Genomic DNA, 115343 nt, shown 5'->3' with positions numbered 1-115343 from the left:
GAAACCGAACTGGCGCTGGAAGCCTGCCGTCCCTTCGATCGTCAGGCGTTCCTCGAAGGTCATATGACGCCGGTGTTCTTCGGTTCGGCGCTGCGCAATTTCGGTGTGCGTGATCTCATCAACGCGCTCGGCGATTTCGCGCCGCCGCCACGCGACCAGGTGGCGGATACCCGCACCGTGCATGCGGCGGAAGACAAGATGACGGCCTTCGTCTTCAAGATTCAGGCCAATATGGACCCCAACCACCGTGACCGCATCGCCTTTGCGCGCATCTGCTCCGGCAAGCTGGAGCGCGGCATGAAGGCGCGACTGGCACGCACTGGCAAGCTGATGGGGCTGACCGCGCCGCAATTCTTCTTCGCAGCGCAGCGCCAGCTGGCCGATACCGCCTATGCGGGCGATGTGGTCGGCATTCCCAACCATGGTACGCTGCGCATCGGCGATACGCTGACTGAGGGCGAGAACCTCGTCTTTCAGGGCGTGCCGAACTTCTCGCCGGAAATCCTGCGCCGCGTGCGTCTGGAAGACGCCATGAAGGCCAAGAAGCTGAAGGAAGCCCTGCAGCAGATGGCGGAAGAGGGTGTTGTGCAGCTCTTTTCGCCGGAAGACGGCTCGCCCGCCATCGTCGGCGTCGTCGGCGCGCTTCAGCTCGATGTCCTGAAGGAGCGGCTGATGGGCGAATACGGCCTGCCGGTCTCTTTCGAAATGTCGCGCTTTTCCGTCTGCCGCTGGATTTCTTCCGATCAGCCGACGGAAATGGACAAGTTCCTGACCGTCAAGCGCGGCGATATCGCTCGCGATCTGGATGGCGATCCGGTGTTTTTGGCACAGGACGCCTTCTCGCTGCGCTACGAATCGGAACGGTTTCCGGCAATCAAGATGGTCGCGATCAAGGAATATCACGTCGCCAAGGCGGCGTGATAAAGACGAGATTGCACTTTGAATGCCAAGGGCCTGGAGCATTTTCAGGAAAAAGTGTGTAGCGGTTTTCCGGCCGGAAATGCGAAAAACAAAGAGATGGAGCATTGAAGGTGATTATTCACCTGAAATGCTCTAGTTTCCCCTGAAACGGGAAACTGGTCCGGCATCATGGCGCTTTCAGGCAAACATATTCTCCTCATCATCTCCGGCGGCATCGCGGCCTATAAGAGCCTCGATCTCATCCGCCGTCTGAAAGAGCGCGGCGCGAAGGTGACGCCTGTCATGACCAAGGGCGCGCAGGAATTCGTCACTCCGCTTGCCGTTGGGGTGCTGTCCGCCACTCATGTTTTCACCGAGCTTTTCTCCAGGCAGGACGAACAGGATGTCGGCCATATCCGGCTCGCGCGCGATTGTGACCTTGTGCTGGTCGCGCCCGCCACCGCCGATCTGATGGCGAAGATGGCGAATGGGCTGGCTGACGATCTCGCCTCCACGATCCTTCTGGCAACCGACCGCAAGGTGCTGGTCGCGCCTGCCATGAACCCGAAAATGTGGTCGGCAAAGCCAACAACGCGCAATGTCGAAACGCTGAAAAAAGACGGCGTGTTTTTCATCGGCCCCATGGCGGGCGAGATGGCGGAAAAGAGTGAGGCAGGTCTCGGCCGTATGGCGGAGCCGTTGCAGATCGTTGAAGCCGTCGAGGCGCTGCTGGATGGCGGGCCGAAGCCTCTGAAGGGCAGAACGGCCATCGTCACCTCCGGTCCCACACATGAGCCGATCGATCCGGTGCGTTATATCGCCAACCGCTCCTCCGGCAAGCAGGGGCATGCCATCGCGGCGGCTCTGGCTGAACTTGGGGCGGAGGTCACGCTGATCTCCGGTCCCGTCACCATCGCCGATCCGGCGGGTGTCGCGACCGTTCACGTAGAGCGCGCCGAAGAGATGCGCGATGCGGTGATCTCGCGGCTTCCCGTGGACATCGCCGTCATGGTCGCCGCCGTCGCCGACTGGCGGGTGGCTGGCTCGTCTGAGCAGAAGATCAAGAAACAGCCGGGCGACGCGCCGCCTGCGCTGCAACTGACGGAAAACCCCGATATTCTGAAAACCGTCGGTCATCACCAAAAGCGCCCGACGCTTGTAATAGGCTTTGCCGCCGAAACGCAGGATGTGGAGAAAAACGGCCGGGCCAAGCTGGAGCGCAAGGGTGCGGATTATATCGTCGCCAACGATGTTTCGGCTGAAACCGGCATCATGGGTGGAGACCGCAACAGCGTGAAGATCATTTCGGCTGATGGTGTGGACGCCTGGCCGGATCTCGACAAGGCCGAAGTAGCCAAACGTCTGGCGACGCTTATTGCGGAGAAACTCGTATGAACCTGTTTGATCGCCAGAGCTTCGACAAAGTGCTTGGTGGCTGGCCGGGCGTGCGCTTCGTCGATCAGTGGGATTCCCACGTTGCCAAGGTCGGGGACAAGGTGTTTTCCGTGCTTGGTGAGCGGGCGGACTGGCGGCTTGTGATGAAATGTTCGGAGGAAAGCTTCGAAATCCTCACCTCGCTGGAAGGCGTCAGTCAGGCGCCCTATTTCGCCAAGCGCAAATGGATATCGATTTCCGATCACTCACCGCTTGAGCAGGAAGAGCTGGAGCATTACGTGCGCCGCTCCTATGAACTCGTTGCGGTCGGGTTGACGAAAAAGCTGCGGGCGGAACTGGGAATTCCGATCGCCTGACAGCTGCCACCTCACCTCAATTGTCTTTCGTGCTTCGCCCGATGATCTGGCGAACGCCATCCTTGGTGAAGGGCTGGAAAAGCTGCGGCAGAAAGCCCTTTGCAATTTCTCCCTTGATACCGATGTTGGTCGAAGACGGGCGATCGGGATTGAAATAGCTGCCGAACAACTGATCGAACACGACAAGGTTCTCACCATAATTGGTGTTTCCCTCAGGCAACTCTTTCGAATGGTGCCATCGGTGCAGCCGGGGAGTGCTGAACACGTAGTCTAGCGGCCCGGTTTTCATATCGACATTGCAATGGGTCAGAATGCCGATGAAAGCGGTGACAGCCGCGAGCCACCAGAAGACATGCAACGGTGCGCCCATGAGATAGAGCGGGATTTGGCTGAGCGCGATCTTGAACAGCGAGTCGGCCACATGAAAACGGCCCGTATTGACCACCCACAGACGGACAACGCTGTGATGAAGCGCATGGAAACGCCAGAAGAATACCCGTTCATGCGCGATGCGGTGTGCCCAGTAGAGACCGAATTCAGCGATCGCCACGGCAAGCACGACCTGAACGATCAACGGCCGCCCCGAAGGCCAAAGGTCGAATTTCATGGCTGCCAAGGGTTGCAGGAAACCGGCGGTCAGCATCGGAAAGATAACCGACGCCAACGCCGCAAGCTGGACAAGCCCCTTGGTCAGCAGCGTGTGGGCGATACTGTTTACCGTTTCGCCATCAGACTGAAGCCATTGCGTCTCATAGGGAATATAGCGTTCGAGAAGAAACAGGGCCGTCAACGCGCCCGCATATACGGCGAGGAAACCCGTGATCGGATGCTGGCTCGTAAAAGCGAAATAGGCCCCGACAAGACCGCCAAAAAACACCATTGGCCACGAACAATAGGTAAGGGCCCGTTTTACTGCTTCATTTTTTGCCATGAATTTCAATTCCCGTCCGGCAATCATTTAACTTTCAACCAAGATCAGGTCATTATCTTCGATATGTTGCAGCAGCATGGTACGCATCTGTCGAACTGGCAGGGCTGGCGATTTTCTGTCCGGACTTGCGGCGTGAGCGCCGAACTGGAAATATCCCTCAGCTGATCCTGATCGCGATATAGAGAAGCGTCAGCGCAATCACCCAGAGCGCCGCCCGCCCCCATTTGGTATGGCGCGCTTCCGCCTTGCCGATGGCTTCCGCCGTCTGCGCGTCGAAACGCAGGCCGTTCTCGCTCATATACATCAGATCGGAATGCAGCTTCTCCGTCTTGGCGGCGATCTCGGGGGCCGCCTCGGCAAGCTTGAGAGCCGCCTTCACGCCATCCTTCAGATCGGTGACGATGCGCTTCGGGCCAAGATTGTCCCTTATCCAGCCGCTGACGACTGGGTCGGCCGCTTTCCACATGTTGAAGCGCGGATTGAGCATGCGGGATACGCCTTCCACCACCACCATGGTCTTTTGCAGCATCACCAGTTCCGGGCGTGTTTCCATGTCGAAGAGTTCGGTCACTTCGAACAGCAGCGTCAACAGCTTGCCCATGGAGATCGTCTCGGCCGGCTGGCCGTGGATCGGCTCGCCAATGGCGCGGATCGCCTGTGCGAAGCTGGCTTTATCGTGATGGCCCGGCACATAACCGGCCTCGAAATGCACTTCCGCCACGCGCATGTAATCGCGGGTGATGAAGCCGTAGAGGATTTCAGCAAGGAACCGGCGCTCCTTTTTACCGAGCCGTCCGGCAATGCCCATATCCACGGCCACGATCATGCCCTCAGCATCGACGAAGAGATTGCCGGGGTGCATGTCGGCGTGGAAAAAGCCGTCGCGCAACGTGTGCCGCAGGAAGGACTGGATCAGGGTGTCGGCCAGCTTGTTCAGGTCGTGACCTGCGGCCTTCAGTCCCTCGATATCCGACATCTTGACACCGTCGATCCACTCCATGGTGACGACATCGCGGCCGGTGCGTTCCCAATCGACCTCGGGCACGCGAAATCCGGGATCGTCCTTGGTGTTTTCGGCAAGTTCGGAAAGGGCGGCTGCCTCAAGCCGCAGATCCATCTCGATCTTGGTCGTCTGTTCCAGCGTCCGTGTCACCTCCACCGGGCGCAGGCGGCGGGCGGAGCGGACGAAACGCTGTTGCAGGTCGGCAATCAGATACATCGCCTCCAGATCGTTCTGGAAGCGCTGACGAACGCCGGGACGGATGACCTTGACGGCCATTTTGCGCTGTCCTTTCGGCGTATCAATTATCGCCGGGTGAACCTGCGCGATGGAGGCGGCGGCGATCGGATCGCCGAACTCCCTGTAGAGTTCAGACACCGGCCGTCCGAGCGAACCTTGGATATTCGCCTTCGCTGCCTGAGCGGGGAAAAACGCCATACGGTCCTGAAGGCTGGCAAGATCGTCGGCGAAGTCGGCGCCCACCACATCCGGCCGGGTCGCCAGAAATTGTCCCATCTTCACATAGGATGGCCCAAGCCGCTCCACAGCCACTGCCAGCCGGTCGCTGCGCTGCGCCCGCTTGGCCCTGCTGCGGGCGAAGGGCTTCAGCAGCGCCTTCAGCACTTGCGCGGAAGCAGGCAGGTCGTCAGACGGCAAAGCCAGCACGACGCCTTCGCGCACGAGAACCCAGCCAACCCTTGCGAGGCGGAAATATGCGCCCAAAGTGCTCATGCTTATGCTTGTCTCCTGCTTTTTCCAGCCATGGTCTTAAAGCTTCCAACCGGAATGCAGGGCGGCGATGCCGCCGGTGTAATTGGTGTAGGTCACGCGGGAAAAACCGGCGGTGCGGATCATCGTCGCGAAATCCTCCTGATTGGGGAATTTGCGGATCGACTCGACCAGATATTGATAAGGCTCGGCGTCACCGGTGATCATCTTGCCGAATTGCGGAATGGCGTTGAACGACCATGCGTCGTAAACGCGGTCCAGCAGCGGCATTTCGACTTCGGAAAATTCCAGCACCAGCAGCCGCCCGCCGCGTTTCAGCACACGATGAGCTTCCTTCAGTGCGACGTCGATGCGCGGCACGTTGCGAATGCCGAAGGCGACCGTATAGGCATCGAAGGTATTCGCCTCGAAGGGCAGCTCCTCGGCATTGGCCTCGACAAAGGTCAGATTGTCGGACAGCTTTCTTTTTGCCGCGCGCTCCTCGCCGACGGCAAGCATCGAGCCGTTGATGTCGAGAACGGTGGCCTGCGCCAGACGATTGGAGGCTTCCACGATGCGGAAGGCGACATCGCCGGTGCCGCCCGCCACGTCCAGCACCCTGTAGGACGCATCCTTGCGTGGCGAAAGCGAGGACACCATGGCGTCCTTCCAAAGCCGGTGCAGACCGGCCGACATGACGTCATTCATGATGTCGTAGCGCTTGGCCACCTTATGGAAGACGTCGTTGACCAGCCCCTGCTTTTTGCCTTCGTCCACCTTGTGGAAGCCATAGGACGTTTCCATGCCGCCTTGGGCGGTGGTACGGGCGTCGGTCATCGTCTGTCTCCATATTAATTGCGTGGCGGACCATAGCGGAAACGCCATGGCGACGCTATCTGTTGCCGCATCGCCTGGGCGCGACATTTCGCGTGCACTGTATAGACCACATGGTCCTAACGATAAACTGCCGGATAAGCCAGATGCCAGAATTGCCAGAAGTCGAAACCGTCAGACGTGGCCTCGCACCCGCCATGGAAGGGGCAAGCATCCGCAAGCTTCACCTCGGCCGCCCCGATCTGCGCTTCCCGTTTCCGCAAGATTTTGCGACCCTGATCGAGGGCAAAACGATCATATCGCTGGCGCGCAGGGCGAAGTATCTTTTGATCGAACTGGAGGGTGGGCTGACGATCGTTGCTCATCTTGGAATGTCCGGCTCGTTCCGTATCGAGGCGGAGGCGGATGAGGGCGAGGATAAGAAGGTGCCCGGCACGTTTCATTATCCCCGCTCGAAGGATGGCAAGCATGACCATGTCGTCTTTCATCTGGATAAGGGAGAAGAACGCGTCTGCGTCATCTATAATGACCCGCGCCGCTTCGGCTTCATGCATCTGGTGGAACGCAACAAGCTCGATCTTTACCCCGCCTTCGCCGAGCTTGGTCCGGAGCCGACCGGTAATGCGCTGAGCGCCGATTATCTGGCGGGCCGATTCCAGGGCAAAAGCCAGCCTTTGAAAAGCACGCTTCTGGATCAGAAGGTCATTGCCGGCCTCGGCAATATCTATGTCTGCGAGGCGCTGTGGCGCGCCCATCTCTCGCCCCTGCGGGCGGCGGGAACGCTGGTGACGAAAACCGGCGGGCCGACACCGCAGCTCATCGTTCTGACGGAGAAAATCCGGGATGTGATCGCCGATGCCATCGCCGCCGGCGGCTCCTCCCTGCGCGACCATATACAGACGGACGGAACGCTCGGTTATTTCCAGCATTCCTTTTCGGTCTACGATCAGGAAGGCCAGCCTTGCCGGACACCCGGCTGCGGGGGTACGGTTGAAAGAGTGGTGCAGGCCGGTCGTTCCACTTTTTATTGCGCTGCCTGCCAGACGTAACGAAGCCGGAATAACGGAGAAGGGGAGACTGCCGTGGACTATGAAACGATACTGGTCGAGAAACGCGAGGAGGTGGGCGTCATTACGCTCAATCGCCCCAAGGCGCTCAACGCTCTCAATTCGGTGCTCCTGAAAGAGCTGCGGCACATTCTTTCTTCGTTTTCCACTGACGACTCCATCGGCGCGATCATTATAACCGGCTCGGAAAAGGCATTTGCAGCCGGTGCGGATATCAAGGAAATGCAGGCGCTGGATTTTGTCGATGCCTATGTCGGCGATTTTCTCGGCGGCTGGGACGAGGTCGCGTCGACCCGCAAGCCGGTCATCGCCGCCGTCTCCGGCTTTGCGCTGGGCGGCGGGTGTGAGCTGGCAATGATGTGCGATTTCATCATTGCTTCGGAAACGGCAAAGTTCGGTCAGCCGGAAATCACGCTTGGCGTCATTCCCGGTATGGGCGGCTCGCAGCGGCTGACGCGGGCGGTGGGCAAGGCGAAGGCCATGGATCTGGTTCTGACAGGCAGGATGATGGATGCAGCGGAAGCCGAGCGTGCCGGTCTGGTCTCGCGGGTTGTGCCTGCGGCAAATCTCATGGATGAGGCGGTGGACGCCGCCACACGCATCGCCTCGCTGTCGCGCGCCTCGGTTCTCATGGCCAAGGAAAGCGTCAACCGCTCCTTCGAGGTATCCCTGGCGGAAGGGCTGAGATATGAAAGGCGATCCTTTCAGTCGCTCTTCGCAACGGCGGATCAGAAGGAGGGCATGGCGGCCTTCGTGGAAAAGCGTAAACCCGCTTTCCGGAATCGCTAAGGATTCGAAATATCGGCGTTTTCCGCCGTTTGCGCGTTGACGGGCGTACGCTTTAGCGGTATATGCCCGCCCACGGTTAAGGAAAGCCATCCGGCTTGTCCGAAATTACTCCCGCATTCTTGGGTTAAGTGAGGTCTTCGAACGACCCGATCCTCTGGTTGCGGAATTTGGTTTGAATTCGAAGAGAGGCATACATGGCCAATACAACTTCGGCGAAAAAGGCGACCCGCAAGATCGCTCGCCGTACCGCAGTCAACAAGGCTCGCCGTTCGCGCGTTCGCGGCTTCATCCGCAAGGTCGAGGAAGCCATCGCTTCCGGCGATCTGGCAGTAGCCACCGAAGCTCTGAAGGCAGCTCAGCCCGAGATCCAGCGCGCAGCAACGCGTGGCGTTCTGCACGGCAACACGGCATCCCGTAAGGTGTCGCGTCTTGCCCAGCGCGTTAAGGCTCTTTCCGCCTAATCCGGCTAATCACAAATAACTATTCAAAAAGCCTGGTCTTTTGACCGGGCTTTTTGTGATTCTAACCACCCGTTAATCATTCCTGCCGTAACGTGACAAACGCATGTCAGATGGACGACAGGAAAAAATGAATAAAAACAATAGATTGCTGGAGGTCTCCCGAAAAATGGGAAGCTTTCTCTACGGAAGTCGCGGCCAGTTTTGAGTCAAGAAGATTTTTATTTTTTTGCTAAAATGGGCTCTCGAAAAATGCCAAAATTGAATCTCATTGATTCATAAGCGATTCTGCTTCGGACCTTGCCGGTGATGCAAAACGGCCATTGCGAGTCAATGGCCGATCTGAGTTTTTGCAGAAAAAACGCCATTGATCTCTCCCCACGATCCTGCCTAAATGCAATCCAACAAGGGGTGCGGATCTCAGTCCACAGATTATCTCGATGATCGTATCGACGATATTCACCTTCTTGCTGGCGGGTCTTTCGGGGTCCGTTTTCTCAGTTCATTGAGCTTTTTGCACCGTTTCGGTCTCGGAACGGGCGAGGCTTTTTGCACTCAAGAATGCGCCTTAAGGTTGTAGCAAAAGGAGCGTTTTTAGCGTGTCGCAGGCCTCTCCATGAGGGGGAGGGAAATGGGATAACCGGCTCGCAGACAAAGAGTAGCTTTTGACGTTCTTTCGAGGGGAACGCTGGAGGCAGGAATAAAACGAGGGGGATCTCTGGCGATCGATCTTTGATCGTCAGGCTATGATTGGCAATTTGAAAGGCGGCAATATGCAATTGAATTTGGCGATGGGTGCGGTGGCTGATGGGGACCGCACACCGAAGGCATGTGATGCAGCTTGCTCAGAAGCGGCAGGGGATAAATCGGCAATGCAGTACGATGCGCTGTTTCAACGTTTTAGCGCGCGGCTCAAGGCACAGGTTGGTCCCGAGGTCTATGCAAGCTGGTTCGCACGGCTCAAACTCCATTCCGTTTCGAAAAGCGTCGTCCGCTTTACCGTTCCGACGACCTTTCTGAAGTCCTGGATCAACAACCGTTACATGGATTTGATCACCGGCCTCGTCCAGAGCGAGGACCCGGATGTGCTGAAGGTGGAAATTCTTGTCCGCTCCGCCAGCCGCCCGGTTCGTCCCGCGCAGGTCGAGGAACGGGCTCAGCCCGTTCGGGACATGGGCGCTGTTGCGCGCAACAAGTCCTTCATTCCGTCGCAGCCCGCGACAACGCCTTCCGCACAGCCTGCGGCGGCGCAGTCGACCTTGCGTCAGGGTGGTTCCGGGCCGCTGTTCGGTTCGCCGCTCGATACGCGTTTCACATTCGATACCTTTGTCGAGGGCTCGTCCAACCGTGTGGCGCTTGCGGCGGCAAAGACGATCGCTGAAGCGGGTGCCGGCGCGGTGCGCTTCAATCCGCTGTTCATCCATGCGGGTGTCGGTCTTGGCAAGACTCACATTCTTCAGGCCATTGCGAATGCCGCCATCGACAGCCCGCGCAACCCGCGTGTGGTCTATCTGACGGCCGAATATTTCATGTGGCGTTTTGCGACGGCGATCCGCGACAATGACGCACTGACGCTGAAGGACACCCTGCGCAATATCGATCTTCTCGTCATCGACGACATGCAGTTTCTGCAGGGCAAGATGATCCAGCACGAATTCTGCCATTTGCTGAACATGCTGCTCGACAGCGCCAAGCAGGTGGTGGTGGCGGCTGACCGTGCGCCCTGGGAATTGGAATCGCTCGATCCGCGCGTCCGTTCGCGCCTTCAGGGCGGCATGGCCATCGAGATCGAAGGTCCCGATTACGACATGCGCTACGAAATGCTCAGCCGCCGCATGGGCTCGGCGCGTCAGGACGATCCGTCTTTCGAGATTTCGGACGAAATCCTGACCCATGTGGCCAAAAGCGTGACGGCGAGCGGACGCGAGCTTGAAGGTGCCTTCAACCAGCTGATGTTCCGGCGCTCTTTTGAGCCGAACCTCTCGGTTGACCGTGTCGATGAGTTGCTGGCGCACCTCGTGGGCAGCGGTGAGGCGAAGCGTGTGCGCATCGAGGATATTCAGCGCATCGTCGCCAGGCATTATAATGTGTCTCGGCAGGAGCTGGTTTCCAACCGCCGCACCCGCGTCATCGTCAAGCCGCGCCAGATCGCCATGTATCTGGCCAAGATGTTGACGCCGCGTTCCTTTCCGGAGATCGGTCGCCGTTTCGGCGGTCGCGACCACACCACGGTTCTTCACGCGGTGCGCAAGATCGAGGACCTGATTTCCGGCGATACCAAGCTCGGCCACGAGGTTGAGTTGCTGAAGCGCCTGATCAACGAAAACAACGCTTGATATTGAGCGGCCTCCGGGCCGCTCATTTTCTCTTTGTCATGCTCGGGCCTGCCCCAAGGATTAAACACGCCAATAAAATCAAGGCGTTGCAGACTCTCGGGACAAGCCCGAGGATGACGTCGGAGTGTTTGGTGAGGGTCGCCATTTATCGAATGATACGGACAGTAGTGAGCCTGTCTCTACATCTATTCACGCCGCGCAAGATCAACGGTTGCAGATGCCCGGGACATCCTTGGGCTCGACACGGGGACGGAGCATGACGTGATGAGAGGTTTTCCGGTTTCGTGTCAGCCAAGGCGGCCTTCGGGCCGCTTTTTTATTGCCGTTTCAAGACCTGCCGATGCTGCCGGTCAGCAGGCGAGATCAGCGACAACCGCATCCAGAATGAGCATCCCGGAAGGGGTGCAGCGCAGGCGGGAATTGCCGATCCGTTCCACGAAACCGTGTTGCAGGAGGAATTCCTCTTTCTCCGGGTCGAGTTCGCGGCCGGAAAGATCGCTCCAGCGGGCAAGATCGATGCCTTCGCGGAGGCGAAGACCCATCAATAGCAACTCGTCTGCCTGTTCGTCGACGCCGAGAAGCTCCTGATCGACCATGCCGTGGCCCTCCCGCTCAACGGTTTCGAGCCAGGTTTCCGGGTGGCGCTCGGTGACAGTCGCGAGTTTGGAGGCGCCAGTGGTCAGGCGTCCATGCGCACCGGGGCCGATGCCGGCATAATCGCCATAACGCCAATAGGTCAGGTTATGGCGGCTTTCGGCGCCGGTGCGGGCGTGGTTGGAAACCTCGTAGGCCGGCATGCCGTAACGCTCGGTGATTTCCTGTGTCGCCTCATAAAGCACGGCCGAGTGTTCGCCATCCGGCACGATCAGCTTGCCGGCCTTGTGCAGCCCGTAAAAGGGCGTGCCTTCCTCGATCGTCAGCTGGTAGAGCGACAGGTGGTCGACCGCATAGGAGACGGCCTCTTTCAGTTCGGCGTCCCATTCGGCCACCGTCTGGTTCGGGCGGGCGTAAATGAGATCGAAGGACATGCGCGGAAAAATCTCGCGCGCCAGCCGGATGGCCTTCAAGGCATCGGCCACGTCATGCAGACGGCCGAGAAATTTCAAATCCCGGTCGTTCAACGCCTGCACGCCAAGCGAGACGCGGTTGACGCCGGCGGCGCGATAACCGCGAAACCGTTCCGCCTCGACGCTGGAGGGATTGGCCTCCATGGTGATCTCGATACCATCAGGCACGTGCCAGAAGCGCGAGACGCCATCAAGAAGCGCACCAACCGTCTGCGGGTCCATTAGCGATGGCGTGCCGCCGCCCATGAAGATGCTGGTGACGACACGCGGGCCGCTGAGCGCCCGCATCTTTGCCATTTCGCTGAGGAAAGCCGCAGTAAACCGTTCCTGATCCACCGGGCGGTGGCGGACATGGCTGTTGAAATCGCAATAGGGGCATTTGGCCGCACAGAAGGGCCAGTGCAGATAGATCCCGAAACCGGGATCGCCCGTATCCGGCAGAAGCGATGCGCCGGGGGCAGAAAGTTGGTGCTCCCCGGTCATCGGGTTCATGCCTCCAGACAGGTTTCGACGAATTTTTTGAAGGCGCGGGCACGGTGGGAGAGCGCGAACGCATCGCCGTGCTTCCAGCCGTGTTTTTCGTCCGCGGTCATTTCACCGAATGTGGTGTCGTAACCTTCCGGTTTGAAGATGGGGTCATAGCCGAAGCCGCTCGTTCCGCGCGGTGGCCACGCAACAGTGCCTTCCACCTCGCCGCGAAAATATTCGACATGCCCGTCCGGCCAAGCAAGGCACAGCACGCTGACGAAGCGGCCCGTGCGGTCTTCCGGTTTCGATGCGCCGCGTTCCGCAAGCGCGTCCTCGACTTTCTGCATCGCCATGGCAAAGTCACGCGTGCCGTCCGCAGTCTCGGCCCAATTGGCGGTATAAACGCCCGGCGCGCCATCCAGCGCGTCGATCACCAGACCGGAATCGTCGGATAAAGCGGGCAGGCCGGACGCCTTCGCGGAGGCAAGCGCCTTGATGGCCGCATTTTCCTCGAAGGTGGTGCCCGTCTCGTCCGGCTCAACGAAATTCAGCTCTGCAGCCGATTTCGCGGAAAAGCCGAAAGGTCCGATCAGATCGGCGATTTCGGCGATCTTGCCCTTGTTGTGGCTGGCGACGACGATCGTTCTGGTGTCGAGCTTGCGCATCACGTTTTCCTGTCGGCTCAGGCAATGACCTGCTTTTGAAGGGCGACCAGTTCGCTGCATCCTGCCTTGGCGAGACCGAGCAGCGTCAGGAATTCCTCTTCGGAGAATGGTGCGCCTTCCGCCGTTCCCTGAACCTCGACGATGCCGCCGGAGCCGGTGATGACGAAATTCGCATCGGTCTCGGCGGAGGAATCCTCGAGATAGTCGAGATCGATGACCGGCTGTTTTGCGAAAATGCCGCAGGAGATCGCCGCGATATGATCCTTCAGGACCTTCTCGACCTTGATCATGTTGCGGGTTTCCATCCATTTCAGGCAATCATGCAGGGCGATCCATGCGCCGGTGATGGAAGCCGTGCGCGTGCCGCCATCAGCCTGAATGACGTCGCAATCGATGCTGATCTGGCGTTCGCCAAGCGCCTGCAGATCGACCACCGCACGCAGCGAGCGGCCGATGAGGCGCTGGATTTCCTGGGTGCGTCCACCCTGCTTGCCGGCAGAGGCCTCGCGCTTCATACGCTCGTTGGTGGAGCGTGGCAGCATGCCGTATTCTGCGGTCACCCAGCCTTTGCCGCTGTTGCGCAGCCACGGCGGCGTCTTTTCCTCAAGGCTTGCGGTGACCAGCACATGCGTGTCGCCGAATTTGACCAGACAGGAACCTTCGGCATGTTTCGAGAAATTGCGCTCGAAAGAAACCTTGCGCATCTGATCGGTTTTTCTGCCTGAAGGCCGCATATGATCCACTCTCCATGTTGGTTCCTGCCTTCTAAGGTGCGCTCCGGGCTTTTGCAAAGCCAATTTCCATTTTGCCGCAGCGGTGCGACGCATTATATTGATACAAACAGGGTTTGGATGACAAAGAACGGACGAGATGGGCTTTTCTGCACCACTTTCAAAAGATCAGGCATCGCTGCTGGATGAACGGTCGCGGGAGATTTTCCGGCGCATCGTCGAAGGCTATCTCGACACCGGCGAACCCTTGGGGTCGCGCAGCCTGTCGCGGCTCTTGCCGATGTCGCTTTCACCGGCCTCCGTGCGCAACGTCATGAGCGATCTCGAGGAACTGGGCCTCATCTATTCGCCGCATATCAGCGCCGGGCGCCTGCCCACCCAGACCGGGCTGCGCTTCTTCGTGGATGCCTTCATGCAGGTGGGCGATCTGCCCGCCGACGAGAGGGCGAGCATAGACCGCCAGATCGGCCCGGTCTCCGGCCATGAACAGCCGCTGGAAGGGCTATTGACGGAGGCGAGCCGCATGCTGTCCGGCATGTCGCGTGGCGCCGGGCTCGTGCTGACGGCCAAGAACGACGTCACCCTCAAACATGTGGAGTTCATCAGGCTGGAACCCACCAAGGCGCTTGCCGTGCTGGTGGGTGACCACAATCAGGTCGAAAACCGTATCATCGAATTGCCGGCCGGTATTTCGTCATCGCAATTGACGGAGGCGGCGAATTTCATCAATGCCCATCTGTCCGGCCAGACGCTGCAGGAATTGCGGGACCAGTTTCAGACGCAGCGTGCGGAGTTGCAATCGGAACTCGGCACGCTGACACAGGACCTCATTGAGCGTGGTCTGGCCATATGGTCGGGTGACAATGAGGAAGGCAAGCTCGGCCGCCTCATCGTCCGGGGACGCTCCAACCTGCTCGAGGGCCTGGCCGGCGAGGAAGATATAGATCGCGTGCGCCTGCTGTTCGACGATCTGGAACGCAAGGAAAATCTCATCGAGATCCTCAGTCTTGCGGAAAGCGGTTCCGGGGTCAGGATTTTCATCGGCTCGGAAAACAAGCTCTTTTCGCTATCCGGTTCGTCGCTGATCGTCGCGCCCTATCGGGATGAGGAAAATCGCGTCGTGGGCGCGGTCGGCGTCATCGGTCCCACCAGGCTCAATTATGCCCGTATCGTTCCTATGGTGGACTATACAGCGCAGATCATGGCCCGCCTTTCCCGAAAGCAGAGATAGGACAAGCCCGCAAGGTCGGAGAATGCGGCAAGCTTTTCGCCGCAAGCCTTGATTTTTGCCCGTCAAAGCTCGATATCGGGCGCAACCAACAACATTCAAATCTGGAGAACGTCATGACCGACGATACGAAAAAGCCCGGACCTGACGCGGACGTCGCCGAAGAACTTATCGAGCCCGCGCTGTTGGGAGAAGAGACGGTGGAGACTGCCGAACCCGATCCGGTCGAGCTGCTCAGGGCCGAAAACGCCGATCTGCGCGACAAGTTTCTGCGGCTTGCGGCGGAAATGGACAATCTTCGTCGCCGCACCGAGCGCGAAGTCAAGGATGCGAAGTCCTATTCCCTTGCCGGTTTTGCGCGCGACATGCTTGCCGTTTCCGATAATCTTCGCCGCGCTCTGGAAGCCATTCCGGACGAACTCAAGACCAATGGCGAAGCCGGTCTCAGCGGCCTGATCGAAGGCGTCGAGATGACCGAGCGCTCGATGCTGTCGACGCTGGAGCGCCACGGCGTAAAAAAGATCGATGCGGAAGGCCAGAAGTTCGACCCGAATTTCCACCAGGCAATGTTCGAAATTCCCAACCCCGCAGTTCCGAACAACACCGTGCTTCAGGTGGTTCAGGCTGGCTTCACCATCGGTGACCGGGTGCTGCGCCCCGCCATGGTCGGCGTCGCCAAGGGCGGCCCGAAGGTGGATACCGCCACATCGGCCGAGCCGGGCACTGCCTCCGTCAACGAGAAGGATGCGTGAAGCATTCTCTCATCCAATAAAAAACGCGCCTCAAGGGCGCGTTTTTTTTGAGCATGGAAACGAACTCCGGCAGGCCGCGTCAGGCTGCTGTCGCCTGCTCCTGATTAAGGAAAGCGTAGATTGCCGTGTCGGAATCGGTGGCGCGCAGCTTGGCCACCAGTTCGGGGTCGCGCAATGAGCGCGCAATTCTGGACAGTGCCTTCAGGTGATCCGCGCCGGCGCCTTCAGGCGCGAGCAGCAGGAAAACCAGATCGACCGGCTGGTCGTCCAGCGCCTCGAAATCGACCGGTGTTTCAAGACGTGCGAAGACGCCGGTGATCTGATGGATGCTGTTGAGCTTGCCATGCGGAATGGCGATGCCGTGCCCTACGCCGGTGGAGCCGAGTTTTTCACGCTGGAGGATGACGTCGAAAATTTCCCGTTCCGAGACTCCGGTAATTCTGGCTGCCTTGGCGGCCAGCTCCTGAAGCAACTGCTTTTTGGAATTCACCTTGAGGGCGGGAATAATCGCATCTTGTTGCAGCAAATCTGCCAACGCCATTCTCTTTTTCCTTCATGCCATCGAGACGATGCAGGAGGCAGATACGCTGTTGCGATCTGCCTCCCATGTCTTGTCAGACTGTTCAGCTCTTGATCGTTTCCGCGTCGATCCAGCCAATATTGCCGTCATGACGCCGGTAAACGATGTTGAGATACTCCTTGCCCGGGCTGCGGAAGAGCAGAACCGGTTCGTCCGTCATGTCGAGCGCCATTACGGCGCTGGCGACGGACATCGTCTTTATCTGTTTCGAACTTTCCGCCACGATCGTGGGTGCGTAGTCTTCGGGAACCTCGTGGTCCTCATCGGGAACAGCATCCATCACCGTATAGGCGATTTCCGACATCGCGCCGTTCGCTGCGGAACCATTGTGATGATGGTCCTTGAGCTTCCGCTTGTAGCGACGCAGGCGCTTTTCGATCCGTTCGGCGGCTGCATCGAAACTTGCTTGCGGATCATTTGCCTCACCCGCCGCATGCAATACAACGCCCGTATCGAGATGTAGCTTGCAATCGGCTGCAAAACGCGATCCCGACTTCTCCACGGTCACTTGGCCTGAATACCCCCCATCGAAGTATTTGGTAACTGCCAGACCTATATTGTCCTCAATCCGCTGACGGAAAGATTCGCCGATCTCCATATGTTTACCAGATACACGCACACTCATGGAAATTTTCCTTTTTGTAGTGATTTGCGAGTACCAGCTTACGTCAAGCCGAGCGCGCATCCAAGCGTTTCGAAGACCTTTAAAAGCCTCCATTCGAATTTTACGCCCATGGACGGTGGAGATGAATCCGTTACAAATAACCTTGCTTATGTGTGCGGCGGGCTTCTAGCCCCAGACGTTGCAAGAGTCAATGGTGCAGCCGGAATGCGGCTGAGAAGCCCCGAAAACGTGATCGTTTGCGCTGCTCAGTAGACGGATAATCTGGCGAGCGCTTTCTTTTCCCGCCGTCTCTGGACGGAGGAGGGGATGTTCATCGCCTCGCGATATTTGGCGACGGTGCGGCGGGCGAGATCGATGCCGCTCTTTTTCAGGTTATCGACGATATCGTCATCGGAAAGGACCGCGTCGGCGACCTCATGCGCGATCATCCCCTTGATGCGGTGACGCACCGCTTCTGCCGAATGGCTGTCGCCGCCCTCCACCGAGCTGATGGAAACGCTGAAGAAATATTTCAGCTCGAACAGCCCGCGCGGCGTCAGCATGTATTTTTTCGACGTCACCCGGCTGACGGTGGATTCGTGCATCTTGATGGCGTCGGCCACCGTCTTGAGGTTCAGCGGACGCAGATGATCGACGCCATTGACGAGAAAGGCGTCCTGCTGGCGTACGATTTCGGTCGCCACCTTCATGATCGTTCTGGCGCGCTGGTCGAGGCTGCGGGTCAGCCAATGGGCCGTCTGCATGCATTCGGAAAGAAAATCCTGATCCTCACCCGCGCGCGCTTTGTGCCTTGAAACTTCGGCGAAATAGGTCTGGTTGATGAGCACGCGCGGCAGGGTCTCAGGATTGATTTCCACCAGCCAGCCGCCTGCGGAGGAGGGGCGAATGATGATATCAGGAACGATGGTCTCCGAAACGGTCGATTCATAGCCCGCGCCGGGGCGTGGATTGAGCGTCCTGATTTCCGACAGCATGTCGAGAAGGTCTTCCTCATCGACACCGCAGAGTTTTTTCAAGGCCACGAAGTCCCGTTTCGCCAGAAGCTCCAGATTGGCGACGAAAGCCCGCATCGCCGGATCGAGCCGATCCTTCTGGGCGAGCTGGATCGCCAGACATTCGCTCAGCGAACGGGAAAATACGCCGGGGGGGTCGAAGCCCTGTAGTATCTTCAAGACGCGCTCCACCGCCGAAAGGGTTGCTCCCAGCCGTTCGGCGACATCGTCGGCGGCGTCCGCAGCGATATATCCGGTCTCGTCGAGCTGGCCGATCAGCGCATCGGCGATCATCCTGTCTTCTGCGGAGGATATGGCGAGCGGCAATTGCTGATTGAGATGGTCGCCAAGGGTTTGTCTCGCCGCAATGAAATCGTCGAGATCGTAGCTTTCGCCGGACCCGTTCCCGGGCATGGATTTCCATTGGCCGGCCAGCTCGGGGGCATCGGCCTTTCTCGGTTCGGTATCGTCGGGAAAGACGTTTTCGAAGCTGGTGTCCAGCTGTTCGCCGAGATTGGCGGCGCGGTCGCCATACCAGTCGTCGCTGTCAGATGTTACCGTGGCGGACTTGTCCGGGCTTTCGCTCTCCGTGTCGCCGAAATTCTCCGCATTTTCCGGAGTATCGCTGCCCAAATCGCTGTCGTTTGCCGCAATTTCAAGCAGGGGGTTGCGCTCAATCTCCTGCGCGATGAACTGCGTCAGTTCGAAATGCGTCATCTGAAGCAGCTGGATGGACTGCATCAGTTGCGGTGTCATCACGAGAGACTGGTTTTGACGCAGCAAAAGGCTGGCAGATAATGCCATGGCGGACGCGAAACTCCCCTTACAGCTTCTCCGTCGCCACAATTTTCATAAATTTTGCGAGGGCAACGAAACTTGGCCCAAAAATTGCTTTTTTATTTTGTTTGGTCAAGCGTCAGCGCGGGGCGCGATGAAGAATCTTTCGCGCCCGAGGGCTTAAAGGCTAAAATTATTGCCGAGATAGAGCCGGCGCACGTCCGGATTGTTGACGATATCGTCCGCACGGCCATGAGTCAGGACTTCACCGGCATGGATGATATAGGCGCGGTCGATGAGACCAAGCGTTTCGCGAACGTTGTGGTCCGTGATGAGAACGCCGATCCCGCGTGCAGTCAAATGCCTGACGAGATTCTGGATGTCGCTGACGGAGATCGGATCGACGCCCGCGAAGGGTTCGTCCAGAAGCATGAAGGTCGGATCTGTCGCCAGAGCACGGGCGATTTCCAGGCGGCGGCGTTCACCACCCGATAGCGCGACGGCCGGCGACTTGCGCAGCTGCGCAATGTGAAACTCTTCCAGCAATTCGTCGAGCTTGCGGTTGCGCTTGGCGCTGTCGGGCTCGTGTACTTCCAGCACGGCGCGGATATTTTCCTCGACCGTCAGCCCGCGAAAGATCGAAGCTTCCTGTGGCAGATAACCGACGCCGAGGCGGGCACGCCTGTACATCGGCATGGTGGTGACGTCGTTGCCGTTGATGGCGATCTTGCCGCTATCGACGGGTACGAGGCCCGTGATCATGTAGAAACAGGTGGTTTTGCCCGCGCCGTTCGGTCCGAGCAGCCCCACGGCCTCGCCACGGCGCACGACCAGCGAAACGCCATTGACGACCCGACGCGTATTATAGGTCTTCGTCAGACCATGCGCGATCAGAGTGCCTTCATAGCGGGCCTTGTCGGCCTGTGACGCCGCGTCCACAGGTTGGTCGCGCCCGCCGCCGAATATTTTTGAGATCGAGGGTATTTTCACGAGGTGAGACTACTGTTTCTTCTGCTGCGATTTCGGATCGAGCATGATCCGGACAGGCCCGCCGCAGCTTTCGAGCTTTGCCTGTCCCGAATTCATCAGAACAGTGAGCTTGCAGCCGGTGAAGACATTCGTGCCTTCGGACAGCACGACCTGTTTGCCCGTCAGAATGAAGGTCTGCGCCGCCATGTCGAATTCGCCGTGATCGGCGGTAGCCTTCTGGGTCTCCGACGTCAGGTAGACGTTATTGTCGACGAAGATTTTTTCGATGTTGGCGTCGCCGCTCGTGAGTGACGAACCTTCACCCTTGTAGTTGACCGTCATCTTGCCGGCCTGAAGGGTGGTGGTGCCCTGCACAACTTTTACATTGCCGGTGAAATAGGCCTTGCGCTCCTGATCCCGGATTTCGAGCTGATCGCTTTCGATTGCAATCGGCTGATCGCCGGAAAGCGAAACACCCTTCATGTTGCTGGTGGTGTTCTGGGCAAAAGCCACAGTTGCAAGACAGGAAAAAGCAAAAGCTGCGGCTGTAAAGCCTGCGGATTTGCCAAGGGAAACGGGACGGGAAATTTGCATCATCTGGACCGGGCTCTCATTTGCCTTCATTCTTGATATTGGATGCAGCGATACGTGCCCGTACCTGCCCCGAAAATGTAATCGTCTTGCCATTATCGGCGATATCAATCGATTGCGCAACAATCGAGCCGTCGTTTGTTTTGATTGAAACGGGCTCCTTGCTGCTCATCTTTCCGGCCTTCAGATCGACATCCGCAGACTGGAACTTCGCTTGTATGCCATTGCTGAGATTGATGTCAAAAGGAGCGGTCATCTTCAGCGTGTTGGAGGACCGGTCGAAAAGGCCTTCCTTGGCGATCACCTGGGCAATGCCGTCGTTTATCGGCACCGCGGCCAGAACCTTCTCGAGCGTCATGAGATTGGGGTTGGCGATATCCTGCAACGCACGGTCGGCGTTCATGGAGTAATCGATCCCCTTCTCGTTGCGGCCGGCAACCGCCGGTTTTTCCATCACGATCTTGCCGTCCTCGATCCTTGCGCTCTCAAGCGACACCTCTTCGGGCGCCCAGGTTCGGATGAGCGAAATGGCGACGAAGGCAAGCGAAACGATCGCTGCACCGAGCGGCAGAATGATTTTCAGTCGCTTCACGCGTGCAGAATGCCTGAGCGCGCGCTCATATGCGCCGTTCTGGTCATTGGGCAGCGGAAATGCTGGCGCTGGTTCGCGGAGTCTTTCGAGCATAGGAGCGGGTCCGGAAAACGTCTTGGGCACCATTCTGGCGCGCAAATGAAGCTTATATGTTTATCTTGATGTCTCTGGCATGAGTGCTTTGTCCTGCCAATATGGTTTTTGTCTGGAAAGGTGCAAGGGATATGCGAATTTAATCGTAATTCTGGTTTCCTTATTGTTTCCTTGCGGCTTCGCGCTAGAAGAACCATATGGCCATGATGCTCAAGTCGCTTAAAAGGCCGGATGGCAGAGGTTTTCGATGGATAATATGGCGATAGCGGATCGCAGGCGACTGCGCCGCAAGCTGACTTTCTGGCGGGTTGCCGCTGTTCTCCTGTTCGTCGCCGGCATGTTCGGCCTCTACCGGTTTTTATGGGCCGCGCCGCAGCAAAGTGCCAGAGCCCATATCGCCCGCGTCGAGGTTTCCGGTCTGATCCAGGACAATACTGAACTTCTGGAGCGGCTCGACAAGATTGCCAAGAGCGATAATGTCAAAGGGCTGATCGTATCGATTTCGTCACCAGGCGGTACGACCTATGGCGGAGAGCGCATCTTCAAGGCCATTCGCGGCGTTGCGGAAAAGAAGCCTGTCGTGTCCGACGTCCGCACCCTGGCCGCCTCCGCAGGTTATATGATCGCGTCAGCTGGCGATGTCATCGTTGCCGGCGAGACCTCGATCACCGGCTCGATCGGCGTGATCTTTCAATATCCCCAGATCGGCCAGCTGATGGACAAGCTCGGCGTCTCGCTGCAGGAAATTAAGTCTTCTCCCATGAAGGCGGAACCTTCGCCTTTCCATGAGGCGCCCGAAGAGGCGAAGACGATGATCCGCTCCATGGTGATGGACAGCTACGGCTGGTTCGTCGATCTCGTGGCCGATCGCCGCAAATTGCCGCGCGAGGATGTGCTGAAACTGGCCGATGGATCGATTTTCACCGGCAGGCAGGCGCTTGCCAACAAGCTGGTCGATATGCTCGGCGGTGAAAAGGAAATTCGCGGCTACTTCGAAACGCGCGGGCTTGCCAAGGATTTGCCGATCGTGGAGTGGAACGCACCGTCGTCCCGTTCGCCTTTTTCGCTTTTCAGTGTTGCGCAAATAGCGAAGCTTCTGGGATATGACGATTTAATTCCGTTTGCGGGCTCCGGCCAGCTCGGTGCGGACAAGTTGTTTCTTGACGGTCTTGTTTCCGTTTGGCAGGTTGAGTCGCATTAAAAATCCAATTCTTTCAGGGGGCAACCGTGATCAAGTCTGAACTGGTGCAGATCGTTGCTGCGCGTAACCCGCACCTTTATCACCGTGACGTGGAAAACATCGTCAATGCGGTGCTGGATGAAATCACCGATGCCCTGGCGGGTGGAAATCGCGTCGAGCTTCGTGGTTTCGGCGCATTTTCGGTGAAAAATCGTCCTTCGCGATCCGGTCGGAACCCGCGCACGGGTGAATCGGTTTTCGTCGAGGAAAAATGGGTGCCCTTCTTCAAGACGGGCAAGGAACTGCGCGAGCGCCTGAACCCCGGTATGGGTGACGAAGAGGACGATTGATCGTTCTCACCGGCCGCGCCGGAAACGGAGCCGGCGGAATGTCCGTCGCGATGGAGTATTGTCGGATGTCGAAAAAAATCATCAACCTCATCATCCTGCTTCCGCTGGCGATCATCCTCGTCATCCTGTGCGTGGCCAACCGTCAGGCCGTAACGCTTGCGCTCAATCCTTTCCGGCCGGAGGATGGTCTTCTTTCCTTCACCGCGCCGTTTTTCGTGTTCCTGTTCCTCGCCGTCATTTTTGGCGTGCTTCTGGGGTCTTCGGCCACATGGTTCGCGCAGGGCAAGCATCGCAAACGTGCGCGTATCGAAGCGAAGGAAGCCGTTCGCTGGCATGACGAGGCGAACCGGCACAAAGCCGCGGCGACCGGCCATGTTCCGACTGCGGGACAACTCCCGGCAAAGTGATGGTGCCGACATTTGTTGCGGCTCTAGTCGAGCGACGCTTGGAATGCTATTTGCTGGCGCGATAGGACGCGGGCAGAAGCGGAAAGATTTCCATTGAAGAAAAAAGACAGCCGGCCAGGCAATCGCGTGCGTGCCGGGAGCGAGAAAAAACAGGTTCATGCCGCAAAGCCGGCACGGCGGGCAGACGCGGCGCCGAAGAAGCGTGAGCCGGACGCGGTTCGCAGCGTGCCGAAACCTGCCCCGAGGGAAAAGGTCGCCCCAGCGCCGGCTGTTGAACAGGTGCCCGTGCGCGCCCTCAAGCTTCGCACCGGGGAGCGCCCCGCAGAACAGGTTCCGGTCATTCTGGAATCGAGCGGCGCGGGTGATTTTCATCTGATCGACAGCGGCAACGGCCTGAAGCTTGAACAATACGGCGAGTACCGCGTCGTCCGTCCCGAGGCGCAGGCTCTCTGGCAACCGTCCGTCCCCGACCGCGTATGGCAGAATGCCGACGCCATTTTTTCCGGGGATACGGATGAGGACGGCATGGGCCGCTGGCGTTTTCCGAAAACGCCGCTTGACGAAACCTGGCCATTATCCCTGCTCGGTGTCGAGTTTCTCGGCCGTTTCACGGCTTTCCGACACGTTGGCGTGTTTCCAGAACAGATCGTGCATTGGGAATGGCTGAAAAATGCTGTCGAGACCGCCGACCGGCCGCTGAAAGTGCTGAACCTGTTCGGTTATACCGGCGTCGCTTCGCTGGTCGCCGCTGCTGCCGGTGCTGAAGTCACCCATGTCGACGCCTCCAAGAAGGCGATAGGCTGGGCGAGGGAAAACCAGGCGCTTGCCGGGCTGGAGCAGGCGCCGATCCGCTGGATTTGCGAAGACGCGATGAAATTCATCCAGCGCGAGGAGCGGCGCGGCAGCACCTACGATATCATTCTCACCGACCCGCCGAAATTCGGCCGCGGCACCCATGGTGAGATATGGCAATTATTCGACCATCTGCCGTTGATGCTGGATATCTGCCGGGAAATCCTGTCACCCAAGGCTCTCGGTCTGGTGCTGACGGCCTATTCCATTCGCTCCAGCTTCTATTCGATGCATGAGCTGATGCGCGACATCATGCGCGGTGCCGGTGGCGTCGTTGCGTCCGGTGAACTCGTCATTCGCGAGGCCGGGCTTGATGGCAAGACGCCGGGCCGGGTGCTTTCCACATCGCTGTTCAGCCGCTGGGAGCCGAAATGACGAACGATATGCGCGAAAACACGACGCGCCGGGTTGGCCAGGTCAAGGAAGTCACCAGCCTTGCCAATCCCATCATCAAGGATATCAAGGCGCTTACCCAGAAAAAGGGCAGGGAAGAGACCGGCACCTTCATGGCGGAAGGCTTGAAGCTGGTCATCGATGCGCTTGAGCTGGGCTGGACCATTCGCACGCTGGTTTACGCCAAGGCGGCCAAGGGCAAGCCGCTGGTGGAGCAGGCGGCGGCAAAGACGGTCGCGTCGGGCGGCCTGGTGCTCGAAGTCAACGAAAAAGTCATAGCCTCGATCACCCGCCGCGACAATCCGCAAATGGTCGTCGGCATTTTCGATCAGAGATGGAAGCCGCTGAAGGATATTCGCCCGGTAAAAGGCGAGACCTATATCGCGCTCGACCGCGTCCGCGATCCCGGCAATCTCGGCACCATCATCCGCACGGCCGATGCGGCGGGCGCCTCAGGCGTCATTCTGGTCGGTGATTGCACCGATCCCTTCTCGCTGGAAACGGTTCGCGCCACCATGGGCTCGGTATTCGCCACGCCCGTCGCCCGCGCCTCGGTCGAGGAATTCCTGTCCTGGAAAAAATCGGCCAATGTCAGTGTCGTCGCCACCCATCTTGCCGGTTCCGTGGATTATCGAAAGATCGATTATGCCGGTAAGCCGGTCGTGCTTTTGATGGGCAACGAACAATCCGGCCTGCCGCCGGAACTGGCCGGCAAGGCCGATCAGCTGGCGCGCATTCCCCAGCAGGGCCGTGCCGACAGTCTCAATCTCGCCGTCGCAACCGCTGTCATGCTTTTCGAGGCGCGGCGACATCTCCTCGAACTGACACCGGTGAAGTAATGGCCAAGGCGGCACTGTTTTCGAAATTTGGCCCGGCTTTCGTACTGATCGTTGCCGCACTGGTGCTGGACCAGATCGTCAAGCAGCTGGTCGAGGCCTATCTGCCGTTGCAGGAGATGGTTCCGGTCGTTCCGTTTCTGGCGCTTTACCGCACCTACAATCTCGGCGTGGCGTTTTCGATGCTGGCGGACATGCATGGCTGGTTCATCGTCAGCATGCGGCTCGTCATCGTGGTCTTCGTGCTGTGGCTCTGGCGCAAGACGGCGGCGGACCGGACCTTCGCCCATCTCGGCTTCGCCTTCATCATTGCGGGGGCAGCCGGCAATCTTCTCGACCGCTTTTTCTACGGTCACGTCATCGACTATATCCTGTTCCACACCGAGACATGGTCGTTCGCGGTCTTCAATCTGGCCGACAGTTTCATAACCATTGGTGCAGGTTGCGTTATTCTCGATGAGTTTTTGCACGCTCGCGCGGCCAAAAAGTAAAATTTTAGGGATTCAGCCAAACATATCAAAACCGCTGCCGTGGTAGCGGTTGTGCATGAGCGAACTGGCAAGACTTCGGGAAAAAGTTTCAGATGGCCTCGGCCTGGCCGCCACACCGGCGCAGTCGGCGGATCGTGACCCCGCACCTCACCAGGCTGTTGCGGGCCACGAGATTACTGCCAGGTCGATCGCGCTCTATGTCGCCGTTTCGTTGTCGGTGGGTGCCTTCTCTGCGGCCTTGATCGCGCTTGCGGTGCCCTATGCGGTCACCGTCGCGCTGGCATCCTTCTTTGCTGCCGTGCTTGCCGGTCTCCTGTTCTACGCGCTGTTCGGCAAATCTTTACCTCATGCTGACGAACTGCCAGCCGATTATTCGGACGTCCGGCTGCGGCAAACGCAAAACCGTTCGCTGATCGCCGAAATGCAGGAAGCCATGGGCGATATCGTCGTGATCCGTAATATGGACCGGCGCATCGTCGAGGCGAACACGGTTTTTCGTGAAGTGACGGGTTGTTGGGCGCCCGAAGGGTTGAGTTGCGAGGAAATCGGCATCGCTTTCCGTCCGGGCGACAAGGTTCACGCCTATGACGTGGAAATAGCGACCCCTTTCGGTCAACGCATTTTCTCCTGGCATGATGTCGTCACCCGCGATCTGGCAAGCAGCCGTCTTCTCATTAGCAGCATCGCCAGGGATGTGACCGAGGAGCGGCTGGCACTTGGCGAGCGGGAAGACGCCCGCTTGCGCGCCGAAAAGGCCGATGCCGAAAAGGCGCGGCTGCTTGCGACGGTAAGCCACGAAATTCGCCTGCCGCTTTCCGGCATGCTCGGCATGAACCATCTTCTGTCGCAGACGAAGCTCAACGAAGAACAGCGCAATTATCTCGACGGCATGAAGCAGTCCGGCCAGTCGCTGGTGCAGCTGGTGGAGGACCTGCTGGATTATTCGACCATGGAGGCGGGCCGCTTCAAACTCAACCCGCGTGCGGAAAACCTGCGCCGGCTGATCGAGAGCATCGTGGAGATGCTGGCGCATCGCGCCCATGAAAAGGGCATAGAAATCACCTCCTTCGTCACGCCTGACGTGCCCGATTATCTGGATTTCGATCCGGCAAGGCTGCGTCAGGTCCTGTTCAACCTCCTCGGCAACGCCGTCAAATTCACCCGGGAAGGTGGGGTCGTCATAAGGGCGCGCATGGTCGAAGGCGAATTGCACATCGCTGTCGAGGATACAGGCCCCGGCATGAGTAAGGCGGAACAGGCCCGCATCTTTGGCGAATTCGAACAGGCTGGCCCGATGTCGCAGCGAAGTGCAGGGACAGGGCTTGGGCTTGCGATTTCCGCCCGCATCGTGCGGGAATTCGGCGGCAGCCTCACGGTCTTCAGCCGTAAGGGTGAGGGCAGCACCTTCAAGCTGGTGTTTCGTCCGGGCAGCGCTCCGGTCGGCATGCCGGATCCCGGTCGGAACCATTGTCTGCAACATACGAATGTCCTGCTGATTGCGCCGAAGGGCGTGGCGGCGGCGGTGACGATGGAGGCGATCGAAGCTTTCGGCGGTCAATGCATTCTCATCCACCAGCCGGAGGATCTGGAAAGATTGAAAGACAGGACTGCCGATCTCACCGATATCATCGTCGATCGCCGCATTTCGTCTCTGTTCAGGGATGCCCTGAGGGATTGGCCACAACAGAATGTCCGCCGCACGCTGCTGGTCAGTCCCGAAGAGCGAGCTTCGACCACGCATGCCTCCTTCGACGCCTGGCTGATCCGGCCGCTGCGCGAAAAATCCCTGATTGATGTGCTGTGCGGCCGCCTGCGCGGAATAGAACGGCGTGACGCCATCAACGACAACCACCCGGATGTGGGGTTTTCGTCACGGCTGAGCGAAGGGGCGAGCGGCATCGATATCCTCGTGGCCGAGGACGACGCCGTCAACGCGCGCATCATCCGGGCCGTTCTGGAAAAAAGCGGCTACAGCGTCCGCTCCGTCGATGATTTTCAGGCCTTGCGGCAGTCGGTGGCGGCGGACGTGTCCCATCTGCCGCAGCTCATCATCTCCGACCTCAATATGCCGGGCGGTGAGGGGTTTGAAGTGTTGCCGCACATTCTTGCCACGTTGAAGGGGGAAAGAAATATTCCCGTCATCGTGCTCAGTGGCGATGCGAGCGCTGAGACCGCCGAAACCCTGCTGAAGGCCGGTGCGGGGGCGGTTTTGACCAAGCCGGCCGACCCGAGGCGGCTGGTGGAGGAAATCCGCCGCCTGCTGGAGGCGAAACGCCTGTTGCCATCATAACTTGACAGACTCGCGCCGGCGGCATTTTGTCACTATTCTGTCGTCAATTAGTGATTTATGACAGGAAAAATCTTTTGGTGGCGGAGCGATTCCCCATGGTTGCCGAAATCCTCAATCACGACATTTGTGAAAACAAAGTTGTCATTCATCCTCGTCCCGAGACCGCTCAGGACAATGAGGGTCTTTTCGGCCGTATCGGCACGCTGGAGACACGGCTCGCGAGAAACGAGCGTGAGATCGATGCCGCGCAGTCCGTGCGTTACCGGGTTTTCGTCGAGGAAATGAAGGCGCGCCTTCCCGCAGACGCGATGCGACGCAAGCGCGATATCGATGCATGGGATAGCGTCTGCGACCATCTGCTCGTGCTCGACAAGGCTATCGAAGGTGATAGCGAGGACCAGATCGTCGGCACGTATCGTCTGCTGCGGCAGGAAACGGCGCTTGCCAATAATGGTTTTTACTCCGCAAGCGAGTTCGATATCGCCGCGCTGGTGGCACGCCATCCGGGCAAGCGCTTCATGGAGCTTGGACGTTCCTGCGTGCTGCCGGAATATCGCACCAAGCGCACGGTCGAGCTTTTGTGGCAGGGCAACTGGGCCTATGCCGTGAAACACCGCATGGATGCCATGATCGGTTGCGCCTCCTTCCCCGGCGTGCAGCCGGAAGCGCACGCGCTTGCTCTGTCCTTCCTGCATCACAATTGCGTTGCAAAGGGCGAGTGGGCGGCTTCAGCCCTTCCCGAGCTTTACCATGAGATGGACCTCGTGCCGGCGGAGGCGTTGAACGCCCGCAAGGCGCTGAACACCATGCCGCCGCTGATCAAGGGATATATGCGCCTGGGGGCGATGTTCGGCTCCGGCGCGGTCGTGGATCATGCCTTCAATACCACCGACGTGCTTGTGGTCCTGCCGGTATCGTCCATCGCCGGCCGTTACATCAGCTATTATGGCGGCGAGACCGAGCGTATCAACGGCTGACCGGGTGTTGGTGCGGGCCAGGCGGGATGTTCCTGTGGGCAGCGGTCCCGCGCGTGTTGTGTTGGGGCGGAGATTGCCGCTAGTGTCGGCGCTCCTTTTCCGCAACACGATATGACATCGGCAAGCCATTGACGGACGTTCTGACAACCGCTGCCCTGATTACGGAGGAAAGCCGCGCTTCGGCCACTCCGATGATGGAGCAATATATCGAGATCAAGGCGAACAATCCCGGTTCGCTGCTGTTCTATCGCATGGGCGATTTTTACGAATTGTTCTTTGACGATGCGGTCGAAGCCTCCCGCTCACTCGGCATCACGCTGACGAAACGCGGCCAGCATATGGGACACGATATTCCTATGTGCGGCGTTCCCGTTCACGCCGCTGACGATTATCTCCAGAAGCTCATCCTGCGCGGTTATCGCGTCGCCGTCTGCGAGCAGGTGGAAGACCCGGCCGAGGCGAAGAAGCGCGGATCGAAATCCGTGGTCAAGCGCGATGTGGTGCGGCTCGTCACACCAGGCACGCTGACCGAAGAAAAACTGCTGTCGCCAACGGAATCCAACTATCTGATGGCGCTCGCCCGTATTCGTGGCAGTGCGGAGGCGCAGTTCGCGCTGGCCTGGATCGACATTTCCACGGGCGTCTTCCGTCTGGCGGAAACCACGCTGACACGACTACTAGCCGATATCTGGCGTATCGATCCGCGTGAGCTGATCGTTGCGGACAGTCTGTTCCATGATGAGGAACTGAGGCCGGTATTCGATGTCCTCGGCCGTGTAGCGGTGCCGCAGCCTGCCATCCTCTTCGATAGCGCGGTCGCAGAAGGGCGTATCGCCCGTTATTTCAATGTCTCGACGCTGGACGGCTTCGGCACATTCTCGCGTGTGGAAATGGCCGCAGCCGCTGCTGCCGTAGCCTATGTCGAAAAGACCCAGATCGCCGAGCGTCCGCCTTTGGGCCCGCCGGAGCGTGAAAGTGCCGCCTCCACCCTTTTCATCGACCCTGCCACCCGCGCCAATCTTGAACTGGTGAAGACGCTTTCCGGTGAAAGAGACGGGTCGCTGCTGCATGCCCTGAACCGCACGGTAACAGGCGGCGGTGCGCGACTGCTGGCCGAGCGGCTGATGTCGCCTCTGACCGATCCGGAAAAGATAAACGCCCGTCTCGATGCCGTCGCTTACCTCATCGACGATGTCTCCCTTTGCGATGGCCTGCGGGACGCCCTGAAACATGTCGCGGACATGCCGCGCGCGCTTTCCCGCCTTGCGCTGGAGCGCGGCGGGCCGCGTGATCTCGGCGCTATCCGGCAGGGGCTGGTTTCAGCCGAAAAAATTGCGAGCATTCTCGATCAAGGATTGCTGCCGGACGAGCTGGCGACGGCTCTCAAGTATTTGAAAGCCTTGCCGGGCGGGCTGGAGGCAATGCTCGGCTCGATGCTCGCCGACGATCTGCCGCTTTTGAAGCGCGACGGCGGTTTCCTGCGTGAAGGCGCCAATGCCGAGCTTGACGAGGTACGGGCGCTGCGTGACCAGTCGCGCCGCGTGATCGCCGGGCTGCAACTGAAATATGCCGATGAGACCGGCATCAAGTCGCTGAAGATCAAGCACAACAACGTACTTGGTTATTTCATCGAGGTTACGGCCGGCAATGCCGATGTGATGATGGCGACGGATGAGGCCAAGGCGCGCTTCATCCACCGCCAGACCATGGCGGGTGCCATGCGCTTCACCACCACCGAGCTTGCCGATCTCGAAAGCCGCATCGCCAATGCCGCAGCGCAGGCATTGACCATGGAGCTGGAGGCCTTCCAACGTATGGTCGAGGCCGTGGTGCAGCAGGCGGAGGCGATCAAGGCCGGCGCGGCGGCACTTGCCGTCATCGATGTTGCCTCGAGCCTTGCTTATCTGGCGACGGAACAGGCCTATTGCCGCCCGATCGTCGATGCCTCCATGGCGTTCGCGATCAAAGGCGGGCGTCATCCGGTGGTGGAGCAGGCCCTGCGGCGTCAGTCGGCTGGGCCGTTCATCGCCAATAATTGCGATCTCTCGGCTGCTGACGGCGGCAAAAACGGGGCGATCTGGCTGCTGACAGGCCCGAACATGGGCGGTAAATCGACCTTCCTGCGCCAGAATGCGCTGATCGCCATCCTCGCGCAGATCGGCTCCTTCGTTCCGGCAGAGGCGGCACATATCGGCATCGTTGACCGGCTGTTTTCCCGCGTCGGCGCGTCTGACGATCTGGCGCGCGGCCGCTCGACCTTCATGGTGGAGATGGTGGAAACTGCGGCCATCCTCAATCAGGCGACGGATCGCTCGCTGGTTATTCTGGATGAGATCGGTCGCGGTACCGCAACCTTCGACGGCCTTTCGATCGCCTGGGCGGCGGTCGAGCATCTGCACGAGGTCAATCGTTGCCGTGGTCTCTTCGCCACCCATTTCCACGAACTGACGGTGCTGTCGGAAAAACTCGGCCGCCTCTCCAATGCCACGATGCGGGTGAAGGAGTGGGAAGGCGACGTCATCTTCCTGCACGAGGTCGGGCCGGGTGCTGCGGACCGCTCCTACGGTATCCAGGTGGCGCGGCTTGCGGGACTTCCGGCGTCGGTGGTGGAGCGCGCACGCGAGGTGCTGACGAAGCTCGAAGATGCCGACCGCAAGAACCCGGCCAGCCAGCTGATTGACGATCTGCCGCTGTTCCAGATCGCGGTTCGCCGCGAGGAGGGCCGCAAGGCCGGACCATCGAAGGTGGAGGAAGCTCTGAAGGTGTTCAACCCCGATGAAATGACGCCGCGTGAGGCATTGGACGCGCTCTATGCGCTAAAGAAAGAACTTGGCAGGGCTTGAGGGGATAGACTGCCTGTCCATCGCCTTTAAAACTCGTTATAGGACACTCCCATCGCAAGCGGTGGGATTTCCCACAGGACATGGATACCGGCATAGATGGCCATCAAGGACCTGGATTTTTCGGCAATTCTCGATGTGTCGGCGCTCAAGCGCGAATGCGACATCATCTTTAAGGAAGACGGCAAGCGCATCGCCGACACCCGTTCCGATTTGCTGCCGATCTTTCGCAAGGCCAGCACGGAAGGCCGGGAAAAGGCCCGGGAACTGCTGAAATCCGATGGCAGCGGTATCGATTGCGCCAGACGCATTTCCTGGCTGCAGGATCGGCTGATCGAAATCCTCTATGATCTTGCCTGCCAGTATGTCTATCCGAAAGACGCGCCGCAGATCGCCGTGGCGGCCGTGGGCGGTTACGGTCGCGGCACGCTGGCGCCGGGATCGGATATCGACCTTCTGTTCCTGCTGCCTGCCAAGAACACGCCGGATATGCACAAGGCCGTGGAGTTCGTGCTTTATCTCCTCTGGGACCTCGGCTTCAAGGTCGGCCATGCCACGCGCACGGTGGATGAGTGCGTCCGCCTCTCCAAATCCGACATGACCATCCGCACCGCCATTCTGGAAGTGCGGGCGATTTGCGGCAAAAAATCCCTGACCGACGATCTCGAAAAGCGTTTCGAGTCTGAAGTCGTCACCGGCACCGGCCCGGAATTCATCGCCGCAAAGCTCGCCGAGCGCGACCAGCGCCACCGCAAGGCGGGCGATACGCGTTATCTGGTGGAGCCGAACGTCAAGGAAGGCAAGGGCGGCCTGCGCGATCTGCACACGCTGTTCTGGATCGCCAAATATTACTACCACGTCCGCGATACCGCCGATCTCGTCAAGCTGGGTGTCCTGTCGAAGCGCGAACTCAGGCTGTTCGAGAAGGCCGATGATTTTCTGTGGGCCGTCCGTTGCCAGATGCATTTCATCACCAACAAGGCGGAGGAGCGCCTTTCCTTCGACATTCAGCGTGAGATCGCCGATGCGCTGGGTTACCAGCCGCGTCCGGGACTTTCCGCTGTTGAACGTTTCATGAAGCATTATTTCCTCGTGGCGAAGGATGTTGGCGATCTCACCCGCATCGTCTGCGCCGCACTGGAAGATCGGCAGGCGAAGGATGTGCCGGGCCTGTCGGGTGTTCTCAGCCGTTTTGCCCACCGCGTCCGCAAGATTCCTGGTTCTGTGGAATTCGTAGAGGATCGTGGGCGTATCGCGCTTGCGAAGCCTGATGTGTTCAAGAACGATCCGGTCAATCTGATCCGGCTGTTTCACATCGCCGATATCAACAATCTCGAACTGCACCCGGACGCGCTGCGCGTCGTCACCCGGTCGCTGTCGCTTATCGATGAGGGGCTTCGCGAGAATGATGAGGCGAACCGGCTGTTTCTGTCGATCCTCACCTCGCGGCGCGATCCGGCCCTAACGCTGAGACGAATGAACGAGGCAGGCGTGCTCGGCAAGTTCATTCCCGAATTCGGCAAGATCGTCGCGATGATGCAGTTCAACATGTATCATCACTATACGGTGGACGAACATCTGATCCGTTCGGTCGGCGTGCTCTCGGAGGTGGACAAGGGAACCGCTGTGGATGCCCATCCGCTCGCCAACCAGCTGATGCCAGGTGTCGAGGAGCGTGAGGCGCTTTATGTCGCCGTTCTGCTGCACGATGTCGCCAAAGGCAGGCAGGAGGATCACTCGATTGCCGGCGCACGCGTGGCCCGCAAGCTTTGTCAGCGTTTCCGGCTGACCGGCAAGCAGACGGAAATGGTCGTCTGGCTGATCGAGCAGCATCTGCTGATGTCCATGGTTGCCCAGACGCGCGACCTGCACGATCGCAAGACCATCACCGATTTTGCCGATAAGGTACAATCCCTGGAGCGGCTGAAGATGCTGCTCATCCTGACCGTCTGCGATATCCGCGCTGTCGGTCCGGGCGTCTGGAACGGCTGGAAGGGGCAATTGCTGCGCTCGCTCTATTACGAGACCGAGCTGCTTCTGTCAGGTGGTTTTTCGGAAGTCTCCCGCAAGGAACGGGCACATATCGCCCGCCAGGCGCTGTACGACGCCCTTGACGACTGGGGCCAGAAGGCACGGCGCAAATACACCAAGCTGCACTACGAGCCCTATCTCCTGACGGTAGCGCTCGAAGATCAAGTGCGCCACACCCGCTTCATCCGCGAGGCCGACAAGCAGGAAAAAGCGCTGTCGACCATGGTGCGCACCCACTCCTTCCACGCCATCACGGAAATTACGGTGCTGGCGCCCGACCATCCGCGCCTGCTGTCGATCATCACCGGCGCCTGCGCTGCGGCCGGCGCCAATATCGCGGATGCGCAAATCTTCACGACGTCCGATGGGCGGGCGCTGGATACGATCCTCATCAACCGCGAATTTCCGATCGACGAGGATGAGACACGGCGCGGCAACAATGTCGGCAAGCTCATCGAGGAGGTTCTGTCCGGCCGGCAGCGCCTGCCGGAAATGATCGCCACCCGCACCAAGAGCCGCAGGAAGAAAAGCGCCTTCACCATTCCGCCCTCCGTCATCATATCCAACGGGCTGTCGAACAAGTTCACCGTCATCGAGGTCGAGTGTCTCGACCGGCCGGGTCTTCTGGCGGATATGACGGCTGTTATCGCCGATCTTTCGCTGGACATTCACTCCGCCCGCATCACGACTTTCGGCGAAAAGGTCATCGACACTTTTTATGTCACGGACCTGTTCGGACAGAAGGTGACGAACGACAACCGGCAGGCCAGCATCGCCACGCGCCTGAAGGCGGTGATGAGCGAGCAGGAAGACGAATTGCGTGACCGCATGCCGAACGGCATCATCGCCCATCCAGACGTGGCGGCGCTGCCGGCCGCGCGCACGGCAAAGGCGTGAACTCATGAGCCTGATCGGCAAGTTCGCCACAGTCGGCACTGCCACGCTCGGCAGCCGTATTTTCGGTTTTCTGCGTGAAACGCTGATGGCTGCCGCCGTCGGCACCGGTCCTGTGGCCGATGCCTTCAACGCCGCTTTCCGTTTTCCGAACACCTTCCGGCGTCTCTTTGCCGAAGGCGCGTTCAATTCGGCCTTCGTGCCGCTTTTCGCCAAGGAAATCGAGGCGAACGGCATGGAGGGCGCAAGGCGCTTTTCCGAAGAAGTTTTCGGCGTTCTGTTCACCGTGCTTCTGGCTTTGACGATCCTGATGGAACTGTCGATGCCGTTCATCGTGCGAACCGTGATTGCGCCGGGCTTTCTGGAAGACCCGGTGAAGTTCGACAACACCGTCCATCTCGCCACCATCATGTTTCCCTATCTCGCCTGCATGTCGCTGGCTGCAATGATGGGCGGCATGCTGAACTCGCTGCACCGTTATTTCGCAGCCGCGATCGCGCCGGTTTTCCTCAACATCATTCTTATCGGCGTGCTCGCTTGGGCGTGGTGGAAGAATTACGACCCGCTTCAGGTAGGGTATGCCTTGTCCTGGGGGGTGATGGCAGCAGGTCTGGTGCAGCTTGCCATCGTCTGGATCGCCGTGCGCAATGCCGGCATGCGGATCGGTTTCCGCAGGCCCCGGTTGACGAAGAACGTCCAGCGGCTTCTGGTCCTTGCTTTGCCGGCGGCGATCACCGGCGGCATCACCCAGATCAATCTGCTGATCAACACCAATATCGCTTCCGCCGGTGAGGGCGTGATCTCGTCGCTTGCCTATGCGGACCGGATTTACCAGCTGCCGCTCGGTGTCGTCGGCATCGCCGTCGCCACCGTGCTTTTGCCGGAACTGGCGCGGGCTTTGCGCGGCGGACACATGGTCGAGGCGGGAAGTCTGCAGAACCGCTCGGTCGAATTCGTGCTGTTCCTGACATTGCCGGCCGCAGCTGCACTTCTCGTCATGGCGGAGCCCATTGTGCGCTTTCTTTACGAGCGCGGTAATTTCGCACCTTCGGCTACCGTCACTGTCGCTGAAATTCTCGGTATCTACGGGCTGGGGCTGCCAGCTTTTGTGCTGATAAAGGCATTCATCCCCGGCTTCTTCGCCCGCGAGGACACCCGCACGCCGATGATCTTCGCTGCGATTTCCGTGGCGGTGAACGTCTCTCTGGCACTGACGCTGTTTCCGCGTCTCGGCGGTCCGGGCATCGCCATCGCCGAGATCACGGCTGGCTGGGTGAATGCCGCCCTACTGTTCGCCATGCTGTTGTGGCGCGGCCACTGGCATGTGGATATTCCGCTCCTTACCCGCATTCCGCGCCTGCTGCTGGCCGCTGCCCTCATGGCGGGCTTCGTTCACTATGCGCTGACCTATCTGAGCTTCGAGCTGTCCTCCGCCTCCTCCATTTTCGTTCGGGCCGGAACCATTATGGGCCTCGTGTTCGCGGCCATGCTGGTTTATTTCGTGCTGGCCTTTGTTTCGGGTGGCGCCGATCTCGGCATGGTCAAGAGAGCCGTCCGGAAGCGCGGCAAGAAGAACGTCGAGACGGAGACAGGCTGATGTCCTTTGCCGGGAACCGCCGCATCGCCCTCGTAACCCTCGTGGTCGATGATTACGACCGCGCAAAGGCATTTTATTGCGACGTTCTGGGATTCGATTGTCTTTCCGACCAGCCTCTTGACGAGGGTAAGCGCTGGCTGGTGGTGAAGCCGCAAGGAGCCGACGGCTGCGGCTTGCTGCTTGCCGAGGCGGATGGTGAGGCGCAGCGCCTTGCCATCGGCAATCAGGCCGGCGGACGTGTCGGTTTTTTCCTCCACACCGAAGATTTTGCCCGCGACTATGAGACGATGCTCGCGCGCGGCGTGCGTTTTCTGGAGGAACCTCGCCACGAGGTTTACGGTTCCGTCGCGGTCTTTTCCGACCCCTACGGAAATCGCTGGGATCTTCTTCAACCACGCGGCTGATGCACCCTGAAACCGCTTGATTGCGAGGGGCTGCGGGTGCATAAGCGCGCGTGCAAATTCAACCACGGGGCGGGGCCCTCCACAAGCCTTTTCGAGGACGACAATGAACGCATTCAAGCCGCTGGTTTTCTCGGGCGTCCAGCCGACCGGCAATCTGCATCTCGGCAATTATCTTGGCGCCATCCGCAAATTCGTGGCTTTGCAGGAAGATAACGACTGCATCTATTGCGTGGTCGACATGCACGCCATCACCGCCCAGCTCGTTCATTCGGACCTGAAGGCGCAGACCCGCTCGATCGCGGCCGCCTTCATCGCCGCGGGCATCGACCCGGTGAAGCATATCGTCTTCAACCAGTCGGCCGTGCCGCAGCATGCCGAACTCGCATGGGTCTTCAATTGCGTGGCGCGCATCGGCTGGATGGAACGCATGACGCAGTTCAAGGACAAGTCCGGCAAGAATGCCGAGCAGGTATCGCTTGGTCTGCTCGCCTATCCGAGCCTGATGGCGGCTGATATTCTGGTCTACCGCGCCACCCATGTTCCTGTTGGTGACGACCAGAAGCAGCATCTGGAACTGGCCCGCGACATCGCCCAGAAATTCAATATCGATTTCGGCGACCATATCCGCGACGCTGGTCTTGGGCTTGATATCACGGTGGGCAACGAGCCGGTGCATGCCTATTTTCCGATGGTAGAGCCGCTGATCGGCGGTCCGGCCCCGCGCGTGATGTCGTTGAAGGACGGCACCAAGAAGATGTCGAAGTCCGATCCGTCCGATCTTTCGCGCATCAACCTCATGGACGATGTCGACGCCATTTCGAGAAAGATCAAGAAGGCGAAGACGGACCCGGACGCGCTGCCGAGCGAAGTGGAAGGCCTGAAGGGCCGCCCGGAAGCCGAAAACCTCGTGGGTATCTATGCGGCGCTGTCGGACAAGACGAAGGCGGATGTTCTTTCCGAATTCGGCGGCCAGCAGTTCTCGGCCTTCAAACCGGCTCTCGTGGAGCTTGCCGTCAACGTGCTCGCGCCCGTCAATAACGAGATGCGCCGTCTTCTCGACGATCCGACCCACATCGACGCCATCCTGAAGCAGGGTGGCGAGCGGGCGCGTGCAATCGCCGAAAAGACGATGAACGAGGTGCGTGACATCATCGGTTTCCTCCGCTGACCACACGTTGCCCGGCGGATCGCGGCCAGCGGTTTGCGCCTGCCGCGATTTGATATAATCTCCGCCCGAACCGTCGGGCGGGTTTCTCTGATCGCGGCGGACACAGGGAGTGCGGAATGGTTTCAAAACGGCTGTCGCGTCTGGAAGGGCATCGTCGCAAATTTCTCGCTGTTATCGATGACACACCGGAATGCGAAAGGGCCGTGCACTATGCCGGTCGTCGCGCCAAGAATTCCAATGGCGGATTGGTGTTGCTCTACATGATCCCGGAAGGAGATTTCCAGCAATGGCTGGGCGTCGAGCAGATCATGCGGGCTGAGGCGCGCGAGGAGGCGGAAGCCACGCTCGCCAAAATCGCCCAGAAGGTGCGTGAGACCATCGGCATTGAGCCGGAAGCGGTGATCCGCGAAGGCGGCGCGACCGAACAGATCCACGGGCTTATCGAGGAAGACCGCGATATCGCCATTCTGGTTCTGGCAGCGGGGTCGACGAAAGAAGGGCCGGGACCGCTCGTCTCCTCCATTTCCGGACGGGGCGCGGCCTTCCCCATCCCCGTTACCGTGCTGCCGGATACGCTGACGGATGAGGAAATCGACGCGCTCTGCTGATCGTTGTCCAGCCTGAAAGCAGGCACGGGCTTCGGACAAGAATTAGAGGCTGACGATTTCTTGAATGTAATTATCATGTCAGGGCTTGAAGTAAGGCTTCGCCAGGCGTATTTTTTGGAAGAATTCTAAATTACGGGGCGTGAACGGCGACCTCGAAGGAGACAGACGATGTTCATTCAGACGGAAGCCACGCCGAACCCCGCGACCCTCAAGTTCCTGCCCGGCAAGGTGGTGCTGGAAAGCGGGACAGTGGAGTTCCTCAACCCCGCGCAGGCGCAGGCCTCGCCGCTGGCGGAGCGTCTCTTCACCATTCCGGGTGTCACCGGCGTTTATTTCGGCTTTGATTTCATCACCGTCACCAAGGACGACGCCGAATGGCAGCATCTGAAGCCCGCCATTCTCGGCTCGATCATGGAACATTTCATGTCCGGCCGTCCCATCATGGGGACAGCCATCGCGGCTGAAGTGTCGGATGAAGAAGGCGAATTCTTCGAAGAGGGTGACGAAACCATCGTCGCCACCATCAAGGAATTGCTCGATACCCGCGTCCGTCCCGCTGTAGCGCAGGATGGCGGCGATATCACTTTCCGCGGTTTCCGCGACGGTACGGTGTTCCTGAACATGAAGGGCGCCTGCTCGGGTTGCCCGTCCTCCACCGCCACGCTGAAACACGGCGTTCAGAACCTGCTTCGCCATTTCGTGCCGGAAGTGCGCGAAGTCGAAGCCGTATGATATTTGTAAGCCAGGCCACGCCATGATTGTTCTTTCACTCGACACATCAGGTGTGGACTGTTCCGCCTGCGTTTATGACAGCGCCTCCGACACGGTGCTGGGCGAAGTATGCGAAACGATCGGCAAAGGTCATGCCGAAAGGCTGATGGCTGTGATTGACGGCGCCTTGCAGCAGGCGCAACTGCCGCTCCAGAAGATCGAGCGCATTGCGGTCACCATCGGGCCGGGTTCCTTCACCGGCATTCGCGTCGGCGTTGCCGCAGCACGGGGCTTTGCCCTGTCGCTCGGCATAGAGGCAGTGGGCGTGACCACGCTTGAGACGGTCGCCTTGCATCATCTGCTGGATAAGCCCGGTCAGCCCGTTGCCGTCGGGCTGGATGCCAAACGTGGCGAAACCTATCTCCAGACATTTTCGACGGATGGAACGCCGCTCGGCGAGGCCGCCCTTTTGTCTCTGGAGGATGCCAAAACAGCTCTCTCCGGTTTCGACGGCGCCGTCATTGGCTCCGCCGCCCCTCTTTTTGCGGGATCGGAAGCGGGATCGGGGCCGGATCATTTCCCGATCGCCACCGTCGCGCGGGCAGGCGGACAGAAGCCGAAAGGCATGCCGAAACCTGCGCCGCTTTACCTTCGCGGCCCCGATGCCCGGCCGCAGACGGGTTTTGCGCTGGCACGCCAGGGCGTTGCCTGATAGGTGGCATCCCGTGAATGCATGCGGATGATTCCTTGTTATGTTTGACGAATATCTAAGCTGGAAACCCTATTTCGAGATCGTGCCGATGCAGCACGAGGATTGCGCCGGAGTGGCGGAACTGCATGCGCTGCGCTTTCCGCGCGCCTGGAATGACGGGGAGTTTTCCGGACTTTTGACGCAAGGCTCTGTTTTCGGTGCCGTCGCGCGTCAGACCAACGCATTTTTCAGCAAGCCGCTCGGTGGTTTCGTACTAGCGCGGGAAGTGGCCGGCGAAGCGGAAATCCTGACCGTTGCCGTGGCCGACAAGTTTGCGCGCACCGGTCTTGGCTGGCGTCTGATGCAATCGGCCGTCCGCGAGGCGATGATGCGCGGCGCCGAAACCATGTTTCTCGAGGTGGACAGCAACAATGCCTCCGCTCTCGGGCTTTATAAAAAGCTCGGCTTCAAAACGGTTGCGGAGCGCAAGGCCTATTACACCGCCAAGGATGGCGCGAAGTCGACGGCGCTTGTCATGCGCCGCGATCTTCGCTAGTTCCCTGCGACAGGCATTTTTCGGCGAGAGCCCCGAAATTCAACCGGAATACTCAAAAGGCCAGAAGACGTGATAGACCTTTCGAAAACCCTGGAGGAACTTTGTGCCGAGCGCGGCATGCGGATGACGGACCAGCGCCGTGTCATCGCCCGTGTGCTGCAGGAATCGGCCGACCATCCCGATGTCGAGGAGCTTTACCGCCGCTCCTCCGCCGTGGATCCGCGTATTTCCATTTCCACGGTTTACAGAACGGTGAAGCTGTTCGAAGACGCCGGCATCATCGAGCGTCACGATTTTCGTGATGGTCGCTCGCGTTACGAGACCGTGCCCGAGGAACATCACGATCATCTGATAGATTTGAAAAACGGTGTGGTCATCGAGTTTCATTCGCCCGAGATCGAGGCGCTTCAGGAAAAGATCGCCCGGGAGCACGGCTTCAGGCTCGTGGATCACCGGCTGGAACTTTACGGCGTGCCGTTGAAGCCCGGCGAGCGCTGAGACGCCGGTGAACAAGCGCACGGTTCAATCATGATGTGGCTCCGGACAGCCTATATTGCGGTCGTTCTTCTGATCGTCACGCTTATATTGCTGCCGCTGCAACTGCTGGGCCTCGCCTTCGACTGGCGGCTACGTCGCCGCATTCCGCGCCTATGGCACCGTATCGCCTGCTATGTTCTCGGCATCCGCGTGCACGTTCACGGCAAGGTGGAGCGGGCAAACCCCCTGATGCTGGCGGTCAATCACGCCTCGTGGAAGGACATTCTCGTTCTCGGCAGCATTGCGGACGTGGTGTTCATCGCCAAGACGGAAGTGCGCGACTGGCCCGTCTTCGGCTGGCTCGCCCGGCTGCAGAAAAGCATCTTCGTTCAGCGCGAACAGAAGCGCAGCACCGGCGCGCAGGTCGGCGAGATTGCCGCCCGCATGGCCGATGGCGAGATCGTCGTGTTGTTTCCCGAAGGCACCACCTCGGATGGCAACCGCATGCTGGCCGTCAAATCGTCGCTGTTCGGCGCCGCCTCCACTGCGGCCGAACAGGTTCCGGGCAAGCTCGTCTATGTGCAGCCGGTGGCGATTGCCTATACGCGGGTGCAGGGTATGGCCATGGGCCGTTACCACCGGGTCATTGCGGCCTGGCCGGGCAGCATAACCCTGGTGCCGCATCTGCTCGGCATCATCAAGGCGGGCGCCATCGACGTCGATGTGACGTTCGGTGACAGCGTTCCGTTCCACAGCACCGACAACCGCAAACGTCTGGCGACGGATATCGCCGCCGCCATCCGTTCTATGCTGGCATTCAGCCTGCGCGGCGGCTGGCGGAAATAACGCATCGGACCGAAAAGCGTGCACGGTTTTCGCAAAAATCCGATGCACAAACAAAAATATGGAGCCACCGAATCGGTTCGGCTCTTTCTCGTTGCTTCAGCATCGTCGCTTTTCCGGTATTTTTCTGTTTAATCCGCGCGTGAAAAACACTAGATAACCGCCATGACCCAGGAAACCATTAGCCTCGACGCCTCCGAAGTGATCGCCCGCGATGGGGCAAACAGCCGTAAAGTCTTTATCAAGACCTATGGCTGTCAGATGAACGTCTACGATTCCGTGCGCATGAGCGATGCTCTGGCGAAGGACGGTTACGTTCAGACGGAGGATATGGGCGAGGCGGATCTGGTGCTCCTGAACACCTGTCATATCCGTGAAAAGGCGGCTGAAAAGGTCTATTCGGCGCTCGGCCGTCTGCGCGACATGAAAAAGTCGCGGGAAGAGCAGGGGCGCGAATTCGTGATCGGCGTTGCCGGATGCGTGGCGCAGGCGGAAGGCGAGGAAATCCTTCGCCGTGCGCCCGCCGTCGATGTCGTCATCGGCCCGCAGACATACCATCGCCTGCCGGACGCCCTGAAGCGGGTTCGCGGCGGTGAACGCGTCATCGAGACCGAATATGCCGTCGAGGACAAGTTCGAGCATCTGCCCGTCGCCGAAAAGGCGACGCTGCGCGCGCGCGGCGTCACGGCGTTTTTGACGGTGCAGGAAGGCTGCGACAAGTTCTGTACCTTCTGTGTCGTGCCCTATACGCGCGGTTCGGAAGTCTCCCGCCCGGTACGCCAGATCGTCGATGAGGCGATGAAACTGGTGGATGCCGGCGTGCGCGAGATCACGCTGCTTGGCCAGAACGTCAACGCCTGGCAGGGCGAAGGCGCCAAGGGCGAGAAATGGGGCCTTGCGGAGCTTCTTTACCGGCTGGCGGAAATTCCGGGGCTTGCCCGGCTTCGCTACACCACCAGCCATCCGCGCGATATGGACGAGCGCCTGATCGGCGCGCATCGCGATCTGCGCATCCTGATGCCCTATCTGCATCTGCCGGTTCAGTCCGGGTCGGATCGCATTCTGAAGGCGATGAACCGTCGCCATACGGGCGAGGAGTATATCCAGCTCATTGAGAAAATCCGGGCCGTCCGCCCTGATATCGCCATGTCGGGGGACTTTATTGTCGGCTTCCCGGGCGAGACGGATCGCGATTTCGAAGATACGATGGCGATTGTCGAGCAGGTGAAATACGCGCAGGCCTTCTCCTTCAAATATTCCACCCGTCCCGGCACCCCGGGCGCCGATCTGACAGATCAGGTTGCGGAAGAGGTGAAGGCCGAGCGACTGGAAAGATTGCAGGCTCTGTTGCTGCGGCAGCAGAGGGAATTTGCGGAATCACTGGTCGGAAAGACGATGGATGTGTTGCTGGAAAAGCCCGGCCGCATGCCTGAACAGTTGATAGGTCGCTCTCCCTGGCTGCAATCTGTGAATCTTGATGCAAAGACTTTGAAAATCGGTGACATTGTTAATGTACGAATCACCGCAACGGGTCCAAACAGCTTGTTTGCCGAGGTGGCAGAGAGTTAGAGTGAGGAGCCGACACTGATTGGGACAGGAGCCTGACCGCTTGAACGCACACGAATTGGTATCACCTTCATCGCGCCAGCCACGCTCAGCCGCGACCGACGCCAATCACTTCGTCCTCACGTTCGAGAATAACAGGATAGCGGGAGAGCTATTCGGTCAGTTCGATCAGAACCTGAAGCTGCTGGAACAGCGCCTCAACATCGATGCCCGCCCGCGCGGCAATTCCGTTGCCATCACCGGCGATGTCGTTGCCACCAATCAGGCCCGCCGGGCGCTGGACTTCCTTTATGAGCGCCTGCTCAAGGGCGGAACCGCCGAGGTTTCCGACGTGGAAGGCGCGATCCGCATGGCCATGGCGGCAGACGACCAGCTGACCTTGCCGACGATGGAGCGCAAGGCGAAGATCTCCATGGCGCAGATTTCCACGCGCAAGAAGACCGTCGCTGCCCGCACGCCGACGCAGGATGTCTATATGCGGGCGCTGGAGCAATCCGAGCTGGTTTTCGGCGTCGGCCCCGCCGGTACCGGCAAAACCTATCTGGCCGTCGCGCATGCGGCGCAACTCCTGGAGCGCGGCGCGGTCGATCGCATCATCCTGTCGCGCCCCGCAGTGGAAGCGGGCGAACGGCTGGGCTTCCTGCCGGGCGACATGAAGGAAAAGGTCGATCCCTATCTGCGCCCGCTTTACGACGCGCTTTATGACATGATGCCGGGTGACAAGGTGGAGCGCGCCATTCAGGCGGGCGTCATCGAAATCGCCCCGCTCGCCTTCATGCGCGGCCGCACGCTTGCCAACGCCGCCGTCATTCTGGACGAAGCCCAGAACACCACGACCATGCAGATGAAGATGTTCCTGACCCGCCTGGGCGAGAAGGGCCGCATGATCGTGACGGGCGACCCGAGCCAGGTGGATCTGCCGCGCGGCGTGAAGTCCGGTCTTGTCGAGGCCCTGCAAATCCTCGGCGATGTGGAAGGCGTGTCCGTCGTGCGCTTCAAGGATGTCGATGTCGTGCGTCATCCGATGGTGGCGCGTATCGTCAGGGCCTATGAATCCCATACGGCGGTGCCGGATGAAAGCCTCGTGAAGGGCAACTGACGCTAGACAATGACAGCTCTGGATATTCAAATCAGCGTCGAGACCGAAGGCTGGTCCTCGGAAGAGGACCTGCTTGCCCTCGCAACCAGAGTGCTGGATGCGGCGGTCGATTGTTTGAAGCGGGAAGAGGAGCAACCCTTCCCGAAAATGCCGGTGGAACTGTCGCTGGTCTTTACCGACGATGAAAATATCCGGGAAATCAATGCCGAATGGCGTGACAAGGACAAGGCGACCAATGTCTTGTCTTTTCCCGCTTTTCCGCTGGAACCGGGCGGGATGCCCGGTCCCATGCTGGGCGATATCGTCATCGCGCGTGAGACAGTTGAACGCGAGGCTCTTGAACTTGAGAAGAGTTTCGGGGATCATCTGACCCATCTTCTCGTTCATGGGTTCCTGCACCTGTTCGGTTACGACCACATGGATGAGGAGGAAGCGGAAGAAATGGAGTCGCTTGAGACTCGCATTTTGGCGGCGCTTGGCCTATCTGATCCTTATGCGGGACAGGAACCGCTTTGAGTATTGTCTGGAGCCATGAACGAACATTCTGCACGACCTGCCAATGAGGGCAGAGAAAACGGTGAGCAGTCCTCTTCGGAGGAGGGCAGTAGTCACTTACGGAACGACTCCCATGCAAAGCCGAGATCGACGATCTGGTCGCGCATCGGACGGTTGCTGAAACCGTCACAGGGCGAGCGCCTGCGCGAGGATCTGACCGACGCGCTGATGGCCGACACCGAAATCGGTGCCGCCTTTTCGCCCGAAGAACGGGCGATGCTGAACAATATCCTGCGTTTCCGGGAGGTGAGCCTCGAAGATATCATGATCCCGCGGGTGGATATCGACGGTCTCGACCAGAACATGACCATCGGCGAGGCGCTGATCCTCTTCGAGGAAACCGGACGCTCCCGCATGCCTGTCTATGATGAGACGCTGGATAACCCGAAGGGCATGATTCACATTCGCGATTTGCTGGCCTATGTCGCCAAGCAGGCCCGCAACAAGCGCCGGGCGGGATCGCGAAGCGTCGCTTATGGCGAGGTGAAGGCGCCGCGTTCGCCGCGACCGAATTTCGACCTGGCACGGGTGGATCTCGAGCAGACGGTGGCCGATGCCGGGCTGGTGCGTAAAATTCTTTTCGCGCCGCCCTCCATGCTGGCCTCCGATCTTTTGAAGACCATGCAGGCGCAGAGAACACAGCTTGCCCTCGTGATCGATGAATATGGCGGCACGGACGGTCTCGTCAGCCATGAGGATATCGTCGAGATGGTCGTGGGTGACATCGATGACGAGCACGACAAGGATGAGACGATGTTTTCGCGTCTTTCCAATGACGTGCTTGTGGCGGATGCCCGCGCCGAACTGACCGAACTTGCCGAGGCGATCGGGCCGGAATTCGATGTCCGTGAGCATCTGGAAGAAATCGATACGCTGGGGGGCCTCATCTTCTTCGCGCTCGGCCGCATTCCGGCCAAGGGCGAGGTGGTCAGGGCCGTTCCCGGTTTCGAGTTCCAGATCCTCGATGCGGATTCGAGGCGTATCAAGGGCGTCCGTATCGTCCGTGATCACGGCTCGGATGGGCAGGATGACCGCGCGCCGGGCGAGGCCGGTGACAATGAGGTGATTGCGCTGCCCGGGCCGGATGTTCGCCTGATCACCCACCAGCAGAATGCCGATTGAGGAAGAACGACGGGGGTGTAGTTCCCCGTCGCTTTCCGTGTGTTCTATATCCCAATTCAACGGAGTTGAGTGCTTTGTCTGATGGCTGGAACGGTGCATGACGCTCCGGCGCTCATCCCTCCTGTGGACTGCGAATCTTTTTTCCTTTACGTCGGGTCTGAGGGAAAATTCCGTGGCGCGGTCTTGCCGGGAGCGGTCTTTCCCGGACGCGCATAAAACGGAGATGGTATGGAGCGTCTTGCAGGCAGGGTAATGCTGGCCAGCGGCAAAAGCCGCGCAGCGATGGCGGTCGCCGCAGGCGCAGTCGGAGCGCTGGCCTTGCCTCCGTTCGGCTTTTTCGCGGCGCTGTTTTTGTCTTTCACCCTGCTTGTCTGGCTTGTGGATGGCTGCACCGGCAAACCCGGCGGCAGCATCTTCAGCCGCATCATGCCCGCTTTCGGCATTGGCTGGTGTTTCGGGCTTGGTTACTTCGTGGCGGGCCTGTGGTGGTTGGGCAATGCCCTTTTGCTGGAAGCGGATGAGTTCGCCTGGGCGCTGCCGCTCGCCATCCTCGGCCTTCCGGCTCTGCTTGCGCTGTTTTACGGTGTTGCGGTCGCAGCCGCCAATATCGTCTGGTCGGATGGCCTCGGCCGTATCGCCGCACTAGCAGCCGGATTCGGCCTTTTGGAGTGGTTTCGCAGCTTCGTGGCAACCGGCTTTCCCTGGAATGCCATCGGTTACGGCATCATGCCCGTGCCGATCATGATGCAGTCGGCGCATCTGCTTGGTCTTTTCGGCGTGACCACGCTTGCCGTTTTCATTTTTGCAGCCCCCGCTTTGATCGGCACGAAAAAAGGCATGTGGCCGGGTCTGGTCGTGGCGGGTCTGCTGCTGGCCGGCCATGTCGGTTATGGCTTTTACCGCCTTCAGACGCCGGTGGAGACGGCGGCGGACGCGTTGACTGTCAGGATCGTGCAGCCGTCGATCGATCAGTCTCGCAAAATGCTGAACGACGACAGGGCGGAAATTTTCAGCGAGCATCTGCGGCTGACGGCCCTGCCGCCCGGCGAAGGCAAAAAACGCCCCGATATCGTCGTCTGGCCGGAGACCTCCGTGCCGTTCATCCTGACGCAAAATCCGGACGCGCTGGCGGAAATCGCAAAAACGCTGGAGGACGGGCAGGTATTGTTCACCGGCGCCGTCAGAATGGAAGACCAGGGCGCCGGCAGGCCGCCGCGTTATTACAATTCGGTCTATGCGATCGACAGCCAGGGTGAAATCATCGGCGCGACCGACAAAGTCCATCTGACACCCTTTGGAGAATATGTCCCCTTCGAAGGGGTCCTGCGGGAACTAGGCATTAACAACGTCATCAGCCTGCCGGGCGGCTTTTCGGCCGCCTCTTCGCGCACACCGCTCACGCTTCCTTCCGGCAAGACCTTCTATCCCCTGATCTGTTACGAGATCATTTTTCCCGGCGAGATGACGCCGGGTCTGGCGGGGGCGGCTGCTATCCTGAACGTGACGAATGATGGCTGGTTTGGCGACACCCCCGGCCCATATCAGCATTTTTTGCAGGCCAGAGTGCGGGCCGTCGAAACGGGTGTGCCGGTGATTCGTGGCGCCAATACCGGAATTTCGGCCGTGATAGACCCCTATGGCCGCATTATCGCCGGTTTGGACTACGGTCGGGTCGGAATTGTTGACGCCACCTTGAGTGGTGGGTCAAACGACGCATTTACCTACGACATACATCGGACGTATTTCTGGTTGATTTTTTCTATTATGCTGATCGTTGCGGTATTTCCTGCCTGGAGTTTTGCTCGGCGTCAGAATTGACCAGGACCCCCTGCAATTGCATAGTGAATACGTCAGTCGTAAAACAAGTTTAGACGCTGCCGAAATGCCGACTCATTTCTTCGAATAGTAGTGGAACGAGATATCAACCCTTTCCGAGTGTCAGGACCGCATGATGACCGAAAATAAGAAAAAGCCTAATCCCATCGACATTCATGTCGGAAGCCGAATTCGCCTTCGTAGAACCATGTTGGGCATGAGCCAGGAAAAGCTGGGTGAAAGCCTCGGAATTACCTTTCAGCAAATCCAGAAATACGAAAAGGGCACGAACCGCGTTGGCGCCAGCCGGTTGCAGAACATTTCTGGGATCCTGAACGTACCGGTTTCCTTTTTCTTCGAAGATGCACCGGGCGATCAGGTCGGCGGCGCGACAGGCATGGCGGAAGCGTCCAGCTCCAACTATGTGGTGGATTTCCTCTCGTCGGCCGAAGGCTTGCAGCTGAACCGCGCTTTTGTGAAGATTGCCGATCCGAAGGTTCGCCGTCGCCTCGTCGATCTCGTCAAGGCGCTTGCCGCCGAAGGTGAAGCGGAGTAGCGCCTGTAAGCGACGTCTCTATTTTCCAGCGTGTGGTGCTGGCACTCAACGGTCCGCAAGGGCCGTTTTTTTGTGCCAAATTAGAACGAATTCTCACATAAAGATATATTTATGTGGTTGTGTCCTTGTCTTTCATGGCCGAAATGACTAACAAACTCGAAGACCATTCTTTGAGGGGAATCCCGCATGCGTGCCAATTACCTGTTCACCAGCGAGTCCGTGGCCGAAGGTCATCCGGACAAGGTTTGTGACCGTATTTCCGATGAAATCGTGGATCTTATTTATCGTGAAGCGTCCAAGACGGGTGTCGATCCCTGGACCGTGCGCATCGCATGCGAAACGCTTGCGACGACCAACCGCGTCATTATCGCCGGTGAGGTTCGGGTTCCCGATACCCTGCTGAAGAAGGATAAGGACGGCAAGGTCGTCAAGGACGCCGCCGGCCACCCGATCATCAACCCCTCCAAGTTCAAGTCCGCCGCCCGCAAGGCGATCCGCGACATCGGCTACGAACAGGACGGTTTTCACTGGAAGACGGCCAAGATCGACGTTCTCCTGCACCCGCAGTCGGCGGATATCGCGCAGGGCGTGGATAACGCCTCCGACAAGCAGGGCGACGAGGGCGCTGGCGACCAGGGCATCATGTTCGGTTACGCCTGCCGCGAAACGCCGGACCTGATGCCGGCGCCGATCTATTATTCCCACCGTATCCTGCAACTGCTCGCCACCGCCCGCAAGAGCGGCGAAGGCGAAGCGGCGAAGCTCGGCCCGGACGCCAAGAGCCAGGTGACGGTTCGTTACATCGACGGCAAGGCTGCGGAAGCGGTATCCATCGTTCTGTCCACGCAGCATCTCGATGCAAGCTGGGATTCGAAGAAGGTTCGCGACGTCGTCGAACCCTATATCCGCGAAGCTCTGGGCGACCTGAAGATCGCCGATGATTGCCAGTGGTATATCAACCCGACGGGCAAATTCGTGATCGGTGGTCCCGATGGCGACGCGGGCCTGACGGGCCGCAAGATCATCGTGGACACCTATGGCGGTGCCGCTCCGCATGGCGGCGGCGCATTCTCCGGCAAGGACACGACCAAGGTCGACCGTTCCGCCGCCTATGCTGCTCGCTATCTCGCCAAGAACGTCGTGGCCGCCGGCCTGGCCGAGCGTTGCACCATCCAGATCTCCTACGCGATCGGCATCGCCCAGCCCTTGTCGATCTATGTCGATCTGCACGATACGGGCAAGGTCAGCGAAGATCAGGTCGAAGCCGCCATCCGCAAGGTTATGGATCTGTCGCCGTCGGGCATCCGTCGTCATCTCGATCTCAACAAGCCGATCTATGCCAAGACATCCTCCTACGGCCATTTCGGCCGCAAGGCCGGCCGTGACGGCTCCTTCTCCTGGGAGAAGCTCGATCTGGTGAAGCCGCTCAAGGAAGCTTTGAGCGCCTGACCCTTGTTATTTGACGGCGATTGAGAGATACCGTCACCAACCTTTTGTAACCCGCGCAGCGCCTCATGTGGCGCTGTGCGGGTTAAGTCTATTTGTTCTTGAGAGTATGACATGACGGAAGAGCGGCGTTCGCGCGCAACGGAAGCTTTTTTTGGCAGACGCAAGGGCAAGCCCCTGCGCAATCAGCAGATCGATACGATCGAAAACCTGCTGCCTTTGCTGAAAATCGATCTGGAAAGCACGCCGCCGCAAAATCTCGTCGCTCTCTTTCCGGCGGATGTGAAATCGGTGCGCTTGGAAATTGGTTTCGGCGGCGGTGAGCATCTTGCCCACCGCGCGGTTGAAAACCCGGAGACCGGTTTCATCGGCGTCGAACCCTTCGTCAACTCCATGGCAAAGCTGCTGGCGAGCGTGCGTGAAGGCGAGCTGATGAATATCCGCCTTTACGACGATGACGCGACACAATTGCTCGACTGGCTGCCGGAAGCATCGATCGGTCACATCGACCTTCTCTATCCCGATCCCTGGCCCAAGAAGAAGCACTGGAAGCGCCGTTTCGTTTCCGACGTCAATCTTGCCCGTTTCCATCGCGTGCTGAAACCCGGCGGCAAGTTCTGCTTCGCCTCCGATATCGATACCTACGTCAACTGGACGCTGCAACATTGCGCTCGCCATGGTGGTTTCGAATGGACGGCGGCAAGCGCTGAGGACTGGCGCACGCCCTATGCCAACTGGCCGGGCACGCGTTATGAGAACAAGGCGAAAAGAGAAGGCCGCAGCTCGGCCTATCTCACCTTCATCCGTACCTAGAGCACGTCCGGTTTAAACGGAATCGTTGGACGTGCTCTAGTTCTTTATTTTCAAGCATTTTCCGGACGTAGAACCGCTACGCACTTTTACTGGAAATGCTCTAATCAACCGGCTGTCAGATATTCGCGTCCACTTCCGCCGCAACCGGAATGGAAGGCTGGGCGCCGGCGCGGGTGCAGGCGAGCGAGCCTGCGACAGCGGCGCGCTTCAGCGCCTTTTCGAAATCCATCCCCTGGTCGAGGCTGGCGGCAAGATAACCGCAGAACGTATCGCCCGCGCCGACCGTGTCGACCGGCTCGATCTTGAGACCGGAGGCCTTGTAAACCTTGCCGTTGCGAATGGCGATCACGCCGTCCGCACCAAGCGTCACGATCAATGTCTGGCCGGTCTTATCGTGCAGGGCCTTGATTTCGCTTTCCCGTTCGGAAGCTGAAAGGCCGTTTTTGCCGATCAGCAGTTCGAACTCGGTTTCATTGGCGATGACGATATCGGCAAGGCCGGCGAGGCGTGGGCCATCGGCTGTCAGCGGCGCGGTGTTGATGATGGTGGTGATGCGTTTTGCCTTCGCGGCGGTCAGCGCTGCTTCGATAGCGGATGCCGGCACCTCGAACTGAAGCATCAGAATATCGCTCGCCGACATCTCCGCCACGACCTTTGCGGCGTCAGATGCGGAAACCTCGCCATTGGCGGCGGGAATGACTGAGATCATGTTCTCCCCGCCTTCACCGATCAGGATCACGGCCGTCCCCGTGGGGCCGGGTGCGGTCTTGACGAGCGACAGGTCGGTGCCGGCATCGCGCAGCAATGTCAGAGCCGGTGCGGCAAAGGTGTCGTCGCCCGTAGCGCCCGCCATTTTGACCGTGGCGCCCGCGCGCCGTGCGGCAAGCGCCTGATTGGCTCCCTTTCCGCCAGCCGCCGTGGAAAAGGTCTCCCCCGTCACGGTTTCACCGGGTTTGGGCAGACGTTTGGCGGTGGCGACGAGATCCATGTTGATGGAGCCGAAAACAGTAATCATGGGGGCATGTCCGTATGGGATTTAAGCGAGGCGGCGACTTTGCCCGAGGGGATCACTCGTCGTCAACCACTCGCAGTTTCGCCGTTCCCGCCCTGTTCTCCGCAAAGCGCCGCGCCTGTTCGATTTCCCCGTGAGAGGTTTCTTTTTCAGAGGGCGAAAAATCGAGACCTTCGATCTTCTGGCCGCGCGCCAGCACCTTGTCGGAGGAGATCAGCATCATGTCGACGTCTTTCTGCGCCAGCCCGAAATGGGCTTGCAGCTTGCGCGTCCGGTCGTCCAGCCGCCGCACATCATCCATGAGAAGCGCGACTTCACCCTGAATGAGATGCGCCTGCTCGCGCATGCGCTGATCCTTCAATACCGACTGGATGACCTGCACCGACAGCATCAGCAGCGATGGCGAAACGATGACGACGCGCGCGCGGTGGGCGCGCTGCACCAGATATTCGAAATGCTGGTGAATATCGGCGAAGATCGATTCGGAAGGTACGAAGATGAAGGCCGTATCCTGCGTTTCACCGCGTATCAGATATTTTTCCGCCACATCGCGAATATGCACTTCCATATCCCGGCGGAACTGCTGGGTAGCGGCCCGTTTGCCCTCGGGCGTTTCATCAGCTTTCAGCGCATTCCAGGCCTCCAGCGGAAACTTGGCGTCGATGACGAGGGATGGCGCATTGTTCGGCATCCTGATGATGCAGTCGGGCCGGTAGCCGTTCGAAAGCGTCGGTTGAAGCTGAAAGGCGCCGGGGGGAAGGGCATCGGCGATCAGGGCTTCCATGCGCGCCTGTCCAAAAGCCCCGCGTGTCTGCTTGTTGGAGAGGATCGCCTGAAGACCGACCACATCCTTCGCCAGATCCTGAATATTGCCCTGCGCGGCATCGATAACCGCAAGCCGCTCCTGCAAGCGGCTCAGGTTTTCGTGCGTTGAGCGGGTCTGCTCTGTCAGCGTTTCGCCCAGTCGCTGCGACATGCCGTCAAGGCGCTGGTTGATCGTCTGGCCCATCTCGGTCTGGCGTGTGCCGAGCGTCTCCGCCATTGCCGCGATCCGGCCGTGCAATTCGGACTGGGTTTTCAGCAGGTCGGAAATTTCACCATCGGCTTCCGGTTTTTTCTCACGACTTTTCGCGACCACCCACAAAGCGGAGAGGCCGAAAACCAGAGCCGCGAGGAGCGCGCCGAAGCTGATGTCGACGGAGCCGGCACGCAAGGCGGGATCGAGGAGAAAGGAGAAATCGATGCTCATGACCAAATCTAGCAGATTTCCAGTGATTCGTAAGATCAAAACAAGAACATTCATGCGGCAGAAATGAGTCGGGCGAAACAGGCCAAAGGGCCCTTTTCACCCGCGTATTTTTTATTTCCTCCGCGCAAGAGATACGTTATGGGAAGCCATGACTATCAAACCGCTTATCATTTTGCCCGATCCCGTGTTGCGCCAGCAATCAAGGCCCATCGAACAGGTGGATGCCGAAGTGTTGCGCCTTGCGGACGATATGCTCGAAACCATGTATGATGCGCCGGGTATCGGCCTTGCCGCCATTCAGGTTGGCGTGCCGCGCCGCATGCTGGTGATCGACGTTTCGCGCGACGACGAGGAGAAAAAGCCGGTCGTCTTCATCAATCCGGAAATCCTCAAAGTGTCCGACGATGTCTCGGCCTATGAGGAAGGATGCCTGTCCATTCCCGATTATTATGCCGAGGTCGAGCGCCCTGCGTCTCTGACGATGAGATATGTCGACCGTGACGGCAAGCAGCAGACCATCGATGCGGACGGCCTTCTCGCAACCTGTCTGCAGCACGAGATCGATCACCTGAACGGCATTCTGTTCATCGATCATATTTCGCGGCTGAAGCGTGAGATGGTCATCAAGAAATTCACCAAGGCAGCCCGCGCAAAGATCTGATCCGTCTTAAACCGGAGGCGGAACGGCGTAGGAAACAGGGGGCGATTATGGCTCTTCGCATCATTTTCATGGGCACGCCGGCGTTTTCCGTTCCCACGTTGCGCGCATTGGTGGAGGCGGGTCACGAGGTCGTTGCCGTTTATACGCAGCCACCGCGTCCCGGCGGCCGCCGCGGTCTCGACCTTCAGAAATCTCCGGTGCACCAGGCGGCCGAACTGCTGGGCCTGCCCGTGCTGACGCCGGTGAATTTCAAGGCTGAGGAAGACCGGCAGCAATTTAAGGAATTCAACGCCGATGTTGCTGTTGTCGTTGCCTATGGGCTGCTTTTGCCCGAGGCGATCCTCTCCGGCACGCGGCTTGGTTGTTATAACGGCCACGCCTCGCTGCTGCCGCGCTGGCGCGGTGCGGCGCCCATCCAGCGGGCGATCATGGCCGGCGATGCCGAGACCGGCATGATGGTCATGAAAATGGAAAAGGGGCTGGACACCGGCCCCGTCGCGCTGACCGCAAAGGTCACGATAGATCAGAACACCACGGCAGGTGAATTGCACGATAGCTTGATGCTGGCCGGCGCACGGCTGATGAAACAGGCGATGGACAAGCTGGAAGATGATGATCTGCCTCTCGTCGCACAGGCGGAAGACGGCGTTCTCTATGCTTCCAAGATCGACAAGGGCGAGACCCGCATCGAATTTTCCCGGCCCGCACAGGATGTGCATAACCATATTCGCGGCCTGTCGCCCTTCCCCGGCGCGTGGCTGGAAATGGAAATCGGCGGCAGGGCGGAACGTGTGAAGGTGCTGGCCTCCGAACTGGCAAGCGGCATGGGAGAAGCGGGCGCTGCGCTCGATGACACCCTCACCATCGCCTGCGGCAGCGGTGCCGTGCGGCTCACCCGCTTGCAGAAGGCGGGCGGCAAGCCGATGTCGGCTGTCGATTTCGTTCGCGGCACGCCGGTTCCCGCCTCGACGAGGCTTGGCTGATGCCGCGTTTCCGCATGACCGTCGAATATGATGGCTCGCCTTATTTCGGCTGGCAGAGACAGAACAACGGCCCTTCGGTTCAGGGTGCGCTTGAAGCCGCTGTCCGGTCGCTGACCGGCGAAACCGTTTCCATTCGCGGCGCGGGCCGCACCGATTCCGGTGTGCACGCCGTGGGGCAGGTGGCCCATGTCGATCTTTCCCGCGAATGGCAGCCCTACACGCTACGCAATGCGTTGAACGCCCATCTGGCCATGGCGAAGGAGGCCGTCTCGGTTGTCGACGTAACGGCGGTAACCGAGGATTTCGACGCGCGCTTCTCCGCGCTGCGCCGCCATTATCTGTATCGCATCATCTCGCGCAAGGCGCGGCTGGCGCTGGAGCACAAGCGCGCCTGGTGGGTGTCGAAGGATCTGGACCATGAGCGCATGCATGCGGCAGCCCAGATGCTTGTTGGCCGGCACGATTTCACGACTTTCCGCTCTGTCCATTGTCAGGCGAACAGCCCGGTCAGAACGCTCGACCGGCTGGATGTGACGCGCAACGGCGATCTCATCGAGATACGCGCCACCGCACAGAGTTTTCTGCACAACCAGATACGCTCTTTTGCCGGTACGCTGAAAATGGCCGGCGAAGGCGCCATGACGCCGGACGACGTGCGCGCGGCACTGGAGGCACGGGATCGTAAAGCCTGCGGTCCCGTCGCGCCGCCGGACGGTCTTTATTTCATGCAGGTTGATTATCCCGACGTCATTCCGCCGCGTGTGTATTCAAAAGCCGAAACGGCCGAGGATGCGGACTGACTTGGAAGCTCGTGCCGGTTCTCAGGCGGGATAGACGCCGAGAAAACGTTGCAGGGCTTCCGAGAGAAGCATGCCGGGTACGAGCAGGGTCATGACGATCGCCGAGACGAGCAGCGACTGGTCGCGGATGAAGAACCTCACGATCCGCGAAAAGGCGAAGACCAGCGACAGCAAGAGTGCCAGCCAGAGGATGGCGATCAGCCCCTGCAAGGGTGGCAGGAAGAACGCGATCAGGATCAGAACCGCATAGGCATAGGAAAACGGCAGCGACAGCCAGTTCATGGTGGTGACGAGGGGCGCGAATTTTTCCCGGGCACCGAAGGCGAACAGCAGCATGCCGATCAACAGCAGCGGCACGATCCAGCAGATGGCCTCGACCATCGCCAGGCGGAAGAAAAAGATGAACCCCGTTCCGGTGCCCGGCGGATAGCTGGCGAGGAAGGCGGCGCGTAGCCACAGCCAGGACACCAGCATGGCGGGCAGGCACCAGAGGATGGAATAGAACGACCGCCACATGCCACGCTCGGACAGGTCCAGATAACGCGCGCCGGTGTGGTCGCCGAGCAGCAACAGCCACAGGCCCTTCAGATAGAGCCTTATTTCACTTGCCGTCGGCATGGGTGAACCAGCGTTCGATAAAAGTCTCGTAGATGCGCGTCAGCGTCTCAAGATCGGCGACGGCGACGCGTTCATCGACCATATGCATGGTCTGTCCGACGAGGCCGAATTCCACCACCGGGCAATAATCCTTGATGAAGCGTGCATCCGATGTGCCGCCGGTGGTCGAAAGTCGGGGTTCCTTGCCGGTCACGGCTTCCACGGCGCCGGAGAGCGACGAGATGAGGGCATTGTTCCGTGTCAGGAAAACATGGGCCGGGCGGTCAGCCCAGACGATCTCGTATTTGGCCGGTGCGCGGTCCGGGCGAAGGTCTCCCCCGGCAGCGGCTGCATCGAGGCGGCGGATGATTTCCGCGCGCAGGCTTTCCGCCGTCCAGCTGTCGTTGAAACGGATGTTGAAGGCCGCCGTCGCCCGCGCCGGGATCACATTGGTGGCGGCATTGCCGGTATCGACGGTCGTCACTTCCAGATTGGAAGGCTGGAAATCATCCGTGCCGTGATCGAAGGGCGGGTGCATCAGCGCATGGGTCAGCTGCAACAACCCGCGAATGGGATTGTCGGCCAGATGCGGATAGGCGGCGTGGCCCTGCACGCCGTGTACCGTGATGCGGCCGGAAAGCGATCCACGGCGGCCGATCTTGATCATGTCGCCCAGCTGGTCGGGATTGGTGGGCTCGCCCACAACGCAGGCGTCCCATGTTTCGCCCCTGGCGGCGGCCCATTCCAGAAGCTTGGAGGTGCCGTTGATCGACGGGCCTTCCTCATCGCCGGTGATCAGGAGGGAAACGGAACCCTTCGGTTTGCCGTGTTTTTCGATATGGCGGGCAATGGCGGCGACGAAACAGGCGATACCGCCTTTCATGTCCACCGCACCACGGCCGAACATTTCACCGCCGGCTATTTCAGCCGCAAAGGGCGGGTGGCTCCACGCCGCCTCGTCGCCCACCGGAACGACATCCGTATGGCCCGCAAACATCAGATGCGGGCCTTCCGTACCGAGCCGGGCATAGAGGTTCTCCACATCAGGCGTTCCGGCTTCCGTCGCCACCATTTTTTCCACCGCAAAGCCAAGCGGCGAAAGCAGGGTATCGAGCAGCGATAACGCACCACCTTCGGCAGGCGTCACCGATGGGCAACGGATGAGGGCGGCGAGATTGGCAACGGGATCGGTCGTGGTCATGTCAGCAGCTTTTTATCAATCGCGCAGAAGTTCGTTGATACCGGTTTTCGAGCGGGTCTTTTCATCGACGCGCTTGACGATGACGGCGCAATAGAGGCTCGGGCCCGGCTCGCCGTTCGGGAAAGGCTTGCCCGGCATGGTGCCGGCAACGACGACGGAATAGGGCGGCACTTCGCCATAGGTGATCTCGCCGGTGGCGCGATCGACGATCTTGGTCGACTTGCCGATGAAGACGCCCATGCCGAGAACGGCGCCTTCGCGCACGATGCAGCCTTCGACGACTTCCGAACGGGCGCCGATGAAGCAATTGTCCTCGATGATGGTCGGGCCGGCCTGAAGCGGCTCCAGAACGCCGCCGATGCCGACGCCGCCTGAGAGGTGCACGTTCTTGCCGATCTGCGCACAGGAGCCGACCGTCGCCCAGGTATCGACCATCGTGCCTTCATCGACATAGGCGCCGAGATTGACGAAGGAGGGCATCAGCACCACGTTCTTTGCCACATAGGCGGAGCGACGCACCACTGCGTTGGGCACGGCCCGGAAGCCAGCGGCGCGGTACTGGTTTTCGCCCCAGTTCTCGAACTTGGACGGCACCTTGTCCCACCAGGTGGATTCACCCGGTCCGCCGGTGACGATTTCCATGTCGTTCAGCCGGAAGGAGAGAAGCACGGCCTTTTTCAGCCATTGATTCACCTTCCAGTTCCCGTCCGCCTGCTTTTCGGCGACACGGACCTTGCCGCTATCGAGAAGTTGAAGAGATGTGTCCACGGCATCGCGAACCTCGCCCTTCGTCGATACATTCACACCGTCACGGTTGTCGAAGGCTGTTTCGATGATGGTTTCGAGGGAGGTGAGATCCGTAAGGCTCATGGAAAATTCCTTAAAGTCGCGTGTGTTCGTGGTCACGGATGGTCCCGCACCGCTGGAAGGCTCTGGCCATTTGATCTAAGGGAGTGTTGGAAAGGCGTCAATGTGATTTGGGTGATTTGGCGCGTCAGACGAAAGGCATCGAAATGACACGACTGAAAAACGGCAAATTGCAGCGCAAGGACGGGGTATGGGACCCGTTGAAGCGAAGCTCTGCGGACAAGCAGCAGGCCGAGGTCGTTCAAAAAACGCCGCAGTCGGATTCCCCGTCCTACAGGCTTGCCTATGTGGACATGGACTTTCTATGCCGCGAGGAATTGCGCCCCGTCAGGCTGCAGCTGGAACTTCTGAAGACGGAAATGGCGCTCACCGAGCGCGGGATCAAATCCACCGTCGTCATGTTCGGCGGCGCCCGTATTCCCGAACCGGGCGGTGAGGCATGGGCGGCGCGCAACGAGACGCAGAAGCGCAATCTGGAGCAAGCCTCCATTTATTACGAGGAGGCGCGCAAGTTCGCCCGGCTTTGTACCGATTATGGCGCGAAATCCGGGCACCTGGAATATGTGGTGGTTACCGGCGGCGGTCCGGGTGTCATGGAAGCGGGCAATCGCGGTGCTGCCGACGTAGGCGGCCCATCGATCGGTCTCAACATCGTTCTGCCGCACGAGCAGGCACCCAACCCCTATGTCACGCCGGAGCTGAGCTTCAATTTCCACTATTTCGCCATTCGCAAGATGCATTTCCTGATGCGGGCGAAGGCCGTGGTGATCTTCCCCGGCGGTTTCGGTACCCTCGATGAACTCTTCGAGACGCTGACCCTGATCCAGACGAAGCGCATGGCGCCCATCCCGCTCATTCTGTTCGGGGAGAAATTCTGGCGCTCCGTCGTCAATTTCGAATTCCTGGCGGACTTCGGCACCATTGCGCCCGAAGATATGGAGCTGTTGCATTTCGCCGAAACGGCCGACGATGCATGGAACATCATATCCGCCTATTACGAGCATTGATTTTTTACTTGAGGCGGCGAAGTAATTTTAGGGTTTAATTAGCAAACATAACCTAATTTTACCTCGTCGCGATGCAGCACACTGTCCCATCTGGACGGGCCTCCATGACGGAGATTTTCATCCGTTGACGCCGCCTTTTCGGGCCGGCGCTTTGATCGAGGCCAAAATGTTCAATTTCAAAGTGAAGTCGCTTGCGACCAAGCTGATCCTTGTAACCGGCTGTGCAATCACCACGGTTCTTGTCGCATCGAATTCCTTCCTCATTTCCCAGACCAGCAACCGTGTCCATTCGCTGACCATGGATCAGGCCAATACCGAGGCGCGCGCCATCGCCAACGTCATCGCCGCCGATGTGGGCGAGCTGGGCAGCGCCGCGCGCTCCATGGCCGGCATCATCGGCCGCGCGCACCAGGCGAAATCGATGGACCGCCCCGGCATCGTCAACATCCTCAAGGCCAATGTCGAACAGAATGCCTTCGCTTTCGGAAGTTGGTTCTGCGAACAGCTGGGCCTTTTCGACGGACAGAGCACGGAGATTGCGGGCAGGCTTGATCTCGGCACCAATGAAAACGGTGCATTTGCCCCCTATTGGTCGAAGACCCAGAAGGGCGAGATCCAGTTTTCGACCTTCAAGAACGACTATGCGGCGGAATGGTATGCCCTTGCCGCCAAATCCGGCAAGGGCGCCATCACCCAGCCCTATCTGGCCGAAGGTACGCAAGTGCCCACCACCATGACCTCGCTCGCCTATCCCGTGATGTCGGACGGCAAGATGATCGGTGTGGCCGGTGTCGATATTTCGCTGGCCTCGCTCTCCCAGAAGCTGCAGGCGCTGCATCCTTTCGAGACGGGGCGCGTGACGCTTATTTCGCAGGGTGGCCAATGGCTGGTGCCGCCGACACCCGAGCAGAACATGAAAGCCTATGACGGAGACGGTGCCAGCACCGTTCAGGCGGCGATCACATCCGGCAAGCAGGGCCTCATTGAAAATCTCGGCCTTGATACCGACGCGCCCTATAACCGTCTCGTTTATCCGTTCGCGGTTCCGGGTCTCAATGCGACCTGGGTAGTCCTGGTGGATATCCCCCACAAGGCGCTGAACGCGCCGGTCCAGGAACAGACCTATCTGATGATCCTCGGTGCGATCGTCATTCTCGCAGCCGTCATTGCTGCGCTTTATTTCGCCGTCCGCCATTTCGTCCGCAACCCGCTAGCCTCGCTGGTCTCTGACGTGAAAACACTGAGCGACGGCCATTTCGACGTTCCGGTCTCCGGACAGGACCGCAGGGATGAAACGGGTGCTGTCGCAACGGCGCTTGAAGGCTTCCGCGCGAAGTTTGCCGGTATCCGTGAAATGGAGGCGGATGCCGCCGTCCAGCGCGGCAATGCAGAAACGGAGCGCCAGCGATCCGAGTTCGAACGCACTGAAAACAACCGGATGCAGCAGCATATCGTCGGCGTGCTCGGTGCCGGTCTCAACGCTCTTTCGCAGGGTAATCTGACCTACCGGATCGAAGACGAGTTCCCTGGCGACTATGCCAAGCTCCGCAACGACTTCAACTCGGCACTCGCCAGCCTTGAGGAAACCGTCTCCACCGTCAACGGAACGGTTGTCAGCATTGGTAACGGCACCGGCGAGATCACCCGCGCCGCCAGCGATCTTTCGCACCGCACGGAACAGCAGGCCGCAAGCCTGGAAGAGACCGCAGCCGCCCTCAACCAGTTGACCGCGCAGGTCAATTCCAGCGCGGAAAATGCGGCGCAGGCGGCCGGAGCCGTCGGCCATGCCTGCGACGACGCCGGCAAGTCGGGCGAGATCGTGCAGCAGGCCGTCAACTCCATGGAAGGCATCGCGCAATCCTCGGCCGAAATCTCCCGCATCATCGGCGTGATCGACGAGATCGCCTTCCAGACCAATCTTCTGGCGTTGAATGCCGGTGTCGAAGCCGCCCGTGCGGGTGACGCGGGCAGGGGTTTCGCAGTCGTCGCACAGGAAGTGCGCGAACTGGCGCAGCGCTCCGCAACCGCTGCCAAGGAGATCAAGGGGCTGATCAATACCTCGGCAAGACAGGTGGGCGAGGGTGTCCAGCTGGTGGGCAGGGCCGGGGAGACGATGAAAAATATCGCCGATCAGGTTTTGCAGATCAATCAGCTGATACGGCAGATTTCCGCCTCCGCCAGCGAACAGGCAGTAGGTCTGAAGGAGATCAACTCCGCCGTGACCCAGATGGATCAGGTTACGCAGCAGAACGCGGCAATGGTGGAAGAAACCACGGCTGCAAGCGTCACCCTGAACAGCGAGGCCGGAACGCTGAAATCGCTCGTTGCCGGTTTCACCGTGTCCGGCGGCCATTCCAGCCAGCAATTGCGCGCCACCGCGGCGGCGATGCGCGCGCCTGCGGCCCCGTCACAGGCGTTGGGTCGCCCGGCAGCACCGCGCGCCCGTGCCAGAACCAGCGGCACGAACGCGCTGGCGCAGGATGACTGGACCGAGTTCTGAGGGATGTCTCCCGGTTCCAAATGAAAGGGCCGCTGGTTATGCCAGCGGCCCTTTTTCATGTCTGCGTTCCCGTCAGAGCCGGGCGAAACGCTCCGTCAGCAATTCGAAGAAACCGTCCGCATCCACAGCGCGCATCACGCGGGCGTTGGTGGGGCGCTCAGTCACGCGCCACCAATCCACCACCGTCATGCCCATGGTGAGTTCGGAATTGACCTCGATTTCGACATTGCAATCGCGGCCCTGAAACAGTTCGGGCTTGACGAGATAGGCAATGACGCTCGGATCATGCAGCGGGCCGCCGTCCGAGCCGTATTTCTCGATGTCGAAACGTTCGAAGAATTCCAGCATTTCCGCCATGGCGATAGCCGGGCGTGTGCCGATCTCGCGAATGCGGCTGACGCGCGCCTTGGTGGTCAGCAGCTTATGGGTGACGTCGAGCGGCATCATGACGATGGGTATGCCGGAACGGAAGACGATATCGGCGGCCTGCGGGTCGACATAGATGTTGAATTCCGCAGCCGGCGTGATGTTGCCGCCTTCGAAGAAGCCGCCGCCCATCATTACGATTTCCTTGACGCGGCTGGCGATCTCGGGGGCCTTCTGCAACGCCAGCGCCACATTGGTCAGCGCGCCGAGCGTGCAGAGCGTCACGGTGCCGGCAGGCTCCCGCAGCAGTGTTTCGATGATGAAATCGACCGCATGCTGTTTTTGCGCCGCCATTGTCGGCTCGTCGAGAACCGGGCCGTCGAGACCGGTGCTGCCATGAACGTGTTCGGCGGTAATCGGCGCGCGCACCAGCGGCCGTTCCGCGCCCTCATAGACGGGAATATCGGTGTGTCCGCACAATTCGCAGATGATGCGGATGTTGCGGCTGGTCAGTTTCAGCGGAACATTGCCGGCGACAGCGCACAGCCCGAGAATGTCGATTTCTTCAGGGCTTGCGAAAGCCAGCATGATCGCTGCCGCGTCGTCCTGTCCCGGATCCGTGTCGATGATGATTTTTCTGCGTTCTGCCATGTCTTGCCCGCCGTTGAGGTGAGCGCTTTTTTCGAGCGGCGGACGCTCACTTGTCAAGCCTCATTCCTCGGTGTGCCCCTCTTTGCCTGGTGACCCGCCTTGCGCATCGCGGTTTTGCTTCCCATATTGCCAGTGCCGGTACGATTGACCGGAAAGGTTGCCGGAAGCGGGGCCGCGAAACGTCGCTTGGTTGCAAGGACAGAGACGATATGAGCCGCATGACGCCATTTGCCCACCCGCTTTTGCTGGGTTTTGATGCCATGGAAAAAACGCTGGAGCGTATGGCGAAGGCCAATGACGGCTATCCTCCCTATAACATCGAGCGCCTTCCAGGCGGCGAAGACGTGCCGGAACGTCTGCGTATCACCATCGCGGTCGCCGGGTTTTCGCAGGATGATCTGGATGTGACGACAGCCGATAACCAGCTCGTCATTCGCGGTCGCCAGCAGGAGCAGGAAAAGCGGGATTTTCTGTATCGAGGCATTGCGGCGCGGCAATTTCAGCGGGTCTTCGTGCTTGCGGATGGTATGCAGGTGAGGGAAGCGCGCCTGCGCAACGGCCTCCTCTCCATCGATCTTGTACGGCCCGAAATTTCGAACGTGGTAAAGAAAATTAATATTTCCGTCTCAGAGTAGAACGTGAACGCCGGAATCCGACACGAATCGCTCGGCGTGAAGAAGGAGGCTGAAATATGCTTTTAAAAGAAGCGCATGCGCGTCTCACCCGGTCCCAGCTCGCCCATATCGGTGAGGGAGAAGTGGGATATATCCGTAAAATTCGCGCTGAAGACGTAAGCCGCTGTTTCCCGGAAGCGCCTGATCTCGATCCGCAACTGGATCTCTGGGCGCTGTTTGGTGCGGACGGTACGCCGATCCTCCTGACCGACAATCGTTCCAGTACGTTTTTCAAGGCGGCAGAAGACGATCTGAAAACCGTCAGCCTGCATTGAAACGAAAAAAGCCCGCCGATTGAGCGGGCTTTTTCTTATGAAATCAAAGGAATGGGCGATCCGGCATGTCATCGATCGAGATGACGCCGTCCTTGTTCCTGTCGAGCCGCTCGAACATTTTTTCACCGGCTGCGGTGAATTCGGCTTTACTGACCTGACCGTTTTCATCGGTATCGGCCATGCGGATCATCGCGAAGCCTCCACCCTTGCCGCCATGCTTGCCCCAGCCCTGACGGCCGCCATGTTCGCGTTCGGCACGCTTGCCTTCGGGTCCCTTGCTTTCACCCTCAGGGCGCGGATGGGCGGCGCGGAACGCCTCCATTTTCGCATGGCGGTATTCGCGCATTTCCTTCGGCGTAATCGAACCGTCCTTGTCCTTGTCGATCTCGGCAAAAAGCGCGTCCTGACGTGCGGCGAACTCTTCTTTCGAGATCTTGCCGTCCTTGTTGGTGTCGGCCACCTTCAGCAGTTGAACGAACGCCATTTCCGGGCGGATATGCATGCGCTCGCCATGGCCTTTGCCGTGCGCGGGCGGGGCGGCAAAGCTGGTCGTTGCGGCCGTGCCGACCAAGAGGGCTGCGCCAAGAGCAGAGAGTGCGATTTTTCGTGTAGACATCGTCATTACCTTCCGTTGGTGTCCCTGAAGAGGAAGATAGTGACGTAGGCACCAGTCCACTACTTAAACATCCGTAAGGTGCATGAAGCTTCGGTAATGTCGCCTGCGGCCGATTTCCATGTTGCCGGTCAGCGGCAGATCGTTCTGGTGAGGAAACCTGTCAGGTCGTCGGTGATGTAGTCGATATGCGCATCCGTCGCGGCAGGGATTTCCCAGCGCTCCATGATGATGCCTTCGAGGTTCGAGGGAACGAGCAGCACGGTCTTCATGCCGAGAGCCTTGGGCGCCGCGAGATTACGCGGCAGGTCTTCGAACATGGCGGCTTTTTTTGTATCGAGCTTTGCAAGTGCTGCAAACTTCTCATAGGTCGCACTGGCCGGCTTCGGCAGGTAGCCTGCGGCGACGATATCGAAAATGTCCTCGAAATGATCGAGAATGCCAAGCGCGCCGGCCGCCGCCTGCGCATGTTTGACGCTGCCATTGGTCAGGATGAATTTGCGGCCCGGCAGCGCCTTGATCGCCTCACCGAGTTCCGGATGGGGTTTGAGCGCCGAATAATCGATGGCATGCGCGCGTTCCAGAAACTCGTCCGGGCTGATGCCGTAATGAATCATCAGGCCCTGAAGCGTGGTGCCATGCTCATGGTAATAGCGCTTCTGCAAGGTTCGGGCCTCGTCGGGGTCGAGCTTTAAAAGCTCCGCCACGTAGGCCGTCATGTTGCGGTCGATCTGGGAAAACAGATTGACGTGATGCGGATAGAGCGTGTTGTCGAGATCGAAGACCCATTCGTTGACATGGGCGAAATCGACGGCATCGGGCAGGTTTTTCGGCTTTGTGTCCATGGGCTGCTTTATGCCCGTTTCAAATGCCGAAGAAAATCGAAAAGACGACGACTGGCGGGAAAATCGGACTTGGCCACAACCTCCAGCGCATGATACCGCCAATGTCATGGAACTCTGGATAGGCATAACTTTCGCAAGCGCGTTCTTGCAGAACCTGCGCTCGACCCTGCAAAAGCATCTCAAGGGCATGATGGGCACCACGGGCGCGACCTTCGTGCGCTTCGTGTTCGGCATGCCCTTCGCTCTTGCCTATCTCGGTTTTCTCTATGGTGTGCTCGACCGGCCGCTGCCGGTGCCGAACATGTCGTTCGCTGTCTGGGCGATGGTCGGGGCCATGGCGCAGATCGCCGCCACTTTCCTGTTGGTGCACCTGTTTTCCTTCCGCAATTTTGCGGTCGGCACGGCCTATTCCCGTACCGAACCTGCGCAGGCGGCATTGTTTGCGCTGATTTTCGTCGGTGAAAGCGTCAATAGCGGAACCCTGGCGGCTATCGCCATTTCGGTGGCCGGCGTCATGCTGATTTCGGTTGCGCGAACGGAAGTGACCCCCGCTTCCATTCTGACCTCCATCTTCAGCCGGACCGCGGGCATCGGCCTCGCCTCGGGCGCTTTCTTCGGCCTCTCATCGGTCGCCTATCGTTCTGCGTCACTGGCGCTGGCACCAAGTCTGCCGGCCCCGGATGCGGTGATGCAGGCCGGTTTCACCCTCGTCGTCGTCATCGTGACGCAGACCCTGTCGATGTTCTTGTGGATCGTCTGGCGGGAGAGGGACGAATTGCGGCGGATCGCAAAGGCGTGGAAACCTTCTCTCGCGGTCGGTTTCGTGGGGGCCACGGCGTCATTCGGCTGGTTTACGGCAATGACGTTGCAGCAAGCCGCTGTGGTGAAGGCGCTGGCGCAGGTGGAAATGCTTTTCGCCTTTGCCTCGACCGTGCTTTTCTTCAAGGAAAAGATCAACCGGCTCGAACTTTGCGGCTGTCTGCTGATCGTTTTGGGCGTGCTGTCGCTTTTGGTGTTCGGCTGAGGAGATGTGAGATGTGGCGGACGGGCTTTCCCATCCGCCACATGAACCGCATCAGGGCACGATGAGCGTGCCGGCGCCTTCCGTGAAGATTTCCAGAAGGACGGAATGGGCGGTCTTGCCGTTGAGGATCACCACACCCTGAACACCGGCTTTGATGGCCTCGATGCAGGTCTCGACCTTCGGGATCATGCCGCCGGAAATCGTGCCGTCCTTGATGAGCGCGCGCGCCTGGGAGACCGTCAGCTCCTTGATGAGTTCCTTGTTCCTGTCGAGAACACCGGGCACATCGGTCAGGAACAGAAGGCGGGTGGCGTTGAGCGCGCCGGCAATGGCGCCGGCAAAGGTGTCGGCATTGATGTTGTAGGTGGCGCCGTCGCGACCGGGAGCGACGGGAGCGATGACCGGGATCATCTCCGACTTGGCGAGCAGGTCGAGCAGGGTGCGATCGACCTCGACGACTTCGCCGACGAAACCGAGATCGAGAACGCGCTCGATATTGCTGTCGGGGTCGATCACGGTCTTTTTCGCCTTTTCGGCGAAGACCATGTTGCCGTCCTTGCCGCAGAGGCCGATTGCCCATTCGCCCGTCTGGTTGATGAGCGCGACGATTTCCTTGTTGATCGAGCCGGCCAGAACCATTTCAACGATTTCGACCGTCTTGGCGTCGGTGACGCGAAGGCCGCCTTCGAATTTCGATTCAATGCCCATCTTCGTCAGCATTGCGCCGATCTGCGGGCCGCCGCCGTGCACGACGATGGGGTTGATACCGGACTGCTTCAACAGGGCGATATCTTCCGCGAAAGCCTTTCCGAGCGTGGAATCCCCCATGGCGTGACCGCCATATTTCACCACAATGGTCTTGTTCTCATATTTCTGCATGAAGGGCAGAGCCTGTGCGAGCAGCCGCGCCTGAGTTTCGCTTTCGGAAGCAGTCATGGAAAAACCTCGGTCTGTGGTTGCGGCCCTCGAGAGCCTGTCATCGCTCTACAGCATCGGCGCAAAAATCGGAATCATTTTTTGCAGTGCAGGAAGCGCCAATTCGACGTGCCGGAGCACTTGCAAGGACAGGTGAATGCGCGCTTTGGATGAATGAAAGAAACTCCGGGCCCTATTGTGTCGGCGCATAGTAAAATTCTGCTTTTGGGCGCTTCGGAGCGCGTAATAAGATTGACATAAAGCGCCAATCGGACCAGCCTTGTGGGGAGCAGGGGAGGGGTTATTCAGCAGGGCGACGGGAAAGTCGTCGCGCATCGTGAAAACGATGCTGGCCTGAACGACCGAGGAGTTTGAAAACATATGACGGCGCCGGATCGAGACAAGCAAAGCGGTTTGCGGGACGAAGTGCTCGCTGGCGAATATGTGCTGGGTGCCTTGCCGCCGGAAAGCATGGCGGAGCTTGCAAAACGCATCAAACGCGACCGTCAGTTCGCCGCTATGGTCCGGCGCTGGCGAGACAATCTGGCGGAAACTGAATATCGCGAAAGGGCGAGCGTCGCAGCATTGCTCGACATGAATCCCACCCGCACGGGCCTGCCTTTCAAGGGTCAGCCGCTGCGCAACGGCAGCATGTTCGTCGCCATGCTTTCGGAAGTCTGGCATTCCGTGCGTTTCTGGCGGCTTCTGGCGTTGACGGCGATGCTTTGGACCGCCGCCCTGCTTTTCACCATCGCCTGAAGGCGGCGGCCTCTTAGAGGGAGACCGTCCGCACGATCTCGGCGCGCAGGCTATCCAGCCCGAAGGCTTTTTCCGAGGAAGTGGCCAGAACTTCCGGATAGGCGGCGGGACGCTTGCGGATTTTCTCCAGCGTTTCGCTGATCACGCGGGGAACGCCCACATCCTTGATCTTGTCCGTCTTCGTCAGAACGACCTGATAGGATACGGCCGCCTTGTCGAGCAGGCTCAGAACCTCCTCGTCGTTCGGTTTTATGCCGTGGCGGGAATCGATCAGCACGTAAACGCGCTTCAACGTCGCGCGGCCGCGAAGATAGTCGAAGACCAGCTTCGTCCAGGCGTCGACGTGGTCCTTGGGCGCCTGCGCATAGCCGTAACCCGGCATGTCGACCAGCGCCATCGGCGGCAGGTCGCCCGCCTCGCCGGAATAACCTTCAGGAACGAAATAGTTCAGTTCCTGCGTGCGTCCGGGCGTGTTGGATGTGCGGGCAAGTCCCTTGTGACCCACCAGCGCATTGATAAGCGAGGACTTGCCGACATTCGAACGTCCGGCGAAGGCAATCTCCGGCGGGCCTTCGGGCGGCAGGAATTTCATCGCGGGAACACCGCGAATGAATATCCAGGGTCGCCCGAACAGGGGCTTTTCGGTTGCCGGACCGGTTTCACTCATTTCGATTGCACCGGCTTTCGTTTGAACAGCCCTTTTATATTATCGAACAATTCGATCTTGGCGCCGTGGCGCTTCATGATGAGGGCCTGCTGAGAGATCGACAGTGTGTTGTTCCATGCCCAGTAGATGACCAGACCTGCCGGGAAGGAAGCCAGCATGAAGGTGAAGATCAGCGGCATCCAGGTGAAGATCATCGCCTGCGTCGGATCGGGCGGTGTCGGGTTCATGCGCATCTGCAGGAACATGGTGACGCCCATGACGAGCGGCCAGACGCCGATCATCAGGAAGTGCGGCACGTCGTAGGGCAGAAGGCCGAACAGGTTGAACAGCGACGTCGGATCGGGCGCGGAAAGATCGTGAATCCAGCCGAAGAACGGCGCATGCCGCATTTCGATGGTGACGTAGATGACCTTATAGAGCGCGAAGAAGACCGGGATCTGCAGCAGCATCGGCCAGCAGCCGGCCACCGGGTTGATCTTCTCTTCCTTGTAGAGCTGCATCATCGCCTGCTGCATGGCCATGCGGTCGTCGCCATGCTTGGCCTTCAGCTCCTCCATCTTCGGCTGCATGCGCTTCATGTTCGCCATGGACGCATATTGCTTGCTGGCGAGCGGGAAGAACAGAAGCTTCACGACGATGGTGGTAAGCAGGATGGCCAGGCCGAAGTTGCCAAAATAACGGAAGAAGAAATCCATCATTTTGAACATCGGCTTGGTGATGAAGTAGAACCAGCCCCAGTCGATCAGGAGGTCGAACTTCGGAATGGAATATTCGGTTTCATAACGATCGACGAGCGGCACTTCCTTGGCGCCGGCGAAGACAAGGCTCTTCAGTTCGATGGACTGGCCGGGTTCGACCGTCATCGTGTCGCTCTTGAAATCGGCCTGGTAGCTCGGCTGATTGCCCGTGATATGCGAGTAGCGGGTTTCGAACGGCGTCGTCTGCGGCGGAACGATAGCCGCGGCCCAATATTTGTCGGTGATGCCGAGCCAGCCGCCGGTCGCCTTCGCGACCGTTACCGGTGCTTCTTCGATGTTCTTGTATTTCTCTTCCGTCAGGCTTCCGTCTTTGCCCGAAACGCCGAGGAAACCTTCGTGGATAACGAAAACGGGCGGTATCGCCGGCTTGTTGTTACGCGTCACGCGGCCATAGGTGGCGAAGGAGACGGGTGTCTGTCCGGGGTTCTCGACCTTGTCATTGACCGAGATCATGTAGTGCTGGTCAATCGAAACGGTACGGGAGAAAACGACGCCGTTCTGGTTGGTGTAGGTCAGGGTGACCGGCGTGGTTTCCGTCAGCTTGTCGCCGCTTGCGAGCGTCCATACCGTCGAAGGACCGGGAACGCTGCCAGCATCGGCGCCGCCGACATAACCGAGTTCGGTGAAATAGCCGTCCTTGGTATCGGAGGGCGAGAACAGCGTGATGATCGGGCTCGAGTCATCAACGGTCTCATGGTAGCCCTTGAGCCGGATGTCGTCGAAACGGGCGCCGGTCAGATTGATCGATCCGGCAATGGCGTTGGTGTCGATGGCGACGCGCTGGCTTTTTGCAATCGCTTCTTCACGCGTCGCCGTGGCGGCGGCCTGCGTGGAGGAGGCAGGCGGTGCGCCGTCGACGGTCACGCCGGGTGCGGCACCCGGTGCCTGCTGTTGCTGCGTCGTCTGCTGCTGCGCCTGGCGGGCCTCTTCGGCGCGGCGCTGCTGATCGATGCGCGGATTCATGTAAAGGAATTGCCAGGCGAGGACGATGACAACCGAAAGGGCTATCGCGATGAAGTAATTGCGGTTCTTTTCCATCATTCTTTCCTGGAGCGGGTCTCCTGGGACCGTTTCGGTTTCGCCGTTCCTTCAATTCGCTCGGTAAGGAGAGACTGAAGTTTCGGGAAGGCCGTCTCGAGCACGTCCCTGCGGGCGACAATCACATAGTCATGGCCGGGCTTCATTGCGAATCCGGCACAAAGCCTGACGGCTTCCTTGAGACGGCGGCGCATGCGATTTCGCTCGACCGCGTTACCTTGTCTTTTCGTTACGGTAAAACCGACCCGAGGTTCGGTTTCCGGGGTTTTCCGGTCGAGGACTTCCAGAAGAAAGGTGCCTCCCCGCCGCTTTTCCCCCGTCTGAACGGCAAGAAAATCCGACCGGTTTTTAAGCCGGCCGGGCAGTTTTTTTGTCTTACTCATGTGCCCGCGACTTTCATCGGGCCACAGAGACGGCAATTAAGCCGACAGACTTGCGCGGCCGCGCGCACGGCGGGCTGCGAGAACTTTGCGACCGCCGGCAGTAGCCATACGGGCACGGAAACCATGACGACGCTTGCGAACAAGCTTGGATGGCTGGAATGTACGCTTCGACATTTATTTAATACCGCGGTGTGCGGCCCTTCTTGAATTTGCAACTATTTTGCAAGAGCGTTTCGTTTTTTGCACGGCTAACCCCGCCTGGGCGAGCTTTTTAATGGCCGAGCGTGCGCGGCTTATAAGGGCATAGGCCGAGCAAAGTCAATTGCCGAAGGGGTTTTCGCGGTTCACCTTTTGCGGAAGCGCCATGAAATCGGCTTCGCGCATGGGCGGCGCGAGCGCATTCCGGCGCGCGATCGATAAAATCTGAAATTCTTTCTTAACGCAGCATTGATAAATGTTGTCATGGGAAAAGTTATGCCAGCTTCCCTTTTTTCACCGTGCCGCTGGCTTTTTGGGGGAACGAAGTTGAGAATTCGCGGTCGTATCAATCTTCTTGTCGGGCTGATGAGCCTTGTGGCCTGTACCATCGGTGGTCTGTCCATATATGCGGTCAGCGAGTTCCAGGCGCGCACGGCCGGATACGAAAAAGCGGCGGAGCGCGCCTACAAGGGCGAAGCGCTCAACCGTCTCGTTACTGCGGTCGTGATGGAGGCGCGCGGTGTCTACGCCGCCGCCGATATGGAAAAGGCGGCGCCTTTCGCTGATGGCATCGTGAAGAACCTCGACGGCATGGAAAAGCTGATCGCTACCTGGACCCCTCTCGTTCCGGCGGAACAGAAGGCGGCCTTCGACAATCTCTCCAGCCGCTTCAAGGAATTCAAGGCCTTCCGTTTGGAAACGGCGCGGCTTGCCCGGGAAGTCAGCCCGCAGGCGGCCAACCAGCAGGGTAACAACGATGCGAACCGGGCCAACCGGAAAGCCTATCAGGCGGAAATCGACGCCGTCGTGAAAAACGACATTGCCGAGCTTGCCACCGTCAAGGCGGGCATTGCCGGTTTTGTGACGACCACCTTCTGGCTGGTTATCATTGTCACCGGCAGCGGCATATTGGCCGGCGCGGCATTCGGCCTCTACATCGGGGCGCGGCAGCTGAGTGCGCCCATCCGCAACGTTTCGGAAGTCATGAACGCCGTAGCGGACGGAAATCTGGACGCGGACGTGCCTTATCTCGGCCGTAACGATGAAATCGGCGAAATGGCGGCGGCTGTCGAGGTCTTCAAGAAGAACGGCCGTGAGGTGCGCCGCATGAATGCGCAGGAAACCGCAATGCGCGCCAAGAGCGACGATCTGCAGGCCGGCATGGCCGTCGTCGTCGACGCTGCGGCCCAGGGCGATTTCAGCCGCCGTATCAACAAGGACTACGGCGACGAGAACCTCAATCGTTTTGCCGAGACGATCAATGCCTTGTTGACCGGCGTGGACAATGGCGTCTCCGAGACCAGCCGCGTCATCGAAGGTCTGGCGCGGGGCGATCTGACGGAAAAGATGGACGGCGAGTTTCGCGGTGTGTTCGCCGAACTCCAGGCGAACGTCAACCAGACGCTGACCAAGCTGCGGGAGACGATGCGGGAGGTGCGCAGCAGCACCGAAGGCATCAGCGGCAACGCCAACGAATTGCGCTCGGCAGCCGACGACCTGTCGAAGCGGACGGAACAGCAGGCCGCTGCGCTGGAGGAAACCTCCGCCGCGCTGGACGAAATCACCGCCGTCGTTCGCAATTCCACGGACCGCGCGCAGGAAGCCAGCACGATGGTTGCCGAGACCAAGCAGAAGACGGAAGAATCCGCCAATGTCGTGCGTGACGCCGTCTCCGCGATGGACCGCATAGAAAAAGCCTCGCGGGAAATCAGCCAGATCATCAATGTCATTGACGAGATCGCCTTCCAGACCAACCTTCTGGCGTTGAATGCGGGCGTCGAGGCGGCCCGTGCGGGCGATGCGGGCAAGGGCTTCGCCGTCGTCGCACAGGAAGTGCGCGAACTGGCGCAACGCTCCGCAACGGCTGCAAAGGACATCAAGGCGCTGATCACCAAATCCGGCGAAGAGGTCGGCCGCGGCGTGTCGCTGGTTCAAAGAACCGGCAGCGCGTTGAGCGAGATCGAAACGCGTGTTCTGGCGATCAACGAGCACATCCACTCGATTGCCACGGCAGCGAGGGAACAATCCACCGGGTTGCACGAAGTCAACACGGCGATCAACCAGATGGACCAGGTGACGCAACGCAATGCCGCCATGGTCGAGGAGACATCGGCCGCGACCCATAGGCTGAGCGGCGAGGCGGGCCATCTCGTGACGCTGGTGTCGCGCTTCAAGGTCGGCGCCGAGGATGCTCAGATCCGCTCCCGCGCTGAGCAGCCGCTGCGGCCCGTGGCGGTGTCCGGCAGGGCAGCGGCTGTCGCCTCTCCCGCCCGCAAATTGATGAACAGCGTCAGCCGTGCCCTCAATGCCCAGCCGGCCGCAGCGTCGGCGAACGGGGACTGGCAGGAGTTCTGAGACCCGTCTCCGGTTTCACTGGCCACCGGTTTTACGTCAAACGCCGCCCCTCCCGGGCGGCGTTTGTTTTTCCGACGTTGAAGCTGTTTGTTTTGCAACGCATTGGAAAAATATCTGTTAGGTCCTATTATCGTGCTTGCATATAAACCGAGCCGTTCCACCGAAGCGGCGGCGCGCATACAGGATCAGAGCCCGGTGTTTTCTAAAGGCGTAGACAGCTTGGACGGCACGGAGAACAATCCGGTGCACTGTGTGCCGGGATTGACCGGGGGCCTTTCGGGGCGTCTGCTGTTGCTCACCGTCATTTTCGTGATGATTGCCGAAGTGCTGATCTTCGTGCCTTCGGTCGCCAATATGCGCCTTTCATGGCTGCGGGACCGCCTGAACACGGCCGCCGCCGCCGGCGCGGTGATCGATGGCCTGCAAGCAGAATTGCCGCGAAGCGTGCAGAACGACACGCTGATGGCCACCGGAGCGAAGCTTATCGCGCTGCGCAAGGACGGCACGTCGCGCCTGCTCGCCGTGGCGGAAACGCCGCCCGGGGTCGATGAGCAATATGATCTTTCCGATGTTTCGCAACTGGCTGCGGTACGGGACGCTTTTTCCACATTGCTGTTCGGTGGCAATCGCGTCATCCGCGTGTTCGATGTCGTCGGCGACAGCGACACCATCATCGAACTGGTGCTGGGTGAAAACAAGCTGCGGGCGGCGATGCTCGCTTATGCCCGCAACGTTTTCCTGATCTCCATCGTCCTGTCGCTTGTGACCGCTGGTCTTATCTTTGTTTCCATCAACCGCATCATGATCCGGCCCATACGCCGCCTGACGCTCGGCATGCAGCGTTTTTCCGAGGAGCCGGGCAATCCCGAGCGGATTTTCGTGCCGGAGGAAGGGAGCGACGAGCTGGCTGTCGCCGGCCGACACCTTTCCGACATGCAGACCGAGTTGCAGAAAACCCTGCGGCAACAGAAGAACCTCGTGGATCTCGGTCTGGCGGTTTCGAAGATCAACCATGACATGCGCAATATCCTGTCATCCGCGCAGCTCATGTCGGACCGGCTGGTGGATGCCAAGGATCCGATGGTCCGGAGCTTTGCACCGAAACTGCTGCGCACGATCGACCGCGCCGTCGCCTACACAAGCGAGGTTCTGGCCTATGGGCAGGCGACGGAGGGCGCGCCGAAACGCAAGACGGTTCACTTGAGCAATCTGGTGCGGGATGTGCGCGACATTCTGGCGCTGGAGCCTGAAAGCGGCATTGAGTTTCAGGACAGTGTGCCCGCCGATCTCACTGTCGATGCGGATGCCGAGCAGCTTTTCCGGGTGATCCACAATCTCTGTCGCAATGCCGTTCAGGCCCTGCAGTCCGACGCGACGAATACCACGCCACGGTATCTTTCGATTTCGGCCCAGAGGGCCGGCAGCGTTGTCAGCATCGTCATAGACGACAACGGGCCGGGCATGCCGCGTAAGGCGAAAGAGAATCTGTTTTCCGCCTTCAGGGGATCGGCCCGTTCCGGCGGCACAGGCCTCGGGCTCGTTATTGCGCGGGAACTGGTGCTTGCCCATGGCGGCACGATCGCGCTTGTCGAAAAACCCGGTCCCGGCACGCAGTTCCGCATTGAGATCGCCGACCGCGCCGCTTCCGTGCATGCGGCCAGAACCGCCTGAAAATTCGGACCGGAGACAGTTCGGGGCGATCGCCACACCCGCCGGATTATGCGCCACATACGACCCCTCGAAAACGGCCTCTTTGGAATTACTAGTATAATCAATAGGATACGTGAATTGCTGCGGAAAAATGACAATTTCGAAGCGAAATCACTTGCAATCGGAATGAGGACGTTTTAGAGGATCGCCACGCCACCGGAAACGACCGGAACGGCACGCACCCGTAGCTCAGCTGGATAGAGCACCAGACTACGAATCTGGGGGTCAGGAGTTCGAATCTCTTCGGGTGCGCCATTTCTCTTCTCATAAAAATATAGTGATACGCCCCGCGCCAGCCGCCATTTTGTCACGCTGTGCAGCACGGGCGTTATCGGCATTGGAATAAGGTCCGCAAGGCCGGACAGATTCCGCACTTCCCGAAAATGTGCTAAGGTCACCGGGTCATTCGATGACCGCAGGTGAAAGCCATGTTGGAAACGGACAAGGTGTTTGCCGGGTCTATCCCGGAAAACTACGACCGATATATGGTGCCGTTGATTTTCGAGCCATTCGCCCGGGACCTGGCGCGGCGGGCGGCGGCATTGATGCCGGTCGATGTTCTGGAAATCGCCGCAGGCACCGGGGTCGTTACCCGCGAACTGGCACCCGGATTGTCGCCTGCTGCCAACTATGTCGTGACCGATCTCAACCAGCCGATGCTCGACTTTGCGGCATCGCGACAGGCGCCGGATAGTCGCATCCAGTGGCGTCAGGCAGATGCTCAGACCTTGCCGTTTGAAAATGCGACTTTCGATCTCGTTTTCTGCCAGTTCGGCGCGATGTTCTTCACCGACCGCTTGTCCGCCTATCGCGAAGCGAAGAGGGTGCTGAAGCCCGGCGGACATTATTTATTCAACGTGTGGGATAGCATCGAAGAAAATCACTTCGCGAATGAGGTGACGAACGCCCTTGCACGCATGTTCCCTGAGGATCCGCCGCGTTTCATGGTGCGCACCCCGCACGGCTACCACGATAAGGTGTTGATACGTAGCGAGCTGGAAAGTGCCGGGTTTTCCCGCGTGGTGATCGAGACGATATCGGCGCAAAGCCGTGCCCCGTCGCCGCGCATTCCGGCTGTCGCCTATTGTCAGGGAACTGTTCTTCGGACCGAAATCGAAGCCAGAGCGCCGGGAAAACTGGAGGAGGCGACGGACTGCGCCGCATCCGCAATTGAAGCGCGGTATGGCAGCGGCGAGGTTGCCGCCAAAATTCAGGCGCATGTGATTCTGGCTGCCGGTTAGAATGCCGGATGCTCCGGTGCAGCCAGGCCGGTTTAGTCGATAAATCCGGGTCCGGATATTTGGAGCATGCCCTTAATATTAGACGTCTTCGATGGAGGTCTATGCCACAAGGCCCGGCGATGAGCCGAGATTACCGGGCTTTCCGGTGTCACCGAACTTTCTGCAAACCTTCGTCATATTGTCATACAATATAAGCATATGCGCTTCAGAAAAAGGAGCGCAGAATGACGCCACAATCACTTGAGCTTTCGGGCATCGGTAAAGGCTTTGGGGCCGACGATGTTCTGAAAGAGATCGATCTCTCCATCCGTCCCGGAGAGTTTTTGTCCCTCGTCGGCATGTCTGGCTGCGGCAAGTCCACGCTGTTGCGCATCATCGCTGGGCTGGAAACGCCGGATCGCGGTTCGGTCACGATCGGCGGTCAGGATGTGACGGAGATCGATCCGAGCGACCGTAATCTGGCGATGGTGTTCCAGTCCTACGCACTTTACCCGCATATGAACGTGCGCCAGAATATCGCGACACCGCTTCGGATGCGGCGTCTGCCCTTCGTCGCACGGCTGCCGCTGATCGGACGGATGGCGGCGCCGGCCGATACGCTGCGTGAGATCGATGCCGCTGTCGAACAGGCGGCCGAGACCCTGCAGATCGCGCATCTGCTGGATCGTAAACCGGCGCAGCTTTCCGGTGGCCAGCGTCAGCGCGTGGCGCTTGCCCGGGCGCTGGTGCGTTCGCCCGCTGCATTCCTGATGGATGAGCCGCTCTCAAACCTCGACGCCAAGCTTCGCGCCCATATGCGTGAGGAGCTTGCCGGGCTGCACCGGCGGCTGGGCGCGACCTTCATCTACGTCACCCACGACCAGATCGAGGCCATGACCATGTCGGACCGCATCGCGCTGATGTCGGAAGGTCGCATCGAGCAGCTCGGCACGCCGGATGAACTTTACCGGAAACCGGCGACACTGACGGTTGCGCGCTTTATCGGCACGCCATCGATCAACCTGCTGCCGGTGGAACTCGATGCTGAGGGTAAGGTCACGGCTTTTGGGCGCGATCTTGGTGTCGCGGCCTCGGGTCGCGATGTCGGTCCAGCGACGCTCGGCATTCGCGCCGAGGATTTGCGTCTAGGTATCGAAGGTTTCGCGGTGCGGATAACCCGCAGCGAAACCCACGGTGCGGACCGTTTCGTGAGCTGCCGCCTTCTGAGCGACGAGACGGTGACCATCACCCTGCGTCAGACCGCCGGGGAGGCGTTGGGCGCGGACGAGAACGGCATGATGAACCTCGGCTTTGCGCCGGAGCGCGTGCATCTCTTCGCCGCAGACGGCCTGCGCCGCAAGACGACCGTGCGTGAAATGGTGCCGGCATGACGGCGGTTGATTTTTCCCCGGCTGCGCGCGCAAAAGTTCGCCCGCGCCTGTCGAAAGCGGATCGGCGGATGATCTGGCGGGGGCTGATGTTCGCGGCGCCGGCGAGCCTGTTGCTTTTGGCGATCTATATCGTTCCCATACTCGTTCTGGCCGGTTTTTCCGTCACCGATTACAAGCTTGGCGCGCTCTCCACCCGCTTTGTGGGTCTCGGCAATTTCGTCAAGGCTTTTCACGACCCCGTCTTCCTGCGTGCACTGGCGAATACGGCCATCTATGCGGCCATCGTCATTCCCCTGGGCGTGTTTCTGGCGCTCGGTGTGGCCCTGCTCGTTTATAACCGCAAGCGCAGCCGCGCCTTTTGGGAAGTGGCCTATTTTCTTCCCGTCACCGCAACGCTCGTTGCCATGGCGACCGTGTGGCAATTCCTGCTGCACCCTTCGCTCGGCCCGGTGAATGCGGCGATCAAGTGGTTCGGCTTCGAGCCTGTCGCGTTCCTTTCCAACCCCGTTCTCCTCATTCCCACCATGGCGCTGATGGGTGTCTGGCAGGTTCTGGGCTTCAACATGGTGCTGTTCCTCGCCGGCCTCACCGCCATTTCGAAGGATCTGCATGAGGCCGTGAGGCTGGACGGGGCGAAAAACCCGGTCGACCGTTTTTTGACGGTGACCTGGCCGATGCTGGGGCCGACGACGATGTTCGTGGTGGTCACCACCTCCATCTCGGCCTTCAAGGTGTTCGAGACGGTCGCGGTGCTGACCAAGGGTCGCTTCGGCTCCGAAACACTGCTTTTCGATCTCTATCTTGAGGGATTCGAATATTCCAACACCGGTTATGCCGCCGCGCTGACGGTGATCTTCCTCGTCATCGTGCTGATCCTGTCGATCGGCCAGACGCTGCATATGGACCGGAAGGTGCACTACTGATGGCCGCGCTCCGTAAATATCTCCCGCATCTCGTGCTGGCGCTCGGCGCTTTCGTGATGCTCCTGCCGTTCTACTGGATGATGTTGACATCGATCCGCTCGCCGGCGGAAATATTCGACGTTTCTCTCTGGCCGATCCTCGCGAAATTCGATGCCGTCGAAAACTATACCCGGGCAACGGGCCAGGTGCCGATGGCGCGTTTCATGCTGAACGGCGTCATCGTCTGCGTCGGCATCCTCGTCGTGCAGGTCCTGACATCGGTTCCCGCAGCCTATGCGCTGGCGAAGCTCAGGTTTCCGGGTCGCAAGCTGCTGCTGGGTCTGGTCATCGCGGCACTTTGCGTTCCCATTCAGGCGCTTGCCCTGCCGCTTTTCGTCGGTCTGGCGAAGACGGAACTGTTGAACACCTATTTTGCGATGATGATGCCGTTCTTCCTCTCGGTCTTCGCCATCTTCCTGTTCAACCAGTCCTTCCGCAGCTACCCGGACGAAATCATCGAGGCGGCCCGCATGGATGGTTTTTCGGAAATGGAGATTTGCTGGGGACTGGTGCTGCGCGGCTCGCTGCCCTCGCTCGCCGCTTTCTCGATCTTCTCGCTCGTTGCCCACTGGAACGACCTTTATTGGCCGATGATCGTGGTCTCCGACACCAATCTGGCCCCGCCGCCGCTCGGCATGATGCTCTTCGCGGATGTCGAATCCGGCGCCAATTACGGTGCGCTGATGGCGGGCGCGACACTGATTACCGCGCCAATGGTGCTGTGCTTCCTCCTCGCACGGCGGCATTTCATCGCCGGTATTACCATGACCGGCGTCAAGTGACGTCGTTCGAACTCCTCCTCCCAACCCTTTGGAGAATGACATGAAAATCAACCGACGCGCTCTGATGGGCGGTCTGGCACTCGGCGTGGCCTTTGCAGGCCTCGCAACGCCGGTTCTCGCCAACGAAATCACGCTCAACGTTCTCTACAACCTGCCGGGCTTCACGAAATTCCATCAGCCACTGGCCGATGAGTTCATGAAGAAAAACCCTGATGTGAAGATCAACTTCCTCGCTCCGGCCGCAGGTTATAACGAAGGCCAGCAGCAGGTGCTGCGCTCCGCCGTCACCGGCAATCTGCCGGACGTCTATTTCTCGGGTTACAACCTGACGGCGGAACTGGTGCACACGCTTGCACCGCGCAACCAGATCACCGATCTCGGCCCGTTCATTCAGGCTGAAGGCGGTCAGGCGTTCCTCGACAAGAACTACAGCCCGAAGATGGCGGCACTCGGCCAGATCGACGGCAAGCAGTACGGCCTGCCGGTCAATGCGTCCTCACCGATCATCTATATCAACTCCGACCTCGTCACCAAGGCCGGCGGCGATCCGGACAAGATGCCGACGACCTTCCCGGAACTCATTGCTCTTGCCAAGAAGATCAAGGCTCTCGACCCGAAGTTCGCAGGCATGAGCTACGACATCAACGGCTGGCCGGATGACTGGTTGTGGCAGGCGTTCATTTACGAGCAGGGCGGCAAGCTCGTTGACGAAAAGACCAAGACGGTTGCCTTTGACAATGAAATCGGCCTCAACGCGCTGAAGATGGCTCGCCAGTTCGTCACCGAAGGCGGCCAGAACCTGCTCGACTGGGATCAGTCGCGCCAGCAGTTCGGTGCAGGCCTCACCGGCTTCATCTTCTCCACCCCGGCCCACGTCCAGACCATCACCGGTCTGGTTGGCGACCGCTTCAAGCTGAAGACGGCGACCTTCCCGCTCGACAACAAGGAAAAGGGCGGCGTGCCGACCGGCGGTAACTCTGCCGTTATCCTGACGCAGGAAAAGACCAAGCAGGATGCTGCCTGGAAATACCTGAAGTGGATCACCGGCCCCGAGGCGCAGAACACCATCGTTCGCATCACCGGTTACCTGCCGACCAACAAGCTGGCCACCGGTCCGGACTTCCTCGCGCCCTATTACGTCGAGAACCCGAATGTGAAGACCGCGTCGCTTCAGGCTGACCGTTCTCTGCCCTGGGCCGGTTATCCGGGTGGCGATTCCGTCCGCATCTGGCGCACGCAGCGCGACATCATCGGCACCGTCATGCGCGGTGAAGTGACGCCGGAAGCCGGTCTCAAGCAGATCGTCGAGCAGACCAACGCCTTGCTGAAATAAGCGAAACCATCGAAAAGGCTGCGGGGAAATTCGTTCCCGCAGCCATTTTGCGCAGAAAGACCGACAATGAAGATCATCCAGATCACCGACACCCATCTTCTGCCGCCGGGCATCGCGATAAACGGCGTGGACCCCGAAAAGCAGCTGCGCGCGGCGATATCAGATATTGTCGAAAAACACGCCGACGCCGATCTTCTTGTCATGACGGGCGATCTTTGCAATTACGGTGAGCCGGAGGCCTACGAGCTGCTGCGCGACATTCTCGCGCCCGTATCCTTGCCCATGCGCCTCATGCTCGGCAACCACGACCGCCGCCCGGAATTCGTGGCGGCTTTTCCCGAACAGCCACGGGACGAAAACGGCTATATCCAGTCCTTTATCGATACCGAATTCGGCCGCCTGCTGTTTCTCGACAGCCATGGGGCAGATGTCATCGGCGGCATCTACGGGGCGGATCGTCTGACATGGCTGGACAGCGCGCTTGAAGGTGCCGGCGACCTGCCGGTGACGGTTTTCATTCACCACCCGCCGATGGATTGCGGTATCCGGCATTTCGAAAACATCGGCATGCATGATGATGGCGCGATCATGCGTCGCCTCGCCGCTCATCAAGCCGGCGTGCGCCATATTGTTTTCGGTCACATTCATGTTCCGATGGCGGGCACCAGTGCAGAAGGCATAGCCTATAGTTCCGGTCAGGCCTGCGCGCACCGTTTCATCACCGATATCGCGGTTATCGATCCCTTGTGGACGGGCGGTAACCCCTGTTACCGGGTGATCAGCCTCGGTGCGTTCGGCTTGCGCGCCTATGATGCCGAAGTGGGGCAGGCCGTGCTCGGTCAGGCTTCCGCTTGTGAAGGCCCCTGATCGCGCGCGATTTCCACGATACGATAAAAATCACATCGCATCTCCTCGGACCCATAGCCTGACAATTGGGTCCGTTTGGACACACCGGGGCGGAAATCTCCACCGTTTCGCGATGGTTGCTGGCGCGGCAGTTCCGCCTCCGGTAGAAATTCCTATCCTTCGGCCGCTATCCAGCTGCCTCTGGGTTGTAGGAGAATGATGTGATGCCCATTCGCTTCGTGGCCGTGATCGCGATTGTTGCCATGCTTGCCGGCTGCGGCGGGCGTCCCATCGGGGTCATGACACCGACCGGGCAGACCGTGGCGGGGACGACTCCCGTCAATCTTCTGGTCGCCACGACCCGCGCGCCATCGGAAAATACCGCCGTGCTTTTCGGCGGCGAGCGCGGAACGGGTTTGAAGGTCGATGCGGTCACCATCTCCATTCCGCCCAAGGCCAACCGCAAGGTCGGGCAAGTGCAATGGCCGAAAAAGCTGCCGCCGAACCCGCTGAAGGATTTCACCACGGTGGCGGTGGAGCCTATTCATTCCGAGGCGGAGACGAAAAGCTGGATCAGCAGACATATCCAGAAAGATCGCCGCGTGCTGGTTTTCGTGCACGGTTTCAACAACCGTTATGAAGACTCGGTCTACCGCTTTGCCCAGATCGTCTATGATTCCGGCACGGATGTCGTGCCTGTCGTTTTCACATGGCCATCGCGAGCCAGCATTTTCGACTATAATTACGACAAGGAAAGCACCAACTACTCGCGCGATGCGCTGGAGGAACTGCTGACCCGTCTCGCAAAGGACAAGTCCATCGGCGAGGTCACCGTCATGGCGCACTCCATGGGCACATGGCTTGCGGTGGAAGCGTTGCGCCAGATGGCCATCCGCAATGGCCGCATCGATCCGAAGATCGGCAATGTCATTCTGGCCGCGCCAGATCTCGATGTGGATGTGTTCAGCAGGCAGTTCACAAGCCTCGGCAAGACGCCGCCGAAATTCACGCTGTTCGTCTCGCAGGATGACCGCGCGCTCAGCCTGTCGCGTCGCATCTCCGGCAATGTCGACCGGCTGGGCCAGATTGATCCATCGGTCGAGCCCTATCGCAGCCAGTTGGAAAAAGCCGGCATTACCGTGCTGGATCTGACCAAACTGCAATCGGGAGACCGGCTGAACCATGGCAAATTCGCCGAAAGCCCCGAGGTTGTACGCCTGATCGGCGACCGCCTCATCGCCGGCCAGACGGTGACGGATTCCGATGTCGGTCTGGGTGAAGCTCTGGGCGCGGTCAGCATTGGTGCTGCGCAAACGGTCGGAACGGCGGCGAGCGTCGTGGTCAGCGCGCCGATTGCAGTGTTCGATCCGCGCACGCGTGAAAATTACGGCAGGCAGGTCGAACGGCTCGGCCGCTCCGTCGAAAACACCGTCGGATCGGTGGGCGATACCGCCGGCTCCGTGGTGGATGATCAGGCGCTTCAGCAGTCGAGATTGAATTGCGAGGCGACCGCCAATCGAAACCGGGCGGAATGCCGCAGCCGCTAGATCATGATTGAGAGCTGATAGCGAAAACCATAAGCGGTTTTCGCTATCAGCTCTCGCAGATTTGTATACAGCTTGTATTTTTATCTGTAATATCGGTCAACAACTCAACTTCCGGAGTAAGACCCCATGCGTTGGAAACGCACCCTGCAGCTTCTCGATGTGCATTGTGAAGGCGAAATCGGCCGTGTCGTCACCGGTGGCGCGCCGAAAATTCCCGGCAACACTGTCGCCGAGCAGCTTCACTGGATGAACACCGATCCGCAAGGGGAAGCCCTGCGCCGTTTCCTGACACTGGAACCGCGCGGCACGCCCATGGGGTCGATCAATCTACTCCTGCCGCCGAAGCATCCCGACGCGCATGCCGCCTTCGTCATACTCCAGCCGGATCAGGCGCATGCCAGTTCGGGATCGAACTCCATCTGTGCGACGACAGCGCTTCTGGAAAGCGGAATGGTGGAGATGCAGGAACCGGAAACCGTCATCATTCTTGAAACGGCTGCCGGTCTGGTCAAGGCTACGGCCACCTGCCGCGACGGGCGCTGCGAAAAGGTCAAGCTGACCATGGTGCCGTCCTTCGTACATGAGCTTGATGTGACTATCGACACGCCCGAATGGGGCAAGGTGACGATGGACATCTCCTATGGCGGCATTTTTTACGCGCTTGTCGATGTGCACCAGATCGGCTTGACCATCGAGAAGGCGAATGCGGCAAAGCTGGTTGCGGCGGGCATGATCCTGAAAGACCTGGTCAACCGTGAAATGACGGTCGTGCATCCGGAAATCTCCGCCATTTCCGGCGTTGCCTATGTGATGTTTCGCGATGTCGATGCGGACGGTTCCATCCGCACCTGCACCACCATGTGGCCGGGCCGGGCGGATCGCTCGCCCTGCGGCACCGGTAATTCCGCCAATCTTGCGACGCTTTACGCGCGCGGCAAGGTGAAGGTGGGAGACGAATACAAGTCCCGTTCTATTATCGGCTCGGAGTTCGATGTCGGCCTTTCCGCCGTCACCGAAGTGGCGGGCCGTCCGGCTGTCATTCCCACCATTGCCGGACGCGGTTTCACCTTCGGACTGCACCAGGTCGGTCTCGATCCCTTCGATCCCTTTGCCGATGGGTTTGCCATGACGGATGTCTGGGGTCCGGAAGCGGGCGGCATCTGAGGTTCGCTTCAAAAAAATGACATTTACAGCCGCCCGATGCCCCTCGGCGGCTGTTTTCCTGCGACGAAAGATGCTAAGCGGGCGCCAATTCCGTCATGCTCCGAGGTATCCCGATGAAGTCGCTCACCCTTCGCCGCCCTGATGACTGGCATCTGCATCTGCGCGATGGCGCCATGCTGGAAGGCGTGATCGGGGATACGAGCCGCCATTTCGCCCGCGCCATCATCATGCCGAACCTCGTGCCGCCGGTCGTCACCTGCGCTGACGCCCGCGCCTATCGCGAGCGGATCGTCAAGGCCATTCCGGCCGGCGATCGTTTCGAACCGCTGATGACGCTTTATCTTACCGAAGACACCCAGGCCGACGATGTGGAAGAGGGCAAGAAAAGCGGTCTCATCACCGCCGTGAAGCTCTATCCGGCCGGTGCGACCACGAATTCCCACGGCGGCGTGCGCGATTTCAACAAGGCGATGCCGGTTCTGGAGCGCATGGCGAAGATCGGCCTGCCGCTTTGCGTGCATGGCGAGGTGACGACGCCGGAAGTCGATATTTTTGACCGCGAGAAAGCTTTCATCGACACGGTTCTGGAGCCTCTGCGCCAGCGCCTGCCTGAGCTGAAAGTGACGATGGAGCACATCACCACCCGCGACGGCGTGGACTACATCAAGTCGTCCAAGGCCAACCTAGCCGGCTCCATCACCACTCACCACCTCATCATCAACCGCAATGCCATTCTGGTCGGCGGTATCAAGCCGCATTATTATTGCCTGCCCGTCGCCAAGCGCGAGGAGCACCGGCTGGCCCTGCGCGAAGCCGCAACTTCGGGAGATGCCCGCTTCTTCCTCGGCACGGATTCCGCCCCGCATGTGGATCCGCTGAAGGAATGCGCCTGCGGCTGCGCCGGCATCTACACCTCGATCAACACCATGAGCTGTCTGGCACACGTCTTCGAGCAGGAAAACGCTCTCGACAGGCTGGAAGCCTTCGCCTCCCTCAACGGTCCCGCCTGGTACGGGCTGGCGCCGAATGAGGAGACGATCACGCTGGTCAAGCGCGAGGAAGCGGTGTCGTTTCCCGAAAAAATCGAGACGGGCGCCGGGCCGGTGACCGTATTCGACCCGATGTTCCCGCTGCACTGGGATGTAAGCTGATTTTTTAACCGCCGGCACTGCCGGCGGTTTTGTTATGGTCTTCAGGCATCCGCCGATAATTTCCGGTGCCGCCTGCGGACATCTGCAATGCTGAACCGAGACGTCGCGCTTTCCGAAACCGATCGCGGTTTTCGGAGCGATAAACCAAGGCCGAAAAAGGAGAACGCCCATGAACCATTTCACATTCACTGACCGCGCCGTCGTAGCGGAACTGGTTGCGAAGATGTTGTGGGAAATCAAGGCGGTCCACTTCAATTCCGAAAGCCCCTACACCTTCGCCTCAGGCATGAAGAGCCCTGTTTACATCGACATGCGCAAGCTCATCTCCTTCCCGCGCATTCGCTCCGCGACAATGGATTTTGCGGCGGCGGCGGTGATGCGCGAGGCGGGTTTCGAGAAATTCGACTGCGTGGCGGGCGGTGAAACCGCTGGCATTCCTTTCGCCGCTTTCCTTGCGGAGCGCCTTGGCCTGCCGATGATCTACTGCCGCAAGAAGCCGAAAGGCCACGGCCGCAACGCCCAGATCGAAGGCCATATGCCGGAGGGCGCCCGCGTTCTCGTCATCGAGGATCTGACGACGGCCGGCGGCTCGATGTTCACCTTTATCGATGCCATCCGCGCGGCGGGCGGCATCGTCGATCACGGCATCGCGCTGTTTTATTACGGCATCTTCGAAGAGGCCGAAGCTCGCTTCACCAACGGCAATGTCAAGCTGCATTACCTGACCACCTGGCGTGATGTTCTGGCTGTCGCCCGGGTTGAAAAACTGTTCGATGAAAAGACCCTGTCGGAGGTGGAAGCCTTCCTCGACAAACCGCTGCCATGGTCGGCGAAGAACGGCGGCGTCAGCGAATTGCCGCAATCATGATTTCGGATATGGCTAGCCCGGCTTTGTGGCTGGCCTTCCGATCGATCTTCGTCTAAATCGATTTAAGTCCATTTGATTTGCTGTTTGAGGAGGACCGTAATGATCCTGTGTTGTGGTGAAGCCCTGATCGACATGCTGCCCCGGCAGACGACGCTGGGTGAGGCGGGTTTTGCCCCCTATGCAGGCGGAGCGGTCTTCAACACGGCAATTGCGCTGGGGCGTCTCGGCGTCCCGTCCGCATTCTTTACGGGTCTTTCCGATGACATGATGGGCGATATCCTGCGGACAACCCTGCGGGCGAGCAACGTCGATTTCAGCTATTGTACAACGCTTTCGCGGCCGACAACCATCGCCTTCGTCAAGCTGGTGGATGGCCATGCCACCTATGCCTTTTATGATGAAAACACCGCCGGCCGGATGATCTCCGAGGCGGAGCTTCCCGCGCTTGGGGCCGATTGCGAAGCGCTGCATTTCGGCGCGATCAGCCTCATTCCGGAACCCTGCGGCAGCACCTATGAGGCGCTGATGGTGCGCGAGCATCAAAGCCGCGTCATTTCGCTCGATCCGAATATCCGCCCCGGCTTTATCAAGGACAAGCAGTCGCACATGGCCCGCATCCGCCGTATGGCGGCGATGTCGGATATCGTGAAATTCTCCGACGAAGACCTCGAATGGTTCGGCCTGGAAGGCGATGAGGACACGCTCGCCCGCCACTGGCTGCATCACGGCGCGAAACTCGTCGTCGTCACCCGCGGCGCCAAGGGTGCGGTCGGTTACACCGCCAATTTCAAGGTGGAAGTGGCTTCCGAGCGGGTGGAGGTCGTCGATACGGTCGGCGCGGGTGATACATTCGACGCCGGCATTCTGGCCTCGCTGAAAATGCAGGGCCTTCTGACCAAGGCGCAGGTTGCTTCGCTTACGGAAGAGCAGATCAGAAAGGCTTTGGCGCTGGGTGCGAAAGCTGCTGCGGTCACTGTCTCGCGGGCTGGCGCAAATCCACCTTTCGCGCATGAAATCGGGTTGTAAGCAGGGCGTGTGCGCCATTTTCGAATAGGTGGCTGGTTGCCCGTCACGCTCGCTAAAGCCGTAAAAAACCGTTATTTGGATATCAAGAAGCTTGTGTCCGCCGGTTTTTCACGAAACAAGCGTCGCATGAGCGATCTGACCACCCATCCTTTCGATTTCGACCCGACCTATGGCATGCAGCGCGAGCAGCTGCTGGCCATTACCCCGCCTGAAGCGCCACCCGGCTTCGATGATTTCTGGAAGAAGCGTTATCGCCGCGCGCTCGCCACGGATCCGAGGCCGGTGTTGCGCAAAAGCAAGCTCAACCATCCCCGCTGGCACGTCCTCGATATTACCTACACCTCGACCGGTGGCTTCCGCATCGGCGGATGGATGCTTCTGCCGCGTGAGGGGCAGGTGCGTCGTGGTCTTGTCGTCGGTCATGGTTACGGCGGGCGCGGCGAGCCCGATTTCGATGTGCCGGTTGAAGAAACGGCCGTGCTGTTTCCCTGCTTTCGTGGGCTTTCGCTGAGCGCCTGCCCGCCGATTTCGTCCGATCCGGCCCTTCATGTTCTTTATAACATCGACAGGAAGGACGATTATATCATCGGCGGCTGCGTCGATGATCTGTGGATCGCCGTTTCCACGCTCGTTACCCTCTATCCATGGCTGGAAGGGCAGGTGGGTTATAGCGGCATCAGCTTTGGCGGCGGCATCGGCGCCCTGGCGATCCCATTCGATAATCGCATCGACCGTGGCCATCTTGTGGTGCCGACATTCGGACACCGGCCATTCTGGCTGACGCTGCCTACCGTCGGCAGCGCTGATGCGGTTCAAACCTATCAGAAGACCCATGCCAATGTGCTCGAGACGCTGCGCCTGTTCGACGCCGCCTGTGCTGCGTCCCGCATAAAAGTGCCGATGCTGGTCGCGCCGGCTCTTTTCGATCCGGCGGTTGCGCCGCCGTGCCAGTTCGCGGTGGCCAATGCCCTGCCGCACTCAAAATTTAATGAAATCTTCATCCTAGACGCGGGACATTTCGAATACGCTGACAGCGCATCCCAAGATGCGGTCCACAAGGACAAGGTCAGACAGTTTTTCAAGGTGCCATGAAACGCGAATATCTCCGCTGGTATAGTCAAAGGCTTCATCGCGACATGGAGCTGTTAATATTCGGTCATTCTGGCGCCAAGGTGCTGATGTTCCCCACCCGCGACGGGCGCTTCTTCGAATATGAGGAACTGGGACTTGTCGGTAGCCTGGCCGACAAGCTGGAAGCCGGTCAACTTCAGCTCTATTGCATTGAGGGACTGGCCAGAGAGACTTTATATGCGACCTGGCAGCACCCGGCCGAGCGCATTCGCCGCCATGCCGCCTTCGAGGATTATATTCTGAGCGAAGTACTGCCGCTGATGGCAGAGAAGAACCCGGATAGTGATACTATCGTGCAGGGGTGCAGCCTGGGGGCGTTTCAAGCCGCCAGCCTCGTCTTTCGGCATCCGCATCTCTTTCGGAAACTTGTCGCCTTTTCCGGCCGCTACGACCTGACGATGAAGGTGGAATCCTTCGGAGACCTGTTCGACGGCTATTATGACGACGACATCTATTTCCACATGCCGAGCCACTTTCTGCCGGGCCTGACCTGCCCCTGGCGGCTCGAAAACCTGCGCCGCATCGACATGGTTTTCACCATCGGCGATGCCGATCCGTTTCTGGACAACAACCAACATCTCAGCCGGGTTTTGTCGGACAAGCAGGTAAGCCATCAGTTGCATGTCTGGCAGGGCCGCGCTCATCGGGCAGGTGCATGGCGCAAGATGGCGGCGCTTTATATTTGAGGCCGCTTCGCCTTAAGGTCGTCCGGTTTAAAGTCAAAGCGCTTGTGTGAGTGACTTCGCCTCAAACGCGACGTTATCCTCGGGTCGAGCCCGAGGATAACGGAAGTGGCTTTATTAGCAGCCGGAGAAGATTGCGGAGGTGAGGATTTACCCCGCCAGTCCCGACAGCGCCTTCACCAGTCCCTGTGTTGAACTGTCATGCCCTGCGGCACTTTCCTTGCCTTCAACGACGGGAAGCAGGCCGGTTGCGAGTTCCTTGCCAAGCTCCACGCCCCACTGGTCGAAAGAGTTGATGCGGAACAGCACACCTTCCACGAAAACGCGATGTTCGTAGAGGGCGATCAGGCGGCCGAGGGCAAAGGGCGTCAGCTTGTCGTAGACGAAGGTGATCGAAGGACGGTTGCCGGTGAAGACGCGGTGCGGCGCAATGAAATCGGCCTGGCTGTCTTCCATGCCCTTGGAAGTGAGCTGGGCTTTCGCTTCAGCAAGCGTGCGGCCCTTCATCAGCGCTTCCGATTGCGCCAGGCAATTGGCGATGAGAAGCTGGTGCTGGTGGCGCAGCTCGGGTTCGAAACCGTTGGCGGCGATCATGAATTCCGCCGGAATGACGCTCGTGCCCTGGTGGATGAGCTGGTAAAAGGCGTGCTGGCCATTGGTGCCGGGTTCGCCCCACACGACCGGGCCGGACTGGCCTTCGACGGGCGTGCCGTCGATGGTGACGCCCTTGCCGTTCGATTCCATGTCCAGCTGCTGCAGATAGGCGGGGAAACGCGACAGCCTCTGGTCATAGGGCAGGATCGCCCGCGTGGAATAGTTCAGCACGTTGCGATGATAAAAACCGATGAGGCCAAGCAGCATCGGCAGGTTTTCGCGGATCGGCGCCTCGCGGAAGTGCCTGTCCATGGCGTGTGCGCCATCCAGAAACTCGCCGAAATTTTCCGGTCCGATGGTGATCATCAGCGGCAGGCCGATGGCAGACCAGATCGAATAACGTCCGCCCACCCAGTCCCAGAAACCGAAGATGCGATCGCTTTCGATGCCGAAGGCGGCGACCTTTTCCAACGCCGTCGAAACGGCGGCGAAATGGTGCTTTACGGCCTCTTCACCCAGCTTTTCGGCAATGAAGCGACGCGCGGTGGCGGCGTTCGTCATCGTTTCGATGGTGGTGAAGGTCTTCGACGCGACGATGAAGAGCGAGGTTTCCGGGTCGACGAGCTTCAGCGTGTCGGCAATGTGCGCGCCGTCGATATTGGAAACGAAATGCGCACGCGGACCATCATGGAAGGGGGCAAGCGCCAGCGTCACCATCACGGGGCCGAGGTCGGAGCCGCCGATACCGATATTGATCACGTCGGTGATTTTTTTGCCCGTTGCGCCTTTCAGTGAACCGGAGCGGATGGCGTCGGCGAACTTGCCCATGGCGGTGAGAACGCCATTCACATCCGGCATCACATCCTTGCCGTCAACGAGAACGGGCGTATTGGAGCGGTTGCGCAGCGCAGTATGCAGCACGGCACGATCTTCGGTGAAGTTGATGGCCTTGCCCGAGAACATCTCTTCACGCTTGGCCTCGACGCCGCCGTCGCGCGCCAGCTTTTCGAGAAGCGTCACGATCTCCTCGTTCACCGCGCATTTGGAATAATCCATCAGCAGGTCATCGAATTGCGCGCTGAAACGGCTGAATCGTTTGTCGTCGGCCGCAAAAGCGGCGCGCAGATCGGTTGCGGCTGTGCTGCTTGCCGTTGCTTTCAGTTTTTCGATGGTGGCCTGCATCTTGTGCTCCTCGGCTTCCTGGAAGGATGAGGAAACTATTCTTTTTCAGGCGACCAAATCAAGGCGAGTTCGATAAAAGAGAGGGGCTGGGACAAAAAGAAAAGAGCCGGTCGCCCGGCTCTCCCCATTGCCTGAGACAATCAGTTCAGATTGCGCAATTCGCGCCGCAAAATCTTGCCGACATTCGATTTCGGCAGCTCGGTGCGGAATTCGATGATCTTCGGGCGTTTGTAGTTGGTCAGGTTCTTGGCGCAGAAGGCCTTGAGTTCCGCTTCCGTCAGGGACTGGTCTTTCTTGACGACGAAAAGCTTGACGGTCTCGCCGGAATGTTCGTCGGGAACGCCGATTGCCGCGCATTCCAGCACGCCGGGATGGCTGGCGGCCACTTCCTCGATCTCGTTCGGATAGACGTTGAAACCGGAAACGAGGATCATGTCCTTCTTGCGGTCGACGATCTTGGTGTAACCGGCATCGTCCATGAAACCCATGTCGCCGGAACGGAAGAAGCCGTCTGCCGTCATCGCTTTCTCGGTTTCGTCCGGCCTCTGCCAATAGCCGGCCATCACCTGCGGTCCGCGAATGCAGATTTCGCCGACTTCGCCGGAAGGCATGCTGTTGCCTTCCTCGTCGCGAATGTCGATTTCCGTCGAGGAAATCGGCAGGCCGATGGTGCCGCTGAATTCCGTGGCGTCGAGCCGGTTGACGGTGGCGACGGGCGAGGTTTCCGACAGTCCGTAACCTTCGGCGATCGGGCAACCGACCATCGAAAGCCAGCGTTCGGCCACCGGCCGCTGCACCGCCATGCCGCCGCCGAGAACGAGGATGAGCGACGACAGGTCGAGCTTGCGGAAATCCTCGTTGTTCATCATTGCGTTGAACAGCGTGTTGATGCCGGGGAAAATATGCGGTCGAAACTGCGACAGCTCCTTGACGAAGCCGGGAATGTCACGCGGATTGGCGATCAGCAGGTTGTGGCCGCCCAGCGCAATGCCCATCAGCGAATTCACCGTCAGCGCAAAGATATGGCAGAGCGGCAGCGCGCAGATGAAGTTGAGGACCTCGGGACGGTCCTTTCGGCCGCTGAAGGCGGCGTCCAGCCAGAGGCTGATCTGGGCCTTGTTGGCCAGAAGATTGGCATGGGTGAGGATCGCGCCTTTCGAAATACCCGTAGTTCCACCGGTATATTGGAGGAAAGCGATGTCCTGTGCGTTAAGGCTGGCAGGCTTCAGGGGAAGCTCCTGCCCTTCCTTCAGTACGGCTTTGAAACTGATGGAGCCGGGGATAGCATAAGCGGGTACGAGCTTCTTCACCTTGCGAACCACAAGATTGACGATATGTCCCTTGAGGCCGAGCAGATCGCCCATGGCCGCGACGACCACGTGCCGGACGGCGGTTTTCGGCACCGCCTGCTGCGCCACATGGGCGAAGTTCTCCAGCACGAAAAGCGCCTTTGTACCGGAATCCTTCAGCTGGTGTTCCAGTTCGCGCGGCGTATAGAGCGGATTGACGTTCACCACGATCATGCCAGCGCGCAAAATCCCGTAAACCGCGACGGGGTTCTGCAGGATATTCGGCATCATCACGGCGACCCGGTCGCCCTTTTCCAGCCCTCTGGATTGCAGCCAGGCCGCGATCGCGCGGGTTTCGATATCGAGTTCCCGATAGGTCAGGGACTTTCCCATGCTGGAAAAGGCTTTTCTGTCGGCAAATTGCGCGCAGCTCTTTTCGAGAAGTTCGACAAGGGAAGTATAGGCGGATACGGGGATCTCGGAAGGTACGCCCGGCGGATAGGACGCCAGCCAGCGTTTATGGACGCTGACATTTTCCGGATGTCCCAGGGACAATTCACTCATGCTTCTCCTCCCAGAGTCTGTATCGCGCCGCACGTTCTATGGAACGCGTGAAGGGCGCTTTAAGCTGCCTGATCGTCAGGAGGCTCCCCGCATTTACCGGCACAATAACCGGATTGAGGAAACCACCTGTGGCGTCACCGGATCGACCGCTCCTCCTGCTCCCCGGTGACGAATGATAGACGCCTAATCCCTGGACGTCCATCGTATTGGCAAAGCCTAATTAACTCTAACGTAAACGTCAATATTGCTGCCCCGACATCTCGCAACCTCGTGAAGGGAAACCGCATTTTGCCCGGCTTTTTGACTTTAATCCTGATTTGAGCGATCAACATAATTCGCAAGGCAAGGCAGGATTTGAAATGGCAGGCAGCGCAGCGCTTGAACTGAAATCGGTGGGCAAAAGATTCGGCGATACCGATGTTTTGTCCGATATCGACTTATCCGTCGAACGCGGCGAGATCATTTGTCTGGTGGGACGGTCCGGCTGCGGAAAGTCGACCTTGCTGCGCATCGTCGCGGGCGTGGAGACGCCGGATCATGGCAGCGTTTCCTTGAATGGTGCGATCGTTGCCGGGTCTGCTGTTTTCGTTGAACCGGAAAAGCGCAATATCGGCTTCGTTTTTCAGGATTATGCGCTTTTTCCGCATCTCACCGTCGAACAGAATGTTATGTTTGGTCTGAGGTCTCTGCCGAAGGCCGAGGCCCGCCGCCGCGCTGCGGAGATGATCGAACACGTTCATCTGCAAGAGTTGGCCAAGCGCTACCCGCATACGCTTTCGGGCGGGGAGCAGCAGCGCGTGGCCCTTGCCCGCGCCCTTGCGCCGCAGCCCGGCCTGCTGTTGATGGACGAACCCTTTTCCAATCTGGACCGGGGACTGCGCGACAATGTGCGCGAGGAAACGCTGGGCATTCTGCGGCAACTGGGCACGACGGTAATCATGGTCACCCATGATCCGGAAGAGGCGCTTTCCGCAGGCGACCGGGTGGTGCTGATGCAGCGCGGGCGTATCGTGCAGAGCGGCACGGGTTATGAAATCCACGACAACCCCAAAACCCGCTATGCCGCCGATTTTTTCTGCGCCTTCAACAAGATCGAAGGCCGAGTGAGGCAGGGGCGCGTGGAAACGCCGCTCGGGCCTCTGGGTGATGCGTCCGGTCTGGCGGAAGGCCTTGCCGCCATCGCCTATGTGCGCCCCAATGCGATTTCGATCATCGAGGACAGCGCTGCGAAGGAGGGGATAGCAGGCGAAATATCGAGCCGTGTTTTCCTCGGCGAGATCGAACAGCTTGGCATAACTGTGCCAGGCCTGCCGGCAGACCTGCGCGTCAGAACGATGCAGCGCACCCCCGTCAAGACCACGGCAGTGCGCTTCGGTATCGATCCGAAGGGTGTCCTGATATTTACCTGAAGTTGAATGAGCGGATTTGTATGTTTATTTCCGCTATATTTTCAACTGTTGGTGATCAAAACGCGCCGGAAAACGGCCAAATAAAACTTGATTTACCGCATCATGTATGATGTTTGCTCCCCCTATATTGCGCCATCGAAGAGGGAGACACACCATGACGAAATTTGCCAAACTTGCCCTGCTTGCCAGCACCGTTGCTTTTGCAGCCGGTTCAGTCAGCGCTGCGGAATTGAACATCTACACCACCAGAGAGCCGGGCCTGATCCAGCCCCTCCTGGAATCCTTCACGGCTTCGAGCGGCGTCAAGGTCAACACCGTATTCCTCAAGGACGGCCTTGCCGAGCGCGTTCTCAGCGAGGGTGCAAGCTCCCCCGCCGACGTTCTGATGACCGTGGATGCCGGCAACCTTGTCGATCTCGCTGAAAAGGGTGTTACCCAGGCGGTTGAATCCGAAACCTTGACCAAGGCCATCCCGGCTGAACTTCGCGACGCCAAGGGCCACTGGTTCGCGCTTTCCATGCGCGCCCGCGTTCTTTATGCGGCAAAGGATGTCGACCTCGCCTCCTTCAACTATGAAGATCTCGCCGACGCCAAGTGGAAGGGCAAGGTCTGCATTCGCGCTGGCCAGCATCCCTATAATACGGCGCTCTTTGCCGACTACATCGCCCATCATGGCGCAGCGGACACCGAAAAGTGGCTTGCCGGCGTCAAGGACAACCTGGCCCGCAAGGCAGGCGGCGGCGACCGTGACGTTGCCAAGGACATCCTCGGCGGCATTTGCGATATCGGCATCGCCAACTCCTATTATGTCGGCCTGATGCGCTCGGGCAAGGGCGGCGAAGAGCAGGTAAAGTGGGGCGACGCGATCAAGGTTGTTCTGCCGACCTTCAAGAATGGCGGCACGCAGGTCAATATCAGCGGTGCGGCCGTGGCCAAGAACGCACCGAACAAGGCGGAAGCCGTCAAGCTTCTGGAGTATCTCGTCTCTGACGAAGCCCAGAAGATCTATGCCGAAGCCAATTTCGAATACCCGGTCAAGCAGGGCGCCGCTCTTAACGAGATCATCGCCTCCTTCGGCGATCTGAAGATCGACAACAAGCCGCTGACGGAAATCGTGTCGCATCGCAAACAGGCGAGCGAGCTGGTCGACAAGGTCGGTTTCGACAAGTAAAGGCCAATCAGCGATAACATGGTGGAAGGCGTTCGCACCCGCGGACGCCTTTCCCTGTATTTTCAAGAAGCTCATGATTCCAGACGCCGTCCAGCCATCGCCGCCCCGCACCGGAACAAGGTTTTCATCCTCCTTCTGGTGGCTGTGCCTGTCGCTGGCTGCGGTCTGCGGCGCCATGGTGCCGGTTCTTGCACTCGTCTCGCAGGCTTTGCAGGGTTCGGAAGGCCTGTGGGCTCATCTTGGCTCGACCGTTCTTTTGACTGCCCTGCCGGACACAGTGATCCTTCTTGCCGGTGTCGGGCTGCTGGCCGGCGTTGTCGGCACCTATGCCGCCTGGCTGGTCACCGCCTATGATTTTCCCTGGCGCAGACTGTTGGAATGGGCGCTGCTGCTGCCGCTGGCCATGCCCACCTATATCGTCGCTTACGCCTATCTGGATATTCTGCATCCGATCGGGCCGGTGCAGGGCGCGCTCCGCTGGCTGCTCGGTTATTCCAGTCCACGGGAATTCCGTCTGCCGGACATAAGATCGATGACGGGCTGCATCATCCTTCTCGGCTTCGTGCTGTTTCCCTACGTCTATATTCCTGTGCGGGCCATGTTCCTGACGCAGGCGGGCAACCTGCTTGAAGCAGCCCGCACGCTCGGCGTCTCCAGACGTGCGGCTTTCTTCAAGGTCGCGGTGCCGCTGGCGCGCCCGGCGATCGCAGTCGGTATCAGCCTTGCCCTGATGGAAGCACTGAACGATATCGGCGCGTCGGAATTTCTGGGTGTCCGCACACTCACCGTTTCGGTCTATACCACCTGGGTCACGAAATCGGACTTGCCCGGTGCGGCGCAGATCGCACTTTCCATGCTGTTCATCGTGGTCGCCCTCGTGGCGTTCGAACGATGGGCGCGGCGCAAGCAGCGTTATGCGGTCTCGGCGCAGAAAAGCAGACAACTGGACCCGCTGCGGCTCACCGGTCTGAAAGCCGTCGGCGCTTTTGCTCTCGGCAGCCTGCCGGTCCTGATCGGTTTCGTGGCGCCGGCGAGCTATCTCGTCATCGAGGCATGGAAGCGGTTCCGGTTCAGCGGCCTGTCGTCCCGTTTCGCCGACGAAGCGCTGAATACCATCGTCTTTGCCGGACTGGCGACGGCGATCACACTTATCCTCGGCCTTGCGGTCGCTTACGCGATGCGCCTTGCACCCGGCCGCCTCTCGTTCTGGTCCTATCGTCTTTCCACGGTGGGATATGCGGCCCCCGGCACGGTTATCGCCATCGGCGTACTGATTGCGCTCGGGGGCTTCGACCGGTTTGTCGACCAGACCATGCGCGAATGGTTCGGCATATCCACCGGCCTCATTTTCATCGGCAGTGGTGCGGCCCTGATCTATGCCTATTCGGCGCGCTTCCTCACCATTGCGGCGGGTGGCGTCGATGCCGGTCTGAGCCGTATCCCGCAATCCTTCGATCACGCCTCGCGAACGCTGGGGCGATCCGCGACGCAGACATTCCGCCAGATACATCTGCCGCTTTCTAAGGCGTCGCTGGCCGCCGCCGCATTGCTGATCTTCGTCGATTGCGTCAAGGAACTTCCCGCCACGCTGCTATTGCGGCCGCTCAACTTCGAGACCTTCGCGACACATCTCTACGGGGAGGCGGCGCGCGGCACCTACGAGGAGGCGGCAATCGCGGCGCTGGCGATCGTCGTCATCGGTATCCTTCCGGTCATGCAGCTTGCAAGGATAGGGCGGCGCAAGGGCTGACATCCACACCTTGCCCCATAAATGATGGGCGCAAAACTGTGCGAGAAGCCAATAAGCTTCAAATACCCCCAGAAAATGACAAGCATCCCGCCTTAATCCTGATGTAAATACTCATCTTAATTGAGGTGTTGCGGCCTGCCGGATAAGACTGTCGGCCGCGATCTGTTTCGGGGCATATCTTGAAAAATTTGCATGGGATGTTTTTGAACCGTCTGGCTTTGGGGACGGCCGCCATTGTTTTGATGGCGCCGGTGATGGGTCACGCACAGGAAACGACCGTTCTGAGGGCGATTACCGTCGAAGGTCAGGATGCTGAAAACGCCACGGGTCCGGTCCGGGGATATGTCGCGAAGAAAAGCGCGACGGGATCGAAAACCGACGCGGAAACAAAAGACATTCCGCAATCCGTATCGGTCGTCGGCCGCAAGGAGATGGACGACCGCGGAGCCGTGACCAAGATTGACGAGGTTCTGCGCTATACGCCGGGCGTGACGGCGGAGCCTTTCGGCACGGACCCGGATACAGACTGGTTTTACATTCGCGGTTTCCAGGCAACCCAGACTGGCGTTTTCCTCGACGGGCTGAACCTGTTCAGCTACGGTTTCGGCGGTTTCCAGATGGATGCCTACGGTCTGGAACGGGTAGAGGTCCTGAAAGGACCAGCCTCGGTACTCTATGGCGGCGCCAATCCCGGCGGCATCGTGCAGATGGTTCGCAAACGGACGCAGGACGAGCCGGTCCGTGAAACGGAAATCGGCATCAATAATTTTGGCAATGCTTTCTTCGGCTTCGATCTCGGTGACAAGATCGACGGTGAGGGCGTGTGGAAATACCGCGTCACCGGCAAGGTCTCCGGCGGCGACAATTACACGGATTACTCCGAGGATTTGCGCGGTTTCATCATGCCGCAGATCACCTTTGAGCCGGATGCGCAGACTAGTGCGACGCTCTACGGCTATTTCTCGGCGCTGGATCAGGTGCATGTCGGCAACGGCTTCCTGCCCTATGTCGGCACTGTCGTCGATGCACCGTTCGGCAAGCTCGACCGCAAGGCCTTTTATGGCGAACCGGATATCGATAGTGGCCGTGTCTACCAGTCCATGGTGGGTTACGAAGTCAGCCATGAATTCGACAATGGCTGGAAGATCAGCCAGAACGCTCGCTACGGCCATCTCTACAAGCACGAAACCGGACCCTATCCGGGCGGCTGGGCCAACGCCGACGCCAATGGACAGCCGATCCTCGATGCCAGCACCAATGACTATATGCTGACCCGCTTCGGTTATGACGGCCTGTCGAAGGCGGACAGTTTCGGCATCGACAACCGCGTCGAAGGTCAGTTCGACACCGGCACGGTCAGCCATTCGCTACTCTTCGGTCTCGACTATAAATATTACAAGCTGGATCAGGTGCAGGCCTGCTGCGGATCGAATGCGATCGGCGCGCTCAACCCGGTCTATGGATCGACGCAGGGAACGAATTTCGTCTACGCCGACAATATCGTGACCCAGCAACAGATCGGCATTTATGCGCAGGATCAGCTGCGGTTCGGCGATGGCTGGCTGGTCACGCTGAATGGCCGTTACGACTATGTCGATACGGAACTGAACAACAGGCTACCGGCGGGCGTATCGCGCCGCTCCAATGACGATGCGCTGAGCGGCCGTGCCGGTCTTGCCTATGAATTCGACAATGGCCTGACGCCCTATGTCTCGGCGGCAACCTTCTTCAATCCGCTCATCGATACGCTTGCAGATGGCAGCCCCGCCGTGCCGGAGGAGGGACATCAGTTCGAGGCCGGTATCAAATACGAACCGACCTTCTTCGACGGCAGCATCACCGCCTCGGTCTTCAAACTGGTCAAGGACAATGCCATCGTTTCCTATACGGCCGGCGGCGTAACCACGAGCGGCCAGTTCGGGCAGGTGGAATCCACCGGCTTCGAGCTGGAGGCGAAGGCCAATCTCAGCGACAACTGGAAAACCATCGCCTCCTATTCCTATACCGATCTCGACATTACCAAGGATGCCAATCCCAACCTGATCGGCAAATCGCTATGGATCGTACCCGCTCACACGGCGTCGCTATGGCTGGATTACGCCTTCACCGACGATACGTTTGAAGGCCTCAGCATTGGCGGCGGTGTGCGCTATCAGGGCAAGTCCTGGGCGGATGCGGCAAACACGCTGCGCGTTCCGGATGCCGCCGTCTTCGATGCCGCGATCCGTTACGAGAAGAACGACTGGACGGCATCCGTCAACGTCGCGAATGTCTTCGACAAGGAATACGTCAAGAGCTGCGCCGGCATCTCCGTTTGCGGCTGGGGTGACAGCCGCACCGTCACCTTCAAGCTTTCCAAGAAGTGGTAACGGGCGGCTAGGGCTGGCAGTTGCGGGGAATGCGGTTTGCCACTATAAACATGAACAATATTATCATGTTTATAGTGGCGCCTTTGCGCCTTGCGGGATTGAGAGGCCATGGCTTTCCGCGTTCGGATGGAAAATCAGATCGAGGGCTTTGCCGTCATCGGCGGCCCGCGCTCAAGGGTGTGGAACGGCATCGTCGCCGATCTCTGGGACGTGCGTTGCGCGCCGAAAGCGGGTGGCCGTTATGTCGGCAAGGACCCGCGTTTCGTTTTCCTGCTGGATATGGACGGGACGGATGACGGCCGGTTCATGATGAACCGCTGCCGCCGCGACAATTACGGCTCGTCTGAAGCAAACCGGATTTCCTTCGTGCCCGCCGATCTGGATGTGCATGCGGAACTCAGCAACGTTTCCTTCGTGCGCCATCTCGATCTGCACTTCGATGCGGGATTGCTGGGTGCCCGGCTGGTGCAGGGGTTCGATCCGCACGGGCTTCTCGATCCGCATCTGATGTTCGAGGACGAGCGCCTGCTGGCGCTTGCACGGCTGATCGCCGCCGAATGCGATAATCCAGACCCCTTGCACGATCTCTACGGCGAAAGCCTCGTGCTCGCGCTATTGACCGATTTTCTGAAGGTGAAGCGGGAGCCGGTCAAAAAACGCAGCAAGCTCGCCGCCTGGCAATTGAGAGCGGCGATGGATTACATCCGCGAACATTGCCTGCGGTCGATAAGGCTGGAGGAACTCGCGGAACTCACCAACCTGTCGCAATCTCACTTCAGTCACGCCTTCAAGGCGTCTACCGGCGTGCCGCCGCATCAATGGCAGATGCAGGCGCGCATTGATCGCGTCAAGGATCTGATGATGCGAACGGACATGGCGCTCACCGACATTGCCATCGCCGCCGGTTTTTCCGATCAGGCGCATTTCTCCCGTGTCTTCCGCAAGATGGTCGGCGTTTCCCCCTCCGTCTGGCAAAAAATCCGCCAATAGGCGCCTTTTCGTTCCATCCTTCTTCAAAAAAATTCTGCCCCCAGCGTCTGGAACGCTGCGGAACGAATTGTCCGTCGAGAGGTTTACCAGACGTGACCTCAACGAGGAAAATCAAGGAGGAAAGACACATGTTGCATCAGGAACCCCGTGCCGGACAGGACCCCTATGTCAAGGATACGCCGAGCCTGATCGCCAGCGACAAGGTGGAAGGCACCCGCGTATACGGCGCTGACGGCAAGCATATTGGTTCGATCCAGCGCATCATTCTGGAAAAACGCGGCGGCCGCGTGGCCTATGCGGTTTTGAGCTTCGGCGGCTTCCTCGGGATCGGCGACGATTATTACCCGCTCCCATGGGAAAAGCTGCATTATGACGAAGAACTTGATGGCTACCGCATCGATCTCACCAAGGAAGAGATCGAAAACGCGCCGCATTTCGCCAATCTCGATGATGACGACCTGCTGAACGCCAGGGACCGCAAGGTTTATGACTATTACGGCGTCGCGCCGTACTGGATGTAAGGCCCATAAAGAAAGGCGCCTCCGGCTACTTGGGTTGGAGCGCCGCCCATAAAGGAACGGCTCCTTTTCAGGAGCCGTTTTCGTTTATTGGGATCAATGCGGGTTTTTCTGCATCTCTGAGACTGCGTCGGTAAAGCATTTGCGGGCTTCCTCGGGCGACTTGCGTCCGTCAAGGGCGGCGCGGCAGGCGCTTCTGGCTTTCACGAAACTCAGGCCGCGTATTTTCGGCCAGCCCTCGGTCAATAACCTCAGTGCTTCGAATGGCCCGGCGATGACATTCTTGCCTTTTTCATCAAGATTGACCTCGACAGGTTCTGTCCATCTCTCGTTCTTCATCGTGCACCTCCCAGAGCAACGCGATCCCGAAACACACCCGACAGCGGAGCAACCCATGAACGCTGTCGTGTGTCACTGCCGTTCAGGATATGCGCAAGTGATCGAATTGACAACGGTGATCAGCGAAAGCCGAAAAACGACAGGATCGCCAGAACGATAACGACGAGGCCGACGATGTAGATGATCTGGTTCATGATTTTCTCCTTGGCTGGTGTCATCACCATAACGTGAGGGAGAAGATGAGGTTCCAGTTCATCGTAAGAATTTAATCACGTACTAAAATATTGCGGACGTCCCTTTTTGCGCGATTATGAAGCCGCGCCGAAGCGACTGTCACTGCGGTTATTTTCGCGAGGATGGTGACCTAGGCTGCGAATTCTTGCCAGTCGCCATCATCTCGTGCATTCGAAATTTCATGTTTTGCTGCACGAGCAAGGAACCCCGACCGGGTAAGTCCTTTAGCTTCGGCAAAAGCATCAATTTCTTTCAGCACATCTTCTGGAAGAGTAATGTTCAGTCGAACAGATTTTTTGCTCCCAGTCTTGAGTGATACGAGGATGGCAACACCATCCTTGTTTTCGGGGTCAGCCATAATGGCTTCAAGAGAACAAGGTTCGGGGATGGCTTCGCCGTCCTCGATCATGCCCTCGACATGGAGCGCAAGAGCTTCCTCTGCCATACGACGGGCATCATCCAAATCGGTACCAGCCGTCACGACGCCGGGAAAATCGGGGAAGGAAACGCCGTAATCGCTATCAGCGTCCTTGTGGATCAGTCCGATATAGTTACGCATGGTTTTCACCTCAGATCGGCAATGGCGATGCCGGTCAATGCGCTGAATTTTCTATGCTTTTGATTTTAAAGGAAATGGTGCCGCTTAGGTGACTCGAACACCTGACCCCGTCATTACGAATGACGTGCTCTACCGACTGAGCTAAAGCGGCCCGATTGTGACCCGTTTGTCACGGATCAGCTTCATGGCGGGCTGATACAGGCAATGCCGAAGGATTTCAAGCCTTGAATGCAAGGGTCGTGAAAATTCTGCGAAAAGCATTGCCTGTCCACTGTTTACGCGTGGCCTCAGGCTTTCCCGCAGATGCGTTTTCGCGCTTCCTCATATTCCTTGGCCAGACGATCGACGAGGTCCGCCACCGGCTCCACCGCCTTGACTGCGCCGATGCCTTGCCCGGCGCCCCAGATATCTTTCCAGGCCTTCGCACCGCCGGTGGCGGTTTCGAAATCCATTTTCGAAGGGTCCGCTTCGGGAAGATTGTCGGGGTCCATGCCGGAGGCGACGATCGAGCTTTTTAGATAGTTGCCGTGGATTCCGGTGAAATAGTTCGAATAAACGATGTCCTTGGCTTGTGCCTCAACGAGCGCTTGCTTGTAACCGTCAGAGGCACGCGCCTCCTGTGTCGCGATGAAGGGGGAGCCGATATAGGCCATATCCGCGCCCATGGCCTGTGCCGCAAGGATGGAGCCGCCATTGGCGATAGCGCCAGCCAGCAGCAGGGGGCCATCGAACCATTCGCGGATTTCCTGAACGAGAGCGAAGGGCGAAAGCGTGCCCGCATGTCCGCCAGCACCTGTGGCCACTGCGATCAGCCCGTCCGCTCCCTTGCGGATGGCGGAGCGGGCGTGGCGATCGTTGATGACATCATGCAGCACGATGCCGCCATAGGAATGTACGGCGGCATTGACTTCCGGCACCGCGCCGAGCGAGGAAATCACCACCGGCACCTTGTATTTCACGCAAAGACCAAGATCGTGTTCCAGCCGCCGGTTGGACATGTGAACGATCTGGTTGACCGCAAAGGGAGCGGCCGGACGGTCGGGATTGGCAAGGTTGTGGGCGGCCAGCTCTTCGGTGATCATCGCCAGCCACTCGTCCAGCTGGCTTTCAGGCCGCGCATTGAGCGCGGGGAAAGCGCCGATGACGCCGGCCTTGCATTGCGCCAGCGTCAATTGCGGATGCGAAATAATGAATAGCGGTGACGCTATGACCGGAAGACGCAGATTGTCTTTCAGCACGGACGGCAGCATGTCTCCTCCCACGAATTACGTTTACGCGCACGTAAGTCAATATCGTGTTCGGCGGTGGATTGAAAGCGAAAACAGCATCGCGCAGACCTCTCAAACCTGCGTTCGAAGCGCCACAATGGATCGATTTTCCCCAAAGCAATCCGGTCTTTATCGCAAACGATGCTTGCGGAGGCGCGGCATAGCCGTTACCGAATCGTAAACCAACGGCGCAAGCCACATATTTTTTTGCGAAGAGCAGTAGAACAAGGATCGGTCGTGAGCGGACTGGAAACGGCAATCAGAAATGCTCTGGAAAAATCGGACAGATCGAACGCCGAAGTTCGTGCACGAATTTACCAATCGTCCCGTCAGGCACTGGAAGCAGGCCTGCGCAAGCAGGGCATAGACGATCCGCAGGTCGTCTCCCAGCAACGCCAGCGGCTCGAAAGCGTGATCCACGTCATCGAGAGTGAAGAGCGTAACCGTCTTCTGGACAGGGTGGAGCAGCAATTGCGGCCGCCTTTGCCGGCAAATACCGCGCATGATGAGCTCTCGGTCGATCCCGTTTCACAAGCGCAACACCACGGCGATATGGCCGTCGAGCCGGAATTACGCGGCGAAATGCGTGATGCGCGGCCGGCCCCCACCGCTGCTCCGGAAGGTCCGGGTGCGGACCGTCGCAACGCAAAGGCGCCGAGGAGAAGCGCCAGTGCAGGCGACGCGTCGCTTGCCTTTCGCCCGGAAGGTGCGGTCGGCCGGCGCAAGCGTCGCGGACTCTTCGCCCGACTTTTCATGTTCGTGACGTTGCTGGCTTTTGTCGGTGTCGGTGCTTGGTGGGTCTATTCCTCCGGCCTGCTGCTGTCGCCGGAGCAGCGCGACACCAGCGTGCCCAATCCGCCGGCACAGGTTGAGGCTGAAGACTTCAACGGTGCTGAGCCCGCACCGAGCCTTTCCCCCGGCCGTGGCTTCTCGGACGACTGGATCGAGATATTCAATGCCGAGCGTGGCAATTCGGGGATTTCGGCGGGTCCACGCGCCAATGTCGAAAATATCGCCACACCCGCCGGCAAGGCGATAAAGGTGACGTCGAGAAGCGTCTCGCAGGATGGCGCGGTCAGCTTCGAGGTTCCGGTGGAAGTGATGCGGGATATGGCGGGTAAATCCTCGACCATATCGATCACGCTGCAATCCTCGAGCGACCGGCAGACGCAGGTTTCTGTCGCCTGCGATTTCGCCACCCTGGGCGATTGCTCCCGTCACCGCTTCACGGCCACGGCCGAACGTGCGGACATGCTGCTGAATGCAACGTTCGAGCGCTCGCTTGCCCCGAACGCGCCGGGCAAGATCTTCATCAACAGCGACATCGATGGCAATGGCCGCCCGGTCAATCTTTATTCCGTGCGCATTTTGCCCGGTCAGTAAGAATCCGGTAAGAAGAGGAACAAGCGCCGCCAGGGCGCTTGTCATTGTCTCAAGGTCCTATTTGAGAAAACCCGGTCCTGATCCCAGTATCTTGCCGTCGATCTCGCCGATCGCCTTTTTGTCCTTGCCGTCATAGTCGAGCGCATTGAGGATGTGGCGAATGAGGTTCACTCTGGCACGGCGTTTGTCGTTGGCATGCACCACAGTCCAAGGGGCGTCGGCGGTGTGGGTCTTTTCCAGCATCTCGTCGCGCTTTTGCGTGTAATCGTCCCATTTCGTCAGCGCGGCTATGTCCATGTCCGAAAGCTTCCAGCATTTCAGCGGGCTGTGGCGACGATCGTGGAAGCGCTCGATCTGCGTTTCGCGACCGATATCGAGCCAGAATTTGAACAGATGGACGTCCTCATGGACCAGCATCTTTTCCAGCCGCGGCGTTTCCTTGAGGAAGCGCTTGTGTTCCTGCGGGGTGCAGAAGCCCATGACCGGCTCCACCCCGGCACGGTTGTACCAGGAGCGGTCGAAGAGAACGAATTCACCGGCTGTCGGGAAATGTGAGATATAGCGCTGGAAGTACCATTGGCCGCGTTCGGTTTCCGTCGGTTTGGTCAGTGCCACCACGCGGGCGTAGCGTGGGTTCAGGTAGGCCCGGGTCGCGAAGATCGCGCCGCCCTTGCCCGCCGCATCGCGGCCTTCGAAAACCGCCATCACCCGTTTGCCGGTGGCCTGCAGCCAGAACTGCACCTTGACCAGCTCCACCTGCAGCGCTTCGAGAGCGGCGTCGTATTCCTCCCGCTTCATTTTTTTGTCGTAGGGGAAATTGCCGGCGGAAAGTTTCTTTTCCTCCACCCAGTCGGGAAGAATCGGATCGTCGATGTCGAAGCTGCGCAGCTTGCCGCCAATGGTGAGCTCCACCGATCGCGTCTTCGTTTCTTCGGCCATGTTTCCTCCTGATGTTGTTGTGTAAAGGCAACTCGCCGCCAATGAGTTCACATCCGCCGGCAGAATTCAAGTGAAAGAGGATTGCCGGGCCGGGAGCCCTGGTAGTGACGATTGCGGTGCAGATTATGCGCATATACGTTGTGGAAATTGCGCAGCGATGAATCTCTGTCATGAAGCTGGCCTATGAGATTTCGATGTGCTGTCAGATGAAAGTGGAAAGCGGCTGAAATGGCAGTGATGAAAGGCGATAGAGGATGGAAGCTTTTGGGGAAAAAGCTTGGCCGAAACTGGTTGCCCATTATCGTCGTCAGCATGCTTGCCGTCGTGGCCGTTTCGGAACTGCACACGCCCTACATGCCCACTATCCTGTGGCTCTGCGCCGTCATCGCCATTCTGGCCGTTCGGGAACGGCCGGCGGTGCCGGCAAAGAAAGAAAACGCGGCTGCGGAGACGGGTGAGCCGGAAGTGCCTGGCGAAAACGTTATTTCCGGCGTAAGGGCGGGCCTTGCGGTTCTGGATACACCGGTCTTCATCCTCGATAAAAACGCCGGCGTGCTGTATCAGAACGGCGCGGCGGAGCGCGCCTTCGGCCAGCTTCCGGCTGGCGCGCATATCTCCGCCCGGCTGCGTTCGCCGGGTCTGCTGGATGTCATTCGCGAAACCATCACCACCGGCCAGCCCAACCAGGTCGAACACTCGGAGCGTTTTCCCTCCGAGCGGGTTTTCATCGTCCGCATCGCCCGCGCGGATGCGGGGGAGGTGGCGGGTCCGCCATTCTACATCCTGTCGTTTCGCGATGTTTCGGAGCTTCGCCGCATCGACCGCATGCGCAGTGATTTCGTCGCCAATGCAAGCCATGAATTACGCACCCCGCTCGCCTCGCTGCGCGGCTTCATCGAAACCATGCAGGGGCCGGCTCGCAACGATCCGAAAGCGCAGGAACGTTTTCTTGCCATCATGCTCGATCAGGCCACGCGCATGAGCAGGCTGGTGGATGACCTCATGTCGCTTTCAAGGCTGGAATTGCGGGCCAATATCGCGCCGGACCAGAAGGTCGATCTCGTATCCGTCATCGGCCATGTGCGGGATGCGCTGCTGCCGCTTGCCGATGAGCTGGATGTGGCGATCACTCTTCATCTGCCCGATCGGCCGGCGGAAGTGCAGGGTGACCGCGACGAGCTGGTGCAGGTGTTCCAGAACCTCGTTGAAAATGCTTGCAAATACGGACAGGAAGGCAAGGTCGTGGACGTCTGGTTGCGTGCCGAACCCGGCAAGCCGGTGGAGGTGAGCGTCATCGACAAGGGGCCGGGCATTCCCGCCGAACATGTGCCGCGCCTGACGGAGCGGTTTTACCGCGTCAGCGTCGCCGACAGCCGCTCGAAAAAAGGGACGGGTCTGGGGCTTGCCATCGTCAAGCACATCCTCACCCGCCACCGCGCCCGCCTCATCATTAAATCAGAACTGGGCAACGGCACGGACTTTACCGTCAGATTTTGACATGGAGAATATTCCTGTCATGAATGTTTCAAAAAATAAATAAATTAAATCAGTGACTTAGATTGTCACAAATCTTTCATCGAAGTGACATAAAAGGAAGTGGTTACGGTGGTTAAGAAAAGATCGCCGATCGCATGCTTAGAGCGAGTGCCGCTATCGGCTGCGTCCACAAACAAGCCCACGACGGGAGAGAAAAATGAACTTCGTTAAATTTTCCGCAGCAGCTCTGGTGGCTTCTGTCGCCTTCGCTGGCGCCGCCGCTGCTCGCGACCAGATTCAGGTTGCTGGTTCCTCCACGGTTCTGCCCTATGCCAAGATCGTTGCTGAGACTTTTGCCGAGACTTTCCCTAACTTCAAGGCTCCGGTTGTCGAGTCCGGCGGCACGGGCGGCGGTCTGAAGGCATTCTGCTCCGGCGTCGGCGAAGGCACCATCGACATCGCCAACGCTTCGCGCAAGATCAAGAGCGACGAACTGGCCGCCTGTAAGGCTGCGGGCGTTGCCGACGTTCAGGAAGTGAAGATCGGCTACGACGGCATCGTCTTCGCGATGGACTCCTCCAACAAGGACCTCAAGCTCGAGCCGAAGGATCTGTACCTCGGTCTCGCCGCTGAAATCGTCAAGGATGGCAAGCTCGTTGCCAACCCTTACAAGAAGTGGTCGGAAATCAACAAGGAACTGCCTGATGTAGCGATCGCCGCTTACATCCCGGGTTCCAAGCACGGCACGCGTGAAGTCTTCGAAGAGAAGATCATGGCTGACGGCTGCAAGGAAGCCGGCGCTACCGACGCCATCAAGAAGCTGATTACCGACGCCAAGCAGGCTGCTGCCAAGTGCGTTGCAGTCCGTAAGGACGGCGCTGCGGTCGACATCGACGGCGACTACACCGAAACGCTTGCCCGTATCGACGCCAACAAGGCCGGCCTCGGCGTTTTCGGCCTGGCATTTTATGAAAACAACGCCGACCGCCTGAAGGTCGCGACCGTCAGCGGCGTTGTTCCGTCCACGGAAACCGTTGCCAGCGGCAAGTATCCGGTTTCGCGCCCGCTGTTCTTCTACGTGAAGAAGGCTCACCTGGGCGTTATCCCGGGCCTCAAGGAATATGTCGAGTTCTTCGTTTCTGACGAGATGATCGGCCCTGATTCCCCGCTCGCAAACTACGGCCTCGTTGCCGCTCCGGAAAAAGAGCGCGAAGAAATCCGCGCAAAGTTCGCTGCCGGCGCTTCGATGTAATAAAGAAAGAGGGGTGCGGCCTGCCGCGCCCCTCATCCCGCTCCGGTGCCATTCCGCTTAAGGCGATTGTCTGCGGTTGACAGTTCCCATCCATCACCGTCCACATAATTGTTGATGGATTACAGATGGATAGGATGTATCAACCTTGACGCTTGCCAGACTTTGCTACAGTCAGGCGGCAAGCATCTTTGGATGGTCCAGCGGTCTCGTTTTGATGACTTTTTGATTTGCCCGATATCGCACCGTGCTCTTGAGGCACGCCGAGGGAACTCTAATGAACACATCGATCCTTTTGCTGATACTGACGCTGATCGGCATCGGCAGTTATCTGCTCGGCAGCCGCCGCGCCATTGCTCTGTCTGGCGGGCGTCCCTCCAGCATGCATTCCCGTGCCGGTTATCACGGTTCCTACGCGGTCGTCTGGGCAGTGCTGCCCGCGGCGCTCATTCTTGCTGTCTGGCTTGTTATCAGCCCGCTGGTCGTCACCTCGGCGGTGCGCGGCGAATTTCCCGAGGACGTGCGCGCCCAGTCCGAAGCGCAGCAGAGCCTGACATACGGCATGGTGACGTCCATCGCCCGCGGTCTTCAGCGGCTGACGCCGGAAGAAACCGCAAAGATCGATGCGGACACGACGGCGGTAAGACCGCTTCTGGCATCGAAGGGCGTCGCGATCGCCGGCGATCCCGAGCGTTTCATGGTCGACGCCGCCCAGACGCTGAACGCGATGACCTCCACCAGCCGCATCGGAATGATCGCCACCGTGGTATTGGCCGCGCTTGCTGGCGCCGTCTATGCGCTGCGGTCGATCGCGCCGCGCTTCCGGGCGCGTAACAGGGTCGAAAGGGTCATTCTCGCGGCCCTGCTCGTTGCGTCCTCCATCGCCATCCTGACGACCGTCGGCATCGTGCTGTCGATGCTGACGGAAGCGATCCAGTTCTTCAACATGGTTCCGGCGCATCAGTTCTTCTTCGGAACGGTGTGGGATCCGCGTTTTGCGGCGGCCGGTGCGACGGACTCGTCCGGCCAGTTCGGCCTGATCCCGCTGCTTGCCGGCACGCTCTATATCGGTCTGGTCGCCATGCTGGTCGCCGTGCCGGTCGGCTTGTTTTCGGCGATCTATATGTCGGAATATGCGTCGCCGCGCCTTCGCTCCGTGGTGAAGCCGCTGCTCGAGGTACTCGCGGGCATCCCCACGATCGTCTACGGCTTCTTCGCGCTGACGACGGTGGGCCCTTTCCTGCGAGACATCTCCACGCAGATCAGCGGTCTGACAACGGGCGAATACGCCAACTTCATCCAGGCGCAGAGCGTCATCACCGCCGGCTTCGTCATGGGCATCATGCTGATCCCTTATGTCTCGTCGCTGTCGGACGATATCATCACCGCCGTGCCGCGTTCGCTGCGCGACGGCTCTCTCGGTCTCGGCGCCACGCGCTCTGAAACCATCAAGAGGGTCATCGTTCCCGCCGCTCTTCCCGGCATCGTCGGCGCCGTGCTGATGACGGCGTCGCGTGCGATCGGCGAAACCATGATCGTGGTTCTCGCGGCCGGCGTCGCAGCCCGCCTGCAGCTCAACCCCTTCGAACCCATGACCACCGTGACCGTCAAGATCGTCAGCCAGCTGACCGGCGACCTTGAATTCACCTCGCCGCAAACGCTGGTGGCCTTCGCGCTGGGCATCACGCTTTTCGCAATCACGCTTTGCCTGAATATCTACGCGCTTTACATCGTGCGCAAATACCGGGAGCAATATGAATGACCGACATCGTTTCTCCCGCAGCCGGCGCTGCTGCCGTAAACAGCGCCAAGCGCCGTGATATCGGCATCAAGCGCCGCTACGCCGCCGAACGCCGCTTCCGAGCTTATGGAATGGCAGCGATCTCGTTTGGCCTCATCTTCCTCTTCCTGCTGCTCTGGTCGGTCGTCGCCAAGGGCCACACCGCCTTCCAGCAGACGATGATCACCGTTCCGGTCGAGTTTTCCGAACTGATCATCGATCCGAAGAACGAGCGGGCCACAAATCCCGCAAAGCTGATGACGGCCAATTATCCCGTCCTCGCCCGCGATGCGGTCGCCAAGATTCTCGGCGTCGCGCCGACGGATAAGGCCGGTCTGCGCGCGGTCAACACGATGATCTCGGACAGCGTGCGGACACAGCTGCGCGATATCGTCGTCGCCGATCCCGCTGTCATCGGCACCACACGCACCGTGACGCTTCTGGCGTCGGGCGATGTCGACAGCGCCTTCAAGGGCCAGGTGGATATGACGGGGGATGAAGCCAACCGCCGTATCTCCAACCAGCAGCTTGGCTGGATGAACCAGCTCGCCGAAAGCGGACAGCTCGGCAAGCATTTCAATACCGGCATCTTCGTCAACGGCAATTCGAGCCGTCCGGAAGCGGCGGGTGTCGGTGTTGCGCTGATCGGCTCGTTTTACATGATGCTGATCGTGCTGGTGCTGTCGTTGCCGATCGGTGTCGCGGCGTCCATCTATCTTGAGGAATTCGCCCCGAAGAACCGGTTGACGGATCTTATCGAGGTGAACATCAACAATTTGGCGGCTGTTCCCTCCATCGTCTACGGTCTGCTCGGCCTCTCCGTTTTCATCAACTTCATGGGCTTTCCGCGCTCCGCCTCGCTGGTCGGCGGCCTCGTCCTGACGCTGATGACCTTGCCGACGATCATCATCGCGACCCGTGCCGCATTGAAGGCCGTGCCGCCGTCTATCCGCGCCGCAGCGCTCGGACTTGGCGCCTCCAAGATGCAGACGATCTTCCACCACGTCCTGCCGCTCGCCATGCCGGGCATTCTGACCGGCACCATCATCGGCCTCGCCCACGCGCTGGGCGAAACGGCGCCACTGCTCCTGATCGGCATGGTGGCATTCGTTGCGAACTATCCGACAACGCCGATGGATCCGTCCACGGCTCTGCCGGTGCAGATTTACATGTGGGCGAACGAAGCAGAGCGCGCCTTTGTCGAAAGGACATCCGGCGCTATTATCATCCTGCTCCTGTTCCTCATTCTCATGAATGTTGGCGCAATCCTGTTGCGTCGCCGCTTCGAACGGCGCTGGTAGAGGGAGATTGAGCAATGAACATGTTGTCGGAAGCAGCAGTTGAAAAGGCGCTGGACAAGAAGATGAATGAAGTTTCATACAAGATGATCGGCAAGGACGTTTCGGTTTATTACGGCGAAAAGCGCGCGCTTTACGACGTAAACCTCAATGTCCGCGAAAACACGGTGACTGCGCTCATCGGCCCGTCCGGTTGCGGTAAATCCACTTTCCTGCGCACCTTGAACCGCATGAACGACACGATCGACGGTTGCCGGGTCACGGGCAAGATCACGCTCGACACCGACGATATCTACGATCAGGCGATCGATGTCGTGGAACTTCGCGCCCGCGTCGGCATGGTGTTCCAGAAGCCGAACCCGTTTCCGAAGACGATTTACGAAAACATCGCCTACGGCCCGCGCATCCACGGTCTTGCCCGCAACAAGGCGGATATGGACCAGATCGTTGAGCAGAGCCTGCAGAAAGCTGGTCTCTGGAATGAGGCGAAGGACCGTTTGCTGGAATCCGGTACGGGCCTCTCCGGCGGCCAGCAGCAGCGTCTGTGCATTGCGCGCGCTATTGCCGTCAGCCCGGAAGTGATCCTGATGGACGAGCCGTGCTCGGCGCTGGACCCGATCGCGACGGCGAAGGTCGAGGAGCTGATCCACGAACTGCGCACCAACTACACGATCGTCATCGTCACGCACTCCATGCAGCAGGCGGCGCGTGTTTCCCAGCGCACGGCCATGTTCCACCTTGGCCATCTCGTCGAGGAAAACGAGACGGACAAGATGTTCACCAATCCGGACGACCAGCGCACGCAGGACTACATCATGGGCCGCTTCGGCTGATCCCCGGCCGCCGCTTTATCGAAACCGAACAAGACTGGTGCCCCTGCCGTGCCCCGCTTTGGGCACGTGCATGCGGGCCAAGCCGGAGGACTAGACCATGACACAGACAACGACCCATTCGCATATCCTGTCCGCCTATGACGACGAATTGAAGTTTCTGACGCGCCGCATCGCCGAAATGGGCGGTCTTGCCGAGCAGATGTGCGGCGACGCCGTGCGCGCGCTCGTCAATTCCGATGCCGCGCTCGCGCAGAAGGTCATTTCCGACGATACTATTCTCGACCACGCCGAACGCGAAATCGGCGACAAGGCCATCGTCACCATCGCCAGGCGGCAGCCGATGGCGGCGGATCTTCGCGAGATCATCGGCACCTTGCGCATCGCCGGCGATCTCGAACGCGTCGGCGATCTCGGCAAGAACACGGCCAAGCGCGTTATCGCGGTTGCAGGAACCGGCGTGCCGCGCAAGCTCGCCCGCGGCATCGAGCATTTGTCCGAGCTTGCGCTGGTGCAGCTCAAGGAAGTCCTTGACGTCTATTCGACACGTTCCGCTGAAAAGGCCAATGCCATCCGCGAACGCGACGAGGAAATCGACGCCATGTATACGTCGCTCTTCCGTGAGCTTCTGACTTACATGATGGAAGATCCGCGCAACATCACCACCTGCACGCATCTTCTGTTCTGCGCCAAGAACATCGAGCGTATCGGCGACCATGCCACGAATATCGCCGAAACGATCTATTACATGACCACCGGCAGCCAGCCGGAGGGCGAGCGTCCGAAGGACGACAGTTCCAACACGCTTGGTTCGGTGACCGAGTAACAGACAAGCAGAAGCTTGCGGAGTTCAGCATATGGTGCCCAAGATTGCAGTTGTGGAAGACGAGGAAGCGTTGAGCGTCCTGCTTCGTTACAATCTCGAGGCTGAGGGATACGACGTCGACACGATACCCCGTGGCGACGAGGCGGAAATCAGGCTGCAGGAACGCATTCCGGACCTTCTCATCCTGGATTGGATGCTGCCTGGTGTTTCCGGTATCGAACTGTGCCGGCGTTTGAGAATGCGGCCGGAAACCGAACGCCTGCCCATCATCATGCTGACGGCGCGCGGCGAAGAGAGCGAGCGGGTTCGCGGTCTCGCCACCGGTGCCGACGACTATGTCGTCAAGCCATTTTCGACGCCGGAACTCATGGCTCGCGTCAAGGCCATGCTGCGCCGGGCCCGTCCCGAGGTTCTCTCTTCGGTGCTGAAATGCGGCGATATCGAACTGGATCGCGAAACCCATCGCGTCCATCGCAAAAGCCGCGAAGTGCGCCTCGGCCCGACTGAATTCCGTCTGCTCGAATTCCTGATGACATCACCGGGTCGGGTGTTTTCCCGCTCGCAATTGCTGGATGGGGTCTGGGGTCACGATATCTATGTCGATGAGCGTACTGTCGATGTGCATGTCGGACGCCTGCGCAAGGCCCTGAATTTTTCCCATATGCAGGATGTCATCCGCACCGTGCGCGGCGCCGGATACTCGATGGAAGCCTGAGCGGACCTGAACGCGACGGTTTCACTCGGGACAATATCCCCAAGAGTTAGAAGGCCCGAAACCGGAATGGTGTCGGGCCTTTCGGTTCTGACCCTTCCGCAAACGCGACCCCCTTCATCCCCAAGAAGAGTGACTGACGGCCCCGCTGAAATCATGATTGTGAGGCTGAACCCGACAGGAAAGGGCTCGGCCCTCTATCGGCGTGTTGACCGCGGAACCGCCTTGGGTTTGGTCATAAAAAAACGGGCCCGAAGGCCCGTAATTTTTGAGTGCTGAATGTGTGCCGCAACACTCAAGCCTTGCGACGCTCGCTCACCGGCTGATAGGCGAGTTTCGCGTGGAACTTGCAGTAGGGCGAAGCTTCCAGCGCTTCGCAACCGCAGAAATGGAAGTCGTCCTTCAACGGGTCGCCGACCGGCCACTTGCAGGTGCGTTCCGTCAGTTCCGTCAGCGTCAGGCGACGGGAAATCGGCGTGACCGCGTTTCTGGAAGGAACGTATTCGAGAACCTGTGCGGTCTCGATGCCGATTTCCTCGTGCAGTGCCGTCGCCGCGTTCGAGCGGTTCAGGATCCGTGCCGGTGCCGCATTGACGCGGCCTGCGAAAGTCGTCGTGCGCGGGGCAGGTGCCGCGGTGCGCTTGGGCGCGGAGCGCGCCGAAGTGACCGGACCGCCAGCCTTGACGCGTCCCGGCAGATTGAGACGATGGACCTTGCCGATCACGGCGTTACGGCTGACGCCGCCCAGCTGTGCTGCTATCTGGCTGGCGCTAAGCCCTTCGGACCACAATTTCTTGAGTTTTTCGACTCGCTCGTCTGTCCAGTTCATGCCGCTTCTCCGCTTGTCGCGTGTATTTTCGGCAGAATCCTTCTCTGTCTCGCGGGCGTGCCGCAAGCGTGGTTTCCGCCAGATTTTAGGTGACTAGTTCCGCCGCATCGCAGTCTAGTAATTAGCGATTAACCTAATGCTAGGCTGACTCCGTGGCAAGAGTCGCGGGAATCATCTGGAATCGATTTTCCGGTTTTCCCCAACTTGCTGCTGTCTTGAGTCTGAAAGGCAACACCTTGGGCCTCGTCCGCCACGGCATACAAGTGCTTGAGAAGCCCGGGAAACGCGGACTTTTGTTGACATCGGCAAACGAAGTGACAATAGTGCCCCTGCCGCCGCAAGGCGGCATTTTTGATTTTCAGGCGAGGGATAACCCCGCAAGCCTATTGACAACCGTTTGACAGCGCAATCGCGCAAGGAGTGATACAGCCATGGCCGAAGCCGGCGCGCCATTGTTTGATACGTTTTCAAGAGCCCCCCTGCGCTTCGAGCGCGGTGAGGGTGTCTGGCTGTATACGGAAAGCGGCGAACGATATCTGGATTTTGCGGCCGGTGTCGCCGTCAACTCGCTCGGCCATGCCCATCCTCACCTTGTCGATGCGATCAAGACGCAGGCCGAGAAGGTCTGGCACGTCTCGAACCTCTATGAAGTGCCGGGGCAGGAAAAACTGGCAAAGCGCCTGACGGAAGCGACTTTCGCAGACAAGGTGTTCTTCACCAATTCCGGTGCGGAAGCCCTTGAATGCGCAATCAAGACCGCGCGCCGTTATCACTTCTCGAAGGGCCATCCGGAAAAGTTCCGTATCGTGACGTTCGAAGGCGCCTTCCATGGCCGCACGCTCGCGACGATCGCCGCCGGCGGCCAGCAGAAATACCTCGAAGGTTTCGGTCCCAAGGTCGAAGGTTTCGACCAGGTGCCATTCGCCGATGTCGACGCCCTGAAGGCCGTCATCACCGCTGAAACGGCTGCGTTGCTGATCGAGCCCATTCAGGGCGAAGGCGGCATTCGTGCGCCCAGCAAGGAATTCCTGCAAATCCTGCGCGGCCTGTGCGACGAGCACGGCCTGCTGTTGATTTTCGATGAGGTCCAGACGGGTGTCG

At 59.3% G+C, this 115343-nt stretch carries 107 protein-coding genes and 2 tRNA genes (2 of these 109 cut by a window edge); 76 read left to right on the top strand and 33 right to left on the bottom strand.

Translation table 11 applies throughout. The features are described 5' to 3' along the window. The 3 genes from QSK43_RS01630 to QSK43_RS01620 all read left to right on the top strand — a co-directional run. Positions 1-921, top strand: partial view of a peptide chain release factor 3 gene (locus tag QSK43_RS01630; protein WP_332302060.1) — the 3' portion only. Its footprint begins 663 nt before the window's first position; 921 of the gene's 1584 nt are visible here — the last part of the coding sequence; the start codon falls outside the window, past its left edge; the stop codon is at positions 919-921. A 168-nt stretch (positions 922-1089) separates the two neighbouring features. Then, on the top strand, positions 1090-2295 hold the full coding sequence (gene coaBC / locus QSK43_RS01625) for a bifunctional phosphopantothenoylcysteine decarboxylase/phosphopantothenate--cysteine ligase CoaBC (protein ID WP_332302059.1): 1206 nt from the start codon (positions 1090-1092) through the stop codon (positions 2293-2295). Further along, a complete protein-coding gene (locus QSK43_RS01620; RefSeq protein WP_332302058.1) occupies positions 2292-2651 on the top strand; it encodes an MmcQ/YjbR family DNA-binding protein in 360 nt (119 codons plus the stop codon). Before coaBC ends, QSK43_RS01620 begins: the two co-directional genes overlap by 4 nt. 16 nt (positions 2652-2667) lie before the next feature. Here the strand turns inward: QSK43_RS01620 and QSK43_RS01615 are convergent, their stop codons facing one another. From QSK43_RS01615 to ubiE, 3 genes are all read right to left on the bottom strand, one after another. Further along, entirely contained in the window at positions 2668-3582 is a 915-nt protein-coding gene (locus tag QSK43_RS01615; RefSeq protein ID WP_332302057.1) for a sterol desaturase family protein, read from the bottom strand. Between the two features lie 157 nt (positions 3583-3739). Further along, positions 3740-5314: a 2-polyprenylphenol 6-hydroxylase gene (gene ubiB, locus QSK43_RS01610; RefSeq protein ID WP_332302056.1), complete on the bottom strand. Its 1575-nt coding sequence runs from the start codon at positions 5312-5314 to the stop codon at positions 3740-3742. 36 nt (positions 5315-5350) lie between these two features. Further along, positions 5351-6127, bottom strand: a complete 777-nt coding sequence (gene ubiE, locus QSK43_RS01605; RefSeq protein WP_332302055.1) for a bifunctional demethylmenaquinone methyltransferase/2-methoxy-6-polyprenyl-1,4-benzoquinol methylase UbiE — start codon at positions 6125-6127, stop codon at positions 5351-5353. Between the two features lie 143 nt (positions 6128-6270). Here ubiE and mutM point away from each other — a divergent pair, with 143 nt between their 5' ends. The 4 genes from mutM (at position 6271) to dnaA (ending at position 10774) form a co-directional block, all read left to right on the top strand. After that, on the top strand, positions 6271-7173 hold the full coding sequence (gene mutM / locus QSK43_RS01600) for a bifunctional DNA-formamidopyrimidine glycosylase/DNA-(apurinic or apyrimidinic site) lyase (RefSeq protein ID WP_332302054.1): 903 nt from the start codon (positions 6271-6273) through the stop codon (positions 7171-7173). Between the two features lie 33 nt (positions 7174-7206). After that, complete coding sequence (locus tag QSK43_RS01595) at positions 7207-7980, top strand: enoyl-CoA hydratase (protein ID WP_332302053.1); 774 nt, start codon at positions 7207-7209, stop codon at positions 7978-7980. A 194-nt stretch (positions 7981-8174) separates the two neighbouring features. Then, positions 8175-8441 (top strand): 30S ribosomal protein S20, encoded by a 267-nt coding sequence (gene rpsT, locus QSK43_RS01590; RefSeq protein WP_003493474.1) that lies wholly within the window; start codon positions 8175-8177, stop codon positions 8439-8441. 869 nt (positions 8442-9310) lie between these two features. Continuing rightward, a complete protein-coding gene (gene dnaA, locus QSK43_RS01585; RefSeq protein WP_332302052.1) occupies positions 9311-10774 on the top strand; it encodes a chromosomal replication initiator protein DnaA in 1464 nt (487 codons plus the stop codon). A gap of 350 nt (positions 10775-11124) precedes the next feature. On the opposite strand, the gene hemW is transcribed toward dnaA, so the two are convergent. The 3 genes from hemW to rph are packed head-to-tail and all read right to left on the bottom strand — an operon-like array spanning position 11125 to position 13708. After that, entirely contained in the window at positions 11125-12324 is a 1200-nt protein-coding gene (gene hemW / locus QSK43_RS01580) for a radical SAM family heme chaperone HemW (RefSeq protein WP_332302051.1), read from the bottom strand. 5 nt (positions 12325-12329) lie between these two features. Beyond that, positions 12330-12974 (bottom strand): RdgB/HAM1 family non-canonical purine NTP pyrophosphatase, encoded by a 645-nt coding sequence (rdgB, locus tag QSK43_RS01575; RefSeq protein ID WP_332302050.1) that lies wholly within the window; start codon positions 12972-12974, stop codon positions 12330-12332. A gap of 17 nt (positions 12975-12991) precedes the next feature. Then, entirely contained in the window at positions 12992-13708 is a 717-nt protein-coding gene (rph, locus tag QSK43_RS01570) for a ribonuclease PH (protein ID WP_332302049.1), read from the bottom strand. 136 nt (positions 13709-13844) lie between these two features. Between rph and hrcA the strand changes: the two genes are divergently transcribed. Both hrcA and grpE read left to right on the top strand, forming a co-directional pair. Beyond that, a complete protein-coding gene (hrcA, locus tag QSK43_RS01565; protein ID WP_045022081.1) occupies positions 13845-14936 on the top strand; it encodes a heat-inducible transcriptional repressor HrcA in 1092 nt (363 codons plus the stop codon). Positions 14937-15049: 113 nt separating this feature from the next. Then, on the top strand, positions 15050-15685 hold the full coding sequence (gene grpE / locus QSK43_RS01560) for a nucleotide exchange factor GrpE (RefSeq protein ID WP_332302048.1): 636 nt from the start codon (positions 15050-15052) through the stop codon (positions 15683-15685). A gap of 79 nt (positions 15686-15764) precedes the next feature. Here grpE and ptsN read toward each other — a convergent pair whose 3' ends face one another. The 6 genes from ptsN to lptC form a co-directional block, all read right to left on the bottom strand. Further along, positions 15765-16226, bottom strand: coding sequence for a PTS IIA-like nitrogen regulatory protein PtsN (gene ptsN / locus QSK43_RS01555; RefSeq protein WP_045022085.1), 462 nt, complete (start codon positions 16224-16226; stop codon positions 15765-15767). A gap of 82 nt (positions 16227-16308) precedes the next feature. Further along, positions 16309-16890 carry a ribosome hibernation-promoting factor, HPF/YfiA family gene (gene hpf, locus QSK43_RS01550; protein ID WP_045022087.1) on the bottom strand — a complete coding sequence of 194 codons (582 nt, stop codon included), beginning with the start codon at positions 16888-16890 and terminating at the stop codon, positions 16309-16311. A gap of 245 nt (positions 16891-17135) precedes the next feature. Continuing rightward, positions 17136-18686 carry an RNA polymerase factor sigma-54 gene (gene rpoN, locus QSK43_RS01545; RefSeq protein WP_332302047.1) on the bottom strand — a complete coding sequence of 517 codons (1551 nt, stop codon included), beginning with the start codon at positions 18684-18686 and terminating at the stop codon, positions 17136-17138. A 153-nt stretch (positions 18687-18839) separates the two neighbouring features. After that, entirely contained in the window at positions 18840-19649 is an 810-nt protein-coding gene (gene lptB, locus QSK43_RS01540) for an LPS export ABC transporter ATP-binding protein (protein ID WP_084686994.1), read from the bottom strand. 9 nt (positions 19650-19658) lie between these two features. Next, complete coding sequence (locus tag QSK43_RS01535; protein WP_045022090.1) at positions 19659-20225, bottom strand: LptA/OstA family protein; 567 nt, start codon at positions 20223-20225, stop codon at positions 19659-19661. Positions 20226-20238: 13 nt separating this feature from the next. Then, positions 20239-20904 carry an LPS export ABC transporter periplasmic protein LptC gene (lptC, locus tag QSK43_RS01530; RefSeq protein ID WP_332302046.1) on the bottom strand — a complete coding sequence of 222 codons (666 nt, stop codon included), beginning with the start codon at positions 20902-20904 and terminating at the stop codon, positions 20239-20241. Between the two features lie 247 nt (positions 20905-21151). Here lptC and sppA point away from each other — a divergent pair, with 247 nt between their 5' ends. The 27 genes from sppA (at position 21152) to trmB (ending at position 50472) form a co-directional block, all read left to right on the top strand. Then, the gene (gene sppA / locus QSK43_RS01525; RefSeq protein WP_332302045.1) at positions 21152-22105 is read left to right on the top strand and encodes a signal peptide peptidase SppA; all 954 of its coding nucleotides are present in this window, start codon (positions 21152-21154) and stop codon (positions 22103-22105) included. A 2-nt stretch (positions 22106-22107) separates the two neighbouring features. After that, positions 22108-22434 (top strand): integration host factor subunit beta, encoded by a 327-nt coding sequence (locus QSK43_RS01520; protein ID WP_267884622.1) that lies wholly within the window; start codon positions 22108-22110, stop codon positions 22432-22434. A gap of 65 nt (positions 22435-22499) precedes the next feature. Then, positions 22500-22841, top strand: coding sequence for a LapA family protein (locus QSK43_RS01515; protein ID WP_045022093.1), 342 nt, complete (start codon positions 22500-22502; stop codon positions 22839-22841). A gap of 93 nt (positions 22842-22934) precedes the next feature. Next, a complete protein-coding gene (locus QSK43_RS01510; protein ID WP_332302044.1) occupies positions 22935-24068 on the top strand; it encodes a class I SAM-dependent rRNA methyltransferase in 1134 nt (377 codons plus the stop codon). After that, positions 24065-24925: a TrmH family RNA methyltransferase gene (locus QSK43_RS01505; protein ID WP_045022096.1), complete on the top strand. Its 861-nt coding sequence runs from the start codon at positions 24065-24067 to the stop codon at positions 24923-24925. The genes QSK43_RS01510 and QSK43_RS01505 overlap by 4 nt, the downstream gene beginning before the upstream one ends. Continuing rightward, positions 24925-25413, top strand: coding sequence for a signal peptidase II (lspA, locus tag QSK43_RS01500; protein WP_332302043.1), 489 nt, complete (start codon positions 24925-24927; stop codon positions 25411-25413). Before QSK43_RS01505 ends, lspA begins: the two co-directional genes overlap by 1 nt. Before the next feature lie 55 nt (positions 25414-25468). Beyond that, a complete protein-coding gene (locus QSK43_RS01495) occupies positions 25469-27703 on the top strand; it encodes a hybrid sensor histidine kinase/response regulator (protein ID WP_332302042.1) in 2235 nt (744 codons plus the stop codon). Positions 27704-27798: 95 nt separating this feature from the next. After that, a complete protein-coding gene (locus QSK43_RS01490) occupies positions 27799-28680 on the top strand; it encodes a GNAT family N-acetyltransferase (RefSeq protein ID WP_045022103.1) in 882 nt (293 codons plus the stop codon). 191 nt (positions 28681-28871) lie between these two features. After that, the gene (gene mutS, locus QSK43_RS01485; protein WP_442967770.1) at positions 28872-31523 is read left to right on the top strand and encodes a DNA mismatch repair protein MutS; all 2652 of its coding nucleotides are present in this window, start codon (positions 28872-28874) and stop codon (positions 31521-31523) included. Between the two features lie 96 nt (positions 31524-31619). Next, positions 31620-34448, top strand: a complete 2829-nt coding sequence (locus tag QSK43_RS01480; protein ID WP_332302040.1) for a [protein-PII] uridylyltransferase — start codon at positions 31620-31622, stop codon at positions 34446-34448. A 4-nt stretch (positions 34449-34452) separates the two neighbouring features. After that, positions 34453-36042 carry a murein biosynthesis integral membrane protein MurJ gene (murJ, locus tag QSK43_RS01475; protein ID WP_332302039.1) on the top strand — a complete coding sequence of 530 codons (1590 nt, stop codon included), beginning with the start codon at positions 34453-34455 and terminating at the stop codon, positions 36040-36042. Next, entirely contained in the window at positions 36042-36446 is a 405-nt protein-coding gene (locus QSK43_RS01470) for a VOC family protein (RefSeq protein WP_332302038.1), read from the top strand. Before murJ ends, QSK43_RS01470 begins: the two co-directional genes overlap by 1 nt. 103 nt (positions 36447-36549) lie before the next feature. Next, positions 36550-37614: a tryptophan--tRNA ligase gene (gene trpS / locus QSK43_RS01465; RefSeq protein ID WP_332302037.1), complete on the top strand. Its 1065-nt coding sequence runs from the start codon at positions 36550-36552 to the stop codon at positions 37612-37614. Between the two features lie 116 nt (positions 37615-37730). Further along, positions 37731-38222: a universal stress protein gene (locus QSK43_RS01460; protein WP_003514782.1), complete on the top strand. Its 492-nt coding sequence runs from the start codon at positions 37731-37733 to the stop codon at positions 38220-38222. Between the two features lie 168 nt (positions 38223-38390). Continuing rightward, positions 38391-38954 (top strand): NifU family protein, encoded by a 564-nt coding sequence (locus tag QSK43_RS01455; RefSeq protein ID WP_332302036.1) that lies wholly within the window; start codon positions 38391-38393, stop codon positions 38952-38954. Between the two features lie 22 nt (positions 38955-38976). Further along, entirely contained in the window at positions 38977-39645 is a 669-nt protein-coding gene (tsaB, locus tag QSK43_RS01450) for a tRNA (adenosine(37)-N6)-threonylcarbamoyltransferase complex dimerization subunit type 1 TsaB (RefSeq protein ID WP_332302035.1), read from the top strand. Between the two features lie 40 nt (positions 39646-39685). Then, a complete protein-coding gene (locus QSK43_RS01445) occupies positions 39686-40180 on the top strand; it encodes an N-acetyltransferase (RefSeq protein WP_332302034.1) in 495 nt (164 codons plus the stop codon). 69 nt (positions 40181-40249) lie between these two features. Beyond that, entirely contained in the window at positions 40250-40678 is a 429-nt protein-coding gene (locus QSK43_RS01440) for a Fur family transcriptional regulator (RefSeq protein WP_045022118.1), read from the top strand. Positions 40679-40708: 30 nt separating this feature from the next. After that, positions 40709-41503 (top strand): lysophospholipid acyltransferase family protein, encoded by a 795-nt coding sequence (locus QSK43_RS01435; RefSeq protein ID WP_332302033.1) that lies wholly within the window; start codon positions 40709-40711, stop codon positions 41501-41503. A 162-nt stretch (positions 41504-41665) separates the two neighbouring features. Beyond that, complete coding sequence (gene miaB / locus QSK43_RS01430; RefSeq protein WP_332302032.1) at positions 41666-43069, top strand: tRNA (N6-isopentenyl adenosine(37)-C2)-methylthiotransferase MiaB; 1404 nt, start codon at positions 41666-41668, stop codon at positions 43067-43069. A 40-nt stretch (positions 43070-43109) separates the two neighbouring features. Next, the gene (locus QSK43_RS01425) at positions 43110-44165 is read left to right on the top strand and encodes a PhoH family protein (RefSeq protein WP_045022127.1); all 1056 of its coding nucleotides are present in this window, start codon (positions 43110-43112) and stop codon (positions 44163-44165) included. Positions 44166-44174: 9 nt separating this feature from the next. Next, positions 44175-44681 carry an rRNA maturation RNase YbeY gene (ybeY, locus tag QSK43_RS01420; RefSeq protein WP_332302031.1) on the top strand — a complete coding sequence of 169 codons (507 nt, stop codon included), beginning with the start codon at positions 44175-44177 and terminating at the stop codon, positions 44679-44681. A 15-nt stretch (positions 44682-44696) separates the two neighbouring features. Then, positions 44697-45842 (top strand): hemolysin family protein, encoded by a 1146-nt coding sequence (locus QSK43_RS01415; protein ID WP_045022131.1) that lies wholly within the window; start codon positions 44697-44699, stop codon positions 45840-45842. 228 nt (positions 45843-46070) lie between these two features. Next, positions 46071-47660, top strand: a complete 1590-nt coding sequence (gene lnt / locus QSK43_RS01410) for an apolipoprotein N-acyltransferase (RefSeq protein ID WP_332302030.1) — start codon at positions 46071-46073, stop codon at positions 47658-47660. 133 nt (positions 47661-47793) lie between these two features. Further along, positions 47794-48213 (top strand): helix-turn-helix domain-containing protein, encoded by a 420-nt coding sequence (locus tag QSK43_RS01405; RefSeq protein ID WP_045022323.1) that lies wholly within the window; start codon positions 47794-47796, stop codon positions 48211-48213. A 186-nt stretch (positions 48214-48399) separates the two neighbouring features. Next, positions 48400-49662: a methionine adenosyltransferase gene (metK, locus tag QSK43_RS01400; RefSeq protein ID WP_332302029.1), complete on the top strand. Its 1263-nt coding sequence runs from the start codon at positions 48400-48402 to the stop codon at positions 49660-49662. A gap of 111 nt (positions 49663-49773) precedes the next feature. Next, positions 49774-50472, top strand: coding sequence for a tRNA (guanosine(46)-N7)-methyltransferase TrmB (gene trmB, locus QSK43_RS01395; RefSeq protein WP_045022135.1), 699 nt, complete (start codon positions 49774-49776; stop codon positions 50470-50472). A 115-nt stretch (positions 50473-50587) separates the two neighbouring features. Here trmB and QSK43_RS01390 read toward each other — a convergent pair whose 3' ends face one another. Further along, a complete protein-coding gene (locus tag QSK43_RS01390) occupies positions 50588-51487 on the bottom strand; it encodes a ribokinase (RefSeq protein ID WP_332302028.1) in 900 nt (299 codons plus the stop codon). 52 nt (positions 51488-51539) lie between these two features. Beyond that, entirely contained in the window at positions 51540-52733 is a 1194-nt protein-coding gene (locus tag QSK43_RS01385) for a DNA recombination protein RmuC (RefSeq protein ID WP_045022137.1), read from the bottom strand. Between the two features lie 148 nt (positions 52734-52881). On the opposite strand from QSK43_RS01385, the gene def reads away from it, so the two are divergent. From def to truA, 3 genes are read left to right on the top strand one after another with little or no spacing between them, the layout of a single operon-like run. Next, complete coding sequence (gene def / locus QSK43_RS01380) at positions 52882-53394, top strand: peptide deformylase (protein WP_045015222.1); 513 nt, start codon at positions 52882-52884, stop codon at positions 53392-53394. A gap of 47 nt (positions 53395-53441) precedes the next feature. Next, positions 53442-54377 carry a methionyl-tRNA formyltransferase gene (gene fmt, locus QSK43_RS01375; RefSeq protein ID WP_332302027.1) on the top strand — a complete coding sequence of 312 codons (936 nt, stop codon included), beginning with the start codon at positions 53442-53444 and terminating at the stop codon, positions 54375-54377. Beyond that, positions 54377-55177 carry a tRNA pseudouridine(38-40) synthase TruA gene (gene truA, locus QSK43_RS01370; protein ID WP_332302026.1) on the top strand — a complete coding sequence of 267 codons (801 nt, stop codon included), beginning with the start codon at positions 54377-54379 and terminating at the stop codon, positions 55175-55177. Before fmt ends, truA begins: the two co-directional genes overlap by 1 nt. A gap of 21 nt (positions 55178-55198) precedes the next feature. On the opposite strand, the gene QSK43_RS01365 is transcribed toward truA, so the two are convergent. Genes QSK43_RS01365 through dapD form a run of 3 tightly spaced genes read right to left on the bottom strand, consistent with a single transcriptional unit; the run spans position 55199 to position 57845 of the window. Next, a complete protein-coding gene (locus tag QSK43_RS01365) occupies positions 55199-55795 on the bottom strand; it encodes a hypothetical protein (protein ID WP_332302025.1) in 597 nt (198 codons plus the stop codon). Next, positions 55779-56975 carry a succinyl-diaminopimelate desuccinylase gene (gene dapE, locus QSK43_RS01360; protein ID WP_332302024.1) on the bottom strand — a complete coding sequence of 399 codons (1197 nt, stop codon included), beginning with the start codon at positions 56973-56975 and terminating at the stop codon, positions 55779-55781. The genes QSK43_RS01365 and dapE overlap by 17 nt, the downstream gene beginning before the upstream one ends. A gap of 15 nt (positions 56976-56990) precedes the next feature. Further along, entirely contained in the window at positions 56991-57845 is an 855-nt protein-coding gene (gene dapD, locus QSK43_RS01355) for a 2,3,4,5-tetrahydropyridine-2,6-dicarboxylate N-succinyltransferase (RefSeq protein WP_045022143.1), read from the bottom strand. A 143-nt stretch (positions 57846-57988) separates the two neighbouring features. Between dapD and QSK43_RS01350 the strand changes: the two genes are divergently transcribed. Beyond that, positions 57989-58849 carry an LOG family protein gene (locus tag QSK43_RS01350; RefSeq protein WP_045022324.1) on the top strand — a complete coding sequence of 287 codons (861 nt, stop codon included), beginning with the start codon at positions 57989-57991 and terminating at the stop codon, positions 58847-58849. Between the two features lie 166 nt (positions 58850-59015). Next, complete coding sequence (locus QSK43_RS01345) at positions 59016-61349, top strand: methyl-accepting chemotaxis protein (RefSeq protein ID WP_332302023.1); 2334 nt, start codon at positions 59016-59018, stop codon at positions 61347-61349. Between the two features lie 72 nt (positions 61350-61421). On the opposite strand, the gene QSK43_RS01340 is transcribed toward QSK43_RS01345, so the two are convergent. Then, on the bottom strand, positions 61422-62366 hold the full coding sequence (locus tag QSK43_RS01340) for a nucleoside hydrolase (protein ID WP_332302022.1): 945 nt from the start codon (positions 62364-62366) through the stop codon (positions 61422-61424). A 209-nt stretch (positions 62367-62575) separates the two neighbouring features. On the opposite strand from QSK43_RS01340, the gene QSK43_RS01335 reads away from it, so the two are divergent. Together QSK43_RS01335 and QSK43_RS01330 are read left to right on the top strand one after the other, a co-directional pair. Next, the gene (locus QSK43_RS01335) at positions 62576-63001 is read left to right on the top strand and encodes an Hsp20 family protein (RefSeq protein WP_045022146.1); all 426 of its coding nucleotides are present in this window, start codon (positions 62576-62578) and stop codon (positions 62999-63001) included. A 56-nt stretch (positions 63002-63057) separates the two neighbouring features. Then, the gene (locus QSK43_RS01330) at positions 63058-63315 is read left to right on the top strand and encodes a DUF1150 family protein (RefSeq protein WP_003493591.1); all 258 of its coding nucleotides are present in this window, start codon (positions 63058-63060) and stop codon (positions 63313-63315) included. Positions 63316-63358: 43 nt separating this feature from the next. On the opposite strand, the gene QSK43_RS01325 is transcribed toward QSK43_RS01330, so the two are convergent. Together QSK43_RS01325 and QSK43_RS01320 are read right to left on the bottom strand one after the other, a co-directional pair. Beyond that, on the bottom strand, positions 63359-63937 hold the full coding sequence (locus QSK43_RS01325; RefSeq protein WP_332302021.1) for an EF-hand domain-containing protein: 579 nt from the start codon (positions 63935-63937) through the stop codon (positions 63359-63361). A 122-nt stretch (positions 63938-64059) separates the two neighbouring features. Further along, positions 64060-64773, bottom strand: a complete 714-nt coding sequence (locus tag QSK43_RS01320; protein WP_332302020.1) for a pyrimidine 5'-nucleotidase — start codon at positions 64771-64773, stop codon at positions 64060-64062. Positions 64774-64879: 106 nt separating this feature from the next. Between QSK43_RS01320 and QSK43_RS01315 the strand changes: the two genes are divergently transcribed. Then, a complete protein-coding gene (locus tag QSK43_RS01315) occupies positions 64880-65797 on the top strand; it encodes a DMT family transporter (RefSeq protein ID WP_332302019.1) in 918 nt (305 codons plus the stop codon). 51 nt (positions 65798-65848) lie between these two features. On the opposite strand, the gene argB is transcribed toward QSK43_RS01315, so the two are convergent. Continuing rightward, positions 65849-66733: an acetylglutamate kinase gene (gene argB, locus QSK43_RS01310; RefSeq protein ID WP_045022153.1), complete on the bottom strand. Its 885-nt coding sequence runs from the start codon at positions 66731-66733 to the stop codon at positions 65849-65851. 360 nt (positions 66734-67093) lie between these two features. Between argB and QSK43_RS01305 the strand changes: the two genes are divergently transcribed. Continuing rightward, positions 67094-67471: a hypothetical protein gene (locus QSK43_RS01305; protein ID WP_332302018.1), complete on the top strand. Its 378-nt coding sequence runs from the start codon at positions 67094-67096 to the stop codon at positions 67469-67471. Positions 67472-67484: 13 nt separating this feature from the next. Here QSK43_RS01305 and yihA read toward each other — a convergent pair whose 3' ends face one another. Genes yihA through rpmH form a run of 4 tightly spaced genes read right to left on the bottom strand, consistent with a single transcriptional unit; the run spans position 67485 to position 70491 of the window. After that, positions 67485-68138 (bottom strand): ribosome biogenesis GTP-binding protein YihA/YsxC, encoded by a 654-nt coding sequence (yihA, locus tag QSK43_RS01300; RefSeq protein WP_045022161.1) that lies wholly within the window; start codon positions 68136-68138, stop codon positions 67485-67487. Then, positions 68135-69937 (bottom strand): membrane protein insertase YidC, encoded by a 1803-nt coding sequence (yidC, locus tag QSK43_RS01295; RefSeq protein WP_200893644.1) that lies wholly within the window; start codon positions 69935-69937, stop codon positions 68135-68137. The genes yihA and yidC overlap by 4 nt, the downstream gene beginning before the upstream one ends. Next, complete coding sequence (gene rnpA, locus QSK43_RS01290) at positions 69934-70317, bottom strand: ribonuclease P protein component (RefSeq protein ID WP_332302017.1); 384 nt, start codon at positions 70315-70317, stop codon at positions 69934-69936. The genes yidC and rnpA overlap by 4 nt, the downstream gene beginning before the upstream one ends. Before the next feature lie 36 nt (positions 70318-70353). Next, positions 70354-70491, bottom strand: coding sequence for a 50S ribosomal protein L34 (gene rpmH / locus QSK43_RS01285; RefSeq protein WP_013635393.1), 138 nt, complete (start codon positions 70489-70491; stop codon positions 70354-70356). A 351-nt stretch (positions 70492-70842) separates the two neighbouring features. On the opposite strand from rpmH, the gene QSK43_RS01280 reads away from it, so the two are divergent. The 16 genes from QSK43_RS01280 to QSK43_RS01205 all read left to right on the top strand — a co-directional run bounded on the left by QSK43_RS01280 (position 70843) and on the right by QSK43_RS01205 (position 88687). Then, positions 70843-72870 (top strand): methyl-accepting chemotaxis protein, encoded by a 2028-nt coding sequence (locus QSK43_RS01280; RefSeq protein WP_332302016.1) that lies wholly within the window; start codon positions 70843-70845, stop codon positions 72868-72870. Between the two features lie 252 nt (positions 72871-73122). Beyond that, complete coding sequence (locus QSK43_RS01275) at positions 73123-74541, top strand: sensor histidine kinase (protein ID WP_052679705.1); 1419 nt, start codon at positions 73123-73125, stop codon at positions 74539-74541. 217 nt (positions 74542-74758) lie between these two features. Beyond that, positions 74759-74835: transfer RNA gene (locus QSK43_RS01270), tRNA-Arg, on the top strand. 173 nt (positions 74836-75008) lie between these two features. Further along, entirely contained in the window at positions 75009-75821 is an 813-nt protein-coding gene (locus QSK43_RS01265) for a class I SAM-dependent methyltransferase (protein WP_332302015.1), read from the top strand. Between the two features lie 224 nt (positions 75822-76045). Then, complete coding sequence (locus QSK43_RS01260; RefSeq protein ID WP_332302014.1) at positions 76046-77191, top strand: ABC transporter ATP-binding protein; 1146 nt, start codon at positions 76046-76048, stop codon at positions 77189-77191. Further along, a complete protein-coding gene (locus QSK43_RS01255; protein ID WP_332302013.1) occupies positions 77188-78114 on the top strand; it encodes a carbohydrate ABC transporter permease in 927 nt (308 codons plus the stop codon). The genes QSK43_RS01260 and QSK43_RS01255 overlap by 4 nt, the downstream gene beginning before the upstream one ends. Then, entirely contained in the window at positions 78114-78935 is an 822-nt protein-coding gene (locus tag QSK43_RS01250; protein ID WP_332302012.1) for a carbohydrate ABC transporter permease, read from the top strand. Before QSK43_RS01255 ends, QSK43_RS01250 begins: the two co-directional genes overlap by 1 nt. Positions 78936-78975: 40 nt before the next feature. Further along, positions 78976-80268: an ABC transporter substrate-binding protein gene (locus QSK43_RS01245; RefSeq protein WP_332302011.1), complete on the top strand. Its 1293-nt coding sequence runs from the start codon at positions 78976-78978 to the stop codon at positions 80266-80268. 66 nt (positions 80269-80334) lie between these two features. Next, positions 80335-81135, top strand: a complete 801-nt coding sequence (locus QSK43_RS01240) for a phosphodiesterase (RefSeq protein WP_332302010.1) — start codon at positions 80335-80337, stop codon at positions 81133-81135. 203 nt (positions 81136-81338) lie between these two features. After that, on the top strand, positions 81339-82661 hold the full coding sequence (locus QSK43_RS01235) for an alpha/beta hydrolase (RefSeq protein ID WP_332302009.1): 1323 nt from the start codon (positions 81339-81341) through the stop codon (positions 82659-82661). A 126-nt stretch (positions 82662-82787) separates the two neighbouring features. Next, a complete protein-coding gene (locus QSK43_RS01230) occupies positions 82788-83825 on the top strand; it encodes a 4-hydroxyproline epimerase (protein WP_332302008.1) in 1038 nt (345 codons plus the stop codon). A 113-nt stretch (positions 83826-83938) separates the two neighbouring features. After that, entirely contained in the window at positions 83939-84976 is a 1038-nt protein-coding gene (gene pyrC / locus QSK43_RS01225) for a dihydroorotase (RefSeq protein WP_332302007.1), read from the top strand. Between the two features lie 169 nt (positions 84977-85145). Beyond that, complete coding sequence (locus QSK43_RS01220; protein ID WP_332302006.1) at positions 85146-85844, top strand: orotate phosphoribosyltransferase; 699 nt, start codon at positions 85146-85148, stop codon at positions 85842-85844. A 99-nt stretch (positions 85845-85943) separates the two neighbouring features. Beyond that, positions 85944-86870, top strand: coding sequence for a carbohydrate kinase family protein (locus tag QSK43_RS01215; protein ID WP_332302005.1), 927 nt, complete (start codon positions 85944-85946; stop codon positions 86868-86870). A 126-nt stretch (positions 86871-86996) separates the two neighbouring features. Then, entirely contained in the window at positions 86997-87962 is a 966-nt protein-coding gene (locus QSK43_RS01210) for an acetylxylan esterase (RefSeq protein WP_332302004.1), read from the top strand. Continuing rightward, positions 87959-88687, top strand: a complete 729-nt coding sequence (locus QSK43_RS01205; protein WP_332302003.1) for an esterase family protein — start codon at positions 87959-87961, stop codon at positions 88685-88687. The genes QSK43_RS01210 and QSK43_RS01205 overlap by 4 nt, the downstream gene beginning before the upstream one ends. A 147-nt stretch (positions 88688-88834) precedes the next feature. Here the strand turns inward: QSK43_RS01205 and pgi are convergent, their stop codons facing one another. After that, entirely contained in the window at positions 88835-90460 is a 1626-nt protein-coding gene (gene pgi, locus QSK43_RS01200) for a glucose-6-phosphate isomerase (protein ID WP_332302002.1), read from the bottom strand. A gap of 140 nt (positions 90461-90600) precedes the next feature. Beyond that, complete coding sequence (locus tag QSK43_RS01195) at positions 90601-92313, bottom strand: long-chain fatty acid--CoA ligase (protein ID WP_332302001.1); 1713 nt, start codon at positions 92311-92313, stop codon at positions 90601-90603. Between the two features lie 359 nt (positions 92314-92672). Here QSK43_RS01195 and QSK43_RS01190 point away from each other — a divergent pair, with 359 nt between their 5' ends. The 6 genes from QSK43_RS01190 to QSK43_RS01165 all read left to right on the top strand — a co-directional run bounded on the left by QSK43_RS01190 (position 92673) and on the right by QSK43_RS01165 (position 100523). Beyond that, positions 92673-93722, top strand: a complete 1050-nt coding sequence (locus tag QSK43_RS01190) for an ABC transporter ATP-binding protein (RefSeq protein ID WP_332302000.1) — start codon at positions 92673-92675, stop codon at positions 93720-93722. A gap of 154 nt (positions 93723-93876) precedes the next feature. Next, positions 93877-94893 carry an extracellular solute-binding protein gene (locus QSK43_RS01185; RefSeq protein ID WP_332301999.1) on the top strand — a complete coding sequence of 339 codons (1017 nt, stop codon included), beginning with the start codon at positions 93877-93879 and terminating at the stop codon, positions 94891-94893. Positions 94894-94966: 73 nt separating this feature from the next. Further along, positions 94967-96643 (top strand): ABC transporter permease, encoded by a 1677-nt coding sequence (locus tag QSK43_RS01180; RefSeq protein WP_442967763.1) that lies wholly within the window; start codon positions 94967-94969, stop codon positions 96641-96643. Positions 96644-96822: 179 nt separating this feature from the next. Continuing rightward, positions 96823-99012, top strand: coding sequence for a TonB-dependent siderophore receptor (locus QSK43_RS01175; RefSeq protein WP_332301998.1), 2190 nt, complete (start codon positions 96823-96825; stop codon positions 99010-99012). Positions 99013-99120: 108 nt separating this feature from the next. Continuing rightward, a complete protein-coding gene (locus QSK43_RS01170) occupies positions 99121-100002 on the top strand; it encodes a helix-turn-helix domain-containing protein (protein WP_332301997.1) in 882 nt (293 codons plus the stop codon). A 128-nt stretch (positions 100003-100130) separates the two neighbouring features. Next, positions 100131-100523 (top strand): PRC-barrel domain-containing protein, encoded by a 393-nt coding sequence (locus tag QSK43_RS01165; protein ID WP_045022198.1) that lies wholly within the window; start codon positions 100131-100133, stop codon positions 100521-100523. A 93-nt stretch (positions 100524-100616) separates the two neighbouring features. Here QSK43_RS01165 and QSK43_RS01160 read toward each other — a convergent pair whose 3' ends face one another. The 4 genes from QSK43_RS01160 to QSK43_RS01145 all read right to left on the bottom strand — a co-directional run bounded on the left by QSK43_RS01160 (position 100617) and on the right by QSK43_RS01145 (position 102902). After that, positions 100617-100859 carry a DUF982 domain-containing protein gene (locus QSK43_RS01160; RefSeq protein ID WP_045022200.1) on the bottom strand — a complete coding sequence of 81 codons (243 nt, stop codon included), beginning with the start codon at positions 100857-100859 and terminating at the stop codon, positions 100617-100619. A gap of 364 nt (positions 100860-101223) precedes the next feature. Then, a complete protein-coding gene (locus QSK43_RS01155) occupies positions 101224-101652 on the bottom strand; it encodes a type II toxin-antitoxin system HicB family antitoxin (protein WP_045022202.1) in 429 nt (142 codons plus the stop codon). Between the two features lie 75 nt (positions 101653-101727). Next, positions 101728-101803: transfer RNA gene (locus tag QSK43_RS01150), tRNA-Thr, on the bottom strand. A 136-nt stretch (positions 101804-101939) separates the two neighbouring features. Then, entirely contained in the window at positions 101940-102902 is a 963-nt protein-coding gene (locus QSK43_RS01145) for an NAD(P)H-dependent flavin oxidoreductase (RefSeq protein ID WP_332301996.1), read from the bottom strand. A 255-nt stretch (positions 102903-103157) separates the two neighbouring features. On the opposite strand from QSK43_RS01145, the gene QSK43_RS01140 reads away from it, so the two are divergent. After that, positions 103158-104303, top strand: coding sequence for a hypothetical protein (locus QSK43_RS01140; RefSeq protein WP_332301995.1), 1146 nt, complete (start codon positions 103158-103160; stop codon positions 104301-104303). Between the two features lie 57 nt (positions 104304-104360). Here QSK43_RS01140 and ppk2 read toward each other — a convergent pair whose 3' ends face one another. Further along, on the bottom strand, positions 104361-105242 hold the full coding sequence (ppk2, locus tag QSK43_RS01135; protein WP_332301994.1) for a polyphosphate kinase 2: 882 nt from the start codon (positions 105240-105242) through the stop codon (positions 104361-104363). Between the two features lie 228 nt (positions 105243-105470). Here ppk2 and phoR point away from each other — a divergent pair, with 228 nt between their 5' ends. From phoR to phoB, 7 genes are all read left to right on the top strand, one after another. Then, the gene (phoR, locus tag QSK43_RS01130) at positions 105471-106739 is read left to right on the top strand and encodes a phosphate regulon sensor histidine kinase PhoR (RefSeq protein WP_332301993.1); all 1269 of its coding nucleotides are present in this window, start codon (positions 105471-105473) and stop codon (positions 106737-106739) included. A gap of 196 nt (positions 106740-106935) precedes the next feature. Then, positions 106936-107970, top strand: coding sequence for a substrate-binding domain-containing protein (locus QSK43_RS01125; protein ID WP_332301992.1), 1035 nt, complete (start codon positions 106936-106938; stop codon positions 107968-107970). Positions 107971-108244: 274 nt separating this feature from the next. Continuing rightward, positions 108245-109729, top strand: a complete 1485-nt coding sequence (pstC, locus tag QSK43_RS01120; RefSeq protein WP_332301991.1) for a phosphate ABC transporter permease subunit PstC — start codon at positions 108245-108247, stop codon at positions 109727-109729. Then, complete coding sequence (pstA, locus tag QSK43_RS01115; RefSeq protein WP_332301990.1) at positions 109726-111048, top strand: phosphate ABC transporter permease PstA; 1323 nt, start codon at positions 109726-109728, stop codon at positions 111046-111048. The genes pstC and pstA overlap by 4 nt, the downstream gene beginning before the upstream one ends. A 14-nt stretch (positions 111049-111062) precedes the next feature. Next, the gene (pstB, locus tag QSK43_RS01110) at positions 111063-111878 is read left to right on the top strand and encodes a phosphate ABC transporter ATP-binding protein PstB (protein WP_332301989.1); all 816 of its coding nucleotides are present in this window, start codon (positions 111063-111065) and stop codon (positions 111876-111878) included. A gap of 97 nt (positions 111879-111975) precedes the next feature. Further along, positions 111976-112701 (top strand): phosphate signaling complex protein PhoU, encoded by a 726-nt coding sequence (gene phoU / locus QSK43_RS01105; protein WP_045022217.1) that lies wholly within the window; start codon positions 111976-111978, stop codon positions 112699-112701. A gap of 31 nt (positions 112702-112732) precedes the next feature. Then, positions 112733-113416 (top strand): phosphate regulon transcriptional regulator PhoB, encoded by a 684-nt coding sequence (gene phoB, locus QSK43_RS01100; protein WP_003493692.1) that lies wholly within the window; start codon positions 112733-112735, stop codon positions 113414-113416. 292 nt (positions 113417-113708) lie between these two features. Here the strand turns inward: phoB and QSK43_RS01095 are convergent, their stop codons facing one another. Next, positions 113709-114242, bottom strand: a complete 534-nt coding sequence (locus tag QSK43_RS01095; RefSeq protein ID WP_332301988.1) for a GcrA family cell cycle regulator — start codon at positions 114240-114242, stop codon at positions 113709-113711. Positions 114243-114673: 431 nt separating this feature from the next. Between QSK43_RS01095 and QSK43_RS01090 the strand changes: the two genes are divergently transcribed. Continuing rightward, positions 114674-115343: the 5' portion of an aspartate aminotransferase family protein gene (locus QSK43_RS01090; RefSeq protein WP_332301987.1), read on the top strand. Its footprint extends 530 nt past the window's final position; 670 of the gene's 1200 nt are visible here — the first part of the coding sequence; the start codon lies at positions 114674-114676; its stop codon lies off the right edge, out of view.

Source organism: Rhizobium sp. GR12, from assembly GCF_036596185.1.
Classification (GTDB): Bacteria; Pseudomonadota; Alphaproteobacteria; order Rhizobiales; family Rhizobiaceae; genus Agrobacterium; species Agrobacterium nepotum.
Note: the sequence above shows the minus strand (reverse complement) of the source record. Positions and strands in the feature narration are given on the sequence as shown.

Excerpts from the sequence above, each read along its gene's own strand:
- coaBC (WP_332302059.1), top strand. The coding sequence starts at position 1,090 with ATGGCGCTTTCAGGCAAACATATTCTCCTCATCATCTCCGGCGGCATC.
- QSK43_RS01620 (WP_332302058.1), top strand. The coding sequence starts at position 2,292 with ATGAACCTGTTTGATCGCCAGAGCTTCGACAAAGTGCTTGGTGGCTGG.
- QSK43_RS01615 (WP_332302057.1), bottom strand. The coding sequence starts at position 3,582 with ATGGCAAAAAATGAAGCAGTAAAACGGGCCCTTACCTATTGTTCGTGG.
- ubiB (WP_332302056.1), bottom strand. The coding sequence starts at position 5,314 with ATGAGCACTTTGGGCGCATATTTCCGCCTCGCAAGGGTTGGCTGGGTT.
- ubiE (WP_332302055.1), bottom strand. The coding sequence starts at position 6,127 with ATGACCGACGCCCGTACCACCGCCCAAGGCGGCATGGAAACGTCCTAT.
- mutM (WP_332302054.1), top strand. The coding sequence starts at position 6,271 with ATGCCAGAATTGCCAGAAGTCGAAACCGTCAGACGTGGCCTCGCACCC.
- rpsT (WP_003493474.1), top strand. The coding sequence starts at position 8,175 with ATGGCCAATACAACTTCGGCGAAAAAGGCGACCCGCAAGATCGCTCGC.
- dnaA (WP_332302052.1), top strand. The coding sequence starts at position 9,311 with ATGCAGTACGATGCGCTGTTTCAACGTTTTAGCGCGCGGCTCAAGGCA.
- hemW (WP_332302051.1), bottom strand. The coding sequence starts at position 12,324 with ATGACCGGGGAGCACCAACTTTCTGCCCCCGGCGCATCGCTTCTGCCG.
- rdgB (WP_332302050.1), bottom strand. The coding sequence starts at position 12,974 with ATGCGCAAGCTCGACACCAGAACGATCGTCGTCGCCAGCCACAACAAG.
- rph (WP_332302049.1), bottom strand. The coding sequence starts at position 13,708 with ATGCGGCCTTCAGGCAGAAAAACCGATCAGATGCGCAAGGTTTCTTTC.
- hrcA (WP_045022081.1), top strand. The coding sequence starts at position 13,845 with ATGGGCTTTTCTGCACCACTTTCAAAAGATCAGGCATCGCTGCTGGAT.
- grpE (WP_332302048.1), top strand. The coding sequence starts at position 15,050 with ATGACCGACGATACGAAAAAGCCCGGACCTGACGCGGACGTCGCCGAA.
- ptsN (WP_045022085.1), bottom strand. The coding sequence starts at position 16,226 with ATGGCGTTGGCAGATTTGCTGCAACAAGATGCGATTATTCCCGCCCTC.
- hpf (WP_045022087.1), bottom strand. The coding sequence starts at position 16,890 with ATGAGTGTGCGTGTATCTGGTAAACATATGGAGATCGGCGAATCTTTC.
- rpoN (WP_332302047.1), bottom strand. The coding sequence starts at position 18,686 with ATGGCATTATCTGCCAGCCTTTTGCTGCGTCAAAACCAGTCTCTCGTG.
- QSK43_RS01535 (WP_045022090.1), bottom strand. The coding sequence starts at position 20,225 with ATGATGCAAATTTCCCGTCCCGTTTCCCTTGGCAAATCCGCAGGCTTT.
- lptC (WP_332302046.1), bottom strand. The coding sequence starts at position 20,904 with ATGCTCGAAAGACTCCGCGAACCAGCGCCAGCATTTCCGCTGCCCAAT.
- sppA (WP_332302045.1), top strand. The coding sequence starts at position 21,152 with ATGGATAATATGGCGATAGCGGATCGCAGGCGACTGCGCCGCAAGCTG.
- QSK43_RS01515 (WP_045022093.1), top strand. The coding sequence starts at position 22,500 with ATGTCGAAAAAAATCATCAACCTCATCATCCTGCTTCCGCTGGCGATC.
- QSK43_RS01505 (WP_045022096.1), top strand. The coding sequence starts at position 24,065 with ATGACGAACGATATGCGCGAAAACACGACGCGCCGGGTTGGCCAGGTC.
- lspA (WP_332302043.1), top strand. The coding sequence starts at position 24,925 with ATGGCCAAGGCGGCACTGTTTTCGAAATTTGGCCCGGCTTTCGTACTG.
- QSK43_RS01495 (WP_332302042.1), top strand. The coding sequence starts at position 25,469 with ATGAGCGAACTGGCAAGACTTCGGGAAAAAGTTTCAGATGGCCTCGGC.
- QSK43_RS01490 (WP_045022103.1), top strand. The coding sequence starts at position 27,799 with ATGGTTGCCGAAATCCTCAATCACGACATTTGTGAAAACAAAGTTGTC.
- mutS (WP_442967770.1), top strand. The coding sequence starts at position 28,872 with ATGATGGAGCAATATATCGAGATCAAGGCGAACAATCCCGGTTCGCTG.
- QSK43_RS01480 (WP_332302040.1), top strand. The coding sequence starts at position 31,620 with ATGGCCATCAAGGACCTGGATTTTTCGGCAATTCTCGATGTGTCGGCG.
- murJ (WP_332302039.1), top strand. The coding sequence starts at position 34,453 with ATGAGCCTGATCGGCAAGTTCGCCACAGTCGGCACTGCCACGCTCGGC.
- QSK43_RS01470 (WP_332302038.1), top strand. The coding sequence starts at position 36,042 with ATGTCCTTTGCCGGGAACCGCCGCATCGCCCTCGTAACCCTCGTGGTC.
- trpS (WP_332302037.1), top strand. The coding sequence starts at position 36,550 with ATGAACGCATTCAAGCCGCTGGTTTTCTCGGGCGTCCAGCCGACCGGC.
- QSK43_RS01460 (WP_003514782.1), top strand. The coding sequence starts at position 37,731 with ATGGTTTCAAAACGGCTGTCGCGTCTGGAAGGGCATCGTCGCAAATTT.
- QSK43_RS01455 (WP_332302036.1), top strand. The coding sequence starts at position 38,391 with ATGTTCATTCAGACGGAAGCCACGCCGAACCCCGCGACCCTCAAGTTC.
- tsaB (WP_332302035.1), top strand. The coding sequence starts at position 38,977 with ATGATTGTTCTTTCACTCGACACATCAGGTGTGGACTGTTCCGCCTGC.
- QSK43_RS01445 (WP_332302034.1), top strand. The coding sequence starts at position 39,686 with ATGTTTGACGAATATCTAAGCTGGAAACCCTATTTCGAGATCGTGCCG.
- QSK43_RS01435 (WP_332302033.1), top strand. The coding sequence starts at position 40,709 with ATGATGTGGCTCCGGACAGCCTATATTGCGGTCGTTCTTCTGATCGTC.
- miaB (WP_332302032.1), top strand. The coding sequence starts at position 41,666 with ATGACCCAGGAAACCATTAGCCTCGACGCCTCCGAAGTGATCGCCCGC.
- ybeY (WP_332302031.1), top strand. The coding sequence starts at position 44,175 with ATGACAGCTCTGGATATTCAAATCAGCGTCGAGACCGAAGGCTGGTCC.
- QSK43_RS01415 (WP_045022131.1), top strand. The coding sequence starts at position 44,697 with ATGAACGAACATTCTGCACGACCTGCCAATGAGGGCAGAGAAAACGGT.
- lnt (WP_332302030.1), top strand. The coding sequence starts at position 46,071 with ATGGAGCGTCTTGCAGGCAGGGTAATGCTGGCCAGCGGCAAAAGCCGC.
- QSK43_RS01405 (WP_045022323.1), top strand. The coding sequence starts at position 47,794 with ATGACCGAAAATAAGAAAAAGCCTAATCCCATCGACATTCATGTCGGA.
- metK (WP_332302029.1), top strand. The coding sequence starts at position 48,400 with ATGCGTGCCAATTACCTGTTCACCAGCGAGTCCGTGGCCGAAGGTCAT.
- trmB (WP_045022135.1), top strand. The coding sequence starts at position 49,774 with ATGACGGAAGAGCGGCGTTCGCGCGCAACGGAAGCTTTTTTTGGCAGA.
- QSK43_RS01390 (WP_332302028.1), bottom strand. The coding sequence starts at position 51,487 with ATGATTACTGTTTTCGGCTCCATCAACATGGATCTCGTCGCCACCGCC.
- QSK43_RS01385 (WP_045022137.1), bottom strand. The coding sequence starts at position 52,733 with ATGAGCATCGATTTCTCCTTTCTCCTCGATCCCGCCTTGCGTGCCGGC.
- def (WP_045015222.1), top strand. The coding sequence starts at position 52,882 with ATGACTATCAAACCGCTTATCATTTTGCCCGATCCCGTGTTGCGCCAG.
- fmt (WP_332302027.1), top strand. The coding sequence starts at position 53,442 with ATGGCTCTTCGCATCATTTTCATGGGCACGCCGGCGTTTTCCGTTCCC.
- truA (WP_332302026.1), top strand. The coding sequence starts at position 54,377 with ATGCCGCGTTTCCGCATGACCGTCGAATATGATGGCTCGCCTTATTTC.
- QSK43_RS01365 (WP_332302025.1), bottom strand. The coding sequence starts at position 55,795 with ATGCCGACGGCAAGTGAAATAAGGCTCTATCTGAAGGGCCTGTGGCTG.
- dapE (WP_332302024.1), bottom strand. The coding sequence starts at position 56,975 with ATGACCACGACCGATCCCGTTGCCAATCTCGCCGCCCTCATCCGTTGC.
- dapD (WP_045022143.1), bottom strand. The coding sequence starts at position 57,845 with ATGAGCCTTACGGATCTCACCTCCCTCGAAACCATCATCGAAACAGCC.
- QSK43_RS01350 (WP_045022324.1), top strand. The coding sequence starts at position 57,989 with ATGACACGACTGAAAAACGGCAAATTGCAGCGCAAGGACGGGGTATGG.
- QSK43_RS01345 (WP_332302023.1), top strand. The coding sequence starts at position 59,016 with ATGTTCAATTTCAAAGTGAAGTCGCTTGCGACCAAGCTGATCCTTGTA.
- QSK43_RS01340 (WP_332302022.1), bottom strand. The coding sequence starts at position 62,366 with ATGGCAGAACGCAGAAAAATCATCATCGACACGGATCCGGGACAGGAC.
- QSK43_RS01335 (WP_045022146.1), top strand. The coding sequence starts at position 62,576 with ATGAGCCGCATGACGCCATTTGCCCACCCGCTTTTGCTGGGTTTTGAT.
- QSK43_RS01330 (WP_003493591.1), top strand. The coding sequence starts at position 63,058 with ATGCTTTTAAAAGAAGCGCATGCGCGTCTCACCCGGTCCCAGCTCGCC.
- QSK43_RS01325 (WP_332302021.1), bottom strand. The coding sequence starts at position 63,937 with ATGACGATGTCTACACGAAAAATCGCACTCTCTGCTCTTGGCGCAGCC.
- QSK43_RS01320 (WP_332302020.1), bottom strand. The coding sequence starts at position 64,773 with ATGGACACAAAGCCGAAAAACCTGCCCGATGCCGTCGATTTCGCCCAT.
- QSK43_RS01315 (WP_332302019.1), top strand. The coding sequence starts at position 64,880 with ATGGAACTCTGGATAGGCATAACTTTCGCAAGCGCGTTCTTGCAGAAC.
- argB (WP_045022153.1), bottom strand. The coding sequence starts at position 66,733 with ATGACTGCTTCCGAAAGCGAAACTCAGGCGCGGCTGCTCGCACAGGCT.
- QSK43_RS01305 (WP_332302018.1), top strand. The coding sequence starts at position 67,094 with ATGACGGCGCCGGATCGAGACAAGCAAAGCGGTTTGCGGGACGAAGTG.
- yihA (WP_045022161.1), bottom strand. The coding sequence starts at position 68,138 with ATGAGTGAAACCGGTCCGGCAACCGAAAAGCCCCTGTTCGGGCGACCC.
- yidC (WP_200893644.1), bottom strand. The coding sequence starts at position 69,937 with ATGATGGAAAAGAACCGCAATTACTTCATCGCGATAGCCCTTTCGGTT.
- rnpA (WP_332302017.1), bottom strand. The coding sequence starts at position 70,317 with ATGAGTAAGACAAAAAAACTGCCCGGCCGGCTTAAAAACCGGTCGGAT.
- rpmH (WP_013635393.1), bottom strand. The coding sequence starts at position 70,491 with ATGTCGAAGCGTACATTCCAGCCATCCAAGCTTGTTCGCAAGCGTCGT.
- QSK43_RS01265 (WP_332302015.1), top strand. The coding sequence starts at position 75,009 with ATGTTGGAAACGGACAAGGTGTTTGCCGGGTCTATCCCGGAAAACTAC.
- QSK43_RS01260 (WP_332302014.1), top strand. The coding sequence starts at position 76,046 with ATGACGCCACAATCACTTGAGCTTTCGGGCATCGGTAAAGGCTTTGGG.
- QSK43_RS01255 (WP_332302013.1), top strand. The coding sequence starts at position 77,188 with ATGACGGCGGTTGATTTTTCCCCGGCTGCGCGCGCAAAAGTTCGCCCG.
- QSK43_RS01250 (WP_332302012.1), top strand. The coding sequence starts at position 78,114 with ATGGCCGCGCTCCGTAAATATCTCCCGCATCTCGTGCTGGCGCTCGGC.
- QSK43_RS01245 (WP_332302011.1), top strand. The coding sequence starts at position 78,976 with ATGAAAATCAACCGACGCGCTCTGATGGGCGGTCTGGCACTCGGCGTG.
- QSK43_RS01240 (WP_332302010.1), top strand. The coding sequence starts at position 80,335 with ATGAAGATCATCCAGATCACCGACACCCATCTTCTGCCGCCGGGCATC.
- QSK43_RS01235 (WP_332302009.1), top strand. The coding sequence starts at position 81,339 with ATGCCCATTCGCTTCGTGGCCGTGATCGCGATTGTTGCCATGCTTGCC.
- QSK43_RS01230 (WP_332302008.1), top strand. The coding sequence starts at position 82,788 with ATGCGTTGGAAACGCACCCTGCAGCTTCTCGATGTGCATTGTGAAGGC.
- pyrC (WP_332302007.1), top strand. The coding sequence starts at position 83,939 with ATGAAGTCGCTCACCCTTCGCCGCCCTGATGACTGGCATCTGCATCTG.
- QSK43_RS01220 (WP_332302006.1), top strand. The coding sequence starts at position 85,146 with ATGAACCATTTCACATTCACTGACCGCGCCGTCGTAGCGGAACTGGTT.
- QSK43_RS01215 (WP_332302005.1), top strand. The coding sequence starts at position 85,944 with ATGATCCTGTGTTGTGGTGAAGCCCTGATCGACATGCTGCCCCGGCAG.
- QSK43_RS01210 (WP_332302004.1), top strand. The coding sequence starts at position 86,997 with ATGAGCGATCTGACCACCCATCCTTTCGATTTCGACCCGACCTATGGC.
- QSK43_RS01205 (WP_332302003.1), top strand. The coding sequence starts at position 87,959 with ATGAAACGCGAATATCTCCGCTGGTATAGTCAAAGGCTTCATCGCGAC.
- pgi (WP_332302002.1), bottom strand. The coding sequence starts at position 90,460 with ATGCAGGCCACCATCGAAAAACTGAAAGCAACGGCAAGCAGCACAGCC.
- QSK43_RS01195 (WP_332302001.1), bottom strand. The coding sequence starts at position 92,313 with ATGAGTGAATTGTCCCTGGGACATCCGGAAAATGTCAGCGTCCATAAA.
- QSK43_RS01190 (WP_332302000.1), top strand. The coding sequence starts at position 92,673 with ATGGCAGGCAGCGCAGCGCTTGAACTGAAATCGGTGGGCAAAAGATTC.
- QSK43_RS01185 (WP_332301999.1), top strand. The coding sequence starts at position 93,877 with ATGACGAAATTTGCCAAACTTGCCCTGCTTGCCAGCACCGTTGCTTTT.
- QSK43_RS01180 (WP_442967763.1), top strand. The coding sequence starts at position 94,967 with ATGATTCCAGACGCCGTCCAGCCATCGCCGCCCCGCACCGGAACAAGG.
- QSK43_RS01170 (WP_332301997.1), top strand. The coding sequence starts at position 99,121 with ATGGCTTTCCGCGTTCGGATGGAAAATCAGATCGAGGGCTTTGCCGTC.
- QSK43_RS01165 (WP_045022198.1), top strand. The coding sequence starts at position 100,131 with ATGTTGCATCAGGAACCCCGTGCCGGACAGGACCCCTATGTCAAGGAT.
- QSK43_RS01160 (WP_045022200.1), bottom strand. The coding sequence starts at position 100,859 with ATGAAGAACGAGAGATGGACAGAACCTGTCGAGGTCAATCTTGATGAA.
- QSK43_RS01155 (WP_045022202.1), bottom strand. The coding sequence starts at position 101,652 with ATGCGTAACTATATCGGACTGATCCACAAGGACGCTGATAGCGATTAC.
- QSK43_RS01145 (WP_332301996.1), bottom strand. The coding sequence starts at position 102,902 with ATGCTGCCGTCCGTGCTGAAAGACAATCTGCGTCTTCCGGTCATAGCG.
- ppk2 (WP_332301994.1), bottom strand. The coding sequence starts at position 105,242 with ATGGCCGAAGAAACGAAGACGCGATCGGTGGAGCTCACCATTGGCGGC.
- phoR (WP_332301993.1), top strand. The coding sequence starts at position 105,471 with ATGGCAGTGATGAAAGGCGATAGAGGATGGAAGCTTTTGGGGAAAAAG.
- QSK43_RS01125 (WP_332301992.1), top strand. The coding sequence starts at position 106,936 with ATGAACTTCGTTAAATTTTCCGCAGCAGCTCTGGTGGCTTCTGTCGCC.
- pstC (WP_332301991.1), top strand. The coding sequence starts at position 108,245 with ATGAACACATCGATCCTTTTGCTGATACTGACGCTGATCGGCATCGGC.
- pstA (WP_332301990.1), top strand. The coding sequence starts at position 109,726 with ATGACCGACATCGTTTCTCCCGCAGCCGGCGCTGCTGCCGTAAACAGC.
- pstB (WP_332301989.1), top strand. The coding sequence starts at position 111,063 with ATGAACATGTTGTCGGAAGCAGCAGTTGAAAAGGCGCTGGACAAGAAG.
- phoU (WP_045022217.1), top strand. The coding sequence starts at position 111,976 with ATGACACAGACAACGACCCATTCGCATATCCTGTCCGCCTATGACGAC.
- phoB (WP_003493692.1), top strand. The coding sequence starts at position 112,733 with ATGGTGCCCAAGATTGCAGTTGTGGAAGACGAGGAAGCGTTGAGCGTC.
- QSK43_RS01095 (WP_332301988.1), bottom strand. The coding sequence starts at position 114,242 with ATGAACTGGACAGACGAGCGAGTCGAAAAACTCAAGAAATTGTGGTCC.